Raw genomic sequence first — 103,883 nt, 5'->3', positions numbered from 1 at the left:
TGGCAGCAATACTATTGTCAGGTCATTGCACCTCAAAATAACACACTGTTTATGTGTAATAGATAATTGTTTTATCAGGTGTAAATAGCTTTTTCTAATCGAATTTATTGAATAAATTTAAAAACTCTTCCTTAATTTCTGAAGTTTTTATGAAATTTATAAGCAAACAATAATTAACAAGATCTATTTTTAAAATGTCGCTAAGGAGATGATAATTTGATTTCAACAATCTCAGCATTGCTTGAATCTCACCTTGATATTATTGCAAAAAAACTAAACTTACCTGTTTTCGATGAAAATAGTGAAATTCTTTCTCATTCCGATATTTATCTCAGAACTTATATTTTACCAGAAGTAACAACAAGCGTTGATTCAGAAGGAAAATTGAAGGTTTATCGAGGTGTTTATCAAATTTCTGTTGTCGCACCTATTAATAGCGGTAAGTTACGTTCTCAACAAATATCTGATGAAATTATTCAGCATTTTCCACTCAATTTAGAGTTAACAAGTCATAACTTTTCACTTTATGTAAATTCTATACCAAGTGTTTATCCAGCAAAAATGGATAATGCTTGTTATACACTACCGATCAGCTTTAACTATCGTGCTGATTCTATATTTTAAATAAAATTTAAGGGAGATATATATTATGGGTTTTGCTTTACCTAATGGTTCTCGTGTGTATGTGCAAAAATCACACAACGAAGTAACTAACTTTAATTCAATTTCTAATGCTAAAGAAGCGGTGGTCACGTTAAATTCAGGGCATGGACTAGTGGTCGGGGATGAAGTCATGCTCACTTCATCATGGACTAAATTGAATAATATTGTCGCAAAAATTTCTCACGTAAATAACAATGAAGTGACTTTGGGTAATATTAATACTAGTAATACAACGGTATTCCCGGCAGGAGAAGGACAAGGAACTATTACCAAAATAACGGAATGGGAACAACTACCTCAAATTAAAGAGGTTGCTACTGAAGGTGGTGAACAGCAATTTATTCAAATTCAGTTCCTTGATGATGATGCAGAACGTCAATTACCGACTATCAAATCAGCGAAAAGTAAAAGTTTTACCATTGCTCATGACAGCTCATTACCTATCTACACATTGTTACAGCAGTTGGATTTAACCAATAATGTTGTTGCAATGAAAATGTATGTTCCTAAAGCTAAAGAAACACGTTATGACTCTGTCCGTATTGCTTTTGATCCGACGCCAACAACAGCCATTAATGATATTGAAACTGTAAAAGTAAGTGCGACAGTTGAGTCACCAGCAATTACTTTCTATAAAGATTAATTAGGACATTTTAATCATGGCAAAATTTAAACTTATTGCAGATCCGACATTTAGATGTGAAGTTTCCATTCCGCGTCCTGGATTGGACGATGGTCAAATTAGCTTTGATTTCAAACATTATTCAGTTGATAAACTGACCGTGTTTGAGACCGAGCTTAAGGATAAACCTATCATTGAATTTATGATAAAAATTGTATCTGGTTGGAATTTGGATGAAGAGTTTAATCAAGAAAATTTAAATATCTTATTAAATAACTATCCTGCTGCTTGGCAAGCAATAACTAATACTTATTATAAAGAGATGTTGGGACAACGAGAAAAAAACTCATAGAGCTTGCCACTGCACTTTATTCATCAACGCCTTCAAAAGCTGAACTTGATTCTTTTGGGCTATCGGAAGTCGATTATGAAGATGAGTATATAGAAATATGGTCAGATAACTGGGATGCTTTCCAGTTATTCCAAGCCATGTCAACGCAGTGGAGAACAAGCATGAGTGGTATTTTAGGTCTTGACTATAATTGCTTGCCTTGGGTAATGCAAATGCTTGATATTAAAGGAAACCAAAAAATTTTTAATGATATTCGGTTAATGGAAAGTCAGGCCTTAACAATCATACACAAATCAAAATAACCGACGAAAGTCGGTTTATTTAATATGGGTAATCTATGTCAAAAACAACTACATTATCATTAAAAGTTGAAACAGGTAATCTTGATAAAGAGATTAAAAGAATTAACGAGTTAGATGTAAAGCTTAAAACCACTGATAAAAGTTTGAGAACACTAAATACATCTAAACTAATGCATAACAATATTAGTAAACGTCAATTGGAATCTTTATATAACCAAATTGGTGTCTATAATAAGTTATTAGGAATCATTCATCCGGTCAACAAAGCATTGGATAATCTGCTTTATGTGCAACAACAATTATCTGACATTAATGGAAATGGATTTATTGATGCTCATGCTTTTCAAGTTTTTAATTCAATAATTGAAAGTTCTAAGTATCAATTAATTGGGATAATTGAATCGCAAGAAACATTTGCCAATACAAGTGAAAAAATGAGTGCGGCATTAAGTCAGATTTCAAATCAAATGAAACAGATGTCAGCACAAGCGAATGTAAAGAAAAATCCATTAATGACACTGGCTGAACATGGAATAGAAATTGGTGAATTGTTTGGTCCTGTTGGGAAAGCTATTGGTACGATAGTTAAAGTGGGTGCCGTTGTCGGTAAGGATTTGTTTGACTATTTTGATAATGCTGTATCTGCCACTGATAGTTTAAGAGAATCCCAAGAAAAATTGTATGGTATTGTTAAACTAAATAAAGATGGAACAGTGTCATTTACTGATGAATTGAAGGAGCTAGCAAATATAAATCCTAGCCTTGCGACGGCATTTATTCAAACTTCTAAAAGACTCTCCGATAATACAATTGTTCATTCGAGAGAAGCAATTAATGAGCTTTTAGAAGAGTTTGATTTAAATGCAAAAAGAGTTATAAGTTCAAAAGAATCTTTAACCAGGGATATTTTAGCTGAACATCCCCAAATAAAGTATAATCCAAGCTATATTGATGGCAGACCTGGTCATCAACGTTATATTCGTGAACAAATTGAGAAAACCAATAAGTCTTTTAATATTAGTAATGAAAATGCATCAGTTTTTTATGATAAACTTTATGAAATAAGTAAAATCTCAGATTCATTTGAATTGGCTGATAAATTAAATGAGATTGCAACTTATGTAGGAAATATATCAAAGGAAACGGGAGTAGGAAATGATAATTTAGACGATTTTATAATTAAATTGAAAGATATTATCATTAAAGTCCATAACTCTAAAAAAGTACTGGAGTCATTAAATGATTTAAATGGCAACCCTCAAGGCGATAAAGGCAATAGAAATAAAATAAATACTTTATTTTCTTCAAAAAATAGTGCGCCGTCATTATTAAAAACTAGTCAACGTGATGAGAAAAATCTTCAAATTCAACTAGAATCATTAAAAGAACAGAATGCAACGATCGGTGCGATAACGGCAGAACGTGAAAAATACTTTGATTTGCAAGCTCAGATTAACATCTTGGAACAAGAAAACAATAAAAGTAGACTAACCGCAGAAGAACGTTATTTACTAGCCAATAAAGCGTCGTTACTTACTCAATATGAAAAAAATGCGGCAATTTCTGAAGAAATCAATGGTCGAATCAAAGTCCAACAGATTTTACAAAATATTACTCACAATTCTACTCAATTACAAAATGAGATTGCAGATAAAAAAGCGACCTTTGGAATGACATCATCTCAATCGTCAAGGTATCAAAGTCGAATTAATTTAGAAAGAAACAAGGAACAAGATTTAGATCCGAGTAATAACCTAAGTCAAGAAAACATCATCACTATAACCCAAAACTACCTTGAGGCAGCTCAACTTTTAGAAGAAAGTTTTGTGCAAGAAGATTTACAAAAAGGAGATTGGATAGCTGGTTTAACAACCGGTTTGAAAGAATTTGCTGAAACATCTCAAGATGTTTTTAGTGTTGCTAAAGATTTTGCGCAAAATTCAATTGGATCTATGTCTCAAATGATGACAACGCTTGTCACAACAGGCAAAGCAAACTTTCAGGAGTTTGCAAAAACTATCTTAGTTAATCTAATTGAAATTATTAATAAATTGATTTTAGCGCAGATTATTCAATCTGCTTTAACGAGTTTTGGTGGTGGAGGAAAAGCGACCGGAGGGATTCAACAAGCTTATACAGGGGGTGAAATTCTTGGATATGCTTCGGGTGGAAGTGTGGGATATGCATTGGAACCGGGCGGTTTTACCGGACGAGGTAACAAGTACCAACCAGCAGGAATTGTTCATAAAGGCGAGTTTGTTTTTACAAAAGAGGCAACTAAACGATTAGGTGTAGACTATCTTTATAGTCTGATGAATGATTCTCATAAAGGATATGATAGCGGTGGTTATGTTCATACCTCTATTACGGCTCCGATAGCATTAGCCCAACGCACAACACCTTCTTCAAATGCAATCACTGTTAATCCCAATATTGTATTAAATATGTCTTCAGAAAATAGTACTTCTACTCATGGCAATAATACCGATCCAAAACAAGTTCAATCTCAAGTAGATGCGGTTATTAGACGGCAAATGAATGAGATGTTTAAAAAATCAGTTTCACCGGGAGGAGAGTTATACAACGTCATGTATGCGATGAAGTAATGATATTAACCATTTAGATTCTTTTAAAAACCTCTAAATAGCATAATTTTAATACTTATTCGAATATTAAAACACAATAACAACTCATTTTTAACCATCCCTATTTCTTGGAATATCATCGTATTTTAGTCGTCTATAGCGCGTAACTGGATTCATTTCAACACAATTAACTTAATTTTTTATTGCAAAAAAAACATGAAGTTTAAAGTTAAAATTGATCACATAAATAAATATCCGTTTTGATGTTTTTAATTCAACTAAATTACCTAGACATATTCAAAACCAAATTTTGTTTGAGGAGTATATGAAAGTAGATAAATTTAAATGGAAAACAATGCATTCCCCCAATGGAGGGGAAAAAATGAGTATCACAGAAGTAAAATTTAATGATGGATATTCGCAAATTTGGAGTTCTGGAATCAATAAATCAGGTGAAACATGGGATTTGTCCTATACGGGTCATTGTAACGAATTGTCTGAAATCCGTCAGTTTCTTAACAGCCATATTATTCATTCCTTTCAGTGGGTTAACCCTTGGGGAGAAGAAAGATTATATCGTGTTCAAAACGAATCAATCAAATCTGAATTTATCTCTTCGAATGTGGTAAAGCTAAGTTTTACTTTTGTCCAATCTTATGCACCTTAATTATACAAATGTAAACCTCAAAAAATTTTCTTAATTAAGTTTTGGGGATTGATGGAGAGAACATGTCAATAACACAAGATTTACAAGCCATTGAAGGCAATGAGCTGATACAACTTATTGAAGTTGATTGTACAAAATTTGGGCTTGATGAGGTTTTACGATTTCACTCTCATAATATCTCTGCTGAAGGGTGGGCTTCCTTTGCTGTTGGAAATTTACCTTCTATAAAATGGCAAGGTAAAGAATATTTACCTTATCCGTATGAATTAAGCGATCTTGAATTAAGTAGTACGGGTGCACAACCTACCCCTAAATTGTCAATCGGTAATATTGACGGAAGAGTGACTAGATTGTGTATAGATTATGATGATTTAGTTCAAGCGAGAGTAAAAATTCATACCACAATGGCAAAATACCTTGATTCAGACAACTGGTTAGCAGGTAATGCCACAGCCGATCCAACTCAAGAAAGAGTTCAATTATTTTTTATTAATAATAAACGCGAAGAAACGAAAGCTATTGTTGAATTTGAACTTTGTTCGCCATTTGATATTCAAAATTTACAATTGCCTACCAGGCAAATCACAACAATATGTACTTGGTGTATGCGTGGATGGTACCGCTCAGGTACAGGCTGTGATTATGCTGGAAATAAGTTTTTCACCAAAGACGGAATTGCCGTCGATGATCCGGCAAAAGATGAATGTGGAGGACTATTAAAAGATTGTAAAGCCCGACATGGTAATAAACCTCTTCCGTTTGGTGGTTTTCCTGCGGCTAATCTTCAAGGTAAGTAATATGCGACAAAAATTACTAGATTCAATCAAAAAGCATGTGGATAGCGAATACCCAAATGAAGCTTGTGGATTCATTATTGATACGGGAAAAAAACAGATCTATCTACCTTGTAAAAACATTTCAGATAATCCAAAAGCGCATTTTTTAATATCACCAGAAGAACAGATAGCTGCAGAAAAACAAGGTGAAATTATCATGATTATTCATTCTCATCCTGATGTTACGTCACTGGTTCCGTCAGAGTTTGACCGTATTCAATGTGATTATACAGGTATTGAATGGGGAATAATGTCTGCTCCTGATGGTGACTTTTGCACAATATCGCCACGAATAAATCGAGATTATACAGGGCGACAGTGGTTGCTTGGTCACGCTGATTGTTGGTCATTAATAATGGATTATTATGATCGTGAATATGGAATTAAATTAAACAATTATTCAGTGCCACGAGAATGGTGGAATAGTGGGAAAGAGCATCTTTATGATGATAATTGGCAAGCAGAAGGATTTGTTGAAGTCGGTCTGAATGATATGAAAGTCGGAGATATGATTATGATGCGCATTGGTTCGCAAGTCACAAATCATGCTGCTATTTATGTGGGTGATAATCTTATTTTACACCACCTGTACGGTCAATTATCTACACGTACACCTTACGGTAAATATTTTAGAGATAGAACTGTTCGCATTGTGCGGCATAAGGAGTTATTTAATGCTCAGTAAGTTAACATTGAAAGGTGCAATGGCAAGGCAATTTGGAAAAAAGCATACGTATGACGTAAACAATATCCGGGAATTGCTACGCGCACTTTGTGTGACAATAAAAGGGTTTGAAAAATATATGAGTACGGCTCATTTAAAAGGCATTAAGTTTGCCTTTTTTGTGGATGGAAAAAATATTGGAATTGATGAGTTTGATATTAATGTTAATGGCAAAAATTATGTGATTATGCCGATAGCTCAAGGCGCAAAAAGTGGTGGTTTATTACAAGTTGTGATCGGAGCCGTTGCTTTAGTTGCTGCATTTTTCACTGCTGGAGCATCACTGGCCGCATGGAGTGCAGTGATGGCAGCGGGAACACTATCCGTTACGTCTATTTTAACCAGTATTGGTATTAATATGATGTTAGGAGGGGTTGTTCAATTATTAACTCCTCAACCCAAATTTAATGCAGGAGGAGCATCACATACCGAAAATAAACCTAATTATGGTTTTGGGGCGCCCGTTAATACCAATGCGGTAGGATATCCTGTTCCTGTTTTGTTAGGTAACCGTGAAATTGGTGGCGCAGTGATTAACGCAGGTATTTATTCAGAAGATCAACAATAGGTGGATTATGCAATTAATAGAAGGTCAAAAGGGCGGTAAAAAAAAGCAACATAGACCTTATGAACAACCCGATAATTTGCTTTCAACAGCAAAGCTCAAAGTGCTTTTAGCATTAAGTGAAGGGGAAATTCAAGGCGATCTAACAGAACAAAATATATTCATTGATAATACTCCACTAGCCAATCTCGATGGTACACGTAATTTTAATGGTGTTGCATGGGAATTCCGTAATGGTGCTCAAACGCAAGATTATATTCAAGGAATACCTGAGATAAGTAATGAGTTAAAAATCGGTTTTACAGTAAAATCTGACAATCCTTGGATACGTTCATTTAATAATTTAAACTTGGATGCAGTTAGAATCAAATTAAGCTTACCAAGTCATATTGAGTATAAAGAAAATGGTGATATGATAGGAACCGTTACCAAGTATGCTATTGACTTATCAACAGATGGCAGTGCGTTTGAAACGGTTATTCATGGTGAATTTAATGGAAAAACTACCTCAGAATATCAGCGAGATCATCGCATCAATTTACCAAATGCATTAGAAGGGTGGAGTATACGTGTTAGACGACTAACACCTGATTCGAAATCGAATAAATTGATTAATGCGTTTAGTGTTTTTTCATATGCGGAAATTATTGACAGTAAATTACGGTATCCTAATACCGCTCTACTTTATATCGAGTTAGATGCTAGCCAATTTAATGGTTCTATTCCTAAAATTAGTTGTAAACTGAAAGGAAAAATTGTCCAAGTACCAGACAATTATGATCCAGTAAACAGGACCTATTCAGGCACTTGGACTGGCGGATTTAAAATGGCATATACCAATAATCCTGCTTGGCTTTCTTATTATTTGATGCGTGATGAGATAGCAGGTATGGGGGTCAGAATTGATTCAACAATGCTCGATAAATGGTCAATTTATCAATTAGGTCAGTATTGTGATCAAATGGTACCTGATGGTCGAGGTGGCATGGAACCTCGCTTTGCTTGTAACGAATATATACAAAGTCAAGAAGAGGCTTATAACGTTCTAAAAGATTTAGTGGCTTCATTTCGGGGTATTATATTTTGGGGTAATGATCAGATCTGTTTAACCGCAGATATGCCACAAGATGAACCAGATTTTATCTATCATCCTTCTAATGTTATCGGTGATTTTACCTATTCTGGTGGTTCATATAAAAATCGTTATACATCCTGTTTAGTTGCATATTCTGATCCTAACAATCATTATTGTGATGATGTTGAGGCTGTGTGGGATCATGATTTGATGCGTCGTTATGATGTCAATGTCATGAAATTAACAGCGATAGGTTGTACTTCGCAAGCTGAAGCGCAACGACGTGGACGTTGGGCTTTACTTTCTAATGCAAAAGATGAAGTGATCACATTTTCGGTAGGACTCGATGGCTATATTCCTTTACCTGCACGAATTATTGGGATTGCTGACCCTTCTCGTTCTGGCAAAGAAAATGGCGGGCGTATTCACGCTGTTGAAGGACGAAAAATCACATTAGATAGAGCCGTTGAATATGATGTGGGCGATCGGTTAGTCCTTAATTTACCAGATGGTTCTGCGCAAAGCCGAACAATTAGAGCGATTAGTACAGACAAAAAAACACTCACTGTTACGGCTAATTATAAACTGACACCAGTTGCTGGTGCAGTATGGTGTATTGATAGTGATAATATCGCTATTCAGTATTATAGAGTAACCTCAATATCATCGTCTAATGAGGGTCAGTTTACAATTACGGCTATTCATCATGATCCAAATAAATTCAAATATATAGATCAAGGTATACGATTAGAGCCAAAACCAATAACAGTTACTCCTCCAAGCTCAGTTTCATCCCCCAAAAATATTGTTTTATCAGAAAGCAGTTATATCTCCCAGGGACTGTCGGTGGCATCATTGCAAGCTTCTTGGGATGTGGTAGAAGGTGCGACAAACTATATTGCTCAATGGAGAAAAGATAATTCGTCTTGGATTAATATTGGTCGAACTAATGGAACGAATTTTACCGTCGAAGGTGTTTATACTGGTGTATATGAAGTTCGAGTACGAGCAGTAAATGCGATTGATGCATCTTCACCCTGGGCTTATTCACAAGCCAAAGCAATCAAAGGAAAAGTTGGTAAACCTAACAGACCAGTAGACTTTACTGCTAGCGAAAGTGTGGTATTTGGTATTGACCTTAATTGGTCGTTTCCAATTGGAAGCGGAGATAGTAGTTACACAGAAATTCAATATAGTACGACTGAAAATGAAGAAAATGCCCTGCTATTAAGCAATGTTAGTTACCCAACTTGCAATTATTCTCAGACAGGGTTAGCTATAGGTCAACAGTTTTTCTACCGTGCTCGCCTTGTCGATAAAATTGGTAACATCAGTGATTGGACAGATTGGGTTAGAGGTGTTTCAAGTACCAATACTAACGATTTGACAGACCATATTTTTGAAGAAATAAAAGAAACAGACGCTTGGCAATCTCTTGTCGACTCTGCAGATAATGCTGCTATTAATTCAATAGCGAATGCAAAATCCATTATTGAAAATGCACTGGCTATAGACGCTGAGACAAAACAGCGCAGAGTTGAAAACGGCAACTTATCCGCTGAGATTCAAGAAACCCATTCAGCGTTATTAACTGAGAAAGCAGCAACAGCCATTGCTTTAAAAGAGTTGAACGCTAAATACGGTAATATAAATAGCAATTTATCAGAATTAAAACAGACAACAGCTGAACAAAATGCCGCTACTGCCAAATCAATACAGGCAATTAACACAAAAGTTGGAGATGTTTCTACCACCATTTCAGATGTCAGTGAAACGGTAAATAATTTAAATGGTAAAGTTTCAGCTCATCGTACAATGAAAGTTGAAGTAGATGACAAAGGTCAACAGTATGTTGCAGGTATGACAATGGGTGTTGAAAATACTGAACAAGGAATGCAAAGTAATATCATTTTTCTTCAAGATCGTTTTTCAATCATGAACTCAGCCAATGGGAATCCTCAAACAGTCTTTACGACACAGGGTAATCAAGTTGTCATTAATGATGCAGTTATTGGTGATGCTTCAATAACGAACACGAAAATTGGCAATGTTATTGAATCAAATAATTTTAGAGAGGGTGTATCTGGTTGGCAATTATCCAAGCATACAGGAACATTGAAAGCCATTAATGCTGACATTTCAGGGAGATTGCGTGCCACATCAGGAGAGTTGAATAATGTCGTTATCAATGAGAATTGTGAAATTAAAGGTACTCTAAATGTTAATCAAATCAAGGGAAATGTGCTTTCGGCTGTTTCATTTGTGAAAGATGTCAAATTGCAAGAGTTAAATCCGAATCAAAACGTACATATAATGAGTGTTATTGCAAATGGACAATGGCAAAAACTATGTTTTGCTAATGAAATCATTGTTAAATCTAATTATCGGAGAGGATTTACTACAGCAACATTTGAAATTTTAGAAAATTTTCGAGGTAATCCTAAAATTTTATTTAATAATCAATACCCAATGGATTTAAAAAAAATTTACACTAAAAATAGGCTTCGAAATTTATGTTTATACATTCCGCCATTTACTTATGGTGAAAAAGTGAATATTTCGATCACAATTGATAAATCAGGTGGAGGTAAACCAGTATATTTGTTTTGTTTCAATACGCTAGTATTTTTAATGAAAAACTCAGATGGTTTTATAATCGATTTGCAATAAAAAAATCTCAAAGTATTCAATCAAATTAGAGGGAACTTATGTCGAGGTATAATACAGGTACGATAGCAGTAACAAATGGAGGTAAAATAGTAACGGGAGTTGGTACTAAATGGACAAATTCATTAATTGATATTTGTGCTGGTCAAATGAACTCACCAAACTACTGGAACAGATTAAGGTCTACGCTGAACAAAATGCCAAAAAATCAGAAGAGGACGCTAAAAATGCCACAACTTCAATAAATACTACAATTTTCATTAAAAAATTGGGTGTAGATAGTCAGTCAATTAATGGCTCATTTAATGTTAAAACGCTAAAAGAAAATGATGTTTGTGTTTACTAGCCTAACAATAAACCAACGGCTGATGATATTGGTACTATTCCTGCTGTTAAAAAAGATGTGAACGGCTTACCTATTTGTCGAATAGGTTTAATTTATTCTCAGTTTTTTATACTCACGACCTCGACTATCATTATATTTATCAGTCATTTGCTGGGATTTGTGACCCAATAATGTCATGGTGTCAATGCGTTGTTCTCTATATAAACGTTCTGATAGTGATCTGATTTCGTGAAATGTGGTAGGTGTTCCGTTCCAGTAATTTCGGCTATAAACTCTATCACGTAACCGTGAAAACTGACGCGTTATATCGTCTAATTTTATTTTTTCATTGTTGAGACATATTAAATAGTCATTATCAGTTGATTCAATAATGTCTCGTAAACTAGTGCTTATTTTTTTACATTCCAATTTTATCGGTAGTGCGATTTTTGCACCTCTTTTATATTGATCTATTAATAAATAATTTCGTTTAATATTTGATTTTTTCATTTCTACTATATCAGAACGGCGTTGCCCTGTAACTAGCGCAAGCGTCATAGCATCATGCATTATTTTATTTCCTGTTTTTTCCGCCTCATTTAAAATTTTCTTAAACTCAACAAATGTCATTCGTGAACGTTTCACAGTAACTTTAGGACATTTTATTGGTTCGGCGGGGTTCCTGTCATTCCAGCCCTGTGCGTATGCTTCTCGGAAGATATCTTTAAGTAAGTGGTACATGCACTTAGCGGACGGAGCTTTATCTTGATCTGTATAGATTTTGATAATTTTTGCAATATCGGGTGGTGTTATTTGGGAGATCGGTTTAGCGCCTATTTGCTGACGGATAACTTTTAGCAAATACGTTTTTATTTCGATTGTTTTGGGTTTTAAATTACGTTCGGCAAGAATTGTAATATATTCATCAAGCCAATTGTTAACGGATTTTGGATGAGTATTTTGGGGTTTAAATAATTTAGAAAGAAAAAACATGATTGCCTCATTAAGCTAAAATGTTTTTTATATCTGTTAAATTTATATTTATCAAGTCATTATTAAAAAATACTCTCCATGACTCACTATTATGATTGAGAATGAATAATTGAATATAATAAAATACTTTGATAATATTTCGCGTAGTTAAAAAATTCATAAATGAATTAAAATTAATTCTAAAATGATAGATTATCATAATGAATATATTTAATTTATTTAACTTACTTTCTTCACCCTATATTGCGAATAATTAAATTGTTGAAATAAATGAGTGATACAATTTTAACGGTTTGTTTAAACACTCGATTTGCGATATTTATTGAGAATAAGATGACCTTCATTGACGAATGATATCTTCCTCTCCTCGATCTTTTGGAGCCATTATGGAAAACTTAAGTACCGTTCAGGACTTTATTCGCTGGACAACTTCACAACTCAGTCAATCAGATATTTATTTAGGACATGGAACGGATAATCCTATCGATGAATCAAAACAACTTATCTTAGCCAGTTTGGGGTTATCATTATCTATTCCTCCCGAATTTTACGCGGCCAATCTGACGGAAGAAGAAAGACAGTTTTTGTTTGATATTATTCAAAAGCGAATTGACGATCGGGTTCCAACTCCTTATTTAACGAATCAAGCGTGGTTTTGTGGACATAGTTTTTATGTTGATGAACGAGTTTTAATACCTCGTTCACCGATTGGTGAATTAATTGATGATCATTTCAAAACGCTACTTACCACACCGCCTCGACATATTTTAGATCTTTGTACTGGTAGTGGTTGTATTGGTATTGCTTGTGCTTATGCTTTTCCTAAAGCGCATGTTGATATCACTGATATTTCGCTTGAGGCAATCGATGTTGCTCAAACTAATATCGACTTGCATGAAATGAACTTTCAAGTTACTCCTATTTTATCGGATCTCTTTAATGATTTGCCGGTTAAACAATACGATCTTATTGTCTCCAATCCGCCTTATGTCGATGAAGAAGATATGAATGATTTGCCAGAAGAATATTTATACGAACCGAAACTGGCGCTAGAAGCCGGATTTGATGGATTGGATTTAGTAAAACGAATTTTGCATGATTCGATTAATTACTTAACTCCCGACGGTGTCCTTGTTTGTGAAGTAGGAAATAGTTGGGTTAGTTTGCAAGAACAGTATCCAGATGTTCCTTTCAATTGGATTGACTTTGAACGTGGTGGATTCGGCGTGTTTTCCATAACACAACAAGACTTGATTAAATATCATCACTATTTTAAATAAATTTATGCATTAATCGGAATAAGGTTATTATGTCTGGAAACTCAATCGGAAAATTATTTAAAGTCACAACGTTTGGTGAATCGCATGGTGTTGCATTAGGATGTATTGTTGACGGTGTACCACCGGGATTAGCATTAACTGAATCAGACTTACAAATAGATTTAGATCGCCGTCGCCCAGGCGCATCTCGTTATACCACCCAACGCCGAGAACCTGATCAAGTTAAAATATTATCTGGTGTATTTGAAGGGGTAACAACTGGTACAAGTATTGGATTAATGATTGAAAATACCGATCAACGTTCGCAAGACTATAGCCAAATAAAAGATATTTTTCGACCTAGCCATGCAGATTACACTTATCACAACAAATATGGGATAAGAGATTATCGAGGGGGAGGGCGTTCTTCTGCTCGTGAAACAGCGATGCGCGTAGCGGCAGGAGCAATAGCTAAAAAATATCTACACGAAAAAATGGGTATTCAAATTCGTGGTTATTTAGCACAAATGGGGGATATTGAGTGCGAATTAAAAGATTGGCAGCAAGTTGAACAAAATCCGTTTTTTTGTGCAGATGAATCGAAACTTGAATCGCTCGATCAATTGCTTAGATCGTTACGAAAAGAAGGCGATTCGATTGGTGCTAAAGTTTGCATTGTGGCTGAAAATGTTCCTGTAGGATTGGGGGAACCTGTTTTTGATAAGTTAGATGCTGAACTCGCCCATGCTTTAATGAGCATTAATGCGGTAAAAGGGGTAGAGATTGGCGACGGATTTGCGGTTGTCACCAAACGAGGAAGCGAAAATCGAGATGAAATCACACCAAATGGTTTTTTATCTAACCATGCTGGTGGTATCTTAGGCGGGATAAGTTCCGGACAAACGATAATAGCTAATATTGCCCTTAAACCCACGCCAAGTATTGAAATATCAGGTCGTTCGATAAATGTATTTGGTGAATCGGTTGACGTCTCTACGCATGGGCGACATGACCCATGTGTGGGGATTCGTGCGGTTCCGATAGCTGAGGCAATGGTGGCTATAGTGCTGATGGATCATTATCTTCGTTATCGAGCTCAATGCAGCGACGTAAATTTATGATGAGCAATCATTTATGAGTGATGAAATACTCGTTTTATTATTTGCGATCGCCATTTTAGCTGGTTTTATTGATTCAATTGCTGGTGGCGGAGGTCTATTAACTGTGCCAGCTTTACTCGCTATAGGACTGCCACCTGCTAGCGCTTTAGCAACAAATAAACTACAAAGTTGTGGTGGATCTTTTTCCGCTAGTCTCTATTTTATTCGTCAACGCATGGTTGATTTAAAACAGCAAAAGTGGGCGATTGTATTTGCCTTTATTGGTTCTGCTATAGGTACGATTTCAGTCATTCATGTTCAAGCTGAATTTTTAAAACTTTTACTACCCATACTAACTATTAGCGTGGGCATTTATTTTTTACTTTCGCCAAAAGTTGGCGAAGATGATCGTAAAAGTCGTTTCTCTATTATTCAATTTGCACTTATACCTGCTTTGGGAATCGGTTTTTATGACGGATTTTTTGGCCCCGGAGCAGGTTCATTTTACGCTGTGGCTTATATTACCCTTGCTGGTTTTAATCTCACAAAAGCAACGGCAAATACTAAAGTTTTAAACTTCACCTCAAATTTAGCTGGTCTAATCTTTTTTATTTTAGGTGGCGAAGTTGTTTGGTCAATTGGTCTGATTATGTTATTAGGTCAATTTATTGGAGCAAGGGTAGGCGCTAAAATGGTAATCACTAAAGGGCGCAAATTAATCAGACCTATGTTAATCACCGTTTCGACCATTATGAGCATCAAACTAATCTATGAAAATTTTTTTATTTAATGGCAATAGATACGAACAAGGATAAGTCAACTTTGTTCAAGGTCGATTAATAGGTAATTATCATGATTCATATACATGTTTATTGAATCAAAACGAGGCTATAACTGGTCAGCTAGACAATTTTAAATCGGTAGAATCAATTGGCTCTATTCATTAACACACGCAATTACGTTGCAAAATTAATCCTTTCATTTACTCCTTTCACCCATCACTTATAAAACCTGTTAGTCTAGATTTTCAACTCCTCATTCATTTAACTATCCCAATTACATTTCATTTGGTAAACAAATAAATTAAATAGTATTGTGTCTGTATGTCAGATTTAATTTTAAACAATCAGTTAGTGCACATCTACTAATTTTTGGTATATAGTTAACAAGATATTATCCCGTAATGGGTTTATACGACTAAATAAGTGACGCTATGAAACTACAACAATTACGCTATATTTTAGAAATTGCTCGTTCAGGTTCAATTAATGAAGCTGCAAAAAATCTCTATATTACCCAACCAAGCTTATCCACAGCAGTTAAAGAATTAGAAGCAGAATTTGGTATTGAAATTTTTGTACGAACGTCTAAAGGAGTTTCATTATCCACTGATGGTGTTGAATTTTTGGGGTATGCAAAACAAGTCCTAGATCAAGCTGAATTATTAGAACAACATTATTCAAAAAAAGTCCCTTCAAAACAACTTTGTAGCATTTCCACTCAACACTATGCATTTGCTGTCAATGCATTTGTGAATCTCATCAAAAAAAATCATACTGATGAATATGAGTTTACTCTCCGAGAAACCAGAACTTACGATATCATTACCGATGTGGCTAATTTACGAAGTGAAGTTGGGATTTTATATTTAACAGATTTTAATCAAAAAGTGATTCTACGCTTACTTAAAGAACATCGATTGACATTTCATCCGCTATTTGAAGCCCACCCACACGTATTTATCAGCACCAATCATCCTTTATCATCCATGAAATCGTTAACGTTAAGTGATCTTGAAAATTACCCTTATTTGTCTTTCGAACAGGGAGAATATAATTCATTTTATTTTTCTGAAGAGATTTTAAGTACTGTTTACCATAAAAAAAGTATTCATGTGAGTGATAGAGCCACCTTGTTTAATTTGTTGCATGGGTTAAATGGTTATACGATTAGTACTGGCGTATTAAGTACGGATTTAAATGGGTCTGATATTTTATCCATACCACTTGAAGTTAATGAAAAAATTTTGATAGGTTGGATTACTTCGCAAAAAGCCCAATTAAGCCTGTCTGCACAAAATTATATTGAAGCATTGAAAAAATTGATTCAAGAAGAGTATGGCTTTGAACTTAAGTAAACTTATAGTTACGTAAATCAAATTGCTATTTTAATAAAATTCAGTATAATTGCGCCCAATTCATATTTATATGAATACCGAGGTTGTCTGAATTAGAGATCGGACATGCCATTTTTTATACTAATTTTATGAGGTTTATTATGTCTCTAACTGTAGAAGCTAAAGCGAAAATCGTAGCTGAATATGGTCGTGGAACTAACGATACAGGTTCAACTGAAGTTCAAGTTGCTCTTTTAACTGCGCGTATTAATGATTTACAAGGTCATTTTTCTGAGCATAAAAAAGATCACCACAGCCGTCGTGGTTTATTACGTATGGTATCTAGCCGTCGTAAATTATTAGACTATTTACGCCGTAAAGATATCGAACGTTACAACCAATTGATTCAAAAATTAGGCTTACGTCGCTAATCAAAATCTACTTGAAAGAGGCCTAGGCCTCTTTTTCGTTGTTAAAAATTTGAGCTTTGCTATAATGCTCAGCTCGAAAGTAAAATTAATTCGTTTTTGTAAATCAACACATTAAAAGATTGTATCTCATGTTTCGCGCGACTAATGAGAGCTCTATAATTTATAGATCTGTCATTAGTCGTGACAGTGAAATAATCTTTTGTTGATGACCCTACATTGTTGAAATAAAAAATCAATAAGTTGTACTTAAAACTACTGCCTGTCGAGCTTTTCATTTCAACAGCATTATTAACAAGAGGATATTATTTTGTTTAATCCAACATATCAAAAATTTCAATATGGACGTCACACTGTTACTTTAGAAACAGGTATTTTAGCACGTCAAGCATCGGCTGCGGTCATGGTTAATATGGACGATACCGCTGTATTTGTCACGGTGGTGGCTAATAAAAAAGTCAAAGAAGGACAAGACTTTTTCCCATTAACAGTTAATTATCAAGAACGTACTTATGCTGCCGGTCGTATTCCGGGTGGATTTTTTAAACGTGAAGGTCGTCCAAGCGAAGGCGAAACGTTAATTGCACGTTTAATTGACCGTCCATTACGTCCATTATTTCCAGAAGGATTTGTTAATGAAATTCAAATCATTGCAACAGTCGTGTCAGTCAATCCGGATGTTAGTCCAGATTTAGTTGCAATGATAGGTGCTTCCGCTGCACTTTGCTTATCAGGTGTGCCTTTTCATGGTCCAATTGGTGCTGCTCGAGTTGGTTTAATTAACGATGAATTTGTATTGAACCCATCAGTAAAAGAACTACAAAATAGCCGTTTGGATTTAGTGGTTGCTGGTACGAAAAGTGCGGTATTAATGGTTGAGTCTGAAGCTGATTTATTAAGTGAAGAACAAATGTTAGCTGCAGTCGTATTAGGTCATGAGCAACAACAAGTGGTCATTGATAACATTAATGAATTTGTGGCGAAAGCGAATCGTGAAAAATGGGATTGGGTTCCACCAGTTAAAAATGAAGCATTATATAATGCTGTTTCTGAATTAGCCAAAGATCGTCTTGGTGAAGCTTACCGTATCACAGAAAAACAAGCTCGTTATGCGCAAATTGATCTGATCAAAGAAGATGTGCTAACCACTTTAAAAGCGCAAGATGAAGAACTTGATGAAAACGAAGTGATGAACATTATTATTGAGTTAGAAAGTCAAATTGTTCGTCAGCGCGTTATCGCTGGTGAACCGCGTATTGATGGTCGTGAGAAAGATATGGTTCGGGCACTGGATATCCGTACTAATTTATTGCCAAGAGCACATGGTAGCGCCTTATTCACGCGTGGTGAAACTCAAGCATTAGTAACAGCAACATTAGGTACTGAACGTGATGCGCAAATTATTGATGAATTAACTGGCGAATATACTGAACGTTTCTTACTGCATTATAACTTTCCGCCATATTCTGTCGGTGAAACAGGTATGGTTGGATCACCTAAACGTCGTGAAATTGGTCATGGGCGTTTAGCTAAACGTGGTGTAGCTGCGGTTATGCCTAGTCAAGATGAATTTCCTTATACGGTGCGTGTCGTATCTGAAATTACCGAATCAAATGGTTCATCGTCAATGGCTTCTGTTTGTGGTGCTTCACTTGCCTTAATGGTTGCCGGTGTGCCAATCAAATCATCAGTTGCAGGTATTGCAATGGGATTAGTTAAAGAAGGCGATAAATTTGTCGTATTATCAGATATTTTAGGTGATGAAGATCATCTTGGCGATATGGACTTTAAAGTAGCCGGAACTCGTGAAGGTGTGAGTGCATTACAAATGGATATCAAAATTGAAGGTATCACCAAAGAAATCATGCAAGTTGCCCTTAATCAAGCGAAAGGTGCCAGATTGCATATTTTAACGGTAATGGATCAAGCGATTAATAAACCGCGTCAAGAAATATCTGAGTTTGCCCCACGTATTTATACAATGAACGTTAATCCGGATAAAATCCGTGATATTATCGGTAAAGGTGGCGCAACGATTCGTGCATTAACTGAAGAAACAGGCACAACCATTGAAATCTCTGACGATGGCACAGTTAAAATTGCAGCATCAGATGCGAACAAAGCTAAAGATGCTATGGAGCGTATCAATAATTTAGTTGCTGATGTTGAAATTGGTAAAATTTATACCGGCAAAGTCACTCGAATTGTTGATTTCGGTGCGTTTGTTTCTATTATTGGTGGTAAAGAAGGATTGGTTCATGTTTCTCAAATCGCTGATCACCGTGTCGAAAAAGTAGCTGATTACTTAAAAGTAGGACAAGAAGTCAATGTGAAAGTCCTTGAAATTGATCGTCAAGGTCGAATTCGTTTAAGTATGAAAGATGCAATTGAACCAACAACGGAACATTCACCAATTACTGAATAAAAAATTAATCATTAGGGGTTTTAAAATGAAACTTTTCAACCTGAGGATTGTCTGCTTACTTATAGCTGTTACTCTATTGTCAGGTTGTTCAAGTTCACCGCTCCTTTTGGCTGTTCCTGAGCAAGTTTCGTATAATGATGAATTGAAAATTGCTCAGATTAGCCAACAATTATCCCAAAAAAATATTGATACTGTAACCCGAATGCAGCTTATTTTTGAAAGGGGAATTGTTTATGATTCATTAGGTTTTAAAGCATTTGCGCAAATTGATTTTTCTACCTTATTAGGTTATAGCGCTGACATTCCAGATATTTATAACTTTTTAGGGACTTATGCTTTAAGAGAAGGTGACTTTGATGTTGCCTTAATGTCTTTTAATACAACTTTAGAAATCGATCCAGCTTATGCTTATGCATATCTGAATCGAGCAATCACGTTGTATCGTACAGGTCATTATCAATCTGCTAACCGAGATGCACTTCAGTTTTATCAATATGATGTGAATGAGCCAATTAGATTATTATGGCTTTATCTAATTGAAAATGAGATTGATAAGAAAACAGCATTAAATATGCTACAAGACCGTTATAATCGGTTAAATGATAAATCGATTTATAGTAGCCATATTGTTGCATTTTATTTAGGTAAAATTAATGAATCTAAATTGATGCAAAATCTTCAAGAAGGCGTTGAAAATAATCGGCAATTAGCTGAGCGTCTTTGTGAAACCTACTTTTATTTGGGTAAATATTATCAGAATAAAGGTGATAATGAGCGTGCCAAAATGTTATTTAAATATGCTTTAGCTAATAATATTTATAACTTTGTTGAACATCAACAGGCACTCTATGAAATGAAGTTACTTGAGGAAAAGTAACATGGGTCATGCCAGTTTTAAAAGTGAAAATATTGTTATAGTTTAGTTCTGATTGACTATTAATACTTGTTCAAGTTATTGATGAGTCGTTAATTAGTTATATCCTTAATCGGATCAGAGTATTGCGCAAATGTGATATTTGTCCATATAACATTCACAACAATAATCAATTATAGTATCGGTAATTAATTTTTGATGTGAATCGTAAATTTTCAATTTAGTGAGCTGGCATAAATTTATATATAGCTTTCTTTTCAAGGAAATGCAATTAAACATTTAACCATATTGAGATTAATTACTTTATTTCATTAAGCTTAATTGTTTAGCAATTAAAATAGAAAGTTTATATATATGATAAATTTATAAGCGAGTTTACATGACAAATGAAGTTTCTTTTATTGACCTTGGTTTATCCGAGGACATCCTTAACGCATTAAATGATCTTGGTTTTAGCAAACCATCACCCATTCAAGCTGAATGTATTCCACTATTATTAGATGGAAAAGATGTGCTTGGTATGGCGCAAACCGGAAGTGGAAAAACAGCGGCTTTTTCCATTCCATTTTTAATGAACATTGATGCAAGCTTAAAAGCGCCACAACTATTAGTGTTAGCACCAACACGTGAACTTGCAATACAAGTTGCTGATGCCTGTTCAGAATATTCAAAATATATGAAAGGGGTGAATGTATTAGCCCTATATGGTGGTCAGCGTTATGATGTGCAATTGCGAGCGTTAAAACAAGGACCGCAAATTGTAGTTGGCACGCCTGGACGTTTATTAGATCATTTAAATCGTAAAACATTAGATCTTTCAAATCTTAAAGGTTTAGTTCTTGATGAAGCCGATGAAATGCTAAGAATGGGCTTTATTGATGATGTTGAAAATATTATGGCTGCCATTCCCGAAGATCATCAAACAGCGCTATTTTCAGCAACAATGCCTGCGCCAATTCGCCGTATCACTAAACGATTTATGCATAATCCAAAAGAAGTACAGATAAAAGGGACTAATCAAGCAGCGCCTGATATCGATCAAAGTTATTGGTTAGTGCGTGGAATGCGTAAAAATGAGGCAATAATACGTTTTCTTGAAGCAGAAGATTTTGATGCTGCAATTATATTTGTACGAACAAAAACAGCAACGCTTGATGTCGCCGAAGTGCTTGAAAAACACGGGTACAGTTGTGCTGCATTAAATGGAGATATGACTCAGCAATTAAGAGAACAAACACTTGATCGATTACGTAATGGTCGTTTAGATATTTTAATTGCAACGGATGTGGCAGCGCGCGGATTAGATGTTGAACGTATTAGTTTAGTTATCAACTATGATATTACCTTAGACTCAGAATCTTATGTTCACCGTATTGGGCGAACAGGTCGTGCAGGCCGTGCAGGTCGTGCAATTTTATTTGTTGATAGCCGTGAACGTCGTTTACTAAAAAATATTGAACAAACAATTAAAAAACCAATCCCAGAAGTGGGCTTACCTTCTAAAGAATTATTAGAAAAACGTCGTTTAGTTAAGTTCAATCAGCAAGTTCAACAACAGCTAGAAAGTAATGATTTAGATCAATATCAAGCAATACTGAGCCAAATCCAAACTGAAAGTGGTGCGGATCTTGAAACGATTGCAACTGCTTTATTAAAACTTGCCCAAGGTGAGCGCCCATTAATTCTACCGCCTGATCCAGTATTCAAACCATCTCGTGAAAGTCGTGATCGTGATAATCGTGGTGGTGAACGTCGACTACGAGGTGATAATCGAGAATCACCAAAACGTCGGGAACGACGTGATGTGGGTGACATGGATATGTATCGTATTGAAATTGGTAAAGAGAACGGTATTGAAGTTCGTCACATTGTTGGTGCTATTGCTAATGAAGCGGATATTAGTAGTCGTTATATTGGTAACATCAAACTTTATGAAACCCATTCAACGGTTGAGTTACCAAAAGGAATGCCAAAAGATATCCTTAAACATTTAGAAAAAGTACGGGTACTGAATCAACCAATGAAAATGAGCTTGGTCAGTGGTGCTCAGTCAGATGCTAAACGGGGACGTAAAAGTAACCGAACAGAATCGAACGATAAAAGTTTTGCAAAAAAACGAGGTCGTTCATCTGCACCTAAATTTTAATCATATAACCTCTACCATTTGGTAGAGGTTTTTTTGCTTTTTTTATGATCTAAATCTTTTTAAGATCACCAAAACATTAACTATCTCAATTAAATTCAATCGCAATAACCTAAATTGAACGACTTTCTGGTTAAACGGATTTGGATTCATAACAAAAGAATACCTTAACAGAACTGAAAAAGGGGCATTGAGTTAACTACAAATTGAATCGTTGATTTGTTGGTGAATGTTACTGACATATCGACAAGATTTATTTGAATTTTCTCAATTTCAAAAAACTCAAATTACAACTCGGATTCTTGATTCCGTTTAGTCAATAACAATGTCGTTTTATTTTTCAAAGAATGTTATCAAAGTAAAGCTATTCTAAATAAATCCTGATGAGAATTTTGCCCTTAGATATGATTGAGAGTATACTACTGTCAATTTAATCGGTAAAACAGAGGTATGGCATGACAGATTCTTTAAATAAATGTAAAGCAAATGATACTCCGGCGTGTTGTTGCGTAGATGTTGGCACAATCATAGATAATGAAGATTGCACCGCTGAGTACGAGCATGTCTTTGCGACAGAGTCAGAAGCACAAGCTAAATTAGCATCTTTAACTCAAGCAGCAAAAGATGTGGCAACTGAGCCTTGCGAAATTAATAGCAGTGTTGATAAGGTTGACGGTGGTTTTAAATTAACGGCAAAATTTACCTTTTGTTGTGGCGCTGAATGCTTGATTTTTCAATTAAAATTACGCTAATTGGATATAAATGAAAGTTTGTATAATGCGGCATGGTGAAGCAGGTTATTCTGCTTCATCTGATTCAAGCCGTTCCCTTACTCCTTATGGAATTCGTCAGGCAAACCATGCCGGGCTGTGGCTTAAACAGCAACGTTTCCAATTTGATCTTGGTTTAGTTAGCCCGTATTTACGTGCTCAGCAAACATTAGCAGAGTTATCATCACAAGTTTCTGTTTCAACGGTAGAAACAGATAAACTGTTAGTACCTGGCGGTAATCCTGAATATATTTCCAATTTGTTATCGACATTTCCTTCTCAAGGTATTGAGCAAGTGATTATTGTTTCGCATCTTCCTTTAGTTGGATATTTGGTTAATGAACTTTGTCCTGATATCTCTCCGCCCATGTTTCCGACTGCATCAATTGCATGCATTGAGTTAACATCAACTATTGGTAAGCTTGAATGGTTTCATCAGGCGAAATAAAAAAACTCAATCTTTTTGATTTACCGTTAACAGGCCGAACACTGATTGAAGCATCGGCAGGTACGGGTAAAACCTATTCGCTTGCCTTTATATATTTAAGGTTACTGCTTGGCATTGGTGAAAATAGCTATTCTACACCGCTTGATGTTAGCCAAATTTTAGTGGTGACGTTTACCAAAGCGGCCACTCAAGAGTTACGTTCACGTATACGACAAAACATACAAGAGTTAAGACTGGCATTATTAAACGGTGAACATGATGATCCTATTTATCAGCAATTAATGACATTGATTGTTGATCGTCAACAAGCGATTCAACGACTTACTGAAGCCCAACAATCAATGGATGATGCAGCAATTTACACGATTCATAGTTTCTGTCAAAGAATACTAACTAGCCATGCGTTTGAGTCCGGCGTGTTGTTCGAACAAAAATTAATCACCGACGAATATCAATTGCAATTACAAGTCGTGCAAGATTTCTGGCGATACTACTTTACACCTCTTGAAAAATCGTATGCTTATTTAGTTCGAGACTGTTGGAAAGAGCCGGCGGAATTATTAGCCGATATTACCCCTTATTTATCCAATACCTTTAATGAGAAAACTGAATTAAACCCCAATATTACCGAAGCAATAGCTGAGTTTTATCAGCAAAATTTTAACATGATTGAAACGGTAAAAAAATCATGGTTAAAGCATGTTGATCAATTATCGGATATTATTAATCAATCGGGTGTCAGTAAACAATCTTATAGTAGCCGATATCTGCCTAATTGGCTTTCAAAAGTTTCACAATGGGCTAACAGTGCAACGCTTACGTTTGCATTACCTAATGAGCTTGAAAAATTTTGTCAATCAGTTCTGGCGAGCAAAACAAAAGAAGGAAAAATCGTTCCAAGTCATTCTGTTTTTACTGAAATTGATACACTCTATAAGTGTAAACTGGATTTGCGAAGCCATATTTTAATGGATATTGTAACCATAATCCAAAAAGGCATTTATGATGAAAAAATTAAACGCACTGAGATAAGTTTTAATGACTTGCTTTGGCAGCTTAATCGGGCGTTAGTGACACGAACAGGAAAACGATTAGCACAAAGTATTTCAACGAAATATCGGGTTGCGTTAATTGATGAATTTCAAGACACCGACCCAACTCAATACCAAATTTTTGATCGTATTTATGATAGCAAACGATCTGATATCGGACTATTATTTATCGGCGATCCGAAACAAGCTATTTATAGTTTTCGTGGCGCCGATATTTTTACTTATCTTAAGGCGAAACGTTCAACCGGTGATAACTATTTTACCATGGATGTGAATCACCGTTCCTCATCAGCTATGGTAAATGCGGTAAATCAATTATTCGCCCATCATGAAAATCCGTTTGTTTTTAATGATATTCCCTTTTTACCAATGAATTGCGCTGAAAAAAATAAGCAAAAATCATTGCTAATTAATGATCAAGAAAGCAATGCTTTAACCGCTTATTTATTGCCAGAAGAAGTAACAACCAAAGCTGATTATCAAGAGCAGATGGCAAATTGCTGTGCCAAGCAAATAGTCAAATGGTTATCAGACTCTTCAATATTAATTAATGATAGCAAGGGTTGTCGCCCAATAACGACGTCAGATATAGCCATTTTAGTACGAACGGGTAGAGAAGCAGAAATTATTCAGCAAAAATTAGCCGTTTGTGGCATTAAAAGTGTCTATTTATCCAATCGTAATAGCGTGTTTGAGTCAGATGAGGCTAAGGATGTGCTTTGCCTTCTGCAAGCGGTATTGATGCCAGAAAATGAAGCCGCTTTACGTTTGGCTATGATGACGGCGTTATTAGGACAGACGATGTCTGAACTTGAACAAATCACTGATGATCAAGATAAATGGGAAAGCTTAGTAGAAGAATTTAAGCAGTATCAGGTTATATGGCAATATTATGGCGTATTGGTAATGTTACGTCGAATGATGAAAAAACGTCACCTAGCAGAAAATATTCTTGCTCGACAAGACGGAGAGCGTATTTTAACTAACTTTATGCATTTAAGTGAGTTATTACAAGAAGCGGCAGATGATTTAGATAGTCCACATGCGTTAATACGTTGGTTAACCAAACAGATTGTTAATCCTGATTTTAATCTCGAAAATCATGAGCAGCGTCTTGAAAGTGATGAAAATCTAGTCAAGATTATCACCATCCATAAATCAAAAGGTTTAGAGTTTCCAATCGTTTGGTTACCTTTTATTTGCCAATATCGTGTGTCTGATACACAGTTTTATCATGATAAAAATAACGATTTTCAACAAACTTATGCATGGATGTTAACGGATGAAATAAAACAACAGATTGAAGATGAACGCATGGCGGAAGACTTACGTTTATTGTATGTTGCTATGACACGATCGGTTTATCATTGTAGTATTGGTCTTGCCACTATGAAGAAAGACCAATCAGCTATCCATTATCTGTTAAAAGGTGAGTTAAACAATATAGCAGCAATGGCGGATCTTATTAATGTGGAACTACCCCTTGAAAATGATAAGTACACCGCTCATTGTCAGCTAAATCAATCTTTAACGGCTAATGTATTTAAACGGAAACTTTGTCATCAGTGGCGTGTAACCAGTTATACGGAACTACAAAAACATCATGCTGTTTTAACGATCAATCCAGAAATTATCAGCGATTGGGATGAGGAGACGCCAGAATCCCAAGCCACTTTGCAGACCGAATTAACCTATGATATTCACCATTTTCCCAAAGGGGCGTATGTGGGGACTTTGCTGCATAAGATAATGGAAAATGTTTCTGAGAAGAATATCGAAACCTTGTGTAGTGAAACAATAACAAAACTCAATTTAGATCAAACTTGGCAAGCTATTTTATTGGAATGGTTACAACAAGTGTTGTCCACAACGCTTAATCAACAAGGTTTGGTGTTATCAGATGTATTAACAGGGCGATGTATCAATGAATTACAATTTTATTTTCCGATTCGTGAAGCAGTAAGTTGTGAACAACTTGATAGCATTTGTAAAACCTATGACAACTTATCTTATCAATGTCCAACACTTGATTTTGAAACAGTACAAGGCATGCTGAAAGGATTTATCGATTTGGTTTTTGAATATCAAGGGAAATATTATATTATTGATTATAAATCAAATTGGTTAGGTTATTCAGCTGAAGATTATGGACAAAAAGCATTAGAACAGGTGATGTGTGAGCATCGTTATGAATTGCAATATCAACTTTATAGTCTAGCGTTACATCGTTTTTTGAAAAGCCGCTTACCCAATTATCAATATCAAACCCATTTTGGGGGAGTTTATTATCTTTTTCTACGAGGTATGCCTGACCATGGTATTTTTTATCATCTTCCTAAACAAGCTTTTATTGAAGAGTTAGATAAGCTATTTGATGGTGTTAGTTAAATACATTGCTAGTTGTTGTACCTCAAACTGAATTTTTGATATTTGAATCGATAACTTTAATTGCACGTTGAGCAAATTACGATAAAGCATAAATTTATTATGCCTTATCGTTGTTCTTTTTTTATCATCGTAACTTTTAGTTAACCTCGAAGGTTAATTGATAACGATAATGTTTTTTAGTTAATAAAAATTCAGAATGGACATTTGGTGTCCATGAATCATCACCACCAATCCCCATATGGAAAGCATCAATACTCACATAAGCACAAGGTTCCGCCACTAAAAGGTGACGATGTGTGACCGCCATTAACTGTTGAGTACCATATTGGTTGATGTTAAATTGAAATTGCTGACCGGTGATCGTCATTTCATCCAGTATTAATTTCTTTACATCACAGCGTAAACCATTTTCACAAGGATAAATATAAGGAGTATAGAGTTCAGAAAAAGGTAATGACCATTTACAAAAAATGGCAGAGTGTTTACGGTCTGGATAGTTTTCGTGCGGCCCTAAACCTAGCCATTTAACTTTTTCTGGGATTTCGTTAAGTTGATATGTTAAACCAATACGCGCAGGCGCTGGCATATTGTTGGCAATATCAACATCAACCGTTAGCGTTAAATAGCCTTGCTGATCAAATTGATAAATCCATTTGCTTTGAATCACTCTTTGACCTTCATAAAAATAACCATGCAACGCTTCGATAATGATAGTGCTGGATGATTGTGAAGCTTGTATTCCAAGACATTTATGGGTTAAATCAAAATAACCTGCTGCTTTCCACTGTTCAACCCAAGCAAATGGATTGTTATTGCTATCATAGTCACCACTAATTCCAATATCGTTATCAATTGGCGCTCGAATAAATTGATCACAAAACGGCGAAGCCAATAATGGTTTATCCTCTTTAGTCCATTGATTTAGAAAACCAGTAGTTTTATCAAATAACCAATTTTGATTTTGATGAGAAATTAAATAATTATTTTTATTTTCCTTTAATGTCATGGGGGTTTTAAGCTTGTTAAGCTTAAGAGGCGGAATAAAGACATTCTCAAGTTGCCATTGTTCCCAAGCGACAAGATGACCAATTGGTGACCATGGAGTTTCTTCTTTTTGGATAATAATGACAGAAAGATGAACATCTTCACAATTGATATAGTTAGGTAAGCTATCAAGTAATTTTATTCTGATTGTACTATCTGGTTGCATATCAAGGGTAATTTGACCACTTCGTTGTTTATTACCATCGATTAAGATCTCCCATTGTAATAGTTCATTATCAGTACGTCGAAACAAATATTCGTTGGTTATTTCGACAACTAAAGGTTTTTGACTAATGAGTTTGAATTGAAAAGGTTGCTGAACTTTTTTGGCTTCGATTAAGCTTGGATGCGGTTTTCGATCGGGAAAAACTAAGCCGTCCAAGCAAAATTGCCTATCGTGGTAAGCCTCGCCAAAATCACCGCCATAAGCCCAATAACTTTCTCCTGATGATGTTTGGCAACGAAGACCATGGTCTGCCCATTCCCAAATAAAACCACCTTGTAATCTTGGATATTGCCTAAATGCTTGCCAATATTTATAAAAAGCACCAAGACTATTTCCCATAGCATGTGCATATTCACATAAAATAAGTGGGCGGTTTTCATCGGGCAGGGATATCCATTTTTTTATAGCCCATTTAGGTACCTTTGGATGAAGTTGATCCTGATCGACTCGAGCGTACATAGGGCAAATAATATCGGTGGCAGCCGTATTTGCGCCTCCTCCTTCATATTGAACGGGGCGAGTTGGATCATTACTTTTGATCCAAGCATACAGTGCATCATGTGATGAACCGTGCCCGGATTCATTCCCAAGTGACCAGATAATAATAGATGGGTGATTGCGATCTCGTTGCACCATGCGTGTAACCCGTTCACTGTATGCTGCGAGCCAATAGGGGTCATCTGATAAACGGGACATAGGGAACATGCCGTGAGATTCTATATTCGCCTCATCGACTAAATAAAGTCCATACTGATCACAAAGTTCGTACCAACGAGGATCATTGGGATAATGACTGCAACGTACTGCATTGAAGTTGTGTTGTTTAATCAGTTTTATATCATGAAGCATGGCTTCTTCAGTGATAGCATAGCCTTGATCCGGATAAAACTCATGGCGATTGGTTCCTTTAATAAGTAAAGGTTGACCATTAATACAAAGCTGACCATGTTTGATCTCAACTACTCGAAAACCAATATTATAAGCTTCGGATTCAATAAGCCCGGATTTTTTATGATATAAACTGATTACGACACGATAAAGATTAGGTGTTTCAGCACTCCATAATTCAGGTGAAATAACTGGAATATGACAAAACAGGCGATCATGATAGCCCCCTTTTTCATCAATGGGTTCGGTACCAATCAGTTGAAATTGTCCGGAAATCAAATCGCTATTTTTCCATAATTCAATGCCAATATTTAATTGATCCATATTGTCATTGTGTTTTACATCAACTTGTATCGATAACGTAGCATTCCGATAACAGGCATCAAGTTCTGTCTTAATTTGGATATTTTTTAGGTGTGATTTAGGTTTATTAAGTAGCGAAACATTTCGAAAAATACCGCTTAATCGCCACATATCTTGATCTTCAAGATAACTTCCATCACACCATTTTAAAACTAAGACTGCTATTCTGTTTTGCCCAACTTTTAAGTAAGGGGTTAAGTCAAATTCCGCAGCGATTCGACTGTCTTGTGAATAACCCACCCATTGACCATTACACCAAAGATGAAAAGCAGAACTAACACCGTCAAAAATGATTCTAGTTTCCCCTTTATCTAACCATGCTTGCGTAATATTGATATAACGAGAATAACAACCTGTTGGATTATCGTCAGGAACAAAAGGGGGATTATAAGGAAATGGATAACGTAGATTGGTGTAAATTGGTGCATCGTAACCGTGTAATTGCCAATTAGATGGAACGGGAATGGTATTGGTGTCTATCTCTCTTTCTAACCATGATTCCGGAACGTGTTTGGGGTTATCAAAATAGCTAAAAAACCAATCCCCATTTAAAGATAATATTGATTCTGAATCAATATTATTTTTAGCTTGTAATTTATCACGCCAACTGTGGAATTTAGAATGTGTCGGAAGCCTATTAATACTAAGAACTGATAAATTATTCCAATCATTTCTACTTATGATTGTATCTAAAGAGAGATTCATTTTTTCACCATTTTAATCTTAACAATTTAGTACTAAATGATTTACGTTAATCTAACCAATTTTTGAATGCGAATTATTATAACTAAATTAGGACATACAACAGTGAACAATATAACATTTGTCTAATCGGAATCATGTATAAAATTGTAAGTTTCTTAATTCTGTTTATTTTTTTTTGTTTACGGTTACATTTTTTATCTTTAAATAACTTTTAATTACTGTGACTTAAGTCACAACATCAGGATTTTATTTTTGAAACCATTTTTTTATTTGTTATATTGAAAACGCTAATTATTAGCTTTTGGATTGCTACCGATATTAAGCGGGCAAAACCTAAAGAATAGTTGTTGTTACCTATTCTTTAGGTTTTTTTTTGTCTTAAATTTATAAGACTAATGAATAAACAATTAAATTATGAGTAGAGAAAAATGAAATATCTAACAAAATCATTAAAAGTAAAGCCTAAGCGAATTGTTTTAATTACCATGCTCGGTTTATTTTATTTGCCTAATGCGATAGCTGCTACTCAAGATGAGTTAGAGGCAAGAATTAATTTATTAGAGCAAAAATTAATTGCGCTGAGTAATGAATCTATTGATTTGAAAAAACAGCTGATTGAATCGAATAAGCAAATTGCTCAGTTAAGTCTTAATTTAGAAAAGCAACAGTTAGTGATAAGCAATCAACAAAAAGAGATAAAAATACAAACCGCCGCACTCAAACAACAAAAATCAGTTAATCTACAACCTGTTAGTATTAAGCATCCTAATAACAATAATGCGATTGTGTTAGTCACTGATAGCCAAACTAATGAAGAACAGAATAGTAATATTACCACTAAAAAATCGTTTACGTTAACAGAATTCAAAGATTATATTAAAGAAGAAATTGGATTTTCCTTTAATGGGTATTTTCGTGGTGGTTGGTCAACTTCGATGAATGGTAAACCCAAAAATTATGCCGAAGGCGCTCTAGGACGATTTGGGAACGAATATGGGGGGTGGTACGATCTTGTCTTCAGACAAAAAGTGTATGATCAAGATGGTCGTCGAGTGGATGCAATTGTTATGATTGATGGTAATGTGGCAACCGATAAAGCGGCTGGATTGTTTAATACGCAAGACGACAATATCATGCAATTTTCTGATATCTACTTAGCCACCAAAGGATTTGTTCCTCTTTTTCCTGAAGCGACTTTGTGGGTAGGTAAGCACTCTTTACCGTATAATGAAATTCAAATGCTTGATTGGAAAACCCAAAAATCGCCAGCTGGTGGGGGTGTCGGTATTGAAAATTTGGAAATTGGCGTAGGAAAGCTAGATTTAGCATTGTTACGTGCTGATGTGAATGTTAAGGTCAATAAAAAAACAGCGGGAACAGATATAGCTAAAGTAAGGCGTGAAGAAGTTGATATCAATGAAATTGAAGTGCGTTACCGAGATATCCCATTATGGCAAGATGCAATGTTTGCTGTTAATGCCCGATACTCAGCGCCGAACAAATCAAAACTGCAAGATGATGTCACTGTTAAAAATGCTTGGTTAGGTAGTGTTGTTCTACGTCAAAATAACTTTTTTGGTGGTTTTAATCAGCTAACGCTACAGACTGCAACCAATTCAGTCGCTTCACATTTGGGCAATATCAATACCAATAATCCAGAATTTGCCGCTAATGCTGATAATGATTATATAGGTAAACACACAGGAGGTAAGGCTTATCGATTAGTTTCTGAAGGTGAAGCGTATTTTTCTGATAATATTATCGTGGCGCATGCATTAGCTTTAACAACAGGTAAAGATGTTTATTCTTATGATTTAAACTTACCTCATACAGATTTTACCAGTTTTAAATCAGCAGTAAGACCTGCTTATATTTGGGATCAATACAATCAAAGTGGTATTGAAATTGGTTACTTTAAACAAAAAAATAAAGTTAATGGTCGAACTTATAAAGAAGAAGGCTACAAAACAACCCTGTATCATTCATTTAAAGTAGGTGAAAGTATTTTATCCTCTCGTCCCGATATTCGTTTCTATCTATCGTATATTGAGTCATTAAATAATGATATTAGTAAATTTGAATTTAATGGTAAAAAACATCAAATTAGTTTTGGGGTGCAAACTGAAGTGTGGTTTTAATTTAAGTGATGAAATAGAGACCTAAATTCGTGATAATAGGTCTCTATTTTTTCGACGTTTAAATTTTTTTAAAAGCCCTTATCATTTGTTTCTGGGCATCAAAATAACCTATCATTATTAGCTGTTCAAGCTATTTTTTTGATACTTTGACTGAGTGATCGCCAACATTTTTTTTCACTATCGGCAACTTGGCGTAACAACTCAGATACCTCATTAAATCCAGTTTCGTTCAAATTTCGGCATAATTTTACCGTACGGCTAGCAAATTTACGCCAAGCATCGCCAATATTAGTCATATTATCGGCAGCCTCAATCAATAATGGTTTGTGATTTGATGAGAAATGATCTGCTGCCTCTTGAAGAAATGAAGCATACATATAACGAAAACCAGCTCCACCTGTTCCGATTTCCTCCTGCATTCTAACAATATGACCTAGATAAAGTTTTTTATATTGATCACTTTTCATCGAATTTTTTAGTTTTTGAATTCGATTAGCTAAAAGATGAATACCTTTAATACCAATAAAAGGTAAAGGTGCTTGCATTTGGCGCGCATTTTTAAGGATTGCACTGCGAATCACTTGTGATAGATTTACAGGGTGATCCTGTTTTTGGGCATCTTCTAATGTATACATTAATCCTTTTCCTGCCAATGCACCTTTAGCAAAACGAGCCCGTTCCAAGTCTGACGCTGAGCATTGAACTGGTAATTCCATAACCGGATCACTAATCAAATATTGTTCTGCTTCTTTCCCATAGACAAGAATATTATGCGCATTGAAATGAAAGCGCAAAGCATCGGGAATGTAAGGTAACCAAAAAACAGAAGTTTGTAGTCCAACTAATTGATTGTTGTCTAATGCTTGATCCAATTTTTGCATGCCTTGTGTTGCGGAGACAAATTTTTGCATGTTCAGTTTAATGCCTAATCGTTTGCAAGAATTACGAATAATTGTTTTTGGTGGCATACGATAAGCGATGAGTGGCATACCCGAAAGTTTTATAATCGGTAAATAGGCAAATGTAAGTGCAGAAGATAAACCAAAGAGCATGGGTTCACTGTAATCAAAACCGTGGTGCTTGAGTAGCGTCGACATAACACCGCTTTCACAGTGTGCGGTGTGCTGATGTTGAAAATGATGAATTGTCATTATGTTGCCTGATTATTATGATTATACAAAGTCTAATAAGTTTATTTAAATGGATAATTGTTTTGCGTTTGATTATCTTCAGTCGGAAGCTGTTTTAGCTGTTCAATGGATAAATTAAAGACTTGTGCATAACGATTTAATTTTTTATCTGATAATTTTTTGAAAACCTGAGGTTTGAAGTGCCGTTTGATTTGCCAACAAAAAAAACCACTTGTTTGAGCAAGGCTAGTGATATCATGACGATATAAAAACATATAGTAAAAGAGTGATGAGCGTTGTTCATTCTTCACTGCATGAAAAGCCAACTGAGTTTGTTCTGCTAATGCATCTACAGCTTGTAATGTTACAAACTCTTCATCTTCCCAACCGCTAGTAGTTGCTTTTGTATAACTTCCATTTTTAACAGCATAAACCACTTTGGCATGACCGCCATAAGTTTTACTTTTATCTTGTGGAATTTGGTTAATATCCATAAATTCTAATTCTCTTGGTTAGCATCAATGACTTCAAGTAACATAAAACAAGATGAGAATCGTCCACTTTCTGGGATATAGCATAATATTTTTTGCCCATGCTTGAGTGAATGCGTCCGCAAAAATTCCTCAAGTATAATATAGATAGAAGCTGAACCTGTGTTACCTTTTGAAGTAAGATTGGTAAACCATTTTTCATAAGGAATTTCAAAATCAATATTTATCAATCCTTGATAGAGTTTTTCACGAAAATAATGAGAAGAGTAATGAGGTAAAAAATAATCGATATCATTTTTTTTCAAATCATGTTTTTTAATTGAGTTAGCAAGCATCTTTTCAACGGTATACTTAACAATATTTTCATTTAGCATTTTTACATTCTGTTTAACACTTAACAAACTTTGATTTTGTTGATCAAGTTGAGTAAATTGCTTCCAACCTATGAACTGATCCTGATAGTAGTCACCGCCTGCATACATGCATGCTGGCATCTCATTTGCGTAGGATAAAATATCAATCCAGTGAATTTTTAATGATAATTGATGACTATTTGGCTTACTACTCAATAGCATAGCCCCAGCTCCATCAGATAGCATCCAACGTAAAAAATCTTTTTCAAAGGCCAGTTCAGGTTGAGTAGACAACGCTTTCACTTTTTGTTCTATTTCTGCTTCAAAGTTCTCACTTCTCATTACAGCAGATGCAGTTTCAGATGCACAACTAACGGCGGTACAATGATCACCAACTTTTACAGCATTAAACGTGTGTTTCAGTGCTGACATACCTGCAACACAAACACCTGAGCTGCTGTGAACTTCGCAAGGATGAGTTTCATTGAGTTCGCCATGAACCATGACTCCATGACCAGGCATAATCTGATCTGGATAAGAAGTACCACAGGCTAAAAAAGTCATTTCATTTATACCAAATTGATGGTTATCTTTGAACAATAACTTTATGGCTTGTGCTGCTAAATTGGCATTGCTATGTGTTGCTTGACGAGTATGCGGGTCAATCGCATAGTATCGCGTTTTTATCCCATTACTTTTTAAAATAATTGCTCTTGCTCTGGACGGTTTGTGACCAACTTGTCCAAGGACATTTTCCATGGATGAATTATCAACAGGATTATTCGGTAAAAATGCGGCAATTTTATTAATATAAACATTATGTGTTTTCATTGTCTTACTCTTATATTTTATTCGCCTGAAGGCCAACTAAATAAATGTTTTTGTTTACTGATTTTGTTTTTTAACCATGGGGATAGTAATGTTTTGATCAGTGCACTAATTGGCACAACGGTTAAAATGATTACTACCAAGAAAATAATATAAAAATAAAGTAAACCTTGACGAAGTGGTCGAGCGATTTTACCTGCTTTAATGATCAGTTTGCCCCATAAATAGAAGCTGCGATAACCAAATTTTTCACTAAGAATCAAACGTTCATTGACTTTGACTGCCCCCATGTTTTTTAACATTGGCTCAGTGATTTTGGGTTGTGTTAGCAATACGGTTTTAATTTTTTCACCATATTTAGCACAATCATTAATGTCCTCATCAGATATGCCCGCTTTCGGTAGCCAACGTACGGGCTGTTTTTTCCCCGTAAACATCCAAAGCGGTGTAGCAATAAAACTTGCAGGCCCGCCACAGCTATCTATGCGAACAACATTGTCAACTAAATTAGCATTTGCTTCTTTTAAGTATTTCTTCACGGTTTCTTGTGCCATTAACCACATGTTGCGACATCCAATTAACGTGACAACAGGGGTATCGGCTAAGAGTTGTTGCGTGTTTTTATCTTGTAAAAATGCGGTGATAGGCTGAGAAGGGGATAAAAACCACACAGTATAAGCTAGAATGATTAAATCATATTTTTGCTGTTTAAATTGTGGGGCAACAATGGGTGAAGGCATTAAATGAACCGTTTCTGGAAAAATATTAAAAAAGTGGTTAAAAGACCATGGAAAAGAATAGGCTTGTTGAGGTTCAATAGCAAGCGTTTCTAAATTAATATCTTCATGATTAGCTAAAGGTGATACGAAATGTCTAGTAAGTTGTGTTAATTGACCCGTTTGTGAATAGTACACTAATAGAACGTTTTTTTTGTTACTCATTGTTATAATTGATTTATTAGATTTTATCGTTAATTGTTTACCTAACATGCATTTTGTTATAATAGCATAATATGTTAACATTCTGTTTATAAAAATTAAAATTATTTTAAAGAATTTTATGTTAAAGCTCCAAAATGTAACTCATCGCTATAAAAATGCTAATAATTATGCGGTGTGTGATATTAATTTAGAAATTGAATCCGGCACATGCTTTGGATTATTAGGGCCTAATGGCGCCGGCAAAACAACATTGATATCATTAATGTCGGGTTTACTTTCATTACAATCCGGGCAAATTTATCTTAATAATCAGATCTTCTCTCAGTTGTCACGTCAACAGTTGCAACGTATTTCTTTAATTCCACAAGAATATGCTTTTTATCCTCAATTGACGGTTTTCGAGAATTTACAATTTTTTGCTTCGTTGTATAAAATTAAAGATCCTAATTTTCTAATTTCATTGATGAAAAAAGTCGATATTTTAGACTATAAAAATAAGTTGTCAGCGAATTTGTCGGGTGGATTAAAACGTCGATTAAATTTTGCTATAGGGCTAATTAACTCGCCAACGCTAATTTTTATGGATGAAATTACGGTTGGAGTTGATCCTGCATCCCGCCAATTTATATTAGACAGTGTGAAGCAATTAACTAAAGAAGGGGTAACTGTCATTTACACTTCTCATTATCTACACGAAATAGAAAGTTTATGTCAAAAAATTGCCATTATGGAGAGCGGTAAAATTTTGTATTGCCAATCCATTGATCAGATATTGACACAACATGCTCAACAACAATGCATTATCACGTTAGCGCAAAGTGTGCCTTCACATGTGCTTGACCAATTTAATGCCACTTTAATTCGACATACCCCAATGCAAACAGTTGTCATTGATTCATCGCCTGAGCAGATCACAACAATATTACAAGAATTTCAACAATACCAAATACAAAATATTCAGTATGGTCATGGTTCTTTAGAGTCATTTTATTTGGACTTCTTGAATAAGTCAGTATTGAGGCATGGAGGGCAAAGCAATGCTAGCTGCAATCGCTAAAGAATTTCGTCTGTTGAGTCGTGATTTACATGGTATAGCTGTTCTTTTTATTATGCCTATGTTGTTTATGTTCATTATGTCTGTGGCATTAAGCCAACGTGATGATTTCAATCAAAATACTAAAATAGCCTTAGTCGGTGAATCATCCAATTTATTGAACTCGCAGTTAATAGTGATTTTGGGCAATCAAGAAAATATGAATGTTGATTTTTTTGATATAGCTGATAAGGATAATGCAAAAGCTAAATTAATTGAGGGAAATTATGATTTTTTATTAATTAATTCCAATCAAAATACCGAGAATTTGAGTAATGAATCGCCTTTAGCATTATTAACCTTAGCGGGGATCGATCAACTAAGATTGATGAATTTACAAACAATTATCCAGAAAAGTTATTTACAGCTACGGCTTAAAGATATTTTTTCAACGCCAAACAATGATTCTTCTATAATGGATGAAGATGCAATCGAAATAAAACGGCAACAACAACTAGATAACTATTTGTCAGGAAAAATAATCACTGAAGAGTTTATCAATGTAGAAGGCACTAAAGTGGTTAAACCGAGTTCGGTACAACAAAGTGTTCCTGCTTGGTTAATTTTTGGTATGTTTTTTATCATGATTCCTTTATCAAATGTCATGACTTGTGAAAAACAAACGAACACTATTATTCGATTACGACTAGCAAAATCATCGGCATTTTCTTTACTTATCGCAAAATTGTTACCTTATTTTTTGATTAATCAATTACAGTTTATTGGCATGATTTTGTTAGGTATTTATATTTTACCTTTAATCAATATTACAGGATTTGTTTTAGAAGGCGCTTATTGGAACTATGCATTGTTATCGATAGCAATTAGTTTATCTGCTTTGGGATATGCACTGTTAGTTAGCGTTCTTGCAAAATCGGCAGAACATGCTGTGGTATTAGGTGGTGGGGGAAATATTATTATGGCAGCCTTAGGCGGTATTATGGTACCGAGTTATATGATGCCAGAAACCATGCAAATAATTTGTTTAATTTCGCCTATGTCTTGGGCTTTGAAAGGCTTTCATAATCTTTTGCTTGATCAGTATGATTTTGTACAAATATTACCACAATGGTTGTCGTTAATAGGTTTTGCGCTAATTTTTTTATTGCTAGCAGGAATTATTTACTATCGGCAATTAAATAATAAGCATTTATAATTTTTTAATTAAATAATAAAAACAAGAGGTTAAATTTGGATAATTTAATTTTTAAATTAAAACAGTTAATTATTACCGAATCTGAAAAAGAAGATATCTTAACTGCCGAGGAGTTAACAGATAATGAGCCGCTGTTTGGGCCTACCAGTCGATTAAATTTAGATTCTTTAGATGCATTACAAATTTGCGTAGCGTTAAAAGAGCAATTTGGCGTTCGTTTACAAGGTGACCGAGAAGTAAGAATACATATGGTCACGGTTTCGAAACTCAATAAATATGTACTTGAGCAAATAAAAAAATAATATTATGGACAATGTTTACATTAATGGTTTTTCTGCGGTGTGCGCACAAGGTGATAACTGCCATGAGATTATTAGCAATATTCTTTTTCATCCAAGAAAACCTAAATTGATTCCTTTAAATACAGCAAGTGAATCACTATCTGTTAATTATTTTCCAGCCTTTGATAAAAAACGGCTAAGTTTAACTGAGATTGTTGATCGTATAGTATTTCAAATTCTGCAAACTTTACAGGCGTGTCAGTGGCAAGAATCAGAATTGGAACAAATCCCAATTTTTTTAGCTTCCACTTCTTTTGCAATGTCTTCGCATGAAATTACTTTTTTTAATAAGGAATTATCAGAATTAACAGAAGCATGTTATCACCAACCTTTTTCTTTAAATGAAATAGCAGAACAACTTAAATTAAAATGGAAAAATCTTAATGTGATCAATGTTGCGACGTCTTGTACTTCAAGTTCTAATGCATTACTTTATGCAAAAAATTACATTTCCCAAGGCATAATTGAACGGGCAATCATTGTGGGATTTGAATCATTCAATTCTATCACTTTAGAAGGATTTAATGCTTTAGGATTACTAACAAATAATTATCAACCACCATTTTTAAGTGTTAGCCAAGGACTTATTTTAGGGGAGGGGATTGGTTGTATTGCATTAAGCAATCAACCACGATTAGCAAACAATAATCAATTTATCTTAAAAGGCGGTAAAACGATATGTGATACCTCTAATATTACCACAACGGATCCTAAAAATGTTAGCACACTTATTAAAGACACGTTAACGCAATTCGATGTGACTGAAACCGATATTGTTGCTATTAAAACTCATGCGACAGGTAGTCCAATGAATGATAAAGTTGAACTTGATAGCTTAACAAATGCTTTTACAGAGCGAAAACCGTTAATATTTTTTAAACCTTATCTTGGTCATACATTAGGGGCATCTGGTGTACTTGAGATGATAATATTATTGTTGATATTCGAATCAAAACAGACGCCTAGTTATCCAAATTATCACATGGCGCAATCTGAACCTATTTATACAAATGGTTTTACAGACATTTCAAAACCTTATCCTCAAGGTTATTATTTATTAAATTGTATTGGATTTGGCGGTAATAACGCTGTGTTATTGTTGGAGATAACAGAATAATGCAAAGTGTTTTTTTACTCAGTACATCACAGTTTATCGCAGAGAGCCATAGTGAAGAAAGTAAGTTAAAAAATTTGCTTAAACAGCAATTTAATATTAATAGTCGACGTACAAGTCGTTTAGCGTTGTTATCATTGTTAGGTGCGCTTTCCATAGAAAAGATTAATGCTCATTGTGGCGTATATGTGACCTCGATTTTTAGTTCACCCAGTAATATGTATGAACTGGAAATGGATATTTTTCAACGTAAAACACCACGACCATTTAATTTTATTAATAGCATAAATAATGCGATTTCTTTTTATGTTGCTGATGCATTGAAAGTGAATGGACCCAATCTTTTTATTTCGACAGATATTTGTAATTGGTCACAGATTTTACTCCCAGCCATAACGGATTTACAACAAGGTGTGGTTGATCAGGCATTGGTGGGGTGGTGTTATGAATCACGTCGTTATGATGAATATTCTAAAGAAGGCAGTTTTTGGTTATTGTTGACTCGGCATCCTGATACTTCAGCTTTAGCCAGTTTAACCATTGCCGACAAACCTTGTCAGGGTGATGTCAGCAATCAACCAATAATGACCCATGCGAATTATTTTTATGATTATGTTTTAAAAACGTTTGATTTAAATAGCCAACTAAATTGCGATGTAATTTCGGTTGATCTGATATTGAATAAATTATTATTAATAAAAAAATTACCTTTACATAAACATTGATTGTTCAATACGATTATTTAATCGTGGCTTAACATTTTTCTTTATTGTTAAGCCGCTAATATTGAAACGCTTTATTGAATGTTTATTTTTAACTTAGCCTATAGAATTGACAGAATAACGTTTAGTTAATGTTGGGGTAAAAATATTAATTAAGTTATTTGAGGGAGCCTCTCCTTTCGCGAGGGATAAGGCAAGCTCAGCTGCTTGTTCTGCCATTGCTTGTAAAGGATACCGAACCGTTGTCAGTTTAGGATGTAAATAATTAGCCATTAATAAATCATCAAACCCAATAACAGAAATATCAGCTGGGATTTTTAAATCATTATCATACAGGACTGACATGGCACCCGCAGCCATAGAATCATTATAACAGGCTATAGCGGTGATGTTTCGATTCCTTTCTAATAAGGATTTCATGGCTTCTTCTCCACCTATTTCATCAGGCGAAGAGTAGGTAATTAGATTCTGTTCTATCTCGATATTAAATTCACTCAACGCATCTTTATAACCATTTAGTCGATCTGAAGCGTCTGAAATTTCGTGATTCGAACATAAATAACCTATTTTCCTATGTCCATTTTGAATTAAATGTTTGACCGCGATATACGAGCCATAACGGTCATCAAGTGCAATACAACGTGCTTCAAACCCTTTCACTATACGATTGATGATAACCATGCCTGGCACTTGTTGCATCAATTTTATGAGTGTTTCATCGGAAAGTATTTTGGCATGAACAACTAATGATTTACAGCGGTGCTCAATAAGCTGAGTAATGGCATTGTATTCTTGTTTTTCTTTATGGTATCCATTGCCAATTAGCAAAAAATGACCAGTTCGATAAGCAACTTTTTCAACCGTGCTAACCATCGCCCCAAAAAAAGGGTCGGACACATCGGCGACCACAATGCCAATTGTATTAGAGTGTTGTTGAGATAATGCGCGAGCGTTAGCATCTGGATAATAGTTTAATGTCTCCATGGCTTTTTTTACGACTTCACGTGTATTTTTACTTACATTATTTGCATTATTTATAACTCGGGATACTGTTGCAACTGAAACTTCAGCTAAATATGCAACATCTTTTATTGTCGCCATAAAAAAACCTTTTATTAAATTACTATCGCTAAAATAATTACTCAAACTAAATTTATTTCATGTAAATTTTTATAATTTAAGATTGCCAATATAGAGCTATGTAGACTACCAACGAAATAAAAATGAAAAGTATTTGTAAAGCGGGAAGTAATCTGTACTAAAATATCTTTTACTTTACTTACATCTTAAAACTTCTTTTAGTTGATCCAGTTTGTTTCTCTTAATAATTGACTATAACTATTTATTATTCCTAACTAATTATAATAAAGGAAAAAAAACTATTTGCCAATAATTCGATTAAATTCTGATCATACAAACTTAATTTAATACAAAGGGAAAATTGCATTATGGTCTTTTTCCCCCTTGTTATTTTCAAAAAAATATTAATTTTTTGTAAATTTATTGTGTGCTTTGTAAGTCAAAAGTTTTTATTGAGCTACCACTCTAATTAACATTGCTGTTGCAGGATCTAAAACGGGTAAAGGTAGTCCAATTTGCATTAACCAGTCGCCTGATAATGTCGTTTTGTTGACCATCCAATAAGGTAGAGCTTTCATTACATGTCCATTTATTTTCGGATCAATATTATCAGGTAGATCAAGTATTTCAATCAAATATTGTTTTTCGGGCAGTAGACCTGTCAAGCGTAAGTTACCACTTAAAGCATAAGTTGGTAAGGTTAATTGGGCAATGATAAACGCAGCATCTTTTTTATCTTGGCTTACTACTCCATAACTTTGCATTGCATTGCTGTCATCAACATCCAATCGATAATTGTTACCACTATGCAATAAATTTCGTAATTGTTTATGTAGTCCAATATAATGTGCAAATGCATGCTGTTCAACTTCTGATTCTTTTACGGGATCAAGTTCAACGCCCATATGACCAAATAAAGCAGTTAATCCCCTAAGATTCATGTTCAGTTCACGATAAGTTGTATGACACAAAGCGCCACCAATATGTGCGCCCATGACTTCTGGCGGGAAGAAATAACTCATTCCGCGTTGAATGATTTGTCTGTCTAATGCATCGTTAGAATCTGAAGTCCAGAATCGTTGTGTTCGTTTTAATATTTCATAATCTATCCGTCCACCCCCTGATGAACATGATTCGATTTCTACGTTCGGAAATTTTTCTCGTAAAATATCGAGTAAACGATACAATGCTTTTGTTTGTCCAACAATAGCTGGATTGCCATTGTGACCCGCTTGAACAATTTCTCGATTCATATCCCATTTAATATAATCAATATTATAACTACCCAGTAACCATATTAATCTTTCAAGTAAATAATCAAAAACAGCAGGATTTTGCAAATCTAATAAATATTGATGACGTCCTTCAGGTTGTTGATAACCCGATAACTCAAGTAGCCAATCAGGGTGTGCTCGATATAAATCCGAGTTTTTGTTGATCATTTCAGGCTCAACCCAAATACCAAATTCCATGCCCAAATTTTTCACGTGCTCGATAACCGGTTCAAGTCCATTGGGGTATTTTCGTTCATCAAGGTACCAATCACCTAAACCTTGGTAATCGTCATCACGCTTGCCAAACCAACCGTCGTCGATAATAAAGCGCTCAACGCCCATTTGTGCCGCTTTACTTGCCATTTTCATAATGTAATCTGGATTATGGTCAAAAAAGATACCTTCCCAAGTATTAAGATGAACAGGACGTGCTTTATTTTGTGGAAAGGTAATAATATTGTTACGCAGAAATTGATGAAAGTGGTGACTCATTTTATTTAAACCTTCATCACTGTAAGTGGCATATAGCCATGGTGTTGTAAGGGTTTCACCTTGGGCAAGCGATATTTCGCCTGCGCTATATAATGCTTCGGCTTGAATAAAGCGTTTACCATTACTTTTAACCGCAACTTGGATACGATGATTACCACTCCAACCTAAATGAATTCCCCATACTTCGCCTGTTTGTTCTTTAAAACCTGTGGTACCAACAATCATACCAGGGAAATATTCATGTGAAGTTCTTCCTCGGCGATTTTCTTGTAAATAGCTACAATGTTCAATTTTTGTTCTGTGAGGAAAAAATTCTTTAATCCAGCGTCCACTAAAAGCCATTAATTCTTGTGCACGTTCAGGAATAGGAAGCGTTATTGATAATCGATTGACTGAATAAGGTTCTTCACCTAAGTTGGTCAGGCTATTTTGACATTGCAATACCCCACAATCATCCAAAATAAACTGACTGGTTAAACGTAATTTTGCAATACTGTCTTCACTGATAATTGTTATTTGATTGTCTGATTTTTTTACATCTTTGGTAACAAATACGGGAGACCAATCTTTTCCATTCCTGTGTCCTTCTAATCCTGGCGTACTAAAATTACCTAATCCTTCTTCTGGACAGAGAGTAAAAGGGACGTGAACATCAATGCGTGAATTTGGCACTGCCGGAATAAATAAATCATAATTTTCAATGTGATCATCATGTAATCGTTTACCAAAATAACATAATTCTGCATAGGGTTTTGTTCGAATAAGAATATCTAAATTTTTATTGCTAAGACGGCAGTTCATAATATCTCCCATTGTTAATTGCTTTGCTAAATATAAATTAGCGATTATTCTCTTTTATTTAAATAATAAATTTTTTAATCTGTGATTAAGATCGCATAAAAAATGTAATCGTTTTCAATTGATGAGGCGAATTCAGTATTGGATAATTAAGAAACATAAAATGTAAAATGATTATGCGAAATATCCAATTTTTATGTTATTATGTAATTATTTATGGATGATTAGTTGAAATTTTATGAAGAAACAAAATATTTTTACCTTAATTTCTCTTATTGCAGTTGCTTTTAGTGCAAATGCTGTTGATAAATATGTTATTGATGAGGTTGATGTTTACTTACGTCGTGGTCCTAGCCAACAACATGCTTTCACAAATACGATCAAAAGTGGTTCAAAAGTCAATGCGCTTGAAAGAAGTGCGGATGGTAAATACACTAAGCTGCTGCTGAAAAGTGGCAATGTGGCATGGATCGAAACCAATAAATTAAGCGATACACCAAGCCTTAAAGAGCGTATTCCTTATTTGGAAGCTAAAATAGCCGAATACAAAGATAAAGTTGATAATGCGGATAAATATCAACAGAAATTAGTGACCGACTATGTGCAACAATTACGAACCTCAGAAGAATTAGTTCAGAACTTGAAAAATAAAAATATCGAATTGGAGAAACAAGTAAAAGAACAAGCAGCAATGTTAGACTCAATGTTAAATCAAGTAGATGATAAGCGACGTGACTTAATTGTGACTTGGTTTACTTATGGTGGTCTTGTTGCAGGTGGTGGACTTATCTTAGGTCTTATTTTACCTATTATTATGCCTCGCCGAAGTAAAAAAGACCGTTGGATGCGTTAGATGAGTGAAGTCTATCTTGTTGGTGGAGCAGTTCGGGATAGATTATTAGGTCTGCCAGTTTTCGATCGAGATTGGGTTGTCGTTGGCGCAACCCCCGAAGAACTTATTTCGTTAGGTTTTGAGCAAGTCGGTCGAGACTTTCCGGTATTTTTACATCCAAAAACGAAAGAAGAATATGCTTTAGCGCGTACTGAACGTAAATCAGGAAAAGGGTATTGTGGCTTTATTTGTGATTTCAGTAAAGAAATTACCTTAGAACAAGATTTAATTCGTCGGGATCTCACCATCAATGCTATTGCCATGGATGAGCAGGGGAATATTGTCGATCCTTACCATGGCGTAGATGATATTAATCAAAGATTGTTGCGTCATGTTTCAAGTGCTTTTCGCGAAGATCCCTTACGTGTTTTACGCGTAGCCCGTTTTGCTGGTCGGTATCATCATTTAGGATTTACAATCGCTCAAGAAACAATGGATCTTATGAAAGAGATGATATCCATAGGCGAAATAAGCTATCTCACTCCTGAAAGAGTGTGGAAAGAAACGGAAAAAGCATTAGCCAGCGAAAATCCACAAATTTATTTCCAAGTCCTTGAGCAATGCGGAGCACTTCAAATTTTATTTCCTGAATTAGTGTTAACGACCAATATAATCTATGCTTTAAAAAAATCAGTAAATCTTACCCATGAGTTAACTGTGCGTTTTGGCGTTTTATGTGGTGATTTAATCAGTAAAGATTCCGTTGAACGTTTATGTAAACAGATAAAAGCACCAACTTCATTTTCTAAAATTGCCAAAATAGTTCAACAATACAGAAAGGTTGTTAGTCATATAACAGTGCAAAGCGCTTCACAAATTTTAGAATTATTAAATGGTATTGATGTTTGGCGTCATCCTCATCATTTAAAGCAATTGATTATTGCCAGTGAAGCTTTCAATGAAAGCGCAACTTATCCGCAAGCTCAATATCTTGAACATGCTTATAATTTAGCCTATAGTGTGAATGTGCAAGAAATTATTGCTCAAGGGTTTACTGGACAATCCATTAATCTTGAGTTGCAAAAAAGGCGAATTGAAGTGATATTAAACTGGATTCGCTTGCAACTTAATCAATCATAACTTTTTTTTAAAATATCTAAAAAAAAGGGTTGACGATTTGCCTCAACACAAGCATAATGCGCCTCGCAGTGTTGGTTATGACGTTGCGAATGAAATGGCTACGTAGCTCAGCTGGTTAGAGCACATCACTCATAATGATGGGGTCACAGGTTCGAATCCCGTCGTAGCCACCATTAAGATTAAGTTATACTTTTACCGGAAGTATATCATGCGGGTGTGGCGAAATTGGTAGACGCACCAGATTTAGGTTCTGGCGCCGCGAGGCGTGGGGGTTCAAGTCCCTTCACCCGCACCATTTTAATCTTAATGTTATCCTTTATTGGGGTATAGCCAAGCGGTAAGGCAGCGGGTTTTGATCCCGCCACGCCCAGGTTCGAATCCTGGTACCCCAGCCATTCCAATCTGCATATTTTGATATCTATTAGTTAATCTGTTTTATCTCTGTTTGTTACTTTCTTGAGTATTCCAATACGGGTATGGCGGAATTGGTAGACGCGCTAGATTCAGGTTCTAGTTCCGAAAAGGTGTGCGAGTTCAAATCTCACTACCCGTACCACTAGATATCTTTTTCCTGAATAATATTGGGGTATAGCCAAGCGGTAAGGCAGCGGGTTTTGATCCCGCCATGCCCAGGTTCGAATCCTGGTACCCCAGCCATTTATTCTTCTTTTCTTATTACAAAGAATCAATCGCTTCTATTTTCCAATAAGATCTAAATTTAAATTTCAATAAATTTTGTTCAAATTGGCATCGCTTCAGTAAACTTCAATATTTTATATTTTAAAAAAATTAATTTATCACTATTATTTTTTAAATCATCAGTTCAAATAAGCGTATGATTACAGCAAAATCCTCGAACAGACGCGTTATCATTTAAGCACACAAACAAAATTGATCGGTTCATCTTTCGCTAACCATTCAATCGCACCAATAGATGGCCCCACTGCATATTGATGATTAGTATCTCTTTCTTCCGATGTCCAATATAAAATATTTTTAGGAAAGTTATTACCCGGATAAGCATGGTAATACTGGTTTTGTTCATTGGTGATATCGCCCCATTCAGCAAAAAGACTCTTTCCAACTTTTCGATAATAATGGTTACTCTTGATTGCCAAACAATTGTTAGAATTGTTATCTGATTTACATGCTCCAGAAGTGATGATTGTTTGATCACTATTGGTAAAGTCTTCAATCGTTGGAACAACATAATTGCCTTGGCAAGCTTGTGCACTTTGGTCATAAGTGGTTGCATTTAAATCAGACGTAGCAAACCATTTATTAATTGTAAAAGTGTATATTTCGCTCCCATTGGACTTGATTGAAAAAGTAGGCTTGTCGGTCGCTTTTCCGGATAAATGAAATTGCAGAGAAGTATTAACTAAGTAGTCATCAATATCATTGTTTTTAAGAAGATTAGTTGTCAGATTTACACCATTTGAATTTGTCGATGTTGAAATGGTGGATAAATCAAATGGAACACCTGCAAAAGACATGGTGAATTGAGCATGGTCAAACCCAGTTGTTGGAAAACCTTTTGAACGCACCTTATTAACCAGACCAGAGTCATACGTGTATTCATTATTTTCACCCCAAGTTAGTTTAGCCCAGTCTCCTGTATAATCCCGACCTTCAAAAACAAATGAGTAAGCAATAGAAGGTTTGGCTGCACATACGGTGGGTCTAATTGCATTATAAATAAAAAAGTCCCGTTTAGGCGATGCATAAACTCTGAAGTTTGGTTCTCCAAATTCGGTCACTAAAACAACAGGGCCTGATATTCGAATATAGGGATTCCAACCTAATCGAGCCAATTCACAAAAAGTTCTATTTCTATCTGATTCCAGCAACAAAAAAGATTGATTGATAGAGCGATAAAACCAATCGATTTTTAATCCTGCATCAGGAGGATTTATTTTAATTGGAATATCACCTTCATCATCAGCAACATTATTCCTATCATCGGCAACTAACAAAGGGTTAAACGGAAGTATAGTCCCCTCTAATCCATAACTGGATTTTAATAGCGCTAACAGTTGATTGGGTGTGGTTGTGTTTGGATCGACGGCGGAAAATCCAGATTGTTTTATCGCCATGTTTAGATCATTCATTCCCGAATATGTTGCACCTTTGAATTTAACACCAAAATAAATAAAATTTGCTTTATCGTAATCACGAGCACCTTCAACCCCTACTTTGTCAGCTTGAGTAAAATAAGGCGCAGTGCCTTGAATAACTTGCGCTGTTTTAGCACTGAGTGCATCAGTTGTTGAACTAACAAAAATGATGACAAAAGAACTGTGTTTTAATATTTTTTTCGTAACATTGATATATCGTTTAATCCTAACATTTTTTAATAACATACGTTTCCCAACCGTTTTAATGCAGTGATTGAAAATGAGAAAAATCAGGTGTTTCTTAAAATTATGTTTTGTAATGAATTTAGATATATGTTTTTAACAAATAAATTATTAAACAGATAAAGGTTGGCTATTTAAACAGCATTATTCACTATTTAAGTATTGTAAGATTTTATGTTTTCCACGGGTTAAAGTGATTGAGTTCTCTAACACGTGGAAAATGCAATTAAGATATTTTATTTATATAAATTAACATAAACTGTTTGTGCTGTATTGGCTGGGTTGGTTGATACCTCTTTCACGTAATAAAATTGAGCGCCATTTGCAATTGCATGTTTCTGTGCAGCAGCACTTATTTCAGTAGTGTTGTTAAAGACGCCATGGAAAACAATTGTGGTATAAGGTTTCATCGTTTTAAATGCATCACTACTGATTTCATAAGCATCTTCACCTTCAATTGCTTTGGTAACGATATAATCTCTTACTGGCGCATCTTTTTTATATAAAGCCACTTCAACATCTTGAGATTGATTTTTTAGATTAGAAGGCTCGATAGAGCTGATATAAAATGCATAAGCATCTTTATCTGCTGCGATTTTACTTGCTTCAGTGGTGATTTCAGATGTGTTGTTAAAACTTCCTTTAAATTTGACAACTTCAAATGGCAAATAATAAAGTGCTTTGTTACGTTCATAAGCAACTATACCATTATAAGTTGTTTCTTCTTTATTTAATGCAATCGGTGCATTAGATTGATAAATATCAGCATAGACAATAGCAGAATCAGCTGAGCTTGATGTTTCTGCCGCTTCAAGTGCTTTAATATGATAATACTTAGCTCCAGCTTCATCGGCTGCTTTTGAAATATCATCTTCCGCATTTTGCGCTTGCAAATAATTACCTGTTACCGAAATCTCTTTCATTGGAATTAAATTACTACTTTCTTCATCGGTTAAAGGTAAGGCAGCATAAACACTAACGAACGGTAACGATAATACTACAGCTAATGCGATCGATGATTTATTGAAACGTTTCATGATAATACCCTTATTTTTTAAATGATTGAAATTAATAATCAATGTTTAACAATTATTCAATGGGTAGAGATGAAATCTTTAATAGAGAGTGTAGAAATCTTAAGTAGCTCTCAGATGTTGTCTTTTTTTAACTTTCAAAAGTGTTCAGACGTAAAGTTGTTAACGAGAGATAAATTAAACAACGCTATCTATTTAAAATATTTACTGAGTGATTCTCAAGGATTTTTTGTTACATGGACATATTGTTTAGCATTAATTGCTAAAATTACTACAAATTGCTACAAAAAAAGCTTTAATTAAATGAATAATTAAATTGGTTTCGAGTTATCCATTTTAACTAACGACTAATTGTATTGATAAAATTAGATAAAATTTGGGCAGTTAATCCCCAAATAATACGATTATTATATGAATAATACAAGATATTATGCTCCGATCTTTTTTGCCAGTCAGAGCGGATATTTGGTAATAGATGAAAAGGAAAGTTATCTGATGGTTTATGCCCGATTAGCATTACAGCTTGTTGCGGGGGATTTTCAATAAACCAATCAATCGGTACGGTAAATATTTGTTCGACCTCATCCCGATTAAGCTGTAAATTATCAAGGGAATCTATTTTTGCAACAAACGGATAAATGACTAGCCCCAATGTGGCGATAAATTTAGGCATTTTTCCTAAAATAGTCATTTGACTCATTGGGATACCTAATTCTTCAAATGTTTCTCTTTTTGCGGTATATTCTGGATCTAAGTCAGTCAATTCTACCCGACCGCCAGGAAAACAGATATCGCCTGGTTGCCATTTAAGTTTGTTCGATCTGACCTGAAATAACAATTGAGGTTGTTTGCCATCGTTAATAATGGGTAAAAGTACTGCAGCTTTGTTATCAATCGAGCTCGCGTTACTATTTGTTTTAAATTGATTCGTAATTTTTTCTATTGTTATCATAATAGTTCACTTAACAAATTTTTATATTTTTTATTCTATTTACCTTCTACTCATAAAATGTTAGATTGAGGCAGTCCGTTAGTAGTACACGTGTTTCATCCAGATAAAGTTATGCTATATTATATTAATAACATAAAAAAAGAACTTAAAGATCTTGTCCATCTAAAACATGAACGTGCTTTGACTGGGATGTCAATTGAGTTTCAACGTGTATTTTCTTTGCTACCCGCCATTTTTCATTTTCATCACCCTAAATTGCCCGGCTATCTTGCTGAAGATACTCCATCAGGAATCGCTTATTACCAGACAACCGATGAGATTTGTTCGCAACTCAAGAACTGTTTTGAATTTGAGGCTATTCCAAATGTGAACAATCCCGAAATATCGGCACTCTACTCCATGGGTAGTACATGTTCCATTGGACAATCAGTCGAATCCGATTTAGATATTTGGCTTTGTATTGAAAATAATTTATCCGAAAAAAGAAAGCAAGCCTTAATTGAAAAATGTCGTTTAGTCGAAAATTGGGCTAAAGAACAAAATGTAAAATTAACCTTATTTGTCGTTGATGTGGATCGCTTCATCAATAAACATCATGAATGTTTAATGGGGGAAAATTGCGGTTCTGCGCAACACATTTTATTACTTGAGGAATTTTATCGAACAGCCACACTATTAGCAGGAAAATATCTGTTATGGTTTGTGGTGCCCTATAACTTCACCGTGAATAACGTTAGCTATTCGACTTATGAACAGTGTGTGAATGCTTTGGTTGATTCAAAGCTAATTAAGCGGGAAGAGTGGATCGATTTTGGACCTTTAACAGGTCTTTCTGCTGAAGAGTATTTTGGAGCCAGTTTATGGCAACTCTACAAAAGTATCGATTCTCCTTTTAAAGCGGTGCTCAAAACGTTGCTACTAGAAGCTTATTCTTGGATATATCCGCAAAATAGCCCCATAGCTTATGAAATGCGAGAATGTATCCAAAAATCGCTAACTCAAAAGGGAATAAATTTAGATTCTTACTATATGCTTTTAGATAGGATCACTCAATATTTAATCGAGATTAAAGATTTTGAAAGGCTGGATCTGATCAGAATCTGTTTTTATCTAAAAGTAAACGAAAAACTTTCTCAAACAAAAAAAGCTGTTTCATGGCGTCGGGACGTTTTGAATGATCTGGTAAAAGAGTGGGGCTGGACGTCAGAGCGTTTAGCTAAATTGGATGCGAGTCATACTTGGAAGATAGAGCAAGTTCGAGAAATGCATGAAATATTACTGCAAACCATGATGACAGGATACCGAAATTTACTTAATTTTGGGCGCCGTAATAATTTGGATTCTCTCATTAGTCCACAAGATATGGCAATTTTAACTCGCAAGCTTTATGCTTCTTTTGAAGTATTACCCGGAAAAATAACGACGTTAAAGTTAAATATTGCTAATAATTTGCAAGAACAAGCATTAACGTTTATCCACGTAAAAGAAGATAGAATTAATCGTGCCGGTTGGTATGTGTATAATCAAAAACCGGTATTAAACTCAATTTCAGGTCATCAATATTTAGAATATAGTAAATATCTGGTTAAACTAGTCGGTTGGTGTTATTTTAATGGCTTAATCTCAGATAAAACTCAATTTTACTGTCATGACGGTGAAAAAAGAGATAACTCGAAAATCAATAAATTAATTGAAAACTTAAAAGAATATTTTCCTATAGAAATTCCAAAGGTGACGGAAGAACAGTTATATGGGCCTTGTGAAATTCGTCATTTAGCAATCATGTTAAATCTTGAAGATGATCCTAGTACTAATCTAGATTTTGAATTTGAGTTTAGCAACAATGTGTTAAATTACGGAAAAAAAGAGTTAAGTTTAGTGGGATCGGTTGATTTGCTTTATCGCAATTCATGGAATGAAATACGTGTACTACATTTTAGCGGAGCGTTGTGCGTACTGGAAGCGATTAAAACGTTATTAAATCGCATGCACAAAGATGCGGATTTACCTAATCCTATGGAAATTTTTTGCTACAGTAAATATTTAGGTAATGAAATTAAGCAACAAATGAAAACATTAATGGATGAGTGTATAGAATTACGATTAACCACGACACAAAATAATTCGACACAGGTTAAACCATTACGGATAGGTGGTTCTTCATGGTATCTCTTTTTTGAAAGGTTAGGGGTCTCTTTTCATCAGTTTGATAATGCAATCGATTTTTATGGGGCAGTATCGAACAATAAAGTACAAGGTCGCCCGTTAAATATTTTGGATCAAACAAATGAGTTACCAAAAGAAATTGACAGTGTTGCCTATGAGGGAATCATCCAATTCTTCTTTGAAGATACCGATTCAGGATTCGATCTTTACATTTTGAATGAAAATAACCAAATAGAAATTTACCGTAATTGCAACGGCACAAAGGAGAGTATGGTTAAAGATATAAATGATTTTTATGTGCTATCCGATGATCGTTTTACCTTTAAAACGAGTAGTTCAGTCAATTTTAATCTACCTCAATTCTACCAAATCACCTATAATGATGCTGGTAAGCGTGAGATCTTTTTATTAAATTAGCATTATTTAAAATATCATTACACAATAGTGTTATGAAAAATAGTTAAATAAATCAACTGGTTTTAATTTTAAAAAACTTTAATCTAATTATTAATAGATCCCAAAATAAAATTTCTATTAAAATAATGGAACTTTTTTTTAATTTAAGAATCTAACTGTGTGAGTGCAGCGTTTTGGCCGAGCAACAGTTATTAACATAATGAGGAATGGCCTTTAATGGGGGAGCAAGTAACAGACCAAGTTTTAGTTGACCGTGTATTAAACGGAGATAAAAATGCGTTCAATTTACTTGTGGTTCGTTATCAAAATAAATTGTCTCACTTGGTTTCTCGTTATGTACTCGCTTCTGAAGTGCCAGATGTTGTACAAGAAACCTTTATCAAAGCTTATCGTTCGTTAAGCTTATTTAAAGGGGAAAGTGTTTTTTACACATGGTTATACCGCATAGCGGTTAACACAGCAAAGAATTATTTAACGTCTCAAGGTCGAAGACCACCTTCATCGGATATTGATGCAAGCGAGGCGGAAAGTTATGAAGGAGCTGATTCGCTCAGGGATCTTGATAATCCTGAGAATTTAGCGCTTTCTGATGAAGTTAAAAAAGCCGTATTTGAAGCAATTGATGCGCTTCCTGATGATTTAAGAATAGCAATTACATTACGTGAAATTGATGGTTTAAGTTATGAGGAGATTGCAGAAATAATGGATACGCCGGTTGGAACAGTGAGATCACGCATTTTTAGAGCAAGAGATGCGATTGATGAAAAATTAAAACCATTAATTGGTTGAATACAAAATGATAATGAGTAGTCATAAATTTAAGGTATCTACTATGCGAATTGAACAGAAAGAGCAACTTTCATTGCTTATGGATGGCGAGTTTACAAGTGATCATTTCATTGATGAAATATCAAATGATGAAAGCCTTCAATCATGTTGGCATCGCTATCATATTGCCAGAGAAGCAATGCGTGGTGACTTGCATAGTAGCGCATTAACTTTGGATATTTCTAAACAAGTGGCAAACGCCATTGCTAAAGAAGATATCTATAACAAATTAACCAATCAACCTAATCAGGATGAAATATCGCGACCAAATAAACAAAATCTTATTTGGATTCGTCTCAAAGACGTCATGGCAAAAGTCAGTCAAGTTGGTCTTGCTGCTTGCGTTACTTTAGCGATTATTGCGGGTGTACAATATCAACAACGTCAATCTGATAGTGATAGTAATATCCCAACTTTAAATACCATCCCTGTTGGTGTCAATGTTGCGCCTGTTGGAGGACTACAGCAACAGAATGATCAGCAACTTTTAGAAAAAAGACAATATGATAAAATCAGATTACTTGTACAAGATTATGAACTGCAAAAAAGGTTAAATGCTCAGTAATCCGAAATGAAATTAAAATTTTATTCAAATTTCCAAACAATGATAAAACAGAGTAGCTATATATTTGCTAGTCTGTTTTTTCTGTTATTGTCCCTGTCAATTCAAGCTAGTGAAAATAATGATCCTGTCGCTCTGCTTAATAAAATGAGCAAGGCAGTGCAAACTCAAGATTATCAAATTCACTTCTTATCACAAGATAAAAATCAATACGTTACCACATATGAATATACGCATTTAGGTGCGGAAAATAAAAAAGATGTCAAAGCGTTGTTACTTTATCTTGAAGGTGCTGCGAGAGAAATTATTTTACATGAAAACGTCATTAGCTACTTCCAACCGGATAGCGAGTCTTTTTCGATAAGCAGTTCACGAATTGTTGAGGCTTTCCCAGATATCATATATAACGATTTTAATGAACTTACCGATGTATATGACTTTACTTTATTAGGAAAAACACGGACAGCAAATCGTAGCGTACAATTGGTTAAAATGGTCGCAAAAGATAAAGATCGTTATAGCTATGTTATTTGGGTTGATGATGAAATTTACCTACCGATTCGTATAGATTTATTAGATCAACATAGCGAAATTATCAGCCAACTTAAGGTAGTCGATCTCGACGAAAATTTTGATAAAAAAGCAGTAAAGGAATACATCGAAACTCGAAGCTACCCTATTTTATTATCTATTGAAAAACAAGAAAACGTACTCGATTCATGGCGATTAGCATGGCTACCTAAAGGATTTAAAGAAGTGGCAGCATATAATGTCAATTTTTATAATTCAGATATAGCCACAAAGCTTTTTTCAGATGGCGTTTTTTCATTTACGGTCAATGTTTCTTCCGAAAAAGCAAATCAGGCTAATCAGTTTATCCAACAAGGTGGACGAACCATTTTTTCAACCAATATTGCTAAAAAGAATATTATCATTATTGGTAATCTACCGCGAACGACTATAGAACGTATTGCACAAAATATTATTGAGAAATAGTGGTTAACTTCTCGATAACGCTATGCTTAGCAGTGATAAATGTGTAAAATGCTACTCTTTCTAGCTTTATAATTATTATGAGATACTGTTTATCACTATTCGGTATTTAAATAGTTAATTGTTTACAACTAAAATACAAAATATAATTTATTGATATGAATAAAAATATCCGCAATTTTTCAATTATTGCTCATATTGACCATGGTAAATCTACACTTTCAGACCGCATCATACAAATTTGTGGAGGTCTGTCTGATCGTGAAATGGCAGCACAAGTTTTAGATTCAATGGATCTTGAACGTGAACGTGGTATAACAATTAAAGCACAAAGTGTTACTCTCGATTATCATGCAAAAAATGGTGAGACATATCAGCTTAATTTTATTGACACCCCCGGTCATGTTGACTTCTCTTACGAAGTATCGCGATCGTTAGCGGCTTGTGAAGGGGCGTTGTTAGTGGTTGATGCAGGTCAAGGCGTTGAAGCACAAACTCTGGCAAACTGTTATACCGCTTTAGATATGAATCTTGAAGTTGTCCCAGTGCTAAATAAAATTGATTTGCCCGCTGCTGAGCCGGAACGTGTGGCAGAAGAAATCGAAGATATTGTTGGTATTGATGCCTCTAATGCTGTTCGCTGTTCAGCAAAAACAGGTGTGGGGGTTATTGATGTACTCGAACAATTGGTTAATGATATTCCGCCACCTGAAGGCGATTCAAATGCACCTTTGCAGGCATTGATAATTGATTCATGGTTTGATAATTATCTTGGTGTTGTGTCTTTAATTCGCATTAAAAATGGTGAATTAAAGAAAGGGGATAAAATCAAAGTGATGAGCACAGGAATGACTTACAATGTTGATCGCCTTGGAATATTTACCCCAAAACAAGTCGACAAAACCTGTTTACAATGTGGTGAAGTAGGTTGGGTTGTCTGTGCAATTAAAGATATTTTAGGGGCTCCTGTTGGTGATACATTAACTTCTGCTAAAACGCCAGCAGAAAACCCATTACCGGGGTTCAAAAAAGTAAAACCCCAGGTTTATGCTGGGTTATTCCCGACTAGTTCGGATGATTATGAAGCCTTTCGTGATGCACTTGGAAAATTAAGCCTAAATGATGCATCGCTATTTTATGAACCAGAAAACTCAGGTGCATTAGGGTTTGGTTTCCGTTGTGGTTTCCTTGGATTATTACACATGGAAATCATTCAAGAGCGGTTAGAGCGTGAATACAACTTAGATTTGATTACGACAGCGCCAACAGTAGTTTACGAAGTGCTGACAACGTCAAACGAGATAATCTATGTTGACAGCCCTGCTAAACTACCTGCTGTTAACAATATTCAAGAATTGCGTGAGCCTATTGCCGAGTGTAACATTTTGGTACCACAGACTTATCTTGGCAATGTTATTACACTTTGTGTTGAAAAGCGTGGAGTACAAACGCATATGGTTTATCATGGAAATCAGGTGGCGCTAACCTATGAAATCCCTATGACTGAAGTGGTCTTAGATTTCTTTGATAAATTAAAGTCAACTTCTCGTGGTTATGCTTCATTGGATTATAGTTTCAAACGTTTCCAAGTTGCCGATATGGTCAGGTTAGATGTACTTATTAACGGAGAACGTGTTGATGCGTTAGCGTTAATCACTCATAAGGACAATGCACCTTACCGTGGTCGCGAATTAGTTGAAAAAATGAAAGATTTAATTCCACGTCAACAATTTGATATTGCTATTCAAGCAGCAATCGGAAATCATATCATTGCGCGTTCGACCGTTAAGCAATTACGTAAAAATGTATTAGCAAAATGTTATGGTGGTGATGTTAGTCGTAAGAAAAAACTTTTACAAAAACAAAAAGAGGGTAAAAAACGCATGAAACAAGTGGGTAATGTTGAATTACCACAAGAAGCGTTTTTAGCTATTTTACATGTCGGTAAAGATTAACCAGTAAAAGAGGAAAAAAAATGGCTAATACATTCGCCATCATATTAACAATAGCAACATTGATAACAGGTATCTTTTGGTTTTTAGAAAAATACCGCTGGAAGCCTGCAAGACAGCGTAAAGTTGAGGAAGTCCGTAAACAATGCAATGGTGAAATCGATGGAAAAGTGCTGGCTCAAGTCGGTAAACCAAAAGGTTGGGTAGAGAATTTAGCCTCATTTTTCCCTGTTCTTTTTGTTGTATTTTTCATCCGCTCGTTTCTATATGAACCGTTTCAGATTCCGTCTGGTTCGATGATGCAGACACTTTTGATTGGTGATTTTATTGCTGTTCAGAAATATTCTTATGGATTGCGTGATCCCATTACTAATACGGTCATTATATCGACAGGGCACCCTAAACGCGGAGATGTTGCCGTTTTTAAACACCCAGATGGTTCAAAAATTGATTTAATTAAGCGTGTAGTTGGCTTGCCTGGTGATAAAATTGTTTACTCAGTTCAAGACAAAAAACTCTTTATTTATCCTGCTTGCCAAAGTAGTGATACCAACTGTGTAGGGCAAAAAACGCAACCACTGGATTTACATTACAGTGAACCAAAATTAAGTAATTGGAAACAAGTTTATCAGCAATTCAAATCAGGGCCTAATTTTTATACTTTAGAACAGTATAAAGAAAAAGGGATTGCTGATTCAAACTCTGTCGAATCATTAAATATAAACATACAGCAAGAAACACTGGGTGATAAACCACACGATATTTTAACAACGGAAAACATAATTGAAAAACCAGAATACTTCTTCCATCAAAATGGACAACCGCTTGCGACTTGGGTTGTACCGGAAGGCAATTACTTTATGATGGGTGATAATCGTGATAACAGTGGCGACAGCCGTTATTTCGGATTCGTGCCTGAATCAAACTTCGTTGGTAAAGCGACAGCAATATGGATTAGCTTTGAAAAACAACCCGATGAATGGCCTACGGGGATTCGCTTTAGCCGTATTGGAGGCATACACTAGTCGCCATGAGTATTAAAAATTTAAAATCTTTGCAACAGTCGATTGGCTATCAGTTTCAAAACCTTTCGTTACTTGAATTAGCCTTAACTCATCGAAGTGCGAATAAACGACATAACGAACGCCTAGAGTTTCTAGGCGATTCTATTTTAAGCTTTGCCATTGCAGACGATCTTTTTCATCGATTTAAGCAGCAAGATGAAGGCGATTTAAGTCAGATGCGAGCAAGCTTAGTTTGTGGCACAACATTGGCTGAAATAGGTAAAGCATTCAATTTAGGAAATTATCTGACCTTAGGACAAGGTGAATTAAAAAGCGGTGGTTTTCGTCGGGAATCAATTATCGCTGATGCAGTTGAAGCCATTATTGGTGCGATCTATTTAGATAGTAATATTGAAAATGTCAGGCGGTTAATACTGTCTTGGTATCAGAGCCGGTTAGCAGAAATTAAACCGGGTGTGAAACAAAAAGATGCGAAAACAAGACTTCAAGAATACTTGCAAGGGATACATCAAGAACGTCCCTGTTATTTGATCCTCGAAGTCACAGGTGATAAACACGAGCAAGAATTTTTGATTCAATGCAAACTTGAAAATGATGATCATCAGTATTTAGGGCGAGGACTTAGTCGCCGTAAAGCCGAACAAGCTGCTGCTCAACAAGCACTCAATCAATTAGGTATAAAATGACAGAAACAACACAACATTGTGGATTCGTTGCCATCGTAGGTCGACCAAACGTCGGCAAATCAACTTTATTAAATCAATTATTAGGTCAAAAAGTTTCTATTACCTCGCGTAAAGCTCAAACAACACGTCATCGTATTGTGGGCATTGATACTCAAGGTAATGACCAAATAATTTATATCGATACACCCGGTCTTCACATTGAAGAAAAAAGAGCGATTAACCGCCTTATGAATCGAGCGGCAAGTAGCTCTATTGGTGATGTAGAGTTGGTGATTTTTGTCGTTGAAGGTACGCACTGGACCGATGATGACGAAATGGTTGCTAACAAATTGAAAGATTGTAAGTCGCCGGTCTTATTAGTGATCAATAAAATTGATAATGTTACCGATAAAACCCAATTGTTACCTCATATTCAAGAAATCAGTCAAAAAGTCAATTTTCTTGACGTCGTACCAATTAGCGCTGAAAAAGGTGAAGGTATTGATATCATCAAAGATATTGTGAAAAAACATTTACCGGTTGGGGAACACCATTTTCCAGAAGATTACATTACTGACCGATCGCAACGTTTCATGGCATCGGAAATCATTCGTGAAAAATTAATGCGTTTTTTAGGCGATGAATTGCCTTATTCGGTAACCGTTGAAATCGAACAATTTAAAGTTGATGAACGTACAGGCATGTATCGAATCAATGGGTTGATATTAGTCGAACGTGATGGTCAAAAGAAAATGGTCATTGGCAATAAAGGTGAAAAGATCAAAAAAATTGGGATTGAAGCTCGTAAAGATATGCAATCTTTTTTTGATACTAAAGTTCATTTAGAGTTATGGGTTAAAGTCAAAGCAGGTTGGGCTGATGACGAGCGTGCATTACGCAGTCTTGGCTATAGTGACGATTAAACCTTATTGCTTGGTTATTTAATGAGTTATCAATTTAGTTTAGGTTATGCCGCTTCATTAATAACTCATTTTTTAACCAAATAAATTTTATTGCGATAGGAATACATTAAAACTACCTATTTATCAATTTTTCGGTTACTACCAATCAAACAATACTTTTTATTTTTTAAAATCAGATCACTTTTATAGCTAAAAAAGCTTGTTCTATTTTTCAAAGTGAAATTTTCAAATGCTCCATATGCTAGGCTTAAAATGTTAGATTCGCTTTGCAGGATATAATTAAATTTATCAGAATATAAACTAATCACTAAACATCGATGATGCTTTTCTATATAATACCGATTCAATTGATTTGGATTTAAAGTATTAACTTCGGAGCCCCATCATGCAGCAGTTTCGACCTATTCATCGCGCTTTACTTAGCGTATCTGACAAAACCGGTATTATCGAATTTGCCCAAGCTCTTCATCAACGAAACGTTGAACTTCTTTCTACGGGCGGTACCGCTAAATTGCTTATGAAACACAATATTCCCGTCATTGAGGTTTCAGACTATACCGGATTTCCTGAGATGATGGAGGGAAGAGTCAAAACGCTTCATCCTAAAATTCATGGTGGAATTTTAGGGCGGCGAGGTTTAGATGATGATGTGATGCATCAACATCAAATTGCACCGATTGATATGGTCGTGGTTAACTTGTATCCCTTTGCTGACACCGTCGCTAAATCAGATTGCCGTTTAGAAGATGCCGTTGAAAATATTGATATTGGTGGCCCCACCATGGTACGTGCCGCGGCTAAAAATCATCAAGATGTCGCTATTGTTGTTGATTACAATGATTATGCGACCATTATTGAATTGATGGATCAGCAACACAATTCCCTGAGCTACTCATATCGTTTCAATTTGGCGATTAAAGCTTTTGAACACACAGCAAAATATGATGGTATGATTGCCAACTATTTTGGGCAGTTAGTGCCGCCTTATTATGGTGAAACCGATAAAGTGTCTGGACAATTTCCACGAACATTGAATCTTCAATTTATCAAAAAGCAGGATATGCGTTATGGTGAAAATGCACATCAAAAAGCAGCTTTTTATATTGATGAAGATATAAACGACGCATCGATTGCGACAGCTAAACAATTACAAGGTAAGGCACTTTCTTATAACAATATTGCGGATGCGGATGCAGCACTTGAATGCGTTAAATCCTTTGATGAGCCAGCGTGTGTGATTGTCAAACACGCTAATCCTTGCGGAGTGGCTGTGAGTGACACCCTTTTGAATGCTTACTTAAATGCGTTTAAAACCGATCCAACGTCTGCTTTTGGTGGGATTATTGCTTTTAATCGTCCTTTAGATGCAAAAACGGCAACCAGAATTGTAGAAAACCAATTTGTAGAAGTGATTATAGCACCGTCAATTAATGAAGATGCACTTGCCATAATGCAGACAAAAAAAAATGTACGGGTATTAGCATGTGGTCAATGGTCGCAATCATTGAATAGTCGTTTAGATTTTAAGCGAGTAAATGGTGGACTGTTAGTTCAAGAACATGACTTAAGTATGGTCACCGAAAATCAATTGACAGTGGTGACCAAACGGCAACCAACTAAAAAAGAACTATCTGATGCACTGTTTTGCTGGAAAGTGGCTAAGTTTGTTAAATCCAATGCTATTGTTTATGCCAAAGACAACATGACCATTGGAATTGGAGCAGGACAAATGAGTCGTGTGTATTCGGCTAAAATAGCCGGTATAAAAGCGAAAGATGAAAATTTAGAAGTAGCGGGCTGTGTGGTCGCATCTGATGCATTTTTTCCATTCAGAGACGGCATTGATGCTGCGGCTAAAGTCGGGGTAACTTGTGTCATTCAGCCAGGTGGTTCTATCCGTGATGATGAGGTTATTCAAGCTGCTAATGAACATAATATTGCAATGATTTTTACTAATATGCGTCATTTTAGACATTGATCGTATAATATAAATGTCAGTTAAGAACAAATTAAAGGAATGGGTATGAAAGTATTGGTTATTGGTAATGGTGGTCGTGAGCATGCTTTGGCATGGAAAGCGGCACAGTCCCCCTTGGTTACAAAAGTTTTTGTCGCACCGGGTAATGCAGGTACAGCACTTGAGCCTAATTTAGAAAATATTAATATCAAAGCAAATGATATTAGTGGATTACTTAATTTTGCCCAGCAACAGCAAATTGATTTAACCATAGTGGGGCCTGAAGTCCCATTAGTACTTGGTGTTGTTGATAGTTTTCAAAAAGCCGGATTAAATATTTTTGGGCCAACTAAATCGGCAGCTCAGCTAGAAGGTTCTAAAGCTTTTACTAAAGATTTTTTAGCGCGTCACCAAATCCCCACAGCTGAATATCAAACTTTTACTGAAATTGATCCTGCCATTGCCTATATACGTGAAAAATGCGCTCCCATTGTGATTAAAGCCGACGGGCTAGCGGCCGGTAAAGGGGTTATTGTCGCCATGACCCTTGAAGAAGCTGAAAATGCTGTACGCGATATGCTAGCGGGTAATGCATTTGGTGATGCGGGTCATCGAGTGGTTATCGAAGAATTTTTAATGGGCGAAGAAGCTAGTTTTATTGTCATGGTTGATGGCAAGCATGTCGAGCCAATGGCAACAAGTCAAGATCACAAGCGAGTCGGTGACGGTGATACGGGTTTAAATACGGGGGGAATGGGCGCTTACTCTCCAGCACCTGTTGTGACAGATGAGGTATTTACCAAAGTTATGGAACAAATTATCTATCCAACCGTAAATGGCATGGCTCAAGAAGGCAATGTTTATGTTGGTTTTTTGTATGCAGGCTTAATGATTGATAAACAGGGTAATCCTAAAGTGATTGAATTTAATTGTCGTTTTGGCGATCCCGAAACCCAACCCATTATGATGCGTATGCAATCAGACTTGATTGAGTTATGTTTGGCGGCGGTAAATGGTCAATTAAGTACGGTTAAATCCAACTGGGATCGAAGACCTGCATTAGGTGTCGTTATGGCTGCTGGTGGTTATCCGGGTGAATATAATACCCAAGATACAATCATGGGTTTACCTACCGAATCAACATCTAATTGTAAAGTGTTCCATGCAGGTACCAGTTTTGAAAAAGGGCATGTGTTAACTAACGGTGGTCGTGTGCTTTGTGTCACCGCTTTAGGCGATACAGTATTGGAAGCTCAGCAACGTGCTTATCAACAAGTTGATAAAATCCATTGGCATGGCTGTTTTTACCGTCATGATATCGGTTATCGAGCTATTGAGCGTGAAAAAACACTAAATAGATGAGTAAAAGATTGAATTTATATCATTTATGGACTTCAAAATGCCGAATTAGATTCGGTTTTGATGTTAATAATTCAGTTTTGTTTAGCTATGTAAATTATATCGATAAAGATTAGTAGTAAAAAGGAATGTTTATTTTAAGTTACATAACTCTATGTTATGCTACCGATTAAATATGATCTCTGGATATTCCTTATGATAAACGATCCATTTTATGAACGAGAAGCACAAAAATATGATTCCCCGATAGCCAGTCGCGAATTAATATTAGATTACCTAACCAAAGAGGCGAAGCCTGCTAATTTAGAAAAAATTGCCCAAGCCGTTTCTATTAAAAATGAAGAACAAAAAGAAGCACTACATCGTCGCTTACGTGCAATGGAACGCGATGGTCAAGTCGTGTTTACACGCCGTAAATGTTATGCATTGCCTGAAAAGTTAGATATGGTTAAGGGGAAGGTGATTGCTCATCGTGATGGTTTTGGCTTTTTACGTGTTGAAGGAAAACCTGAAGATTACTTTTTATCGCCAGAACAGATGAAAAAAGTCTTACAAGGTGATGTGATTTTAGCCCAACCACTGAGTAATCAATATCGTGGAAAAACAGAAGCACGTGTTGTGCGTATTTTAGAGCCTCGCAGTAATTTAATTGTTGGTCGCTACTTTATTGAACAAGGCGTTGGATTTGTGGTGCCTGATGATAGTCGCTTAAATTTCGATATTTTAATCACTGGTAAACCGAAACGCACAGTACGCATGGGAACGGTCGTCGTTGTTGAGTTACAACAACGCCCTGAACGTCGTCAAAAAGCAGTCGGTGTCATTAAAGAAGTCCTTGGTGAAAACATGGGGACTAACTTAGCCATAGATATTGCCCTTCGTAATCATGAAATCCCATATGAATTTCCTAAAGCTGTTGAAAAAGAGCTGAATAAATTCGGTGATGAAGTGCCCGAAAAAGCCAAAAAAGGGCGTAAAGATTTACGGGATCTACCTTTAGTTACCATTGATGGTGAAGATGCACGTGATTTTGATGATGCCGTGTATTGCCAAAAAAATCGTGGTGGAGGTTACCGATTATGGGTGGCAATAGCTGATGTCAGTTATTACGTCAGACCCGATAAAGCACTAGATAAAGAAGCCTGCTTACGCGGTACATCAGTCTATTTTCCTTCTCGTGTCGTGCCGATGTTGCCTGAAGCTTTATCAAATGGACTTTGTTCGCTTAATCCACAGGTAGATAGACTATGTTTAGTTTGTGAAATGACCGTATCAAACAAAGGCCGTTTGACTGGTTATCAATTTTACGACGCTGTGATGAATTCACATGCCAGATTGACTTACACGAAAGTTGCAAAAATTTTAGACGGTGATAAAGAACTACGTCAACATTACCATGATTTAGTGCCACATTTAGAAAACCTATATGGCTTATACAAAATATTGGATAAGTCACGAATTGCTCGTGGAGCGATTGGTTTTGAATCGGAAGAACCGAAATTTATTTTCAATGCTGATAAACGGATCGAAAGTATTGAGTTAGCGCAACGTAATGATGCACATAAGATTATTGAAGAGTGTATGATTTTAGCTAATGTTGCAGCGGCAAAACTGGTGATTGAGGCCGATGTACCTGCTTTGTTTCGTGTTCATGATCGCCCAGATGAAGAGCGAATGAATAACTTACGTAGCATCTTACAAGAACTAGGATTATCGTTAGGTGGCGGTGTTAACCCAAAATCAAAAGATATTGCCGAGTTGATGCTAGCGATTGAAGAGCGTATTGATAGTGACATGTTACAGACAGTTATTTTACGTTCGATGAAACAAGCGATTTATGATCCAGAAAATCGGGGGCATTTTGGGCTTGCACTTGAAGAGTATGGTCATTTTACCTCGCCAATTCGACGTTACCCAGATTTACTGTTACATCGAACCATTAAGTGGATATTAGCTAATGAACAGCATAAAACCAGTAAGACTGGAGGGCATCGTTATACCATTAACGAAATGCTCTATTTTGGCGAACATTGTTCACTGACTGAACGTCGAGCCGATGAGGCTGTGCGTGATGTGGTTGATTGGCTCAAGTGTGATTATATGCAAGATCATGTGGGTGAAGTCTTTAATGGTACCATATCAAGTGTTGTGAACTTCGGGTTTTTTGTCAGATTAGATGATCTGTTTATAGACGGTCTGGTACATGTTTCATCGCTTGAAAATGATTATTATATTTATGACGCATCTCGAAATCGTTTAATTGGTGAAAATACCCATTACAGTTACCGTTTAGGTGATAAAGTTAGCGTTAAAGTAGAAAATGTTAATCCTGAAGAAAGAAAAATTGATTTTGCCTTGGTCAGTAGTAATAATAAGCCTAAGCGTCAAGGTAAAACCGCAAAAACTAAGGCTAAACAGCTAAATGATAAAAATGATAAGGATGTTACGCCGACTAAAAAGCGTAAAAGCAAAAAACAAGTAGTGAGTGGCAGCGTTAAAAAAAAGGCGAAAGCGACAAATAAAAATAAAGGAAAGCGCAAAAAGGTAGATAAAAATGCGGTTCAAATCGCATCGACATCAACAAGTAAAACGACTAAAAGTAAGAAAGTAAAGAGTAAAAAATAGATGAGTGAAACAGTTTACGGTATCCATGCTATAGAAGCACTTTTAACACGTGCCCCTGAAAGAATTATTGAGGTTTACATCGCCAAAGGGCGGGAAGATAAACGTCTTAATAGTCTTGTGCATGAAATAGAACAACTTGGTTTAATCGTGAAAATAACCCATCGCCAGTGGTTAGATGACAAATCTAAAAATGGTGTACATCAAGGTATTTTAGCAATAGTAAAACCCTGTCGTACCTATCAAGAAAATGACATTCCATTACTAGTTGAACAGCAACCCAATCCCGTTATTCTGATTTTAGATGGCGTAACAGATCCACATAATCTTGGTGCCTGCATCAGAACAGCAGACGCCGCAGGGGTTAATTTTATTATTGTCCCGAAAGATCGTTCGGCTCCGCTTAATTCGACGGCACAAAAAGTGGCTTGTGGAGCCGCTGAAAGTATCCCTGTTGTTCGGGTAACCAATTTAGCTCGTACCATGCGAATGTTACAAGATGAGTATCAAGTGTGGATTGTGGGCACGGCTGGAGAAGCAGAACGTACACTTTATCAAACTGACTTTTACAAATCATCAACAAATATTCCATTGGCTCTGGTTATGGGCGCAGAAGGGGAAGGCATGCGACGTTTAACGAAAGAACATTGTGACGAATTGGTCAGTATTCCAATGGCGGGAATTGTGTCATCGCTGAATGTCTCGGTAGCAACGGGCGTTTGCTTATTTGAGATAGTCAGACAAAAAAATAAGTAGTTAAAAAGGACAATAAGCTTGGTTTAGTTAAACCACTAACCAAGCTGTAAATAAAACAATATTTGATTGTTTTCTCAAGAAATTCTTCCAAATAACCATCAAAACAGTTTTATATTTATCTATAAATTTTCAACAATAGGGTTAAGTCCTGTTCGCCAGCCAAAATAAGAGTAAATACAAATAAATAGCCTGTTTATTTAACTTAGCGCTAAATGTATTAACCATACAGTGCCGATTAAGCAAAGTCGGCACTGTGGATATAAGGTGAACTAACTTTTGATAAGATCGATTTCAATTCCTAACCCATTGGCAACACCGGAACCATAATCAGGGTGGACTTTATAAAAGTGTTTAAGCTGTCTAATTTGGATATCACGATCAACGTTTTTCATTGAACCGACAATATTATCAATCAGGAGCTGTTTTTGATCGGGACGCATTAAATTGAATAATGCGCGTGGCTGTGAATAGTAATCATCGTCAACACGATGATCATGTCTATCCATTGTACCAGCAGGCACATGCATCGGTGGCTCAGCATATTGTGGTTGTTGTTTAGGTGCGCTATCAACACTATTTGGCTCATAATTAGGCGCATTATCTGGTGTATAAAAGCGCATAGCCCCATCACGTTGATAATTGTGTACCGGACATTTCGGCGCATTGATCGGTAATTGTTGGTAGTTTGTGCCTATACGATAACGATGTGCATCGGCATAAGCAAAAATTCGCCCTTGTAACATCTTATCTGGCGATAACCCCGTTCCAGGCACGACATTACTTGGTTCAAATGCGGCTTGTTCAACTTCAGCAAAATAGTTTTCTGGATTACGATTAAGTTCCATTACGCCCACTTCAATTAATGGATACTGTTTTTGTGACCACACTTTTGTCACATCAAAAGGGTTTTCAGGATGATGATTGGCTTGTTCTTCAGTCATTACCTGCATGTAAAGGCGCCATTTAGGATAGTCACCGCGTTCTATTGCATTAAATAAGTCTTCTTGTGCTGAGTCGGGATTACTACCATCTAATTCGGCTGCTTTTTTAGGATGGATATTTTTAATACCTTGTTCCGTTCTAAAATGCCATTTAACCCAAGTGCGAACATTATCTTTATTAATAATACTGTAAGTATGACTACCAAAACCATGCATATGTCTAAAGCCGTCAGGAATACCACGGTCAGAGAACAGAATGGTGACTTGATGAAGTGATTCCGGTGACAAAGACCAAAAATCCCACATCATTTGCGGATCTTTTAAGTTGGTTTTAGGATCACGTTTTTGGGTATGAATAAAATCCGGGAATTTGAGGGCATCACGTATAAAAAATACCGGTGTATTGTTGCCAACAATATCCCAGTTACCTTGATCGGTATAAAATTTTACAGAAAATCCCCTAGGATCACGGGCTGTATCGGATGAACCTCGTTCACCGCCAACAGTTGAAAATCGGGCAAACACGGGAGTTTGTTTCCCCACTTTGGCAAAAATACTGGCATAAGTATATTGAGTGATATCATTAGTCACGGTAAATGTACCATGCGCACCCGATCCCTTGGCATGTACACGTCTTTCAGGAATGTTCTCACGATTAAATTGTGCAAGTTTCTCAATAAGCTGATAATCATCAATTAATACAGGGCCTCGAGGACCTGCGGTACGGGAATTTTGATTATCGGCTATTGGTGCTCCATTGTTGGTGGTTAAGGCTTTTTTTTCTGACATTGCTACACTCCTTTTTATTATAAAAAAAAGTCTTAAGAAATAAAATTCCACCATGAGTTAGAATATTTATTCCCTAAGACTTGAGTATGAAACAATAATACAAAACAAAAAAAGAACTAAAAGGATGAATAACATACTGTAAAAAGAAAGATTGTAATTTACAAATTATTACTTTTGAATAGCCATTGTTTAAAAAAACAAAGTTAAGAAATGAAGCGTAAATAAGTATACAACTATTCAATTTTAAATGATACAAATTTCAATCACTTTTTTTAATATAATTGTAAAGGTGATTCAGGCATAAATGATTTGAGGTAATTGGATATCCCAAGGTTGGTTGCTTAGTTGCTGAACTTTTTGGCAGGCAAAACCTAAACCTATAGGTAAAATTTGGTCTGCTTTATAATTAGCTAGCAAACGATCATAAAATCCGCCGCCCATTCCTAAACGATAACCTCGATCATCGAATGCAACTAAAGGAGTGAAAACAATATCCAATTTTTGATGGGGAATGACATTTAATACATTTAAAGCGGGTTCTAAAATACCATACTTATTTTTGATTAATTGACTGTTAGGCGTGTATTGAATAAAAAGTAAGTGAGTGGACACAAAAGGATGAATTATCGGTAAATAGACAGCTTTCTTTTGCTGCCATAAATATTCAATAATAGGTTTAGTTTCAATTTCGCCATCAAAAGAGAGAAATATTGCGATATTCTTGGCTTGACCAATCGCAGTATGATCAGCAATTTTTTGGTAAATACGTTGCTGGGCAATTTGACGTTCATAAGGCGATAATTGACGCCTTTTTTGGCGAATAATCTGTCGGATGTTCATTAAGTTATCACTTATGAAGAAAAGGAAAACTCCAAGATGTCGTTAGGGTCGTAACCCTTGAACCCAAGGTTCAAGGTGAACAACGTGTTTTAATTTTTAGGTTTCCTTAATATTAAGGCATACACACCAATTAAAAGTCACATCATTCTAAAGTAAAGAATATCGGCTCAGGGGACTAACCCTTAATCGCGAACATCCCAGAGATGGGTAACATAATACAAAATTTGAAAAATCATACAATAGTATTTTTATTAAATTTACAATTAGAGTGATTCATTGTTAGAGTTTAAAGCCGAATCAAGTAACTGTTGTAATAATTTTAAGCGACCACTAAACTGATCACTCTTTTCTTTTTCTTTAGTCAGTTCGTAAGAGATATTCAGTGCAGCCGTCATAATTAGTTGATCACTTCCAACTTGTGGTGATTTTTCACGTAAATTTGTCAAGCGTAGATCGAGATCTCTCGCTGCATTATTGAGGGCGTCCACTTCATCAACTGGACAATTAAATTTTAACGTTCGTCCAAAAATTTGAATAGTGACAGCTTGAGTTTCCATATTTTACCTATTGATTTATAAATTTATTGATTTTATCGATAATATGTTCTGAGTTTAATCCCATTTCAGCCCTAATTTCACTTTGTGATCCTTGTGGAATAAACCTGTCAGGTAATCCAATGTTTAAAATATCACATTTTATTTTTTTCGATAACAGGAATTCATTGATGCTACTTCCTGCTCCGCCTTTAATACTATTTTCTTCTATTGTGACTAGTATATTATGGGTTTGACTAATCTGCAAAAGTACTTTCTCATCTAATGGTTTTACAAAGCGCATATCAATAACTGTAGCATTAATTTGCTCGGCAGCTTGTAAAACTTCAGGGAGTAATGTGCCAAAATTGAGTAAAGCTATTTTTTCGCCTTCTCGGCATACCTTAGATTGACCTAATGGAATGGCATTTAAAGGTGCTAGCGGTGTTCCTGTTCCTTCTCCTCGAGGATAACGTACCGCTGCAGGCCCTTGATGAAGATAGCCAGTATATAGCATTTGACGACATTCATTTTCATCACTTGGTGTCATGATAACTAGATTTGGTATACATCTTAAAAAACTTAAATCAAATGCCCCTTGATGGGTTTCTCCATCTGCACCCACGATCCCCGCGCGATCTATCGCAAACAAAACAGGCAGATTTTGTATTGCAATATCATGAATAACTTGATCATAAGCACGTTGTAAAAAAGTAGAATAGATTGCCACAATCGGTTTAAAGTCACTAATAGCAAAACCTGCCGCTAACGTTACCGCATGTTGCTCAGCAATAGCTACATCATAAAACTGGTTGGGATAACGTTTAGCAAATTCAGTCATACCAGAACCTTCACTCATTGCGGGGGTAATAGCGATCAATCGCTCGTCCTTTTCTGCCATTTCACACAGCCATTCACCAAAAACTTGCGAATAGGTGGGTGCAATTTTTTTATCTAACGGGAAAGTTCCATCAATAGGATCAAACTTTGGTACACCATGCCAGAGTGTCGGGTTCTTTTCAGCAGGCTCATAGCCTTTCCCTTTTTGTGTAATGACATGCAATAACTGAGGGCCTTTTAATTGTCGCACTCTTTGTAATGTGGAGACTAAATTTTCAATATCATGTCCGTCAATGGGGCCAATGTAATTAAAACCCAGTTCTTCAAATAAAATGGCAGGAGTGATTAAACCTTTTAAATGTTCTTCTGTTTTTTTAACTAACTCTTTTAATGGCGGAATATTGGAAAGAACACGTTTGCCACTTTCTCGAAAAGAAGTATAGGCCTTACTGGATAGAATTTGCGTTAAATGTTGATTTAATGCTCCGGTATTTTCAGAAATGGACATATCATTATCATTTATAATCACTAACATATCGGGTTTGATATGACCTGCATGATTCATTGCTTCAAATGCCATGCCTGCTGTTAATGCACCGTCTCCGATAATGGCTGCAACTTTTTGACCTGATTGTTTTTTTTGTTCACTAATGGCAATACCCAATGCTGCACTGATTGAAGTTGAAGAATGTCCTGTAGTTAATACGTCATATTCGCTTTCTTCTCGATGTGGAAAAGAATGTATGCCGTCTTTTTGGCGAATAGTCAGCATCTGATCACGGCGACCCGTTAAAATTTTATGTGGATAGGCTTGATGTCCAACATCCCAAATAATTTTATCGAATGGCGTATGATAAACGTAATGGAGGGCGACCGTTAATTCAACTACGCCAAGACCGGAAGCTAAATGTCCACTGGATTGACTTACACTAGTTAACAAAAATTGCCTAAGCTCACGACAAATCGCAGATAATTGCGAAAGCGGATAGCGCCTAAGATCGGTTGGAGAGTTAATTTGTTTTAATAGCGGATAATTATCTAAATTCATCTTTATTATTGAGTGAGTGTGTTAACTATTACGATTAATAATATAACTAGCAAGGTCTTGTAATGGCTTACTATTATAAGGTATTTGCTTCACACTATCGATAGCTTGTTGATAAAGTTGTTGTGTCAACTGTTGCGCATTTTTTAATCCCATTAAGGCCGGATAAGTGCTTTTTTCATGCGCAATATCTGAACCTTGTGGTTTTCCCATAATGGCTTGTTCGCCAATAATATCTAAAATGTCATCTTGAATTTGAAAAGCAAGTCCAATTGCCTTTGCATAATGATCTAAATTAGCATAATAAGGGATAGCTTGATTACCGCTCGCATAGGCGCCTAAGCGTATCGCTGCTTTTATCAAAGCGCCAGTTTTGAAGCAGTGAATTTTTTGTAAATGCTCAAGTGATATCGATTGGTGTTCAGCTTGTAAATCAAGTGATTGTCCTAAACACATCCCATCTAAACCACTTGCTTGTGCCAGCTCGGTTATCATTCTAATTTTGGCTTGATCATCGATGAATTGGCTTTCAGCTAATAATGTAAATGCTAATGATTGTAATGCGTCTCCGGCTAAGATAGCCTGTGCTTCATTAAATTGAATATGGCAAGTAGGTTTACCTCGCCGTAAATCATCATTATCCATAGCAGGTAGGTCATCATGAATAAGCGAATAGGTATGGATCGATTCAATTGCGGCTGCCGGTTCGTCCAAATTAGCAAGTGGACAACCAAACATTTGACCTGTTAAATAGACTAAAATAGGGCGTATTCGCTTACCACCAGCAAGTAAACTGTAACTCATAGCTTGTTGCAAAGTCGATGCCGATTTTTCTGATAAATACGATGTTAAAAAAGCATCAATACGATCTTGCAACGTTTTTAAGTTATTCATCATCATCCACTAAAAAATCTGACAATTCAGCATCACTATTTTCAGATAATAAAATTTGTATCCGTTGCTCTGCTTGTTTTAACTGTTTTTGACCCGCTCTGGCAAGCTTGACCCCTTTTTCAAATTCATTCAATGCTTCATCTAGGGGTAGGTCACCATTTTCTAAATGTGTGACGATAGTTTCAAGCTGTTTCAGTGTTTCTTCAAAACTCGGTTCTTTAGTCGTTTTTTTGGGCATAAGGTAATCCTCTTTTTACTCAGTGAGTATACACGTTATTTTAAGAATGGTGAATGACACTTTATCTGTATATTCTAGCATTTAGCGATCTTCAATGCCTGACGTTCTTCATTATCAATACAATACCTACTTATAATGATTGATTTGAAATAGTCTCTTACTTCTGCTCCAATTCATCTAGGGACACTAAAGCAAGATCAGGATCGATCGGTTTTTTAACTTCAACACCTAATTCCCGAAATTTTTCAATTTGACCAATGACGTTACCTCGTCCTTTAGCCAATTTATTCATTGAATTTTGAAATGTTTGTTGTGCTTTATCTAAACAGTTACCCAAATTTTCCATATCCTCAACAAAACCACGGACTTTATCATAAAGTTTACTTGCTCTATCGGCAATTAATTCTGCATTGCGATTTTGATATTCAAATCGCCATAGATTATGAATAGTTCGCAGTGCCACTAAAAGAGTGGTTGGACTGACTATCATAATATTATTTTTTAGTGCCTCATTGATTAATGAGGGATCCTGATCTATGGCACATAAAAAAGCGGGTTCGACGGGAATAAACATCAGAATATAATCTAACGAATTAATGCCGATAAGTTTATGATAGTCTTTTTGGCTAAGTTGTTTAAGATGATTACGGACTGCTATCAAGTGGTCTGACATGGCTTTAGCTTTGATGACCTCATCTTCGCCATTAAAATAGCGCTCATAAGCAACAAGGGTGACTTTTGAATCAATCACAACATCACCACCTTGAGGTAAATGTACAATGACATCAGGCTGTAATCGTCGATTATCGTCATTGGTTAGATTTACTTGTGTTTCATATTCATAACCTAAACGTAATCCAGAATTATCCAAAATTTGACTGAGGATAAATTCCCCCCAATTTCCTTGAGTTTTATTATTTCCTTTTAAGGCATTAGTAAGATTAATCGCTTCTTTAGTCATAAGCTCATTGAGTTGCTGCAAATTACGAATTTCGTGTGTCAGTGTATGACGCTCTTTCGCTTCTTGACCAAAACTATCTTGAACTTGTTTTTTAAAGCCTTCTAACTGCTCTTTAAGTGGTGACAATAAAAAATCTAAACTTTGTTTATTTTGTTGTTCAATTTTTTTACCACTGTGTTCAAATATGCGGTTAGCTAAGTTTTCAAATTGGGTTGTAAGACGTTGCTCGCTTTGTTCAAGAATAGTTTGACGTTCATGCGCAGAATTAAGCGTTTCTTCTAAGCGAGTTTTCAGTTCGCTAATTTTCATATTTTGAGCAACGTGTTGTTGTCGATACGCATTAAGTTCATTTTCTAACTGCATGACTTGTTTGACAAGAGTCTGCAATTCCTCTTTTTTCTGTGACAATTGAATATCAAATAATTGTTTGAGATTATGGCTGGTAAATTGATACTTAAAAACGATTATCAACAAAATTAAGGATACACAACATAAAATAATTGCAATCCAATCAATTAATCCCAACGCAGCAAGCATAATTAAGCCCTTTCAAAAGTAAATGATACCACATCCGCTAAGCTTTGTGACTCAAGCGCTAGCATGATTAGGCGATCTAATCCTACCGCAACGCCTGCACAATCAGGCAATCCTGCTTCCATTGCTGCTAATAATTCAACATCAATATTTTGTTGTGGTAAGTTTAATTTGGTGCGATCCAGATTATTTTGTTCAAATCGTAGCTTTTGTTCTTGCGCATTTGTCAGTTCTTTAAATCCATTGGCAAGTTCTACACCTTTATAATAGAACTCAAAACGACTTGCAACACGATGATCTTCGGAACTGATAGTGGCTAATGCTGCTTGAGAAGCAGGAAAATTAAAGACAGCTATGGGTCTATCTTTCCCGATATGCGGTTCAACGCCTAAGGTAAACAAGCACTGTAATAATGAATCTCGATCATAATCTTCAGTTTTAATACCCATGTTGAGTTGATTTGCAGCAGTAATTAATGTTTGGTGATCTGCTTCGAGCGGGTCGATATTTAAATGACGTTGAAAAGCTTTTTGGTATGAAATTCTTTCAGCTGGCTCACAATCTAAGACGTATTGTAATAGATCGTCGACTTCGTTGATCATTTGCATCATATCAAATTGAATTCGATACCATTCAAGCATAGTAAACTCGGGATTGTGAATTCGACTCACTTCTTCATGATTACGAAAGGATTTACAGATTTGATAAATAGGACCACTGCCCGCAGCCAGTAAGCGTTTCATATGGTATTCAGGACTGGTAATGAGCGTCATTTTTTGTCCTTGAGATAGTTCAAATTCGCCTGGTTTATAAAAAGTGGTATCAAAGGAACTTAAATGCACATCCGTGACAGCATATTGGCTTAAAGTTGGAGTTTCAACTTCTAAAATACATCGGTCAGCAAAGAATTGTCTTACTTGAGAAACGATTTTTGCGCGCTTAAGAAGGTTAGTGATAGATGCAGAAGGTTGCCAAGTCATAAAAAAATCCATGAGGGTTGATAATTAATAAAAAAGAAATAGGGCTAAAGCCCTATAAATTACTATTGACGCTCATTTTGCCATAATTGGAACAAATTGTCGTATTTTTCTTGTTGCAGCCAAATATGGCGATGCAATTGAGAAAGGATGAAAGGATCTTCTAAAATTGCCAATTGTTGTTCTTTAGTAATTTTTTCAAGATCTGTGTGTAAATAGTGATGAACTAATTCGTCACGTACTAATTGATTTTTTTCATTCGCTAAATGACGTGAAGTAGATAATGCACATGCCAGCGCATTATAAACCGGATCTACAAGTGCCATAATAAAGCCATGTTGCACAAAAGCAGCCTCGGTTTGTTGTAAATAATCGTCTGTCAATGTGACGGCACGAGTTGGATGCGTTTCTTCAGGGGTTAAAAACAAACCTGCTTTTTGAGCTTTGATTCCCACACTAGAAAGACCCGAAACACGAATAACCAATGGAGAAATAGTTAACGGTATCAGGATTGCAATGTACCAATAGGTAAATTGCGGGTTGAGCCAAATTATTATCGCTAACCAAATAATGCCTAATATTGACAGTGGCCAGCAAAAATAGAATGACTCGCCCCATGTTAACGCGTCATCATTTCGTGAAGGGGATTTCCACTGGATTTTACTACCCAACCATGCTTTTACCACAAATTTACTATGAAATATCATGCGGATAGGGGCTAAAATCATCGACCATATCATTTCAATAAGGATAGATAAGGTTAATTTAAAAATTCCACCTACGTCTTTTGCTCTGGTTTTGGCAATGATAATACCGTAGCTAAAAAATTTTGGCGCAAATAATAATATTAACGTTGTCGATAATAGTCTTATTGCTAACTGTTCATCCCATTTAGGCCAAGTAGGATAAAATTGATTGGATTGGTAAAAATATTGTGGTTCTGAAATGTTAAATACCAATAATAATAATGTAGAAAAGATTAAAAAGACCAACCATAAAAGTGACGATATATAAGCCATACCACTGGTCAAAAACATAATGCGGTGGGTGAAGGTAATTCCACTTTTAAAGATTAATCTTAAATTGATTAAATTTCCCATACACCAGCGATTATCTCGTTTAAGATCTTCAATCATGTTGCCAGGAAGCTCTTCATAGCTACCATTAAGATTATAAGCAATCCAAACTCCATAACCAGCCCGTCGCATTAATGTCGCTTCGACAAGATCATGTGACAATATATGAAGAGGCCCTTTACGTTTTTGTAAAGGCGATAAAATACAGTGTTCAATAAAGGGTTTTAAACGAATCATCGCATTATGTCCCCAATATTGTGCTTCACCCAATTGCCAAAAGTGAGTACCTGAACAAAATATATCACTATATATTTGATTAGCGAATTGTTGAATACGCCCATAGAGTGTTTTCATTCTGACTGACTTCGGAGGGGATTGCAAAATACCTGCATTAGGTGTCATTTCCATCATGGCAATCATTTTTAAAATACAGTCGCCAGTCATAATACTGTCTGCATCAAGAATCATCATATATTCATATAAATGACCCCAACGACGACAAAAATCATCGATGTTACCACTTTTACGTTTTACGCGGCGTTTGCGGTGACGGTAAAAAATTTGACAGCCGTTATCGGCTTTTTTAGCATTGAAATCAGCCCAAGCTTTCAGTTCATTAACATAAAGATCGGGATCATTGGTATCACTTAAAATGTAAAAGTCACAACATGCGGCATGACCGGTTTCGACGAGTGATTGGTAAGTTGCTTCTAATCCGGCAAACACACGTGCCACATCTTCATTACAAATTGGCATAACTAAAGCAGTGCGATGCGTATTGTCAATATGGGATGCAGGATCAGTTGGAATCGGTATGGTGAATCGATCTTTACCTATGACCGCCAAAATTAATCCCATAATACTTGTCCAAAAACCAATTGAGATCCAACAAAACAAGATAGCAAAGAGGACTATTATAATTCCTTGAATAATATAGGGAATTACGTTATAAATTGCCAGTTCAGGATTTAGCTGCCAATTAGCCATAAAATTAATTTTGTCCCAACTTTGATAGGGTAGCAAAGAAGATAAATAATTTGTGCCTAAATAAGTTTGAATGGCAATCAACAAAAACATGATCAAACGCCGAATTGTGGCAATAAAACTTCTATTTGGCTTGGATTTTGCTTTGAAAGGTTTATTCCAAATTTGAGGTTGGATTGCTACACGCTCAATGTCTGGATAGGTAGGTTGTTGCTTTCTGTCATCATTAAAATCACAAGTATCACTAATTTGATGCAAGCGATACTTCAAAAATGCCACATCATCAGAAGGCATTTCCTGTTCATTTGATTTCTGACACCAGTTATCGGCGTCAGAAAGATGTGAAAAGTAATCATTTTTCATAGGATTATCACTATTGTGCAGGGTATTGACCACTCCATGTTTCGGATAAAATTTCGTTAGTTTTCTCTGAAGCTAATTGAATACGAATATCAGTGGCTTTTTTGTTATCTTCAACATTAAACCTTACAATGACACGCCATCCTTTCGTGACCGAATTATATTGTGAGTCTGTGCTAACAATCGATCCATTGGTGATACTTGAAATCACCTTAACAGGTATTTTATTGGATAATTGAGGTCCTGCAAAATCAATGACGTAAGCATTAGAACCATCAAGTTTACGAATTAGATTTGCCTGTTTGATATCGCCTAGCGATAAACGCGTACTAACTGCTCTAGCAACATTACTTGGATAACGTTGCTGATCATTTAACGTATAGTGTAATCGATAGCTAATATCAAGAACATCACCAGCATTGTACTGTTTTTTCGGAACCCAGAACGTTACGATATTATCGTTAGTTTCATCGGCGGTCGGTATTTCAACGAGTTCCACACGACCTTTTTGCCAATCGCCAAGAATTTCTGTCCAAACACTTGGTCTTTGCTCATAATGGTCGTCAAGGTCTTGGTAATCTTGAAAACCATTATCACGTTGAATCAAGCCAAATTGTTTAGGGTTTTCCAAGCTATAAGATGAAAACGACAGACGCTTAGGATTGTTTAACGGACGCCAAATCCATTCATTATTGTTGGTTAAAATGGATAACCCATTGGAATCATGCATAGCAGGGCGATAATTCAAAATTGGCGAAGGTTGATTTGGCCCATATAAAAACATACTGGTTAAAGGTGCCACACCAAGTTTTTTTACTGATGTACGGAAGAAAACTTTAGCTTCAACCGTGACAGTGGTATCAACACTTGGGATTAACGTTATTTTGTATGCACCTGTTACACTAGATGAATCAAGAAGCGCATAAATCACTAAATGTTTCTGATTCGGTTCGGGTCTTTCTATCCAAAATTCTTTAAAACGAGGAAACTCTTCTCCCGATATTTCACCTGTATCGATAGCAAGCCCTCTCGCTGAAAGACCATAGATTTGGTTTTTACCTATTGCCCGAAAGTAACTACCACCGAGTGCAGTAAAAACTTCATCATCGGTTTTTGTTGGCGAATTGATAGGATAATGTACTTTAAATCCCGCAAAGCCTAAATTTTTAGTATCTAATTTATCTAAGTGAATCTGACTAAGGTCAAAATAACTAGGATCATATTTTATTTCTTGAGCGTGATTATTGACGACCTCATTAATCTTAACGGGGGTATCGAAATACATACCTTCATGATAAAACTCAAGTTTAAAACGAGTATCTTCATCATTCCAATAAGCTTTTTGATGATTAAATTGAATTTTCTGATAGTCTGCAAATTGTAATGATGCAAGTTCACTCGGGATATTTTTGGATGGTTGCTGATAAGCTTTTTTTGACAAGTCTTTAGCTTTGTTTATCACATCCTCATACGAAAATGCCCAGGAAGAAAAGCTAATTAACGAAACAGCACACACGCAAAATATTTTGCATGTGACTGTTTTATAAAATTGGCTGTTTGGCAATAAATTGTGCATAAAATACTCACATTGGGTTTATCTAAATATATTGAAATAATTAATAATATTATCTTTTGGATTGCCTAAACACTTTTCAACATAATCGTTTTTCATTTCTAAAATAATACTTGGGTTTTGGTCAATCAAAAAGTGAGCATAATTATCTTTATTGATTTTAGAATAGAGTGCTGACATATCTTGCTCAGACATTTTAAATAAGGGTTGATAGTAGTTGGCAATCTTGGTTGTATCTTTTGTATAAATTGCCGAGACAAAATCAGCAGAAAGATCACAATAATTTTTGATATTGCTGCGAGATGCCTTGATTTTATTCAGTTCAATTTGACGCTCAGCTTCGTTTTCTTCAGTTATTTTTTTGAGTTGCAGATCAGATTTCAGCTTATAATATTCAGTCAAATAAAAATTTAAAACACAAAAGGCTGAATTATTATCATTTTTACACGTTAGCAATCCTCGCTTAATAACATAGTTATTAAAATTTTTGTTGCCAATTAATTGAGCTAGTTGATTTTTTGCATTAACAACATAGGGATTGTTATATTCAGTTTTATTTTGTAAAGCCAATAATTGATCTGTTTCAGTATTCCCTTCAGCTTTTTTCTGTGACAAATCAGATCGAAGTGCGCAACTTGAAACAAGAATAGCAACAATGGCACATGTTAAAATATTACTTATTTTCATATATAAAATTCCATGAACTTATTCTTGAGTTATAATTCAATAGGATGCTATATAGCTATTATTAAAAAAATTATATACTTTTTTTTATAATAACACTTTATAACAACGTATTTTTTTGTAAAAAATGTGATAGAACTTACAACTTTATCATTAGTGGTGACAGATCTTCTGAATATTAACTGTAAATTGTGTATTTGTTACAGGTGAAAATTTTGCTTTCGCTTTCAAAAAAGCAATCAGTTCAGATGCATTCATATCTGTTTTAGAGCAAGTATGAAATTTAGCATGTTTTCCAAATCGTTGTTCAATAGCTGCCAGTAGAGATAATTCTGTGTAGCTATTCCCTTCCATCATTTGTAAAACTTCATGACCATGAATTGATACCATAAATCCCTCTTGATGTTACCGATTAATGCTATAACAACGACACTTTTATAACCCATTTATCTTATAAAAGCAATGTTTTAACAAGGTTGGGAAAGATATCAGATCTTATCACGAAACAAAAGGATTTAATCGTTAAGATATTGTCAATATATGATGCCTTGATGCTAAATAATTACAGCATTAAGTAAAGATTAATTATCATTAATCTGCAAGGCATCATATTTTTAATTATTCATTAATATTTGTTAATTTAACGATAATTGATTGATTTTCATTTTTTACTTGAAATATAGAAACAGGGATAATATCAGTGAGTTTATAACCGATGTTATCGTTTATTTTAATCACGCCTTCATCGGGTAATGAAACGATTTCTTCCCTTACAGAATGTAGCATGGATAAAGGTAAAAAAGCATAAGCACCAATATCGGTAAGACGAACTCTGGCACCGCCACGATTGATATCCACAATTTCAGCTGTGTATGTTTGACCAATTTTATCTGATAAGTATTGAGCAAATAGATTTTCGGCCATATCTCGTTCTGCCAATCTTAACATTTTTCGCCGTTCATTCATGGTTTTGAGTTGATTTGTATCCGGTGGTGTTAACGCTTCCTGGCGCATATAAGCTTTCAATAAACGATGATTAACTATATCGCCATATTTACGAATTGGTGATGTCCAAGTTGCATAAGCGTCAAATCCCAATCCAAAATGAGGTTGAGGTTCAATTGAAAAATCAGCCGGACTTTGGAATTTTCGTAATCGCATGGCTAAAAACGGATCAATATCAATGATGCGACGAAGTTTTATATAACCTGCAAACGAAGTTAGTGACGTTTTATCAAACTCAGTTATCCCGTTGTCGGCTAGAATTTTTAATATTTGATCCAGATATTTGGTGTCAAAACCGGTGTGAATATTATAAATACCAAAACCAATTTTTTCATTTAACATCGTGGTTAATGCTTGGTTTGCAATCACCATGACTTCTTCAACAATTTGATTAGAGATGCGACGCGGTTCTTTTATAATAGCTTCAACTTGGCGATTTTCATCAAGTACGAAACGGTAGTCGGTTACATCCTTAAAAACAAGTGCATTTTCTTGTCGCCAATTTATTCTGACCTTAGCTAAATTGGCTAAAATATTAAGTTGTTCGGGTAAAGATGAATGACTTGAAGATAATTGCTCATTGTTTTCCAAGAAGTCAGAAACATTGTGATAAGCAAGTTTGGCTTTCGATTCTATCCAAGCAGAGGTAAAACTGATGCTATCAAATAAGATATTCCCTGATGAATCAAGTTTTAGCTTGCAGACCATTGCCGGGCGTTTTACATTCGCTTGCAAAGAACATAAATCATCGGCTAACTCTTTAGGTAACATTGGGATATTGAAATCGGGAAGGTAGGTCGTAAAATTCCTCATTTTTGCAATATTATCAATATCACTATCTTTCAAGACAAATGCTGTGGGATCGGCAATGGCGACATGAAGATTAAAATTACCTTGTTCATCCATATTAACCGAAATCGCATCATCCATATCTTGAGTGTTTTCACTATCTATGGTAAAAAAACAGACGTCAGTTAAATCTTGACGATTTTCAAGCTCTTTTTCAATAATCGATAAAGTATCAGCTTGCTGTACTGTTGTTTCTAAATTATAACGTGCTAGTGTTTTAAGCCATAATTTGTATTTTGAATCATCTTCAACGATGAAATCGGTAATGGCTGCAACAAATTTTTTTTTGTCTGCGTTCAAAGGATGTGAAATTAGTGTTGCAACGACCCAGTCATTTTCTTTCAATTTTTGTGGAAGTTGACTATTTACTTTGCAGGGGATCGAAAAACTACTAGGCATGTTTTCTGGATAGATAACCATTGAACGGTCTTGGAAACCTATTCTTCCAATAAATGATTCTAATGCGCTTTCAAGTAATACTTCAGGTTCAAAAGATTCTTTATCGTTGTTTTTGACAACGATTCCAGAAACTTTGTCGCCATGACAAACGGTTTTCATTTTAGCCATTGGTATAAAATAACTGGTTTTGTTATCAACGTCTAAAAAACCGAATCCTTTCTCATGGGCTCGGACTGTGCCTTCAATGCGTGGCGTTTGTTGATGAAGCTCTTGCTTTAGTTGTGCGAGTAATGGGTTATTTTGAAACATATGACTTAATATATAATGAAAATAAGTGCTGAATTCTAACACATTTATAGCTTATATTGTTACAGAATTAATCACTAAATTATTATCAACTATTTGAATAAATTTTAAACATAAATATTAGAGTGGAAATATGAAACTAAACTATAAAATTCAGGGCGAAGGACAGCCTATTTTATTTTTGCATGGTATGTTTGGTAGCTTGGATAATTTGAATATGTTAGCAAAAGATTTTGCTCCGCATTATCAAACTATTCAGGTCGATCTGCGTAATCACGGACTTTCGCCGTGGTCAGATGAAATGAATTATGACGCTATGGCTAATGATGTTGCTGAGCTTTGTCAAGAATTACAATTGAAAAATCTTATAATTGTCGGCCATTCAATGGGTGGAAAAGTGGCAATGCAATTAATTCGAATTGTGCCTGAAATTATTCAGAAAGTTGTCGTCATGGATATTGCACCCGTTAAATATTTACAGTCGCCTAATTTTGATGTTATTCAATCATTAGAAAAGTGTTGTTCACAGCATATTACTGATAAAAAACAGATTATGCATATTATGGAGCAACAAGGTGTGAATACAGCGACTATCTATTTTTTATTAAAATCATTTAAAAACGATCACTGGCTATTTAATGCTAACATGATTGTTAAAAATTATTCTGATTTAAGTGATTGGCAAGCAGGCTCGCCCAGTATGAAACCCATTTTATTTATTCGTGGTGGGAATTCAACATACATAGCTGATCAATATTTGGATACATTGTTTTCGCAATTTCCACAGGCTAAAATTGTAACTATTGAAGGAGCCGGTCACAATGTTCATGCTGAAAAAACGGCTCAAGTGTTAACAGCATTGCATGAGTTTCTCGAAAATAAAATTTGATTGTTAATGGCAAAATAATCGTTGTTGCTCACTTTTATCATAATTAGGTATAGTAACGGTTATGATTACCAGTGTACATTGATTATTATACGTTTTATTTTGTACGTGATATGTCCAATGTGTTGGAATAATATGTTGGGCAATATCAGGATAGCTATCGAGTAATTGGAAGATAACCTGATCAGCATGTAGTTTGTTGGTAATGTAATGGCGCTGATGAAATAAGGCTTTTTCCAACTGCATAAAACTAAGAAGAATGATTGAAAATAGTAGTGAGGCGATCAATACTTCAATCAAACTAAAACCGCCAGCATGTTTATTCACAATCATGACTTCTTTTCTCTGGGCAATAATCAAGCCACTGTCCTTTATGAACGATGAGTTTGCCATTGTCTAAATGCGCTAAAGTATAAAGAAAAAACCCATTAGCTTCTCCTCGTACTAAAATGGCATTATCGTGACTCCAGTTCGATTGTTTAATACAAACTTTTAATTGTAAATTTAGCTCATGTTGGCATTGCCAATGGGGTTTAGGGCGCTGCCAACGTTGCGTTATTGCCCAACTTAATGATGAACTGGCGGTATTAAATTGTTGATAGTATCGTCTTTCTGTCATGGCAATTTTTTGCCATGATGCAACTAAAATATGAAATCCGAACAATAAAGATAAGCCTATTATCATTAAAATAATCACCATAACAATAGCACTAAACCCCGATTGGTTAACAAAACGATTACCTATTTTCATTTTTGATTATCTTGGTAAGGTGATACTGAATATGAGCATGTTTTTTTAATTCAGCAGTTAACTTTATTTCAATTGTTTGACTGCGTTGCTTGATACTAAATTGAGTGACATTTACATCATTTGGATCAAACAGGCGTTGCCAATTCAAACCATCACATTTTGTTGCTGCGTGTTTGTATTCAAGATTATTTTGGTGATAGCGAAAAGTAAAGACATCAAAATAAGTAGAATATAAAGAATTGCGACTCCCATTATCACCTAATCCACTGTCATAACGAATAACAATACAATCTTGTCGATCATTAATTTCAATGGGTTTAAATTTTATTTCTGTAGAAATATGATGCGTAAACCCAGCACGCTTAATATCTTTAGATAAGCCAGCCAGTGCTTGATGAACTGTTTGTTGTAAATGTGATTTTAAATAATCATCACTTAGCCGCATTTGGAGTTGTTGATAACATTGACTTGTGCCAATCAAAATTAAACTTGCTATCATTAAACAGATTAATACTTCAAATAGCGAAAATCCTGATTGTTTTAACATGGAGGCATACCGGATAGATAACCTTGCTCATAACAAAAGCGAACCCTTCCTCGAAATGAGATAAAAATTTTTGTTTCGCCTATCTGATTATGAAGTTTTAAAGAAGCTGTTTGTGCCATGTTTCTTCGTCCCCAAAAGGAAATGATTTTTTTATTGGTTAAACCGCTTATTTCCACCGAATTGTTGGGTTTAATATATCGTAATTCACTCTCCATACAGGAATTGGGTTTATCGCCTTTACTGGCAACTAAACACCAAGGCGAGGAAAAAAGATAGAAATGATAAGTATGATTATAAGTGTATGCGTTAATTTGCACTTCGTTAAAAAAATGCGTTAATTGTTTAGTGGTGGTAAGTAATTCTTCTTTAAGTTGTAACGTTTTCCATTTTGTTACACCAATGGAAGCAAATATGGCACAAATGCCCACAACAACGATCAACTCTAATAAAGAAAATCCTGAATTTTGCATCATACATATTGGTTAAATTAGCGATATGATGATAGTAAATAATGACATTCAAATAACGATTTTTTATTGTCAAAATTGGAACACATTTCACAAATTAATGTCCTTTTTATTAAACAGTATTAAGATGATATGACAAACCGCTTAAAAAGTGCCGGATATTATATTATACTGTCAATCCTGATTAAATTTGCCAACGGACTTAAAAGTTAAAGGAAACAAGAGATGCAACAATTACAAACTATTATTGACGCCGCATTTGAACGTCGTGCGGAAATCACACCATCAAATGCAGATGCTGTTACACGTGATGCAATTAATCAATGTATTCATCTATTAGATAGCGGAAAAATGCGTGTCGCTGAAAAAATTAATGGTGAGTGGGTCACCCATCAATGGTTGAAAAAAGCTGTATTGCTCTCGTTTCGTATTAACGAAAATCAGTTGATCAATGCTGGTCCAACTAATTATTACGATAAAGTGCCGTTAAAATTTGCTGACTATGATGAAGCTAGATTTGCGCAAGAGGGTTTTCGTGTTGTTCCGTCTGCCATTGCGCGTAAAGGGGCTTATGTCGCTCGTAACACCGTATTAATGCCATCTTATGTTAATATTGGTGCTTATGTTGATGAAGGAACAATGGTTGATACATGGGTTACAGTTGGTTCATGTGCCCAAATTGGTAAAAATGTTCATTTGTCTGGTGGTGTAGGTATTGGTGGAGTCTTAGAGCCATTACAAGCAAATCCAACGATTATTGAAGATAACTGCTTTATCGGTGCCCGTAGTGAAATTGTAGAAGGCGTGGTAGTTGAAGAAGGTTCGGTTATTTCAATGGGCGTATTTATTGGGCAAAGTACCAAAATTTATGATCGTGCAACCGGTGAAGTTCATTATGGTCGTGTGCCTGCAGGTTCTGTTGTTGTTTCCGGTAACTTACCAACTAAAGATGGTAAATATAGCCTTTATTGTGCCGTTATTGTTAAGAAAGTGGATGCCAAAACTTTAGGAAAAGTGGGTATCAATGAGTTACTTCGCACTATCGATTAATTTTTTAATCACACTTAAAAATGCCACTAACTAAGTGGCATATATCTTTGTATTTTTCTTAGAATTCTATTTATATTTTTAATCTTTTGAAGAGGAGAGTTTATGCCTTCTTTCGATATCGTATCAGAAATCCAAATGCCAGAAGTGAAAAATGGCGTCGAGAACGCGTCACGTGAATTGACCACGCGCTGGGATTTTAAAAATGTTGAAGCTTCGTTTGAATTGAACGAAAAAAACGAGACAATTAAAGCCACCAGTCAATCTGAGTTTCAAGTTCAGCAACTTCTTGATATCTTACGAGATAAATTGGCTAAACGTGGTATTGATGGCGGTGCTTTAGACATTCCTGAAGAATTGGAGCATAGCGGTAAACTTTACAGTATCACCGTCAAACTGAAGCAAGGTATTGATAAAGAGTTAGCTAAAAAAATAGTGAAATTAATTAAAGATAGTAAAATTAAAGTTCAAGCTCAAGTTCAAGGTGATCAAGTTCGTGTAACTGGTAAGTCTCGTGATGATTTACAAGCGACAATGGCTTTAGTCAAGAATGGTGAATTAGGACAACCTTTTCAATTTACCAATTTTCGAGACTAAACAACGCTTAAATTTGCCGATAATGTTGTCGGCAAGTTTGCTTATTGAATATCCGGTCTTCATTTTAGCATAATCCTCATTTTTTCTTATTATTACTAAAAAATTTCATCATACTATCATAAAGTTGATTTTCACAAATTTAGTAAAGATTGAGATTTTTTTTAGCGATTCAGCTATTCTATTCTTATTTTAATCCTCACAACGACAGTGACAGCGAACCTAATGATGAAAAAATTAATCTTATTGTTATTCATGTGTCTCTTCTCTTCATCTATTCTTGCGCAAAATGATAATAGAGAGGATAAAAAAGCCTTTATTGATGCGCTATTATCAAAAATGACCATTGAACAGAAGGTTGGACAATTGCGTTTAATCAGTGTGGGCGGAGAACTCACACTCGATAAAGTCTTAGATCAAATTGAAGCTGGCGAAATTGGGGGGATATTTAATACTGTTGTCGAGCCTGACTTGTCACGAATGCAAGATCGTGCTTTAAAATCACCTAACAAGATCCCGTTATTATTAGGATTTGACATTGTGCATGGTCATCGCACTGTGTTTCCAATCAATTTAGGTATTGCCTCTACTTGGGATCGCCAAGCAATGGCTCTTGTCGCACAAGTTTCCGCTGATGAAGCTACTTCTGATGGACTTAATATTACTTGGGCTCCCATGGTTGATATTACCCGAGACCCACGATGGGGTAGAGTTTCTGAAGGTTTTGGTGAAGATCCTTATCTTACTTCAGAAGCTGGGCGGATTTTTGTTGAACAAATGCAAAAGCCATCTTTGGCGGAAAAAAATTCGTTGGTGACAACCGTTAAACACTTTGCGCTTTATGGTGCGGTTGAAGGTGGGCGAGAATACAATAGTACCGATATGAGTGAACGAAAAATGTTTCAAGAATATCTGGTTCCCTACAAAGCGGCAATAGATGCAGGAAGCCAAGCTATTATGGTATCGCTGGTTACGGTAAATGGTGTTCCGGCTACCGCAAATCATTGGCTTTTGACCGATGTGCTACGTCATCAATGGCATTTTAATGGCGTAGTCATTAGCGATCATGGTGCAATTCGGGAACTGATTAATCATGGTGTTGCCAGTGATGCCAAAGATGCTGTTCGAATCGCAATTAAAGCCGGTATTGATGTTAGTATGAATGATGAATATTTTCTTCAATTTATCCCCCAACTGGTCAAAGAAGGGGCATTGAGTGAAGATGATATTAACAATGCATGTCGACACGTGTTGTCACTTAAATATGATATGGGATTGTTTCGTCACCCTCATCGTAATTTAGATCCAAACTTAGACATTGAAACGATGTTTGCTGATAATCGATTACATCGAAAAGAAGCCAGAGAAGTGGCACGACGCAGTATTGTGTTATTAAAAAATGATAATAAGCTTTTACCTTTATCTAAAGATCAAAAAATTGCGGTTATTGGTCCGCTTGCTGACTCCAAACGCGATATATTAGGGAGTTGGTCGGGTGCAGGTCGAGCTAATTTAGCCGTGACTCCCTTGGAAGGCATTAATCACGCAATAAACAACCCCAAAAATGTCAGTTATGCATTGGGTGCTAATCTTTCGGATGATCCCGCACTATTTAAATTCTTAAATCTTTACGAAGTTACGGCAAAATTTGATGACAGACCTGTTGAAAAGATGATTAGTGAAGCGGTCGAATTAGCGAAAAATGCAGATGTTGTTGTCGCTTTCGTTGGTGAAGCGCAAGGAATGGCACATGAGTCGTCAAGTCGAACAGATATTTCCCTTCCTGAAAGTCAAAAAAGATTACTTCGAGCACTTAAAGCAACCGGTAAACCCCTTGTTATTGCTTTAATGAATGGTCGCCCGTTAACATTAGTCGATGAATTTCAACAAGCCGATGCGATGCTTGAAACATGGTTTTTAGGTACAGAAGGCGGTAATGCCATTGCTGATGTATTGTTTGGCGATTATAATCCGTCTGGAAAATTACCTATGTCATTTCCACGTAATGTTGGACAGATACCTGTCTATTACAGCCATTTAAACACAGGTCGCCCACACGGAACGGAGAATATGGGGAAATACACGACATCTTATTTGGACAGTCCTAATGAACCTTTATTCCCATTTGGCTATGGACTAAGTTATACTGATTTCAACATCACTTTTTCTCTTTCAGCGACAGAAATGCAACAAAATGGTCAAATTATTGTGACAGCAATAGTTGAAAATACAGGAAACAGGGAAGGTACTCAAACCGTTCAACTTTACTTACAAGATGTGACTGCTTCGGTAAGTAGACCCGTTAAAGAACTAAAAGGCTTTGAGAGCATTACATTGAAAGCACATGAGAAAGGAGAAGTGCACTTTATTATTAAGCCTGAAATGTTAAAATTTTGGAATGACAAAATGCAATATGTGGCAGAGCCAGGTAAATTTAATGTGTTTATTGGCTCGGATTCAACTACACAAAACAAACAAACTTTTACTTTATTGAATAACTAAACTTTTTTATCCCATTAACCTTCGTTAGTGGGATAGGCTTAATAGATTTAAATTATGCTTGAATTCGATCTAATTCTACAACTTTTACAACAGATGTGTGTTTATTTAGTTATTGCCTATTTACTAAGTAAAACCCCAATTGTTATTCCGCTCATGCAAGTCACAGTGCATTTACCGCATAAATTAGTTTGCTATTTTATCTTCTCACTGTTTTGTATTATGGGGAGCTATTTTGGGCTTCACATAGAAGATACTATTGCAAATACCCGTGCTATCGGGGCGATCTTAGGCGGTCTTCTTGGTGGTCCTATGGTTGGTTTTTTAGTCGGTGTGACAGGGGGAATTCACCGCTATACATTGGGGGGAATAACGGCTGAAAGTTGTATGTTATCGACTATATTAATTGGGCTAATCAGTGGATTATTGCATTACGCGTTAATGAAAAAAGGTCGGGTTGATCTTATCTATAATCCTTTGTTAGTCGGCGTGCTGGGTTTATTGGTCGAATCGCTTGAAATGATTTTAGTATTATTAATTTCACGCCCTTTTGATACTGTTTTACATGCGGTAAAAAGTATTGCAGCGCCCATGATTATCGCCAATAGTATTGGTTCAGCGATGTTTATGCGAATTTTATTGGATCGACGAGCTATTTTCGAACGCTATACCTCGGCTTTTTCGGCAAAAGCATTACAAATTGCAGTGAGCACTGAGGGGCTGTTACGTGATGGTTTCAATCAAGAAAATAGTACAAAAGTGGCAGAAATTATTTATCAAGAATTGGATATTGGTGCGGTTTCCATTACAGACAGAGAAAAAATCTTGGCTTTTATTGGAATTGGAGATGATCACCATTTACCGGGTACACTGATCACGTCAAATAGTACTTTAGAAGCTATTGAAAAAAATGAAGTACAATATCTGGATGGCGCACATTTACCGTATCAATGTTCAATTAATAAAAATTGCCGTCTTGGATCAACGCTGGTAATTCCACTGCGAGGTGAAAATAATACTGTTGTTGGTACGATTAAATTATATGAGGCAAAAAATACTTTATTTAGTTCAATCAATCGAACATTAGGGGAAGGGATAGCCAGTTTATTATCGGCACAAATATTAGCGGGTCAAAATGAGCATTACAAACAATTATTGTCTAAAACCGAAATTAAGTTATTACACGCTCAAGTTAATCCACATTTCTTATTTAATGCCTTAAATACGCTAGTCGCGGTTATTCGGCGTGATAAAGTGCAAGCATCTGAGCTGGTGCAAAATCTATCAACTTTTTTTCGAAAAAATCTAAAAAGAACGGACGAAATAGTTACGCTCAAAGATGAAATAGAGCATGTTAATGCTTATTTACAAATTGAAAAAATGCGTTTTATGGATCAACTCACGCTTGATATTCATATCCCAGCAGATTTAGAAAATGCTCGTCTTCCTGCATTTTCATTGCAACCAATCGTTGAAAATGCCATAAAACATGGTACTTCCCAATTGATTGGTGAAGGAAAAGTGAGTATAAATGCTTATACAAAAGATTTAACATTGTATTTAGAAGTCATCGATAATGCGGGTAATTATCGAGAAAATAAAAAAGATATGAAAGGATTAGGACTAAATTTAGTCGATAAAAGAATTCATATTCGTTATGGTGAAAGATATGGTTTAGCAATTTTTTGTCAACCTGACGAATATACGAAAGTGATATTATCACTACCATTGCAAGAGGATGTAATTAGTTAATGTTAAATGTTATTATTGTGGATGATGAACTCCCTGCACGTGAAAATTTACGTTGTTTGCTCGAAAAAGATCCCGATGTTGCTATTATTGCTGAGTGTCATAATGCAATGGAAGCAATCAGTAAAATACACCGCCTACAACCTGACGTGGTATTTTTAGATATACATATGCCCAAAATAAATGGGTTTGAAATGTTATCGATGCTTGATCCCCAGACGATGCCTAGCATTGTCTTTTTAACTGCATACAGTGAATTTGCCGTTAAAGCTTTTGAAGAACAAGCCTTTGATTATTTACTTAAACCGGTAGAACAAGACCGTCTCAATAAAACACTATGCCGTTTACATCAACATCAATTACCTAATAATGTAAAGCATTTAGATATGGTTAATCAAAATTTAGATTATATCCCTTGTGTTGGTCATAACCGTATCTATTTATTAAATTTAGATGATGTATTTTATATCGCTTCCAAAATAAGTGGTATCTATGTATTTAATCAAAACAATGATGAATATTTTACTGAGTTAACTTTAAAGACATTAGAAGATAAAACCCCTCTTATTCGATGTCACAGACAATACTTAGTTAATTTAAAAAAACTCAAAGAGATTCGCTTTAATGAATCAACGGGCGTAAGTATTATTTTAAATAACGATATTTCAGTCCCTGTTAGTCGTCGATATCTAAAATCACTCAAAGAAATGTTAGGATTATGATTTCAATTATCGATTTATGTAAATTTTATTAAACCGCTCATTGACTGATTTTAACCACTCATTGTTGCCATTCAACCTATGGCTTAAATAGCGATACCATTCTTATCAACAAAAATTTACTATAAGCTTGATATATAAGTCACAAAGGTATACTCAAAACCATAAAATAGGTAAGGAATAGTGGAAGATAGTAAAAAAATTGTTTTTTATTTATCCAAACACCAAGCCAAATAGCATTTTAATGGTGTTAAGTATCGTTTTTATAATCTTAAAACCCAAAAAGAGAATCATTATGAATAATAAAATATTAAAGCATATTCCTTGGGTCATTCTTGCTTTTGTTGGTGCATGCTGTCTAGCAGTTGTTGCATTACGGCGAGGTGAACACATCAGTGCATTATGGATTGTTGCTGCTGCTGTATCTGTATATTTAGTTGCTTATCGATATTATAGCCTTTATATCGCTAATAAGGTTATGCGATTAGATCCCACTCGAGCAACGCCTGCTGTCATTAATAACGACGGACTAAATTATGTTCCAACCAATAAATATGTTTTATTTGGTCACCATTTTGCTGCTATAGCTGGTGCAGGTCCACTAGTTGGTCCCGTTCTTGCTGCACAAGTTGGTTATTTGCCCGGTACACTTTGGCTACTTGCTGGTGTTGTTTTTGCTGGCGCCGTACAAGATTTTATGGTGCTTTTCCTTTCATCTCGCCGTAATGGTTCTTCACTGGGTGAAATGATTAAAAGCGAGATGGGGCCAATTCCTGGTGCTATTGCCTTATTTGGTTGCTTTTTGATTATGCTTATCATTTTAGCGGTTTTAGCGTTAATTGTTGTGAAAGCATTAGCAGAAAGTCCTTGGGGTGTTTTCACGGTGTGTTCAACCGTACCCATTGCGCTGTTTATGGGTATCTATATGCGATTTTTAAGACCCGGTCGAGTTCTTGAAATCTCAGTCATTGGTATTGTTTTACTTATATTATCCATTTGGTTTGGGGGCGTTATTGCTCACGATCCTTACTGGGGACCAGCGTTAACATTTAAAGACACAACGATCACTTATGTGCTAGTCGGTTATGCCTTTATCTCTGCGATGTTACCTGTATGGTTAATATTGGCACCACGTGATTATTTAGCGACGTTTCTGAAAATTGGCGTCATTGTTGGTTTAGCAATAGGAATAGTCATATTAAATCCTGATTTAAAAATGCCAGATGTAACACAATATGTTGATGGGACTGGTCCTGTTTGGAAGGGATCATTATTTCCATTCTTATTTATTACGATAGCTTGTGGTGCGGTTTCTGGATTCCATGCGCTTATTTCTTCTGGTACCACGCCTAAATTATTAGCTAACGAAAAAGACGCACGCTTTATCGGATATGGTGCAATGTTAATGGAGTCATTTGTCGCCATAATGGCGTTAGTAGCAGCTTCAATTATTGAGCCTGGTCTCTATTTTGCGATGAATACTCCACCAGCAGGATTAGGGATTACAATGCCTGATTTGCATAAATTGGGGACTGATGATGCACCAATGATAATGGCGCAATTAAAAGATGTCACCGTTCATGCAGCTGCGACAGTGAGTTCATGGGGCTTTGTGATCTCTCCTGAACAAATCCTACAAACCGCCAAAGACATAGGTGAACCGTCCGTCTTGAATCGTGCAGGTGGTGCACCAACGCTAGCGGTAGGGATTGCTTATGTATTCAACCAAATATTACCAGGAGCGAATATGGGCTTTTGGTATCATTTCGGTATTTTGTTTGAAGCCCTATTTATTTTAACGGCGCTTGATGCAGGAACACGTTCAGGTCGATTTATGTTACAAGATTTATTAGGTAATTTTGTACCGTTCTTGAAAAAAACAGACTCACTTATCGCCGGCTTTATTGGTACGCTGGGGTGTGTAGGATTATGGGGATATCTCCTCTATCAAGGCGTTGTTGACCCATTAGGTGGTGTGAAGAGTTTATGGCCACTATTCGGTATATCTAATCAAATGTTAGCTGCTGTCGCGCTGATTTTAGCAACAGTCGTATTGATTAAAATGAAACGTGCGCAATACATTTGGGTCACGATCATTCCGGCAATTTGGTTGTTAATCTGTACAACATGGGCATTAGGTCTAAAATTATTCAGTGATAATCCGCAATTAGAAGGCTTCTTCTATTTAGCTAATGAATATAAACGTCAAATTGCTGAAGGTAGTAAAGAGTTAACTGCTCAACAAATTGATAATATGCATCATATTATTATCAATAATTATACCAATGCAGGATTAAGTATTTTATTCTTACTTGTGGTATACACGATTATCTTCTTTGGTATTAAAACCGCGCTTAAAGTTCGCAACAATAAACAAAGAACAGATAAAGAAACCGCTTATGTTCCTATACCAGAAGGTGGTGTTAAAACTTCTATGTCACATTAAGTGGTCTGGAGCGAGATGTCATAGTGATATTACCTCTCGATAGTAAACTCCAATTATTTTAGTTAAAGCTCAACAATGAGACATTGTTGGGCTTTTCTATTTTTGCAATGAAAAAATGCTTACAATATTCTAAATAAAACTTGTTAAATTAAGAAATTTAGCGTTGTCGGCATAAATCTCTATATGTCATTACCAGTTTGATAGCATATCGCATGGATAAGTCAAACGAAGGTGAACAATTTATCGTCACTGTTATAATAAATATTTGCGGTTTATTAACTAAAAAAAATAGCCAATAATGATTATTGGCTAATAGGATAAATGAATGTTAAGATTAATAGTATCGAATCAATGATACTGCTTTGTTACACAATAAAGATTGCATAAATTTTGGTGCATTTTGGGTATCATCTTTCCATATATAAATCTTATTTTCTTTACAAATTTCAATCATCTTCTCAATGTCATTTTTCTGATATTTGTTTTTCAAATATGATATGAAAACATTTTAAATGATAGGTTCAACACTTAAAATTATTCCATCGACAGAAGTAACAATAACGGATTGACCTACTGGTAAATCTTGATTACATCTAGCTGACCATGTGCCATCTTTAATTTTAACTCGACCAGTACCATTAATAATTGCATCAGTGACAACGGTTTTAATACCAATTAAGTCTTGTTGAGGTTGATTAATTTGGTTTTTACTTGAACGATGTTTTCCTTTGCTTTTAAGCCAGACATACCAGAGATAAACAGAAACGACCGTAAAAATTGAAAATAAGAACCATAAAGTTGGCCAAGATAATGGAATTACCCAAGCTATTATTCCCACACAAATGGCTGAAATTCCACACCAAAGTGCATATCCACCTATACCCAATAATTCGGCAATCAGAAAAATAACGCCTAAGGCAATGAAAATCCATTGAGGAGAGTTATAAATAACTGTAAAAAAATCAGCCATTATTTTTACCTTTCATTTTATAAAAATTAAAATAATGCCTCTGCTTTAGCACTGTATAAATTCGCTAAATTAGAGGCATAATTATCGAAAAATTATTATGAATTAGTTTTTGATTCTTTAATTAATTCTGCAATACCACCAATACTGCCGATTAAATTAGAGGCATCAAGTGGCATCATAATAACTTTACTGTTATCTGATGAACCGATTTGTTGTAATGCTTCGGTATATTTTTGGGCAACGAAGTAGTTAATCGCATTAATATTCCCGGCAGCAATTGCTTGGGACACCATTTGTGTCGCTTTTGCTTCAGCTTCAGCGGCACGTTCACGCGCTTCAGCTTGTAAGAATGCGGCTTCTCTTTCACCTTCAGCTTTCAAAATTTCAGATTGTTTTTCACCTTCTGAACGTAAAATAGCCGCTTGACGCACCCCTTCTGCTTCAAGAATTTCAGCACGCTTATTACGTTCTGCTTTCATTTGAGCATTCATGGCTGCAATTAATTCAGCAGGTGGACGAACGTCACGAATTTCAATACGGGTAATTTTAATACCCCAAGGGCTAGTTGCATCATCGACAATACCCAATAATTTTGAGTTAATATGATCACGTTGTGATAACATTTCATCAAGTTCCATACTACCCAGTACAGTACGTATATTGGTCATCATTAAGTTAATCACAGCACGCTCTAATTGATTAACTTGATAAGCGGCTCTTGCTGCATCTTGTACTTGGATAAAACAAACCGCATCAATTTGCACATTCGCATTATCTTTTGAAATTACTTCTTGTGATGGAATATCAAGTACTTGTTCCATCATATTAATTTTTCGTCCCACACCATCCATAAATGGAATAATGATATTTAATCCGGGTTCAAGAGTATGGGTATATTTACCAAAGCGCTCTATAGTATATTGAAAACCTTGCGGAACAATAGTAATGGCTTTTAATACAGTAATTAAAGCAAGTATAACGATAACGCCAATAACGATGTAAAAAGTAGGCATAGACAACATTTCCTTAGTAATTAGAATTCGGGGCTATTTTAATGATAAATTTCTAATTTGACTAGTTATTATTAACTTATTTATATTAAAACGGTTATCGATACTTTACTTAAATTTAATTGTTGACAACACACTAATGAACTAGTTTAATAGTACAAAATATATTAAACAGATAATGATGATGACATTACAGTACTTATACCTAGTTATTTATTCATTCATAGGCTTTGGTCGGTGGCACATTAGCTATTTCGGGTGATGTGATTATCTGTTTTTTTTCATAAACCCGCTTAAAGCGGGTTTTTTAGTTTTGAATTAATGATAAAAAAATTAAATAAAAATTTGATAATAGTGAGTCGACAATGAATAAGCCAACTTTAACCCAGCTAACTAAAACTATTTGTTATCATCAAGATCCGACGTTAGTATTTAACCAATTATGTGAAAATCGTCCTGCAACGTTATTGCTTGAATCGGCTGAAATTGATAATAAGCAAGGTATTAAAAGTGTCATGATTGTTGATAGTGCATTACGTATCTCGGCAATAAACACGCAAGTGACTTTTGAAGCCTTGACCACTAATGGTGAAAAGTTGTTACCTTTATTGCACCATGCTTTTGACGAAAAGGTCATTAAAATATTCGATCATTCCCAAAAATTAACCTTGAGTTTTCCAACGATTGATAGCCTGCAAGATGAGGATTCTCGTTTAAAGTCGCTATCGATTTTCGATGCGTTAAGAACTTTACTTAAAATAGTAAATATCCCTGAACAAAGTAGCTCGGATGTCATATTTGTTGGTGGGTTATTTTGTTATGACTTGGTGGCAGGATTTGAAAACTTACCTATTTTACCAACAGAACAACGTTGCCAAGATTTTTGTTTCTATTTAGCGGAAACCCTATTAGAAATTAATCATCAAGATCATGTATCAATTTTGAAGGCTACCGCTTTTACGTCAGATCAGATTGAAATATCTCGCTTAACTCATCGTTTAGCTGAATTAGATGCGAGATTAAGCAAGCCGATGAAACCAATTCAAACTCAATCACTGGCAAGCATTGATGTTACGTGTAATAAAAGTGATGACGATTTCAATACGGTTGTAAAAAAAATGCAAGATGCTATCCAACAAGGCGAAATTTTTCAGGCAGTGCCTTCCAGACGTTTTACGTTACCTTGCCCAGCTCCATTATCGGCTTATCAAGTGCTAAAAAATAATAATCCAAGTCCATATATGTTTTATATGCAAGATCGTGATTTTGTCTTGTTTGGGGCATCACCTGAAAGCGCGCTTAAATATACTAAAGCGACAAATCAAGTTGAAATCTACCCGATTGCTGGTACTCGCCCTCGAGGATTAACGGCGAATGGTGAAATTGATTATGATTTAGACAGTCGATTAGAACTTGATATGCGTACCGATAAGAAAGAGTTAGCAGAACATTTAATGTTAGTTGACTTAGCCCGTAATGATTTAGCGCGTATATGTCAACCCGGTACTCGCTATACTAAAGAATTATTAAAAGTTGATCGTTACTCTTTTGTTATGCATTTGGTATCAAGAGTGGTGGGACAATTAAGACATGATTTGGATGCCTTACATGCTTATCAAGCAACAATGAATATGGGAACGTTAACGGGAGCGCCAAAAGTTCGAGCCATGCAATTAATTGCTGAATCGGAAAAAATTAAACGAGGTAGTTACGGTGGAGCGGTTGGATATTTTACCGCCAATGGCGATTTGGATACTTGCATAGTCATTCGTAGTGCCTACGTGGAAGCAGGAATTGCAACCGTTCAAGCAGGTGGGGGGGTAGTGTTAGATTCAGAACCACAATTTGAGTCTGATGAGTCACGTAATAAAGCTCGTGCCGTTGTTCGTGCGATTATGGCAGCACATCATGTAGAAGGTGTATTTTAATGGCTAATATTTTATTTATTGATAATGTTGATTCCTTTACTTATAACTTAGTCGATCAACTGCGTAATAGCAAACATTGTGTCACTGTTTATCGTAATACGATTCCAGCCGACGTCATTATTGAAAAATTATCTCATATGCAAAATCCTATTTTAATGCTATCACCAGGTCCCGGTACGCCAAGCGAAGCAGGATGCATGCCAGAACTACTTAAGCGTCTGAAAGGAAAATTGCCAATAATTGGTATCTGTCTTGGTCATCAAGCAATTGTCGAGTCCTATGGGGGAAGTATTGTACCAGCAGGTGATATATTACATGGTAAAGCATCGCTTATTGAACACGATGAACAAGCTATGTTTAAAGGGTTACCCAACCCACTACCTGTTGCTCGATACCATTCATTAAAAGGCGAAAATATTCCAAATACACTTACCATTAATGCACTTTGTAATAATATTGTAATGGCGGTGCGCAATGATCATGATCGGGTTTATGGCTTTCAATTTCACCCCGAATCAATTTTAACGATTCAAGGTGTAAAATTGTTAGAACAAACGATTGAGTGGGCACTCAATCCACCACAATCAGAGTCACAATCGAAACCTGAGGCCATTATTGATAAACAAGAATACAACATTCAACCTATTATTAATAAATTGTATTTAGGACAAACATTAACCCAAAATGAGAGTAAAATTCTATTTAATCTTATTATTCAAGGCAAAATTGAACCAACCGTTTTAGCAACTGCGGTGATTAGCATGAAAGTAAGGGGTGAAAAACCTGATGAAATTGCTGGCGCTGCTCAAGCCTTGCTGGAAAATGCGGATAGTTTTGATATTCCCGATTATGACTTTACCGATATTGTGGGAACCGGTGGCGATGGCACCAATAGTATTAATATCTCCACAGCAAGCGCTTTTGTTGCAGCAGCATTAGGCTATAAAGTTGCTAAGCATGGTAATCGTGGTGTATCAAGTAAATCGGGATCGTCCGATGTATTATCCGCTTTAGGGATAAAGTTAAATATGCCTGCGGAAGCATCTCGTAAAGCATTAGATGAATTGGGGGTCTGTTTTTTATTTGCTCAACAATATCATTCAGGCTTTCGTCATGCTGCGCCCGTACGTCAGCAATTAAAAACAAGGACTATTTTCAATGTGCTTGGGCCGTTGATAAATCCGTCCAGACCTAAACGTATTTTATTAGGAGTTTATCATCCCGATTTAATCAAACCGATTGCTGAAACGCTAAAAATGCTAGGTTATACTCATGCTTACGTGGTACATGGGTCTGGAATGGATGAAGTTGCTATTCATGGTGAAACCCAAGTGGCTGAAATTCGAAATGGCAATATTCGTTATTTTACTTTGACACCACAAGATTTTGGGCTAAAACAGTATACCTTAAAAGACATTGAAGGCGGTACACCTGAGATGAATCGTGATATGTTAATAGCCATTTTACAAGGTCATGGTAAACCGGCGCATGAAGCAGCCATTGCTGCTAATGTCGCCATGTTAATGAGCCTGTTTGGTCAGTCAGATTTAAAACAAAATGCGCAGCAAGCAATTGATATGATGCATAGTGGCAAAGCCTATACGCTGTTACAACAATTAGCAGCAAGGTAAAATGGAGAGTAACATGGTTGTAAATACATTAACCGAAAATGTTGAAATGGCGACTGTTTTAAAACAGATCATTGATGATAAAAAGCAATGGCTAATCGAACAAAAAAAACAAAAACCACTAGACACATTTCAATCAGAAATTAAACCAAGTGATCGTGATTTTTATCAAGCCTTAAATCAGCCTAAAACGGTTTTTATTTTAGAGTGTAAAAAAGCGTCACCTTCAAAAGGCTTAATTCGTAACGATTTTGATCCAGCGAATATTGCTAAAGTCTATAAAGATTATGCTTCGGCTATTTCTGTACTGACTGATGAAAAATACTTTCAAGGTCGTTTTGAATTTTTGCCAATTGTTCGCAATGAAGTGACACAACCTATTCTTTGTAAAGATTTTATTATTGACGAATACCAAATCTATTTAGCGCGTTATTATCAAGCAGATGCTATTTTATTAATGCTATCTGTTGTTACCGATGATGAATATCGTCATTTAAGTCAGATTGCTCATCAACTTAATATGGGTGTACTAACTGAAGCGAGTACTGAAAAAGAAGTCGAACGAGCCATTGAACTTGGTGCTAAAGTCATCGGTATAAATAATCGTAATTTACGTGATTTAAGTGTCGATTTAAATCGGGTCAAGAATTTGTCTAAAACAATTCCGACGGATCGCATCATTATCAGTGAATCAGGTATATACACCCATAATCAGGTGAAAGAACTCAGTCAATTTGCTAATGGTTTTTTAATTGGAAGTGCATTAATGTCGGAATCTAACTTAGCGATAGCGATTCGAAAAGTTATGCTAGGTGAAAATAAAGTATGTGGTTTGACGCGAACAGAAGATGCTGTTGCGGCTTATCAAGCTGGCGCTGTTTATGGTGGATTAATTTTTGTCCCCCAATCACCACGCTATATTTCACCCATTAACGCGCGTTCGCTTATGTCAGTGGCTCCACTTAATTGGGTTGGTGTGTTTAAAAATGAAGACATCGAGCAAGTAAGTCAAATTGCCAAACAATTATCACTTTATGCCGTTCAATTGCATGGCGATGAAAACGAAGAGTATTTACAAACCTTACGTCAACAGCTGCCTCAATCCTGTCAAATCTGGAAAGCGATAAGTATTAGCGATGTCATCCCAGAACATCATCATCCGCTAATTAGTCGCTATATCTTTGATCATGGTGCAGGGGGAACAGGACAACATTTTGATTGGTCATTACTAAATGGACTGGATTTAAATAATGTGATTTTAGCGGGTGGTATAAATCCACAAAATGTCAAATCTGCATTAGCCACTAAGGTTATTGGCGTTGATATTAATTCCGGTGTGGAAATGTCTGCAGGTATTAAAGATAAACAGAAAATTAAAGCCGTATTTGAACAAATTTAATTAATTTTAAAAAGGAATGGTTATGTCTAAATTAAATCCTTATTTTGGTGAATTTGGCGGGCAATATGTCCCTCAAATATTGATGCCTGTACTTGAACAACTTGAGGATGCTTTTATCTCTGCCATCAACGATCCCAGCTTCCAAAAAGAGTTTAACGATTTGTTAGTTAACTATGCAGGTCGACCTACAGCACTCACATTATGTAAAAATTTAACGGCGGGTACGAAAACCAAACTCTATTTAAAACGAGAAGATCTTGTGCATGGTGGGGCACACAAAACAAATCAAGTATTAGGGCAAGCTTTACTAGCCAAAAGAATGGGAAAAACGGAAATAATCGCCGAAACCGGTGCAGGGCAACATGGCGTTGCATCGGCTTTAGCATGCGCACTATTAGGTCTAAAATGCCGCATTTATATGGGGGCAAAAGATGTTAAGCGCCAAGCACCCAATGTTTTTAGAATGCGTTTAATGGGCGCAACAGTCATTCCTGTTGAAACGGGTTCTGCAACATTGAAAGATGCTTGTAACGAAGCATTACGAGACTGGTCAGGTAGTTATGAAAAAGCACATTATATGTTAGGCACAGCTGCCGGACCGCATCCGTTTCCGACCATTGTCCGAGAGTTTCAACAAATGATCAGCCGTGAAGCAAAACAGCAAATTTTAGAAAAAGAAGGTCGCTTGCCTGATGCTGTCATTGCTTGTGTTGGAGGGGGGTCAAACGCTATTGGAATGTTTGCCAATTTTATTGAAGATAAATCGGTCAGATTAATTGGTGTTGAACCGGGTGGGCATGGTATTGAAAGTGGCGAGCATGGCGCATCATTAAAACATGGTAAACTAGGCATTTATTTTGGGATGAAATCGCCAATGATGCAAACCGATGAAGGACAAATTGAAGAATCTTACTCGATATCTGCGGGTTTGGATTTTCCGTCGGTAGGGCCTCAACATGCATATTTAGACAGTATTGGACGGGCTGATTATGTATCGATTACTGATGACGAAGCATTAGCGGCCTTTAAAGCTCTATCACGTAGTGAAGGCATAATCCCCGCATTAGAGTCATCGCATGCCTTAGCGTACGCTATTAAGATGATCAAAGAAAATCCAAACAAAGAACAGTTATTAATTGTCAATTTATCTGGTCGTGGGGATAAAGATATCTTTACTGTTTATGATATTTTAAAAGCAAAAGGAGAAGTTGAATGAGCCGCTATCAAAAACTATTTGATAAGTTAAAACAAGAAAAACGAGGTGCATTTGTTCCTTTTGTTCCCGTTGGTGATCCCAATCCAAAGCTCTCATTACAAATAATTCAAACATTAATTGATGCGGGTGCTGATGCGTTGGAACTTGGTATTCCATTTTCAGATCCTATGGCGGATGGTCCCACCATTCAAAACGCCAATATACGAGCATTTCAAGGCGGTATCACCGTTGATAAATGCTTTGAAATTTTAACCAAAATCCGACATGATAATACTTATATTCCTATTGGATTACTCATCTATGCTAACTTAGTGTTCAAAAATGGTATTGATAACTTCTATGCCAAGTGCGCTAAAGCAGGGATAGATTCAGTATTGATTGCAGATTTACCTGTTGAGTATGCGCAAGAGTTTATAGGCTCAGCTGAAAAAAATGGTATTGCCCCTATATTTATTTGTCCACCTAATGCCGATGATGAAGTGATTAAAAATATTGCTAAATATGGTAAAGGGTATACTTATTTGGTGTCTCGCGCTGGTGTTACAGGAACTGAAAATCGTGCCAATAAACCCCTTACCCATTTATTAAAAAAACTCATTGAATTTAATGCACCTCCTGCTATTCAAGGATTTGGTATATCTGATCCTAACCAAGTAAGTGAAGCAATTAAATCGGGAGCAGCGGGAGCAATTGCTGGTTCTGCGACAGTCAAAATTATTGAGCAACATTTGGATAACCCTCAAAAAATGTTGCATGAATTAGCCATTTTTGTCAATAAAATGAAAAATGCAACTATAAAATAGCCTCCAAAAATCGTTATTTAATATTAATCACAAAAACACGTTTTTCCGCTGAAAAATCAGCGGAAATCCTTATGATTTCATTAGAAAATATTATAATGTAATTTAATGTGAGTAATTAAAAAAATAAGACAAAATGACTATCTGAAATATTTCAATAACTTCAAGTAAAACTGTTAAAAAAGCGTGATTTTCAGTTGCATTTTTTTCAAAATATAGTATACTCATCAACCATCTATCGCGGGGTGGAGCAGCTTGGTAGCTCGTCGGGCTCATAACCCGAAGGTCGTTGGTTCAAAT

Annotated in this window: 84 protein-coding genes, 5 tRNA genes and 1 other RNA gene; 59 read left to right on the top strand and 31 right to left on the bottom strand. The window is 35.7% G+C overall.

What is annotated here, in order from left to right:
* Nucleotides 1–216: 216 nt before the first annotated feature.
* From J3U35_RS10165 to J3U35_RS10115, 11 genes are all read left to right on the top strand, one after another.
* Complete coding sequence (locus tag J3U35_RS10165; RefSeq protein ID WP_081299199.1) at nucleotides 217–624, top strand: phage tail terminator-like protein; 408 nt, start codon at nucleotides 217–219, stop codon at nucleotides 622–624.
* A gap of 25 nt (nucleotides 625–649) precedes the next feature.
* Nucleotides 650–1,306 carry a phage tail protein gene (locus J3U35_RS10160; protein ID WP_267361141.1) on the top strand — a complete coding sequence of 219 codons (657 nt, stop codon included), beginning with the start codon at nucleotides 650–652 and terminating at the stop codon, nucleotides 1,304–1,306.
* A 16-nt stretch (nucleotides 1,307–1,322) separates the two neighbouring features.
* Complete coding sequence (locus J3U35_RS10155) at nucleotides 1,323–1,637, top strand: phage tail assembly chaperone (protein WP_267350661.1); 315 nt, start codon at nucleotides 1,323–1,325, stop codon at nucleotides 1,635–1,637.
* Complete coding sequence (locus J3U35_RS10150) at nucleotides 1,634–1,939, top strand: DUF1799 domain-containing protein (RefSeq protein ID WP_081299198.1); 306 nt, start codon at nucleotides 1,634–1,636, stop codon at nucleotides 1,937–1,939. Before J3U35_RS10155 ends, J3U35_RS10150 begins: the two co-directional genes overlap by 4 nt.
* A gap of 35 nt (nucleotides 1,940–1,974) precedes the next feature.
* Nucleotides 1,975–4,545, top strand: coding sequence for a phage tail tape measure protein (locus J3U35_RS10145; protein ID WP_267361139.1), 2,571 nt, complete (start codon nucleotides 1,975–1,977; stop codon nucleotides 4,543–4,545).
* Nucleotides 4,546–4,849: 304 nt separating this feature from the next.
* Nucleotides 4,850–5,191, top strand: a complete 342-nt coding sequence (locus J3U35_RS10140) for a phage tail protein (protein WP_220215504.1) — start codon at nucleotides 4,850–4,852, stop codon at nucleotides 5,189–5,191.
* A gap of 62 nt (nucleotides 5,192–5,253) precedes the next feature.
* The gene (locus J3U35_RS10135) at nucleotides 5,254–5,988 is read left to right on the top strand and encodes a phage minor tail protein L (protein WP_267361137.1); all 735 of its coding nucleotides are present in this window, start codon (nucleotides 5,254–5,256) and stop codon (nucleotides 5,986–5,988) included.
* 1 nt (nucleotide 5,989) lies between these two features.
* Nucleotides 5,990–6,712: a C40 family peptidase gene (locus J3U35_RS10130; RefSeq protein ID WP_267361135.1), complete on the top strand. Its 723-nt coding sequence runs from the start codon at nucleotides 5,990–5,992 to the stop codon at nucleotides 6,710–6,712.
* Entirely contained in the window at nucleotides 6,702–7,319 is a 618-nt protein-coding gene (locus J3U35_RS10125; RefSeq protein WP_267361133.1) for a tail assembly protein, read from the top strand. The genes J3U35_RS10130 and J3U35_RS10125 overlap by 11 nt, the downstream gene beginning before the upstream one ends.
* Before the next feature lie 7 nt (nucleotides 7,320–7,326).
* Nucleotides 7,327–11,061, top strand: a complete 3,735-nt coding sequence (locus J3U35_RS10120; RefSeq protein ID WP_267361131.1) for a phage tail tip fiber protein — start codon at nucleotides 7,327–7,329, stop codon at nucleotides 11,059–11,061.
* Between the two features lie 133 nt (nucleotides 11,062–11,194).
* Complete coding sequence (locus J3U35_RS10115; RefSeq protein ID WP_267361129.1) at nucleotides 11,195–11,404, top strand: hypothetical protein; 210 nt, start codon at nucleotides 11,195–11,197, stop codon at nucleotides 11,402–11,404.
* 87 nt (nucleotides 11,405–11,491) lie between these two features.
* Here the strand turns inward: J3U35_RS10115 and J3U35_RS10110 are convergent, their stop codons facing one another.
* Complete coding sequence (locus J3U35_RS10110) at nucleotides 11,492–12,376, bottom strand: tyrosine-type recombinase/integrase (protein WP_267361128.1); 885 nt, start codon at nucleotides 12,374–12,376, stop codon at nucleotides 11,492–11,494.
* Nucleotides 12,377–12,762: 386 nt separating this feature from the next.
* Between J3U35_RS10110 and prmB the strand changes: the two genes are divergently transcribed.
* The 11 genes from prmB (at nucleotide 12,763) to recB (ending at nucleotide 27,379) form a co-directional block, all read left to right on the top strand.
* On the top strand, nucleotides 12,763–13,656 hold the full coding sequence (prmB, locus tag J3U35_RS10105) for a 50S ribosomal protein L3 N(5)-glutamine methyltransferase (RefSeq protein WP_267361126.1): 894 nt from the start codon (nucleotides 12,763–12,765) through the stop codon (nucleotides 13,654–13,656).
* Between the two features lie 29 nt (nucleotides 13,657–13,685).
* Entirely contained in the window at nucleotides 13,686–14,756 is a 1,071-nt protein-coding gene (aroC, locus tag J3U35_RS10100) for a chorismate synthase (RefSeq protein ID WP_267361124.1), read from the top strand.
* Between the two features lie 13 nt (nucleotides 14,757–14,769).
* Nucleotides 14,770–15,525 (top strand): TSUP family transporter, encoded by a 756-nt coding sequence (locus tag J3U35_RS10095; RefSeq protein ID WP_267361122.1) that lies wholly within the window; start codon nucleotides 14,770–14,772, stop codon nucleotides 15,523–15,525.
* Nucleotides 15,526–15,948: 423 nt separating this feature from the next.
* The gene (locus tag J3U35_RS10090; protein ID WP_065559598.1) at nucleotides 15,949–16,872 is read left to right on the top strand and encodes a LysR family transcriptional regulator; all 924 of its coding nucleotides are present in this window, start codon (nucleotides 15,949–15,951) and stop codon (nucleotides 16,870–16,872) included.
* Nucleotides 16,873–17,012: 140 nt separating this feature from the next.
* Complete coding sequence (gene rpsO / locus J3U35_RS10085; RefSeq protein ID WP_065559597.1) at nucleotides 17,013–17,282, top strand: 30S ribosomal protein S15; 270 nt, start codon at nucleotides 17,013–17,015, stop codon at nucleotides 17,280–17,282.
* 307 nt (nucleotides 17,283–17,589) lie between these two features.
* Nucleotides 17,590–19,704, top strand: a complete 2,115-nt coding sequence (gene pnp, locus J3U35_RS10080) for a polyribonucleotide nucleotidyltransferase (RefSeq protein WP_416380696.1) — start codon at nucleotides 17,590–17,592, stop codon at nucleotides 19,702–19,704.
* 25 nt (nucleotides 19,705–19,729) lie between these two features.
* Entirely contained in the window at nucleotides 19,730–20,581 is an 852-nt protein-coding gene (gene nlpI, locus J3U35_RS10075; RefSeq protein WP_267361120.1) for a lipoprotein NlpI, read from the top strand.
* 376 nt (nucleotides 20,582–20,957) lie between these two features.
* The gene (locus tag J3U35_RS10070) at nucleotides 20,958–22,724 is read left to right on the top strand and encodes a DEAD/DEAH family ATP-dependent RNA helicase (protein WP_267361118.1); all 1,767 of its coding nucleotides are present in this window, start codon (nucleotides 20,958–20,960) and stop codon (nucleotides 22,722–22,724) included.
* A gap of 452 nt (nucleotides 22,725–23,176) precedes the next feature.
* Entirely contained in the window at nucleotides 23,177–23,473 is a 297-nt protein-coding gene (locus tag J3U35_RS10065; protein ID WP_267350625.1) for a YfcZ/YiiS family protein, read from the top strand.
* 10 nt (nucleotides 23,474–23,483) lie between these two features.
* Nucleotides 23,484–23,939 carry a phosphohistidine phosphatase SixA gene (gene sixA / locus J3U35_RS10060; protein ID WP_267361116.1) on the top strand — a complete coding sequence of 152 codons (456 nt, stop codon included), beginning with the start codon at nucleotides 23,484–23,486 and terminating at the stop codon, nucleotides 23,937–23,939.
* Nucleotides 23,918–27,379: an exodeoxyribonuclease V subunit beta gene (gene recB / locus J3U35_RS10055; protein ID WP_267361114.1), complete on the top strand. Its 3,462-nt coding sequence runs from the start codon at nucleotides 23,918–23,920 to the stop codon at nucleotides 27,377–27,379. Before sixA ends, recB begins: the two co-directional genes overlap by 22 nt.
* Nucleotides 27,380–27,515: 136 nt before the next feature.
* Here the strand turns inward: recB and J3U35_RS10050 are convergent, their stop codons facing one another.
* Entirely contained in the window at nucleotides 27,516–30,605 is a 3,090-nt protein-coding gene (locus J3U35_RS10050; protein WP_267361112.1) for a beta-galactosidase, read from the bottom strand.
* A gap of 428 nt (nucleotides 30,606–31,033) precedes the next feature.
* On the opposite strand from J3U35_RS10050, the gene J3U35_RS10045 reads away from it, so the two are divergent.
* Nucleotides 31,034–32,743, top strand: a complete 1,710-nt coding sequence (locus tag J3U35_RS10045) for a carbohydrate porin (RefSeq protein ID WP_267361110.1) — start codon at nucleotides 31,034–31,036, stop codon at nucleotides 32,741–32,743.
* A gap of 125 nt (nucleotides 32,744–32,868) precedes the next feature.
* On the opposite strand, the gene J3U35_RS10040 is transcribed toward J3U35_RS10045, so the two are convergent.
* The 4 genes from J3U35_RS10040 to J3U35_RS10025 are packed head-to-tail and all read right to left on the bottom strand — an operon-like array spanning nucleotide 32,869 to nucleotide 36,486.
* Nucleotides 32,869–33,894, bottom strand: coding sequence for a BtrH N-terminal domain-containing protein (locus J3U35_RS10040; RefSeq protein ID WP_267361108.1), 1,026 nt, complete (start codon nucleotides 33,892–33,894; stop codon nucleotides 32,869–32,871).
* A gap of 41 nt (nucleotides 33,895–33,935) precedes the next feature.
* Nucleotides 33,936–34,367, bottom strand: coding sequence for a hypothetical protein (locus J3U35_RS10035; protein ID WP_267361106.1), 432 nt, complete (start codon nucleotides 34,365–34,367; stop codon nucleotides 33,936–33,938).
* Between the two features lie 5 nt (nucleotides 34,368–34,372).
* Complete coding sequence (locus tag J3U35_RS10030) at nucleotides 34,373–35,548, bottom strand: beta-ketoacyl-ACP synthase III (protein ID WP_267361104.1); 1,176 nt, start codon at nucleotides 35,546–35,548, stop codon at nucleotides 34,373–34,375.
* Nucleotides 35,549–35,565: 17 nt separating this feature from the next.
* Nucleotides 35,566–36,486 (bottom strand): dialkylrecorsinol condensing enzyme, encoded by a 921-nt coding sequence (locus J3U35_RS10025; RefSeq protein WP_267350610.1) that lies wholly within the window; start codon nucleotides 36,484–36,486, stop codon nucleotides 35,566–35,568.
* Nucleotides 36,487–36,604: 118 nt separating this feature from the next.
* Between J3U35_RS10025 and J3U35_RS10020 the strand changes: the two genes are divergently transcribed.
* The 5 genes from J3U35_RS10020 to J3U35_RS10000 are packed head-to-tail and all read left to right on the top strand — an operon-like array spanning nucleotide 36,605 to nucleotide 40,915.
* The gene (locus J3U35_RS10020) at nucleotides 36,605–37,543 is read left to right on the top strand and encodes an ABC transporter ATP-binding protein (protein ID WP_267361102.1); all 939 of its coding nucleotides are present in this window, start codon (nucleotides 36,605–36,607) and stop codon (nucleotides 37,541–37,543) included.
* Nucleotides 37,524–38,735 carry an ABC transporter permease gene (locus J3U35_RS10015; RefSeq protein ID WP_267350606.1) on the top strand — a complete coding sequence of 404 codons (1,212 nt, stop codon included), beginning with the start codon at nucleotides 37,524–37,526 and terminating at the stop codon, nucleotides 38,733–38,735. Before J3U35_RS10020 ends, J3U35_RS10015 begins: the two co-directional genes overlap by 20 nt.
* Nucleotides 38,736–38,770: 35 nt before the next feature.
* Nucleotides 38,771–39,037 (top strand): acyl carrier protein, encoded by a 267-nt coding sequence (locus J3U35_RS10010; RefSeq protein ID WP_267350604.1) that lies wholly within the window; start codon nucleotides 38,771–38,773, stop codon nucleotides 39,035–39,037.
* 4 nt (nucleotides 39,038–39,041) lie between these two features.
* Nucleotides 39,042–40,193: a beta-ketoacyl synthase N-terminal-like domain-containing protein gene (locus J3U35_RS10005; protein ID WP_267361100.1), complete on the top strand. Its 1,152-nt coding sequence runs from the start codon at nucleotides 39,042–39,044 to the stop codon at nucleotides 40,191–40,193.
* Nucleotides 40,193–40,915 (top strand): hypothetical protein, encoded by a 723-nt coding sequence (locus J3U35_RS10000; protein ID WP_267361098.1) that lies wholly within the window; start codon nucleotides 40,193–40,195, stop codon nucleotides 40,913–40,915. Before J3U35_RS10005 ends, J3U35_RS10000 begins: the two co-directional genes overlap by 1 nt.
* Before the next feature lie 93 nt (nucleotides 40,916–41,008).
* Here J3U35_RS10000 and J3U35_RS09995 read toward each other — a convergent pair whose 3' ends face one another.
* Together J3U35_RS09995 and J3U35_RS09990 are read right to left on the bottom strand one after the other, a co-directional pair.
* Nucleotides 41,009–42,013, bottom strand: coding sequence for a substrate-binding domain-containing protein (locus J3U35_RS09995; protein ID WP_267350598.1), 1,005 nt, complete (start codon nucleotides 42,011–42,013; stop codon nucleotides 41,009–41,011).
* A 428-nt stretch (nucleotides 42,014–42,441) separates the two neighbouring features.
* A complete protein-coding gene (locus tag J3U35_RS09990) occupies nucleotides 42,442–44,559 on the bottom strand; it encodes an alpha-galactosidase (RefSeq protein ID WP_267361096.1) in 2,118 nt (705 codons plus the stop codon).
* A 235-nt stretch (nucleotides 44,560–44,794) separates the two neighbouring features.
* Between J3U35_RS09990 and J3U35_RS09985 the strand changes: the two genes are divergently transcribed.
* The 7 genes from J3U35_RS09985 (at nucleotide 44,795) to J3U35_RS09955 (ending at nucleotide 47,185) form a co-directional block, all read left to right on the top strand.
* Nucleotides 44,795–45,409, top strand: a complete 615-nt coding sequence (locus J3U35_RS09985) for a TIGR04211 family SH3 domain-containing protein (RefSeq protein ID WP_267350594.1) — start codon at nucleotides 44,795–44,797, stop codon at nucleotides 45,407–45,409.
* Nucleotides 45,410–46,528 (top strand): multifunctional CCA tRNA nucleotidyl transferase/2'3'-cyclic phosphodiesterase/2'nucleotidase/phosphatase, encoded by a 1,119-nt coding sequence (locus J3U35_RS09980; protein WP_267361094.1) that lies wholly within the window; start codon nucleotides 45,410–45,412, stop codon nucleotides 46,526–46,528.
* Nucleotides 46,529–46,624: 96 nt separating this feature from the next.
* Nucleotides 46,625–46,701, top strand: a tRNA-Met gene (locus J3U35_RS09975).
* 37 nt (nucleotides 46,702–46,738) lie between these two features.
* A tRNA-Leu gene (locus J3U35_RS09970) sits at nucleotides 46,739–46,823 on the top strand.
* Between the two features lie 25 nt (nucleotides 46,824–46,848).
* Nucleotides 46,849–46,923, top strand: a tRNA-Gln gene (locus tag J3U35_RS09965).
* Between the two features lie 75 nt (nucleotides 46,924–46,998).
* A tRNA-Leu gene (locus J3U35_RS09960) sits at nucleotides 46,999–47,084 on the top strand.
* 26 nt (nucleotides 47,085–47,110) lie between these two features.
* A tRNA-Gln gene (locus J3U35_RS09955) sits at nucleotides 47,111–47,185 on the top strand.
* A 212-nt stretch (nucleotides 47,186–47,397) separates the two neighbouring features.
* Here J3U35_RS09955 and J3U35_RS09950 read toward each other — a convergent pair.
* From J3U35_RS09950 to J3U35_RS09940, 3 genes are all read right to left on the bottom strand, one after another.
* Nucleotides 47,398–48,891: a hypothetical protein gene (locus tag J3U35_RS09950; protein WP_267361092.1), complete on the bottom strand. Its 1,494-nt coding sequence runs from the start codon at nucleotides 48,889–48,891 to the stop codon at nucleotides 47,398–47,400.
* Between the two features lie 233 nt (nucleotides 48,892–49,124).
* Complete coding sequence (locus J3U35_RS09945; RefSeq protein ID WP_267350588.1) at nucleotides 49,125–49,925, bottom strand: YdgH/BhsA/McbA-like domain containing protein; 801 nt, start codon at nucleotides 49,923–49,925, stop codon at nucleotides 49,125–49,127.
* Between the two features lie 337 nt (nucleotides 49,926–50,262).
* Nucleotides 50,263–50,874 carry an NUDIX hydrolase gene (locus J3U35_RS09940; RefSeq protein WP_267350586.1) on the bottom strand — a complete coding sequence of 204 codons (612 nt, stop codon included), beginning with the start codon at nucleotides 50,872–50,874 and terminating at the stop codon, nucleotides 50,263–50,265.
* Nucleotides 50,875–50,985: 111 nt separating this feature from the next.
* Here J3U35_RS09940 and J3U35_RS09935 point away from each other — a divergent pair, with 111 nt between their 5' ends.
* The 12 genes from J3U35_RS09935 to rlmB all read left to right on the top strand — a co-directional run bounded on the left by J3U35_RS09935 (nucleotide 50,986) and on the right by rlmB (nucleotide 67,099).
* Nucleotides 50,986–53,457 (top strand): class I adenylate cyclase, encoded by a 2,472-nt coding sequence (locus tag J3U35_RS09935; protein ID WP_267361090.1) that lies wholly within the window; start codon nucleotides 50,986–50,988, stop codon nucleotides 53,455–53,457.
* Nucleotides 53,458–53,673: 216 nt separating this feature from the next.
* Nucleotides 53,674–54,246 (top strand): RNA polymerase sigma factor RpoE, encoded by a 573-nt coding sequence (rpoE, locus tag J3U35_RS09930; RefSeq protein ID WP_267350583.1) that lies wholly within the window; start codon nucleotides 53,674–53,676, stop codon nucleotides 54,244–54,246.
* A gap of 43 nt (nucleotides 54,247–54,289) precedes the next feature.
* Nucleotides 54,290–54,850 (top strand): RseA family anti-sigma factor, encoded by a 561-nt coding sequence (locus tag J3U35_RS09925; RefSeq protein WP_267350581.1) that lies wholly within the window; start codon nucleotides 54,290–54,292, stop codon nucleotides 54,848–54,850.
* A 6-nt stretch (nucleotides 54,851–54,856) separates the two neighbouring features.
* On the top strand, nucleotides 54,857–55,843 hold the full coding sequence (locus J3U35_RS09920; protein WP_267361088.1) for a MucB/RseB C-terminal domain-containing protein: 987 nt from the start codon (nucleotides 54,857–54,859) through the stop codon (nucleotides 55,841–55,843).
* Between the two features lie 155 nt (nucleotides 55,844–55,998).
* Entirely contained in the window at nucleotides 55,999–57,795 is a 1,797-nt protein-coding gene (lepA, locus tag J3U35_RS09915) for a translation elongation factor 4 (RefSeq protein ID WP_065559570.1), read from the top strand.
* A 20-nt stretch (nucleotides 57,796–57,815) separates the two neighbouring features.
* Entirely contained in the window at nucleotides 57,816–58,817 is a 1,002-nt protein-coding gene (lepB, locus tag J3U35_RS09910; protein WP_267361086.1) for a signal peptidase I, read from the top strand.
* A 5-nt stretch (nucleotides 58,818–58,822) separates the two neighbouring features.
* Nucleotides 58,823–59,503: a ribonuclease III gene (gene rnc, locus J3U35_RS09905; RefSeq protein WP_267361084.1), complete on the top strand. Its 681-nt coding sequence runs from the start codon at nucleotides 58,823–58,825 to the stop codon at nucleotides 59,501–59,503.
* On the top strand, nucleotides 59,500–60,405 hold the full coding sequence (gene era / locus J3U35_RS09900) for a GTPase Era (protein WP_065559567.1): 906 nt from the start codon (nucleotides 59,500–59,502) through the stop codon (nucleotides 60,403–60,405). The genes rnc and era overlap by 4 nt, the downstream gene beginning before the upstream one ends.
* Nucleotides 60,406–60,790: 385 nt before the next feature.
* A complete protein-coding gene (gene purH, locus J3U35_RS09895; RefSeq protein ID WP_267361080.1) occupies nucleotides 60,791–62,383 on the top strand; it encodes a bifunctional phosphoribosylaminoimidazolecarboxamide formyltransferase/IMP cyclohydrolase in 1,593 nt (530 codons plus the stop codon).
* 45 nt (nucleotides 62,384–62,428) lie between these two features.
* Entirely contained in the window at nucleotides 62,429–63,724 is a 1,296-nt protein-coding gene (gene purD, locus J3U35_RS09890) for a phosphoribosylamine--glycine ligase (protein ID WP_267361078.1), read from the top strand.
* 192 nt (nucleotides 63,725–63,916) lie between these two features.
* Complete coding sequence (gene rnr, locus J3U35_RS09885; RefSeq protein WP_267361076.1) at nucleotides 63,917–66,346, top strand: ribonuclease R; 2,430 nt, start codon at nucleotides 63,917–63,919, stop codon at nucleotides 66,344–66,346.
* The gene (gene rlmB, locus J3U35_RS09880; protein ID WP_267361074.1) at nucleotides 66,347–67,099 is read left to right on the top strand and encodes a 23S rRNA (guanosine(2251)-2'-O)-methyltransferase RlmB; all 753 of its coding nucleotides are present in this window, start codon (nucleotides 66,347–66,349) and stop codon (nucleotides 67,097–67,099) included.
* Between the two features lie 269 nt (nucleotides 67,100–67,368).
* Here rlmB and J3U35_RS09875 read toward each other — a convergent pair whose 3' ends face one another.
* The 14 genes from J3U35_RS09875 to J3U35_RS09810 form a co-directional block, all read right to left on the bottom strand.
* The gene (locus tag J3U35_RS09875; protein WP_267361072.1) at nucleotides 67,369–68,829 is read right to left on the bottom strand and encodes a catalase; all 1,461 of its coding nucleotides are present in this window, start codon (nucleotides 68,827–68,829) and stop codon (nucleotides 67,369–67,371) included.
* Nucleotides 68,830–69,123: 294 nt separating this feature from the next.
* Nucleotides 69,124–69,669: a 5-formyltetrahydrofolate cyclo-ligase gene (locus J3U35_RS09870; RefSeq protein WP_267361070.1), complete on the bottom strand. Its 546-nt coding sequence runs from the start codon at nucleotides 69,667–69,669 to the stop codon at nucleotides 69,124–69,126.
* Nucleotides 69,670–69,693: 24 nt separating this feature from the next.
* A non-coding RNA gene (gene ssrS / locus J3U35_RS09865) (6S RNA) lies at nucleotides 69,694–69,876 on the bottom strand.
* Nucleotides 69,877–69,932: 56 nt separating this feature from the next.
* Nucleotides 69,933–70,226 (bottom strand): cell division protein ZapA, encoded by a 294-nt coding sequence (gene zapA, locus J3U35_RS09860; protein ID WP_065559560.1) that lies wholly within the window; start codon nucleotides 70,224–70,226, stop codon nucleotides 69,933–69,935.
* A 7-nt stretch (nucleotides 70,227–70,233) separates the two neighbouring features.
* On the bottom strand, nucleotides 70,234–72,096 hold the full coding sequence (dxs, locus tag J3U35_RS09855; RefSeq protein WP_411590082.1) for a 1-deoxy-D-xylulose-5-phosphate synthase: 1,863 nt from the start codon (nucleotides 72,094–72,096) through the stop codon (nucleotides 70,234–70,236).
* Nucleotides 72,097–72,111: 15 nt separating this feature from the next.
* Nucleotides 72,112–72,984, bottom strand: a complete 873-nt coding sequence (gene ispA, locus J3U35_RS09850) for a (2E,6E)-farnesyl diphosphate synthase (protein WP_416380695.1) — start codon at nucleotides 72,982–72,984, stop codon at nucleotides 72,112–72,114.
* A complete protein-coding gene (gene xseB, locus J3U35_RS09845) occupies nucleotides 72,974–73,219 on the bottom strand; it encodes an exodeoxyribonuclease VII small subunit (RefSeq protein ID WP_065559557.1) in 246 nt (81 codons plus the stop codon). Before xseB ends, ispA begins: the two co-directional genes overlap by 11 nt.
* A 157-nt stretch (nucleotides 73,220–73,376) precedes the next feature.
* On the bottom strand, nucleotides 73,377–74,717 hold the full coding sequence (gene rmuC, locus J3U35_RS09840) for a DNA recombination protein RmuC (protein ID WP_267361066.1): 1,341 nt from the start codon (nucleotides 74,715–74,717) through the stop codon (nucleotides 73,377–73,379).
* Nucleotides 74,718–74,719: 2 nt separating this feature from the next.
* A complete protein-coding gene (gene epmA / locus J3U35_RS09835; protein WP_267361064.1) occupies nucleotides 74,720–75,694 on the bottom strand; it encodes an elongation factor P--(R)-beta-lysine ligase in 975 nt (324 codons plus the stop codon).
* A gap of 62 nt (nucleotides 75,695–75,756) precedes the next feature.
* Entirely contained in the window at nucleotides 75,757–78,114 is a 2,358-nt protein-coding gene (mdoH, locus tag J3U35_RS09830; RefSeq protein ID WP_267361062.1) for a glucans biosynthesis glucosyltransferase MdoH, read from the bottom strand.
* A gap of 10 nt (nucleotides 78,115–78,124) precedes the next feature.
* A complete protein-coding gene (locus tag J3U35_RS09825; protein ID WP_267350551.1) occupies nucleotides 78,125–79,687 on the bottom strand; it encodes a glucan biosynthesis protein G in 1,563 nt (520 codons plus the stop codon).
* A gap of 18 nt (nucleotides 79,688–79,705) precedes the next feature.
* Nucleotides 79,706–80,371, bottom strand: a complete 666-nt coding sequence (locus J3U35_RS09820) for a hypothetical protein (RefSeq protein ID WP_267361060.1) — start codon at nucleotides 80,369–80,371, stop codon at nucleotides 79,706–79,708.
* Nucleotides 80,372–80,521: 150 nt separating this feature from the next.
* Nucleotides 80,522–80,758, bottom strand: coding sequence for a YecH family metal-binding protein (locus J3U35_RS09815; RefSeq protein ID WP_065559551.1), 237 nt, complete (start codon nucleotides 80,756–80,758; stop codon nucleotides 80,522–80,524).
* Nucleotides 80,759–80,986: 228 nt separating this feature from the next.
* On the bottom strand, nucleotides 80,987–82,930 hold the full coding sequence (locus J3U35_RS09810; protein ID WP_267361058.1) for an exoribonuclease II: 1,944 nt from the start codon (nucleotides 82,928–82,930) through the stop codon (nucleotides 80,987–80,989).
* 130 nt (nucleotides 82,931–83,060) lie between these two features.
* Between J3U35_RS09810 and J3U35_RS09805 the strand changes: the two genes are divergently transcribed.
* Complete coding sequence (locus J3U35_RS09805) at nucleotides 83,061–83,816, top strand: alpha/beta fold hydrolase (RefSeq protein ID WP_267361056.1); 756 nt, start codon at nucleotides 83,061–83,063, stop codon at nucleotides 83,814–83,816.
* Nucleotides 83,817–83,819: 3 nt separating this feature from the next.
* Here the strand turns inward: J3U35_RS09805 and J3U35_RS09800 are convergent, their stop codons facing one another.
* Genes J3U35_RS09800 through J3U35_RS09785 form a run of 4 tightly spaced genes read right to left on the bottom strand, consistent with a single transcriptional unit; the run spans nucleotide 83,820 to nucleotide 85,584 of the window.
* A complete protein-coding gene (locus J3U35_RS09800; RefSeq protein WP_267361054.1) occupies nucleotides 83,820–84,146 on the bottom strand; it encodes a type IV pilus modification PilV family protein in 327 nt (108 codons plus the stop codon).
* Nucleotides 84,133–84,564: a DUF2509 family protein gene (locus tag J3U35_RS09795; RefSeq protein WP_267361052.1), complete on the bottom strand. Its 432-nt coding sequence runs from the start codon at nucleotides 84,562–84,564 to the stop codon at nucleotides 84,133–84,135. Before J3U35_RS09795 ends, J3U35_RS09800 begins: the two co-directional genes overlap by 14 nt.
* The gene (locus J3U35_RS09790; protein ID WP_267350539.1) at nucleotides 84,551–85,111 is read right to left on the bottom strand and encodes a prepilin peptidase-dependent protein; all 561 of its coding nucleotides are present in this window, start codon (nucleotides 85,109–85,111) and stop codon (nucleotides 84,551–84,553) included. The genes J3U35_RS09795 and J3U35_RS09790 overlap by 14 nt, the downstream gene beginning before the upstream one ends.
* A complete protein-coding gene (locus J3U35_RS09785; RefSeq protein WP_267361050.1) occupies nucleotides 85,105–85,584 on the bottom strand; it encodes a prepilin-type N-terminal cleavage/methylation domain-containing protein in 480 nt (159 codons plus the stop codon). The genes J3U35_RS09790 and J3U35_RS09785 overlap by 7 nt, the downstream gene beginning before the upstream one ends.
* 219 nt (nucleotides 85,585–85,803) lie before the next feature.
* Between J3U35_RS09785 and dapD the strand changes: the two genes are divergently transcribed.
* From dapD to J3U35_RS09755, 6 genes are all read left to right on the top strand, one after another.
* Complete coding sequence (gene dapD / locus J3U35_RS09780; RefSeq protein WP_267350535.1) at nucleotides 85,804–86,628, top strand: 2,3,4,5-tetrahydropyridine-2,6-dicarboxylate N-succinyltransferase; 825 nt, start codon at nucleotides 85,804–85,806, stop codon at nucleotides 86,626–86,628.
* A gap of 102 nt (nucleotides 86,629–86,730) precedes the next feature.
* Nucleotides 86,731–87,222, top strand: coding sequence for a YajQ family cyclic di-GMP-binding protein (locus tag J3U35_RS09775; RefSeq protein ID WP_267350533.1), 492 nt, complete (start codon nucleotides 86,731–86,733; stop codon nucleotides 87,220–87,222).
* A gap of 225 nt (nucleotides 87,223–87,447) precedes the next feature.
* Nucleotides 87,448–89,721 carry a beta-glucosidase BglX gene (gene bglX / locus J3U35_RS09770; RefSeq protein ID WP_416380697.1) on the top strand — a complete coding sequence of 758 codons (2,274 nt, stop codon included), beginning with the start codon at nucleotides 87,448–87,450 and terminating at the stop codon, nucleotides 89,719–89,721.
* A gap of 54 nt (nucleotides 89,722–89,775) precedes the next feature.
* The gene (locus J3U35_RS09765) at nucleotides 89,776–91,470 is read left to right on the top strand and encodes a sensor histidine kinase (protein ID WP_267361046.1); all 1,695 of its coding nucleotides are present in this window, start codon (nucleotides 89,776–89,778) and stop codon (nucleotides 91,468–91,470) included.
* On the top strand, nucleotides 91,470–92,189 hold the full coding sequence (gene btsR, locus J3U35_RS09760; protein ID WP_267361044.1) for a two-component system response regulator BtsR: 720 nt from the start codon (nucleotides 91,470–91,472) through the stop codon (nucleotides 92,187–92,189). Before J3U35_RS09765 ends, btsR begins: the two co-directional genes overlap by 1 nt.
* 292 nt (nucleotides 92,190–92,481) lie before the next feature.
* Nucleotides 92,482–94,632, top strand: a complete 2,151-nt coding sequence (locus J3U35_RS09755) for a carbon starvation CstA family protein (RefSeq protein ID WP_411589998.1) — start codon at nucleotides 92,482–92,484, stop codon at nucleotides 94,630–94,632.
* A gap of 508 nt (nucleotides 94,633–95,140) precedes the next feature.
* Here J3U35_RS09755 and J3U35_RS09750 read toward each other — a convergent pair.
* Both J3U35_RS09750 and J3U35_RS09745 read right to left on the bottom strand, forming a co-directional pair.
* Nucleotides 95,141–95,602, bottom strand: a complete 462-nt coding sequence (locus J3U35_RS09750) for an NfeD family protein (protein ID WP_267350526.1) — start codon at nucleotides 95,600–95,602, stop codon at nucleotides 95,141–95,143.
* 95 nt (nucleotides 95,603–95,697) lie between these two features.
* Nucleotides 95,698–96,615, bottom strand: coding sequence for an SPFH domain-containing protein (locus J3U35_RS09745; protein WP_065559539.1), 918 nt, complete (start codon nucleotides 96,613–96,615; stop codon nucleotides 95,698–95,700).
* A 362-nt stretch (nucleotides 96,616–96,977) separates the two neighbouring features.
* Between J3U35_RS09745 and J3U35_RS09740 the strand changes: the two genes are divergently transcribed.
* Genes J3U35_RS09740 through trpA form a run of 5 tightly spaced genes read left to right on the top strand, consistent with a single transcriptional unit; the run spans nucleotide 96,978 to nucleotide 103,586 of the window.
* Nucleotides 96,978–98,540 carry an anthranilate synthase component 1 gene (locus J3U35_RS09740; protein WP_267361042.1) on the top strand — a complete coding sequence of 521 codons (1,563 nt, stop codon included), beginning with the start codon at nucleotides 96,978–96,980 and terminating at the stop codon, nucleotides 98,538–98,540.
* Entirely contained in the window at nucleotides 98,540–100,171 is a 1,632-nt protein-coding gene (trpD, locus tag J3U35_RS09735; RefSeq protein ID WP_267361040.1) for a bifunctional anthranilate synthase glutamate amidotransferase component TrpG/anthranilate phosphoribosyltransferase TrpD, read from the top strand. The genes J3U35_RS09740 and trpD overlap by 1 nt, the downstream gene beginning before the upstream one ends.
* Before the next feature lie 13 nt (nucleotides 100,172–100,184).
* Nucleotides 100,185–101,567, top strand: a complete 1,383-nt coding sequence (gene trpCF, locus J3U35_RS09730; protein WP_324123840.1) for a bifunctional indole-3-glycerol-phosphate synthase TrpC/phosphoribosylanthranilate isomerase TrpF — start codon at nucleotides 100,185–100,187, stop codon at nucleotides 101,565–101,567.
* Between the two features lie 22 nt (nucleotides 101,568–101,589).
* Nucleotides 101,590–102,783 (top strand): tryptophan synthase subunit beta, encoded by a 1,194-nt coding sequence (gene trpB / locus J3U35_RS09725; protein WP_255556761.1) that lies wholly within the window; start codon nucleotides 101,590–101,592, stop codon nucleotides 102,781–102,783.
* The gene (gene trpA / locus J3U35_RS09720) at nucleotides 102,780–103,586 is read left to right on the top strand and encodes a tryptophan synthase subunit alpha (protein WP_267361038.1); all 807 of its coding nucleotides are present in this window, start codon (nucleotides 102,780–102,782) and stop codon (nucleotides 103,584–103,586) included. The genes trpB and trpA overlap by 4 nt, the downstream gene beginning before the upstream one ends.
* The last annotated feature ends 297 nt before the right edge of the window (nucleotides 103,587–103,883 follow it).

The sequence above is a fragment of the Gilliamella sp. B2717 genome (assembly GCF_026536675.1).
Classification (GTDB): Bacteria; Pseudomonadota; Gammaproteobacteria; order Enterobacterales; family Orbaceae; genus Gilliamella; species Gilliamella apicola_I.
Note: the sequence above shows the minus strand (reverse complement) of the source record. Positions and strands in the feature narration are given on the sequence as shown.

Coding starts and splice junctions, on each gene's coding strand:
- recB (WP_267361114.1), top strand. CDS start 23,918: ATGGTTTCATCAGGCGAAATAAAAAAACTCAATCTTTTTGATTTACCG.
- J3U35_RS10140 (WP_220215504.1), top strand. CDS start 4,850: ATGAAAGTAGATAAATTTAAATGGAAAACAATGCATTCCCCCAATGGA.
- J3U35_RS10155 (WP_267350661.1), top strand. CDS start 1,323: ATGGCAAAATTTAAACTTATTGCAGATCCGACATTTAGATGTGAAGTT.
- purD (WP_267361078.1), top strand. CDS start 62,429: ATGAAAGTATTGGTTATTGGTAATGGTGGTCGTGAGCATGCTTTGGCA.
- J3U35_RS10015 (WP_267350606.1), top strand. CDS start 37,524: ATGCTAGCTGCAATCGCTAAAGAATTTCGTCTGTTGAGTCGTGATTTA.
- J3U35_RS09925 (WP_267350581.1), top strand. CDS start 54,290: ATGCGAATTGAACAGAAAGAGCAACTTTCATTGCTTATGGATGGCGAG.
- trpD (WP_267361040.1), top strand. CDS start 98,540: ATGGCTAATATTTTATTTATTGATAATGTTGATTCCTTTACTTATAAC.
- dapD (WP_267350535.1), top strand. CDS start 85,804: ATGCAACAATTACAAACTATTATTGACGCCGCATTTGAACGTCGTGCG.
- xseB (WP_065559557.1), bottom strand. CDS start 73,219: ATGCCCAAAAAAACGACTAAAGAACCGAGTTTTGAAGAAACACTGAAA.
- J3U35_RS09935 (WP_267361090.1), top strand. CDS start 50,986: ATGCTATATTATATTAATAACATAAAAAAAGAACTTAAAGATCTTGTC.
- zapA (WP_065559560.1), bottom strand. CDS start 70,226: ATGGAAACTCAAGCTGTCACTATTCAAATTTTTGGACGAACGTTAAAA.
- btsR (WP_267361044.1), top strand. CDS start 91,470: ATGTTAAATGTTATTATTGTGGATGATGAACTCCCTGCACGTGAAAAT.
- J3U35_RS10025 (WP_267350610.1), bottom strand. CDS start 36,486: ATGAGTAACAAAAAAAACGTTCTATTAGTGTACTATTCACAAACGGGT.
- J3U35_RS09950 (WP_267361092.1), bottom strand. CDS start 48,891: ATGTTATTAAAAAATGTTAGGATTAAACGATATATCAATGTTACGAAA.
- J3U35_RS09870 (WP_267361070.1), bottom strand. CDS start 69,669: ATGAACATCCGACAGATTATTCGCCAAAAAAGGCGTCAATTATCGCCT.
- J3U35_RS10030 (WP_267361104.1), bottom strand. CDS start 35,548: ATGAAAACACATAATGTTTATATTAATAAAATTGCCGCATTTTTACCG.
- epmA (WP_267361064.1), bottom strand. CDS start 75,694: ATGACTTGGCAACCTTCTGCATCTATCACTAACCTTCTTAAGCGCGCA.
- J3U35_RS09805 (WP_267361056.1), top strand. CDS start 83,061: ATGAAACTAAACTATAAAATTCAGGGCGAAGGACAGCCTATTTTATTT.
- J3U35_RS10045 (WP_267361110.1), top strand. CDS start 31,034: ATGAAATATCTAACAAAATCATTAAAAGTAAAGCCTAAGCGAATTGTT.
- sixA (WP_267361116.1), top strand. CDS start 23,484: ATGAAAGTTTGTATAATGCGGCATGGTGAAGCAGGTTATTCTGCTTCA.
- J3U35_RS09980 (WP_267361094.1), top strand. CDS start 45,410: ATGAGTGAAGTCTATCTTGTTGGTGGAGCAGTTCGGGATAGATTATTA.
- J3U35_RS09810 (WP_267361058.1), bottom strand. CDS start 82,930: ATGTTTCAAAATAACCCATTACTCGCACAACTAAAGCAAGAGCTTCAT.
- rpoE (WP_267350583.1), top strand. CDS start 53,674: ATGGGGGAGCAAGTAACAGACCAAGTTTTAGTTGACCGTGTATTAAAC.
- rnr (WP_267361076.1), top strand. CDS start 63,917: ATGATAAACGATCCATTTTATGAACGAGAAGCACAAAAATATGATTCC.
- rpsO (WP_065559597.1), top strand. CDS start 17,013: ATGTCTCTAACTGTAGAAGCTAAAGCGAAAATCGTAGCTGAATATGGT.
- lepB (WP_267361086.1), top strand. CDS start 57,816: ATGGCTAATACATTCGCCATCATATTAACAATAGCAACATTGATAACA.
- J3U35_RS09945 (WP_267350588.1), bottom strand. CDS start 49,925: ATGAAACGTTTCAATAAATCATCGATCGCATTAGCTGTAGTATTATCG.
- J3U35_RS10020 (WP_267361102.1), top strand. CDS start 36,605: ATGTTAAAGCTCCAAAATGTAACTCATCGCTATAAAAATGCTAATAAT.
- J3U35_RS10090 (WP_065559598.1), top strand. CDS start 15,949: ATGAAACTACAACAATTACGCTATATTTTAGAAATTGCTCGTTCAGGT.
- J3U35_RS10035 (WP_267361106.1), bottom strand. CDS start 34,367: ATGGATATTAACCAAATTCCACAAGATAAAAGTAAAACTTATGGCGGT.
- J3U35_RS10135 (WP_267361137.1), top strand. CDS start 5,254: ATGTCAATAACACAAGATTTACAAGCCATTGAAGGCAATGAGCTGATA.
- J3U35_RS09750 (WP_267350526.1), bottom strand. CDS start 95,602: ATGGCTGATTTTTTTACAGTTATTTATAACTCTCCTCAATGGATTTTC.
- J3U35_RS09785 (WP_267361050.1), bottom strand. CDS start 85,584: ATGATGCAAAATTCAGGATTTTCTTTATTAGAGTTGATCGTTGTTGTG.
- J3U35_RS10160 (WP_267361141.1), top strand. CDS start 650: ATGGGTTTTGCTTTACCTAATGGTTCTCGTGTGTATGTGCAAAAATCA.
- J3U35_RS09825 (WP_267350551.1), bottom strand. CDS start 79,687: ATGCACAATTTATTGCCAAACAGCCAATTTTATAAAACAGTCACATGC.
- trpB (WP_255556761.1), top strand. CDS start 101,590: ATGTCTAAATTAAATCCTTATTTTGGTGAATTTGGCGGGCAATATGTC.
- J3U35_RS10005 (WP_267361100.1), top strand. CDS start 39,042: ATGGACAATGTTTACATTAATGGTTTTTCTGCGGTGTGCGCACAAGGT.
- J3U35_RS09800 (WP_267361054.1), bottom strand. CDS start 84,146: ATGATTGTGAATAAACATGCTGGCGGTTTTAGTTTGATTGAAGTATTG.
- prmB (WP_267361126.1), top strand. CDS start 12,763: ATGGAAAACTTAAGTACCGTTCAGGACTTTATTCGCTGGACAACTTCA.
- J3U35_RS10065 (WP_267350625.1), top strand. CDS start 23,177: ATGACAGATTCTTTAAATAAATGTAAAGCAAATGATACTCCGGCGTGT.
- trpCF (WP_324123840.1), top strand. CDS start 100,185: ATGGTTGTAAATACATTAACCGAAAATGTTGAAATGGCGACTGTTTTA.
- J3U35_RS09940 (WP_267350586.1), bottom strand. CDS start 50,874: ATGATAACAATAGAAAAAATTACGAATCAATTTAAAACAAATAGTAAC.
- trpA (WP_267361038.1), top strand. CDS start 102,780: ATGAGCCGCTATCAAAAACTATTTGATAAGTTAAAACAAGAAAAACGA.
- J3U35_RS09995 (WP_267350598.1), bottom strand. CDS start 42,013: ATGGCGACAATAAAAGATGTTGCATATTTAGCTGAAGTTTCAGTTGCA.
- J3U35_RS09790 (WP_267350539.1), bottom strand. CDS start 85,111: ATGTTAAAACAATCAGGATTTTCGCTATTTGAAGTATTAATCTGTTTA.
- J3U35_RS09765 (WP_267361046.1), top strand. CDS start 89,776: ATGCTTGAATTCGATCTAATTCTACAACTTTTACAACAGATGTGTGTT.
- J3U35_RS09815 (WP_065559551.1), bottom strand. CDS start 80,758: ATGGTATCAATTCATGGTCATGAAGTTTTACAAATGATGGAAGGGAAT.
- J3U35_RS10070 (WP_267361118.1), top strand. CDS start 20,958: ATGACAAATGAAGTTTCTTTTATTGACCTTGGTTTATCCGAGGACATC.
- J3U35_RS09875 (WP_267361072.1), bottom strand. CDS start 68,829: ATGTCAGAAAAAAAAGCCTTAACCACCAACAATGGAGCACCAATAGCC.
- J3U35_RS09745 (WP_065559539.1), bottom strand. CDS start 96,615: ATGCCTACTTTTTACATCGTTATTGGCGTTATCGTTATACTTGCTTTA.
- J3U35_RS09920 (WP_267361088.1), top strand. CDS start 54,857: ATGAAATTAAAATTTTATTCAAATTTCCAAACAATGATAAAACAGAGT.
- J3U35_RS10110 (WP_267361128.1), bottom strand. CDS start 12,376: ATGTTTTTTCTTTCTAAATTATTTAAACCCCAAAATACTCATCCAAAA.
- rlmB (WP_267361074.1), top strand. CDS start 66,347: ATGAGTGAAACAGTTTACGGTATCCATGCTATAGAAGCACTTTTAACA.
- era (WP_065559567.1), top strand. CDS start 59,500: ATGACAGAAACAACACAACATTGTGGATTCGTTGCCATCGTAGGTCGA.
- J3U35_RS10125 (WP_267361133.1), top strand. CDS start 6,702: ATGCTCAGTAAGTTAACATTGAAAGGTGCAATGGCAAGGCAATTTGGA.
- J3U35_RS09990 (WP_267361096.1), bottom strand. CDS start 44,559: ATGAACTGCCGTCTTAGCAATAAAAATTTAGATATTCTTATTCGAACA.
- J3U35_RS10050 (WP_267361112.1), bottom strand. CDS start 30,605: ATGAATCTCTCTTTAGATACAATCATAAGTAGAAATGATTGGAATAAT.
- J3U35_RS09740 (WP_267361042.1), top strand. CDS start 96,978: ATGAATAAGCCAACTTTAACCCAGCTAACTAAAACTATTTGTTATCAT.
- J3U35_RS10095 (WP_267361122.1), top strand. CDS start 14,770: ATGAGTGATGAAATACTCGTTTTATTATTTGCGATCGCCATTTTAGCT.
- J3U35_RS10040 (WP_267361108.1), bottom strand. CDS start 33,894: ATGACAATTCATCATTTTCAACATCAGCACACCGCACACTGTGAAAGC.
- J3U35_RS10120 (WP_267361131.1), top strand. CDS start 7,327: ATGCAATTAATAGAAGGTCAAAAGGGCGGTAAAAAAAAGCAACATAGA.
- nlpI (WP_267361120.1), top strand. CDS start 19,730: ATGAAACTTTTCAACCTGAGGATTGTCTGCTTACTTATAGCTGTTACT.
- J3U35_RS09755 (WP_411589998.1), top strand. CDS start 92,482: ATGAATAATAAAATATTAAAGCATATTCCTTGGGTCATTCTTGCTTTT.
- J3U35_RS09985 (WP_267350594.1), top strand. CDS start 44,795: ATGAAGAAACAAAATATTTTTACCTTAATTTCTCTTATTGCAGTTGCT.
- bglX (WP_416380697.1), top strand. CDS start 87,448: ATGAAAAAATTAATCTTATTGTTATTCATGTGTCTCTTCTCTTCATCT.
- aroC (WP_267361124.1), top strand. CDS start 13,686: ATGTCTGGAAACTCAATCGGAAAATTATTTAAAGTCACAACGTTTGGT.
- rmuC (WP_267361066.1), bottom strand. CDS start 74,717: ATGCTTGCTGCGTTGGGATTAATTGATTGGATTGCAATTATTTTATGT.
- J3U35_RS09820 (WP_267361060.1), bottom strand. CDS start 80,371: ATGAAAATAAGTAATATTTTAACATGTGCCATTGTTGCTATTCTTGTT.
- mdoH (WP_267361062.1), bottom strand. CDS start 78,114: ATGAAAAATGATTACTTTTCACATCTTTCTGACGCCGATAACTGGTGT.
- J3U35_RS10130 (WP_267361135.1), top strand. CDS start 5,990: ATGCGACAAAAATTACTAGATTCAATCAAAAAGCATGTGGATAGCGAA.
- J3U35_RS10145 (WP_267361139.1), top strand. CDS start 1,975: ATGTCAAAAACAACTACATTATCATTAAAAGTTGAAACAGGTAATCTT.
- purH (WP_267361080.1), top strand. CDS start 60,791: ATGCAGCAGTTTCGACCTATTCATCGCGCTTTACTTAGCGTATCTGAC.
- J3U35_RS09795 (WP_267361052.1), bottom strand. CDS start 84,564: ATGAAAATAGGTAATCGTTTTGTTAACCAATCGGGGTTTAGTGCTATT.
- rnc (WP_267361084.1), top strand. CDS start 58,823: ATGAGTATTAAAAATTTAAAATCTTTGCAACAGTCGATTGGCTATCAG.
- J3U35_RS09775 (WP_267350533.1), top strand. CDS start 86,731: ATGCCTTCTTTCGATATCGTATCAGAAATCCAAATGCCAGAAGTGAAA.
- lepA (WP_065559570.1), top strand. CDS start 55,999: ATGAATAAAAATATCCGCAATTTTTCAATTATTGCTCATATTGACCAT.
- J3U35_RS10000 (WP_267361098.1), top strand. CDS start 40,193: ATGCAAAGTGTTTTTTTACTCAGTACATCACAGTTTATCGCAGAGAGC.
- ispA (WP_416380695.1), bottom strand. CDS start 72,984: ATGATGAATAACTTAAAAACGTTGCAAGATCGTATTGATGCTTTTTTA.